Raw genomic sequence first — 95,697 nt, forward strand, 5'->3', positions numbered from 1 at the left:
CCAGCCGAGACCAACAAAGATCCCCGAAACTCCAGCATAGACAGTGATCATCACCCCTAACAGGTTAGTTATAAACAGTGCCTTAAATAGCTTATTAGCGGTTTGGCCTACTTCTATATCTCTTAGTAATAAGCAAATCACCGCTATACCGCCTAGAAATATACTCGTATGTTGAGACAAGAAATAAGCATACCGGTCATTTATTTCAACCCCGTACATCGGCCACATCAAAGCAGGAATAAAAAATAAAGCCAATGCAAAGATCACATAAATCGTGCCGTTCACGGTTAAAAATGTTCGGTTATTCATCATCTTCTCTCTATTAATTGCCTAAGCAACAGGCCCTTTATTTATGTTTGAAAGTAAGGGATTTACCGCTAAAACCAGCCCTCTAATATTTTCAATACCCATCTTATTTAAGCGAACTGAATGCATTTCTAGATAAGCACGGGCTGTGGTTTCATCTTCGAACAAATAGATCCCACCACCAAGTTTATCTTGTTGGTTTTCTGTCCAGATTTTCCAGATCATGCCGGCTTCATTGTTAATCGACTCAGCAAGATCTGTCAGCATTGCTGCCATTTCGTCACCAAAGGGTCCTGTATAATCAAAGTCAACTTGTAATAATGTGTTCATAATTTATCTCCAAAGATCGAGTTAATGGCAAAATTGGCGAGCGATGTAATAGCTCCAAGTTCAGATGAATGAAGTTTTACTCCTCTCCGCCTTAAGAGAGGTGTCATAATACCTATAAAAATTGGACATAAAAGTTCATAATACTGCCAGTTGATGTAGATAAATTAGACATATGAGATTAAAGACAACCTTAGATCAGTGGTTAACATTATTTGAAATTGATAAAGCGGGTAGCATTCAAGCGGCTGCGGCGACATTGAATAAAAGCCATACCACGTTAATTTATTCGGTGAGAAAACTAGAAGATCAATTGGGAGTGCCGTTACTCAAAGTAGAGGGACGCAGGTCTATACTCACTGATGATGGAAAATCATTGCTTCGAAGAGCACAATCTATGCTTGAACAAGCCAAAGCTCTTGAGGAGATAAGTACTCAACTCGCCCAAGGGACCGAGTCAGAATTAACAGTTGCTATCGATCATCTATGTGATCGCCGATGGCTATACGCACCGATGGCTGAATTCTTTAAGCAAAACCACACAACATCAATTCAAGTGGTAGAAACATCATTGTCAAAAACACAAGAGATGGTCACTAACGAAAGTGCCGATATTTCTATTATCACTTTGCCTATAACTAACCACCCGTCAGAAACATTTGGGATGGCTAGCATGTTACCCGTTGTGGCCAAAAGCCACCCGTTAGCCGAGAAGCTTAACCCCTGTTTAGCAGATCTCAGTGCCACTAGGCAGATTGTGATCCGAGACTTAGGCCATCACGCTAAGCAAGATGTCGGCTGGCTAAAGTCGAACCAGCGCATTACCGTCGATAATTTTGATCATGCGTGGCAAGCAACAAAGCAAGGCTTAGGCTATTGCCGTTTACCTCGACACATAATCGAAAAACATAATGATAATGATATAAAGATCCTTAGGGTTGAGCATTCAAATCAATACCAAGTTCCCTTGCACCTGACTTTACCTAAAGGTGCTAAAACAGGCCCCGCTGCTCAAGAGTTGTATCAACTCATGCTTGCTTCTGCAAGTCATAGATCTTAAACATTACTATTGCCGAACTTTATCCATTTCCCTATGAAATAACTCAACACAAAGCTAAAAGGTCAGCAGTAACTGACCTTTTTATTCATAAAAAAATAGCGGCGTTAGTCTTTCAGTTGGCCATTTTCTTCCCACTTAACAACCTTACTCACTTTTTTACCATATTCGTATTCAACTTCGCTCTTCTTTTTGCCATTGTCATAATATTTGACTACGGTGCCATGTTTCTCATCATGTAAGTAATTCTTTTCCTCTTTGAGGCTACCGTTGCTGTACCACTCTTGCTCTTTCCCTTGCTTTTCACCCAACTTATATTCGGTTTTGCTCTCTAATGAACCATTGTTAGCATACTCAACTTTTACGCCATCTTTTTTATCATTGAGGTAACCAATAGCTTCTTTTAACTCACCACTTTTATACCACTCACGTTTCAAGCCATTTTTGTGGCCGTCACTATAGTGAGTCTGGCTTACTTTTAAATCACTCGACTTTTTTGAATACTGAGTGAATTCACCATGCTTTATATCACCACGGTAATACCCTATTTCCTCAGCATAACCATTCTTAAAAAATGCACGGTATTCACCACTCTTATTACCATCCTTATAGCTATATTCGGTCTCAACTGTGCCACTACTGTAATACTTTGTGCTCAAGCCAGATTTTAGACCATTACGATAATTAACTTTTTTCTTAAGCTTTCCGTTGCTACGTTTTTGATTATAAGTGCCTGTAAGCAACATATCCGTGTTTTCTTGGTAAACCATTCCAGCGCGAATATCGATACTATCTACATTGAGCGCCGATGCACTAAAGCTCAAACATAAAAGGGGCACTAAAAGATACTTCATCATAATCCTCATTCCATTATTAAGGGGTAAACCTTTGAATTACATTGCTGTTTTATTAAGTAACATCTCCATAGCATTCAAGAGATTCTATTTAACAGATAATAATACCAATCTCTTTATCAAAAAAAAACACCTCAGTATCATCGAGTACAATGCAATACAGGCTAAGAATACGAGAGTTCACTGCTTACGACAGTAAAGCCGTTATTGTTATCTAAGCTCGAATGGGCAAGCAATGTCCAATATAGATATGGTTCCGCAATATGTTGTTAATGAGAGCCGAGCTGTGACAGCACCAAATGTTATTATCCTTTTGATTAATAATGAATAAGTATATTACATATTGCCATACCTGTCGTAAGTTCCCGTAGAATATCTGTACTGCATTAATGATATTGAAATGAGAATAACCATCATCTCAATCACAGCCTTGTTCAGCTATCCTACGGGAGTTCGAAAACGAATATGGTGAAATCGTTCAGGTATATGTAACGCGCCTTATCTCAACTCTAGCGCTATGACTTACTGTTTATAGACGCATTATTAGCGCTTGCTGCAGATAGCTCAACCTCGCCATCTGTCCTTGATCCACAAGTTCTAGCGACTTTATCTTAAAAGGTGCTTTTAACCCCGACGCCTTAATGACACTCGCATCAAGATTTAGGGTTATTTGAGATGACTTAGAGGTTAACCAATTGGCTGATTGCGTCGTCAGAATAAGCTTGTCATTGCCAAGTTCGTCCGTACCTGTCAGTGCAGCATTTATACCAAATCGGCCCTCGTGCTCTACTGCAACATCAAATATCAACAGCTTTGGCACTTGATCTTGCCACTGACTTTCTACAGAGCTATTGAGCTTCGCCGTCGGTACAAATTGCTTAAAAGCCGTTTTTACCGTTCTAAAAACGGCTTGGCCATTCACTTGGGTTTGAATGTTTACTTGGATTTCACTCAAGCCTAAATTACTCTCTGGCATCTTAGATGCTGTCGGTAACTTAGCCTGCCATTGACCATTGACCAGCTTCAAATCTAAAGTCTGAATTTTTCCATCTGCATGCTTCAAACTTGCTTGCGGCTGTAGCTCCGACTGGCTATTACTTAAACTAAGAGACAGCGGCATACTTGATACGTCACTTGCTACACGGTTAATACTCGATAACGTTAGCTGATAGGGAGATCCCTTCTCTTTCACATTCACTAAATATTGGCCACCTTGATCAAGCGATTGCACTACCCTTAGCTTATATATCCCAGCTGTGGCATTTTTTGATAATGTGAGTGCACTTGAATTATCATCTAGCCCTGCAGTAGCCAATGCATCTGCATCCGTTAATGACTTGATATACGATACAGACTTGTCAGTTTTAGCACCCACTTTTTGTAGCTGAATCTGCTCTGGTGATATCGACTGGCTTTTAATGATACTTCCAGAGCGATTATCCGCTCTTGGGGCAACTCTGATAATGCTTGACGGCTGGCTTATGGCTAGTTTAACCCCTTTATTGAGTTCTGCCCCCGACACCGTCATCCAAAACTCATCACTTTGACTACTGGAAGTCGACGAGGGTAATAGTAACGCTTGCTCACTAGGATTGACGTTAACGAAACTAATTGAATCCCGGCTACTATTGATTGCATCTAAAACTGGGCTCTGAACCTCGCCAATAATAAGATCTCCTACTTGTGGCGTAGCGAGCGTAAACAGCTTAGTACTTACTTCCATACTCTGCTTTGACTCTGTGGCTTGCGGTTCATCACTCTGACAGCCGGCAAAAAGAACCCCTGCGGTGATTGTCACCAAAGCACTTGTTAATATATTCATTGGTGGCTCCTATATATGATCGCGAATTAGACGATGAAGGTTAAAACAAGCACGTCGACTTTGTTGGTGGCTTAACGGCTCTTTTCCTGCTGTGCGTTGTTTGTCAGTAAACCAAACCGTTCCTGCGGCACTTTGAGAGCTACATTCTAAAAAGCCATCAGAGCAATCATCCAACCAGTTTTGAGTCGTTTCTAATGCAACTTGATACTGGTAGCCAGCACAATAACTGTCACCATCCCAAATAGCAGAATCTACATCAGAACCAACCACCACCTCAAAGGGGCGACTTAAACTAGGTCGTCCTGAGGTTCCATGCAACCAAGTGTTGTTGTAGTACTGCATCCAACTAACTTGTTGCTGCTTGACTGCATCACTGCCATAACCTAACAACCAACCTAGAGAGGTTTCAAAAACATTGCCTTGATTTACCGCATCCGCCAATGGCGTACCTCCACTTGAGGGAGCGAGTGCCACCACGCGCTCGGTAACATTAATAATCTTGGGATAACGACTGTCCCAAGTTGGATTTGAAAGAATCCAACGCACAACATTGCCACCATTAGAGTGGGTGATCATCGTCAGGGAATCGATCTGTTTAGTGTTGATAAAGCTCGACAACTGTTCTGCTAAGCAACCAGCCGCAGATTCTTGCCACATGTATTGGTCAAAATCACAATTTACAACAACATAATTGTCCGGTTCAGTTATCCCCTGCCTAACGGTATCGACAAATTCTCGACTCCAATAATCAGAAAGAGCATCAGTTTGATGTCCGGTTCCATGTATAAATGCGATCCCTGTTGCACTATGTGCAAAGGGGCTGATAGCGACCAACACCAGTAAGGTTAAGGTGAATTGATTAAAGATCTTCATTTTTTATCTCTATTGTTATTGTCTGAATAGTCTTTTACGAGGTCAGACATCTGACCTCTTTAGCCAACCTAACGACTAGAAATTAAGGTATCAAGAAAAACTTCAGGTACGGAAGTACTAGTTAACTTGATGATTTAGAAATGAATGTTTTAAACAAAATATGAAGTGCAGCCTCCTAGCTTTAGTAGGCGCTTAATTAGTGGATTCTCTGTTTGAATTGACGTTAGAATTGAATGTGAATTATTTTAAAGTAGATTACATATGTAGTGACTAATATCGTTTCTGGAACAAAAACAACACTTTCCCCTCTGTAATTTATATATATAGGCATTTAATAGAGATCAAATTCGCCCCATTATCACAATGGGGCGATGGTAGTTAAAGTGTCAACAAATAATCCAAACCACCGGTGATCGCCGCAACCTGAGCGATAATACAGTTCTCGTCATCCACCAGTGGACTATCTGGGTACACTTCTGTCGTTGATACATATGTTGCACCGCTTAAGCCAGCACACAGCCCCAATGCCTTGGTGGCATAATTAATTACACCAAACTGTGCCAGTTCAACACCAATCAGCTTGCCACTGTCATCAGCAGGAGCAATATGAGTCACTTGTTCGACTGCAGCAATCATCGCCTTTTGAAAAGCAGGTTGTGGGTTAATGGTGTCACCGACGAGATAAAACCCATCAGGGATACTCCAATTATCATGCACTACGGCATCTCGTGCGGCTAACGCCGGTCTAAACTCGCTATTATCAGTATCTGTCGTTTCATGCAAATCAATATGAGCAAAAATGTCTGCATTAATTGATGCCAAGTAGTTCAGTACAGCCGCAGACTCTTCTGCTGGGCTGTCTTGATAAAATGAGCGATTTGGATCTATAGCACCTGGGTTCCAGCGGTTAATAGTCTCGTAACCCCAAGGGCTAACACAGGGAATGAGTACGATATTAAAATGTTCAGCGTAAGCTTGCGCTTTTGTCTCCATAAAACGAATAGCCCCTTGCACACCGCTCGTCTCGTAACCATGTACGCCGCCGGTGACCAAAATAATCTGTTTTGTCGGCTGCCAGTTATGACTCTTTAGCGCATACAAAGGATATTTAGCCTCATCACACGACAGCGCACCATATTGCTCTAGGGTGAATTGTTCCCCTAGTGCCAGCACTTTACTCAGTACTTGCTCTTGATATGAGCGCTTTACTGACTGCATAGCAAGCCAAGCTAACTTATCAGCATCGCTCCATTTCTGTCCGGTTGAGCCTATAGGGTAGTGTTGTGAAGAGTTCATTAATTTTCCTTTTATTTGCGCGACAATACATTAATTTTTTAAGGTCTTTATATTGTATTGAGAGCTGCGAAGCATAAACATCACCCCTTTGAATTTCAATCATCATTTAATTTATTCAAGGCATTAATGTGATTGCAAAAGAATTATGCAGCTGAGCGCTAGTTTACAGACTATTGTGGAAGCAAAGGCATGAACGTTATGGTGAGAGCTAGGCATGGCGAACTGGCCGTTTTTGATATCGACGAACAGTCCTCTCCTTGCTCTGACGATGCGAAGCACCGCGACGTTAACCATGCACTGCTTAATTGGTATTACAAAGCTGAGCCTTTAGTTGAGTAACACGCATTTATAACTAAACGTATTAATGAAAAAGCGCCATTGCAAGGGCGCTTTTCTGTTAACTGATGTTGTAACTGAACCGCTGAATACGGGACCGACTATTGAATTCAATGAGGGTCAATAATAAGTAAAAAACAAATCATAAATTACCGCATCATCTTCCTCTGACTCAAATTTTGCGATGAGGTTAAAATGTTCCCGCAAGATATCAATTGCATCATTGTTATCGATAGCGTCTTCATATAAAGCTAACATTCCTTGTTTATCCTGAGGCAGTTGCAGCGATTTTACAGACAATGAAAATGAATCGCTTTTACTGTCTGTAAAAAACGGTTCACTAATATGAGCTTGGCTGAGCTCAATATCATCAAATTGTAAAAGAACATGATTACCGACTAGCCACCACTGCTTCTCATCACTCGCTATATTTATTTTATTGGTTTGCGGGATCTGCTTAAGCAAGTTTGGTAGCGTCATCAGCTCTACATTATTAGGTTGCAAGTGCTTATACAGCCATTGCTCTTGTTCCGATGTCAATTGAGGAAGTGCTTGCTTTTTCGCCTCATATTCATTATCCGTTAACGTGAAGTGAGTGAGTAAAGTCACTGGTTTGTCTTTTGTTGTAGGGTGAAAATCATCAAATTGTAATATAAGGCGTTGTTGCTTTTGAGTAATAACTATTTGATCTGAACTCTCTTTAATATCGTACTGCGAGAGCGAATCTCTTACTTGCTCAATTGGGCTATTGTGCGCAGCGATGATCCCCTCTAGTTGCCACTCAATATCATCAAAACCATCTCTATAGCCGATACTATTTTGGCCTGCACTATTTAATAACGAAAGCTCTGAGCTAACAGATTTCAACCTATCAGCTGAATAAGTAAACCAAAGGTTACGTCCGTAGCCCCATATTTGTTCGTGGTTTAAAAGTGTGAGAGTTATACTTGGAGGACCCAACTTTTCGGCTGTTTGGGCTGTGCTCGCTCCCAACTTTATGTCATACACACCCGTTGCAAAAGAGATATTAGCAGCTGGTAAAACCATATTATTGGCAACCACTATCGGTTCTGTTGGCTTTATAACATTGGGGGAGATTGTATATTGGTAGCTCATTGTTTGTAGTTCGTAACCATCAGCCGTATAAGCGGTTCGCTCATGACTAAAAGATTTATCGGCTTCACATACGGTGTATAACTGCGCTTCAATGTGTATTATTAAGCTAGATTTACTTGTTTTTCTTTTTGCTATTGTGATCTTTTTATTTTTGACATTAGTTAATAATACTATGTCAGCACCTTGTGCAGTGGCTTCTTCACGTAATTGATGAAGTATAAGTGCAAAAGCTGTACTTTCCTCAGGCGGTCCTAAATCCTGGTATTTTGGTGTATTCACTGTGAGTGATATAGGCGCTAATATATCAACAATACAGTTGGGTTTGTAATCGGAGATAATAGCTAATTCAGCAGCTTGGATATTCGTTACTGAGGCCAATAAAGTCATGAAAAATAGGCTTATTTTGAGGGGTTCCCTTATCATTGTGCACAGTCCATTGTTACAAAGAATAAGTACATATTCTATATAATAAAAGATAAAGTTCAATTTATTTAATTAGATAAATTAATATTATCGAGCTTCATAAACATGTCGATAGTTAAATTTGTCTTTCCTTTTTCGATCCATTGAGGCTCCGTGACACATGCAGCAATAGATGCATGTGTCTAAAAGCCTACGATTCAAGGGAATGGAAGACCCGCAAACGCCACCAGAATCAATACAGCGGTGAGGGAAGATTTTATTAACAACGTCATAAGCAATTCATGCCCTGCTACTTAAACATGTAACTTAATGCTGATATATAATAGCTACTATCTTTAAATTCTTGCATAGGTTTATATTATGTCCGTAAAAGTTTTTATATCTCACCGTCATCATCTGATATTAATAACCATTTAAATTCTTGTCCTGAATATAATGAAAAAAGTATTATACAAATTAACGTTACGCCAACAAGTTGGATTGCAAAGTATCGTCCCAAGCTTAAAGTTATTAAAAAATAAAATATGGAGCTATAAAGGTAAAGTATACAAACTCAGAGTTAGCTCTGTTAGCTTGTCATCAGGTATTTTATTTTTCTTTCAGAATGATGAAATAATCGAGTTACGCGGGTTTACAAAAACAACTGCCCCACTAAAAAAGATGATCTATTAGTGGTGAAACTTTATCTACAATGGCAGCAATCAAAAGGTCTTACCCAGGTACTTCAGTCAAGTCAATACTGTTAATTTACCTTTAAATTTAAGTAATAAGCGTATAGTTTAAATGAGCATAAAACGGTCAGCGGCACATATGCTTATCGTTTTTATTAGGTCAGAGATGCAATCCATCTATGCCTATGTTAAATACCGAATCACGAAATGAATAACGCAACCGCCACTAATCCAATGTGTACGGAGTAGAGTAAATACAACGCACTTATATTAGATAAATTAAGTACTTGCCCATAGTTATAATGGCCATACAGACTAAAGTAAGGCAAGCCTCTTCATCACTGCAAACCGAACGTATTCTTGATGGACAACTGGATCTTAAAGGAGCTCGTTGTCAATGAATAAGGATGCGACAGCACGCGTCTTATCCTTATTCATTAGCTAATGTGTTATTTACATATACCGATAGAACCTTTTACGCACACTCTTCCATCGCTCCATTTAGCATAATCAAGAATGGCTCCTTCTAAATCCACCTCACCTATATTACTCCCTGTAAAATCAACATCAGTAAGGTCACTTCCTGCTAAACTAACCATTAAAAAATCAGCGTTACGAAATGATGATGCAGTGAAACTACATGCTTCACATGAAAAATTATAAAATGATGATTGCTCAAAGTTTGAAGATATAAAAATCATATCTTCTAGTTCCATAATTTGAATATCGCTACTGGATAGATTTGAATAACTAAAATCAATATAGTACTGAGAGGCTTGCTGATCCTGTTCAAATGGACTGCCACGTAAAATATCGGGACTTGCCTCCGAAAGATAGCGCAGTACGTTAATCATTTCCTCTTTCCGTTCCAGCTCTTGCAACCTAAAAAATAGGGCTCGACTACGAGCAATAGCCGCATAGTGAGATAATTCAGCTCCTTCTGAAGATAATATGTCTGTAATGCCATCAAAATAACTGTCTACCATTTGTGTAACTGCAATATCTTCCTGCCAAGACGACATTTCAGCTTCTATCCACACACTTAGCCCAAGTAAAGTAAATGGAACTAATACAATCTCTAGCATTCTATCCCAGTCTTTTTCCATCCAGACTTTCAACATCATCTACAAATCACCGACCAACTTATTTATACTTATAAATCAAAAATAACCCGTTAAAGTACGACGTAAAAAGGTTAGGAACACCATCAAAAGTAACATCTAATCAGAGGCGTTATTTCTGTAAAAATGCCATTGTTTTTCCCCATAAACTCGACAATCCCAGCAAGTATTCAGGCTGCTGCTCAATTATAGCGCTGGGCTCTGCAATACTGACAATGAGTTTATTTAATGCCGTAATATTGGCATTATCTCGCTGCTGCATTAACTGGTACTGATCGCTAGCCTCGACTTGAACAGGTAGATAACTGCGCCATGACTCTGCAGGCATTGAAACCGGTGATGGGAACCAATAAACCGGCCCCGCGGTTTCACAAAGTAACAAATTACCATGAACAAAGGTCGCGCTGACACGATGATTAAGTAATGTAGCACTTCCATCATCATGCTCTGACGCAAAGTTTTGGCATAAGATTGATACCGATAACTCAGGGCCCTTCAGTAATATAGTTTCAAATAATTGTCTTACTTGGCCTGCTGTTTGTGGTGCTGATTGGAGTTCAATATTAGCCAATGAGCCAATAGCCCTTCCCAACAAATCCAATCCAGAATATAACGTGCGTAAATTAACATTCAAGTCGAAATGTAGACAAGTACCTTGCTGCATAGCTATTGCCATCGCACTGTAAAATGCTTGCGGTGCAGTAAGATCAGCAAAATGAGCATTAACATGAAAACGGCAGCCTTTTTGCGCCGCTAAACTAAGCGCGTAACGCACAAACTCTTCGCCCACAGGGTGTTCACACAAAACATGAATGCCTTTATTAAGGCACTGCACGGTCAAATTTTGCCCAGCCTCACCGGACACCGCGATACAAGCGATATCAATGCTGCCTGACGGGATCTGTTCTATTTGGGTAAAATGCGGTACCTGCATTTGCTGCGCATACTCAATTGAACGTTTGCTGCCCGTAGATAATATTCCCGCCAAAGTAAGGTTTTGCGGTTGTGTTGCCAACGCGCGAATATAGGTTGCGCCATAATTAGTACCACATACCAGTACATTCATTTGTTCATCCTTGATGTTATTTAGTTTTTAGGCTGCCGCTGACGTGTTACCTGCTGTTAGCATTAAGATGTCACTTAGCGGCAACTGCAAATAATCAATCACTACGCAATAGGGTGAGGGTACATATTGACAACCTTACCCTTGAGTAACAGCTGCAAGCGTGGGTTATCAATCCGTTTAAATTGCTCTCCAAAATGAATTGGCTGCATATTTTTTCCCACCGCTCTGGCAACCCTAAATGGACTCAGTGCAACATCTGGAGAGGTCACATCGACAATGGCAACGTCAACATTGGCATTACATAACCTCTGATTTAGATCGGCCGCATCCTTCACAACGGGATATGGCCATTGATCAATATCAATCGAGTGTTCATCAGCTTGGCGCATGAAATCAAAAGCAGACTTGTTATTCATTTTAAAATAGTAGGCCGCGTGATCTTCTAGACTTTGTACTTCACCAACATGCTGTGGCACTTTGGCGCCCGTTCCCATCAGGTAACACAAGTAAGGCATGACATGCCCTTGCTCAAGTAGTGCTTTTTTCATCGCGACCGCAATGTCTCCATGACAAGCCAGTGCAACCGAAACTGCAGGTGTTCGTATCCCGTCACCAAACGCGAGACAAACCACCGTTGGCACATGAATACCGACGTCGAGCAAGTAGAGCTCTAAGCTCATTCCCATTGCCGTTAACTCATCCAGCATCACCCGCATTTTTCCGTGATTAACAGCATCGAGTTTAAGTCGTTTACACGGATGCTGGGCATACCAAGTGAGCATCATGGCATCTCGTTCAATAAGCTCGTATGTTGCTCTAATTGCAGCATCGTCATTATCTTGTCCTGCCGCGAGCCCATTGGATGACACTTGGCTAAACTGCTCTTCATAAGGACAGCTAAAGTTAAAATAGCTAACTAATGACGGTACCCATACCGGTGTTTGAGTCCCTAAAAACACGCCTTTACTCCAGTGTATTTTTCGTTTTTTATTCCAACGAGAAAACGGAAACTGCGGTGTATGGTATTGTTTTTTTGAATATAGAACTAAGTCGTTTGGATCTAAATACTCTCCCGTCAGCTGACTAATTGAAGCGTAATGGCAATCTTCCAGACGGTATCTTGCAGCAGAGTATCGTTCAATAGCTTCGCCGATAGCGCTGATATGCGCAGACACACTGTCTAAACCTTTACCGGAACCAACATGTCCAGCGGCTCTGGGATCAAAGTGGCCAGACGTAAAGTTGGCCACATTGGCCGATGCCGTGATCGGAAAGTCAGGAAGCTGTGGAGAGTGTCCTGTGAGCTGACGGATAATGCCAGTCTTAGCATCTATCCAACCTTCAAAAAGATCGGTGACATCCTCAGCCGTACCGACACTATTTAGCGGATTGGCCTGTGAAATTTGATGTGCAGAAACAGCACTCATTGCCCCCACTTGCATGTTTGCAGCTTGCCGTTGACGCTCATTAATTGAATGGATATGAGCGGCCGCTGTATCGTGGTCATAGCCGCAGACCTTACACCAAGGTACAGGAATGATCTGATGCTGCTCTGCTTTATTGGTCACTAGATTCTGTACATTCACTTTTCCCACGAGATCGCTCTGAATGTAACCCACTAGCAGCTTCAACACTTCCATTGATAACTGGTGACCCGTCAACGCAGCCATCGAGGTTAACATGCTGCGAGCTCGGCTTGTTTGCTGATTTTTATAAGCTGTTTTTTCTAATTCGTGCGCCAAATCAGGTGCCACTTCAGTGCCTAATCGTCGTAAACGTAAACAGTTCCAGCATGCGTCAATTGCCGTTGTCTGCTGTGGTAAATTAACCGCCGGTCCCACCCAAGATTCCAATCCATCTAAACTGCCGTAGAGTGCAGGTAAACCCAAATGATGTAGTGTTTTAGAAATTTGATAAAGCCAATGCTTGGCTTCTTTGCTGAGAGTCACCACCACCAGATCCCAAATGGGCTCACTCGCGATATGGATGCCGCAGTCGCCTTTTTCTAACGGTTGTAGCGTCACATTACACCAAGGCGCTTGTTGCTGTAGCAAGCCTTTTAATACCTCTCCCCGCAATAAGCCAAGGTTAGACTCACCGAACGGACGATGGCAAAGAATATCATCTGCCGAAATCAATTCATTATCAATAATATGAATATGCCCAACGCCAGAACAAGCCAGTTCATCAACCATTTTGACAGACCAAGGCTCGAGTCCAATAACCAGTAATCTTTTGTCCTTTAGCGCCACTTCCGAATGCTGACTGCTTGACCATGCATTGATAAATCTCTCGTGCATCGCCCAAGGCGGTTTAAAGTCGGTATTAGCTTCCACCTCCTCCACTAATCCATGTTGCTTTAGTAAAGCAATAATTGACAGCACACTGCTTTGGCTATAACTCGGAAGCTGGTCACAAACAGCCTGCTCGGTATTATCACCTCGCAGTAAAGGGACAATAACGGTTACAAACTCACTTACATCTTTGCCATGCAGTTGAAAGTCGCCAAGATCCGATTGTAATAACACACCATGAGCATTCGGTGTAATGGTGGCTGCTGGTGATAACAAAAGAGTGTTCATTTTATATTCCTTTAGTCCCAATAACCCTAGTGATTAACTAGCGTTATTAGGTCATTTGTTATTAATCCAAATTAACTAGTGGCACTCAATAAGCAGAATGTCACTGGCGAGCTGGCACACTGGTACCCTGGATCACATGGTCTACACGTGACGCATTGAGCCAGTGGATGACTGTAACAAGGTAAGCAAGTGACACATTGTGAGTTTGTGGCGGGTTGACACTGCACGCAATAAGAAACCGGGCTAGGCGAACAGGTCACACATTGCAGCGTGGGCTGACAAGTCAGGCATTGCAAACCAGTAGCACAAGGCGTTGGTTGACACTGTACGCAATAAGCAATCGGGCTCTGCGAACAGGGCACACACTGCAGCGTGGGCTGACAAGTCAGGCATTGCAAACCGGTAGCACAAGGTGTTGGTTGACACTGCACACAATAAGCAATAGGACTTGGCGAGCAGGTCACACATTGTACTGTGGGCTGACAAGGCACACAGTAATACACAGGTTCTGGTACACAGGGCGCACAATAAGCGACTGGACTCGGCGAGCAAGTCACACAATGCACAGTAGGAATACCTGGCAAACACTGTAATCCAGTCGCACATGGCGTTGGTTGGCACTGAACACAGTATGAAACTGGGCTTGGATAACACGTCACACATTGCACTGTCGGCTGACAAGGAGCGCAGTAGTAAATAGGTCCAGGAGCGCACGTTTCACACTTAATTGCTGGCTGAGCACACTGTACACAAAAACTGACTATGCCCGGATTACATAAGTTGATAGTGCAAGGCAAACAATTGTCACACTTACGAACCGCCTGACCACCATCGCATACCACGCATTCTGTCGTAGCACAGACTTGGCATTTATCCGCCGCTGTGATGTTGTGATAGTGAACTTCTAATTCTTTCACTTTGGACGTTAGCTCCGTCACCTGAAGCTGCAGATCCTTTATCGTTTTATCACTCATTTTTCATTCCTTGAAACTAAATTAATAGCTTAGATATTGCTAACAGATTGCCCCGAAATAAGCATTTTGAGACAGGTGAACGCCTCGAGTCGTGTTTCTATAGCTGTCACGACTCGAGAACGCTTTTTGACGCCAGAGCCAACAACGCCCAAGGAATCAAATGTGTTCTCGATCTTTAACAACAGAAAGTGGATTAAAAATCGGTCAAATAGGTTACTGAACTTTGGTCAAGGTGTTTGCCGTGATATGCGGAAACTTATAGGTCTTGTCACCGACGGGCAGATCTAATGTGATGTTTTGCGTATATTGCAGTTGTAGATGACCGGTTGATAAGTGCTCTATCCAATAGGTGGTGGTAAATCGCGATACATCTGAGTGACTCTTCATAAATGGCGTATTGGCGATAGCGCCATGATTATCACTGTCAACTGTTAGCGCCGTCGTACTCGCAACGCTCACCCCTTTATCCGCTAATTTCAGTAGTGCACTATCAAGCACCGCATTGGGATTGATGCTTGGGTTGGTCGCAATATTTGGACCATAGGCGGCGCTAAATGCGTCTGGAGCAGCGATAGGCAAGCAGTTTGCAACGGGAATAGTTGGAGCACAGTAAGATCTAGTCACTCCGCCTAAGGCTAAAATTGAGTTTCCATGAGGAACCGAGACCTGCTTTACGATTTCAGTTAACGGATTTTGCGTTGGAATGGGATTTGGCGCTGGAGGTGTAGGAATGAAGGGCGCGGTATTGACTTCGTTTTGACCTTGCTGCGCCGACACTTGGTGCAACCAAGAACCATTTTCAGCATGCACTAAGTCATCCATCTGAGGCCCATCAGCAAAAAACACTCTTTGCTCATAGAACAAGGTGTATGAGTCTTGTTCGTACTGACCTCCTCGGTTTGCAACTTTGCCAGAGATTGCGCTGAAAGTAATAACTTCATAATAATTAAAGTTCTTTAAAATAAAGCCATTCGGTGCTGTGACTTGAGGGATAGGCATCACGTTAAAGCCACTAAATCGCTGGCTAACCCAGGTGCCAACGAGATCGGCTAACGGGCCTAACTTTTCAAGAACATCCGGCTTTTGATCGCCACCACCCGGCGCCAACAACGGAATATTATAATCAGGTACAAAAGGCGATGCTATCGGATGATTAACCGCGCACTGACGAGTTGAAGGTATAGCTTGGCTACATTTAGCGACTGGGCAACCTTGCGCTGAGCTAACTGATAATCCTTTATCAGCTACAGGACACTGCTTCTCTAAATCTGCCACAACTGACGATAGCTGTTGCACGCTCATGTCTAATTGTTCTAAATCTGGTTTTGCGTTCATTGTCATTGCTCCATGCTTTTACAATTAACCAAATCAAGGCTTCCATGCCCTGCCATAAAGGCATCAAACGACCTTTGAAATGGGAGTACTAAAAAACTAGCACAGCAATTCCAACGAAAAAATAGCACTTTATAAGGATAATTAGACTGCAACAACAATGATGAAAAAGGTTGAGTAAACGCGAGTCAAGTACATCTACAGCGGAATAAATGAGGACGCAAAAACACACTGCAACGCCCATCAAGTATGGGAAGTTAGCTAACCCTAAATGTAGGGTAAGATTAACGTAAGGTTTAGGTAAGGTTTACCGAAGAGAGGCAGTGACCGCACTCGCGATCACTCTAATACCAAAGCACTATAAAGCGCCTGAATGAGTCGTTAAAAACAGTCCCTCTAGCGGCCTGCTAATGCACTTGCTGGCGGTGTTTGGCTGGCTTTCCACGCGGGATAAAGCGTTGCGATGAGGCTCATCACAAAAGCGAGAGACACGACCGTAATCACATCGTTAACCACTAATTGTGACGGTAGAAAATCAATAAAGTACACATCTGCCGACAACAGTTGAATACCTAATACCGATTCTATCCCTTTGGCAATATCGCTGAGGTTGAGCGCAATTGTCACCCCTACAATAGATCCTATGATGCAGCCCAAAATGCCATTGAGTGCGCCCTGCACGATAAATATCAGCATCACCGAGGTCTTTTTCATGCCCATGGTTAACAAGATAGCGATTTCAGACTGCTTATCTCGCACCGCCATCACAAGTGTCGACACGATATTAAAACATGCCACAGCAATAACTAAAGCCAACACAAGATACATCACCATTCTAACCAATTGTATATCTTGATATAAATGTCCTTGAGTTCGAGTCCAGTCCGAAATATAAACATATTGCTTTTGGCTATAACCGAGGTCACGGATCAACATCGGCGCATCGAAAACATTTTTGACCTTAATACGCACACCGGAAACACCTTGTTCTAACTTTAACAACTTAGCCGCATAATCCATAGGCACATATGCGGTGGTTGTATCTAGCTCGCCCCCAAGTTCAAAAATACCAGAGACCACAAAGCGGTGACTTTTAGCGGCGGCTATTTTATTTTGAGACGAGTTATTATTGTTAGGCATATATAAGCTAATAGATTGACCAATCTCAATCCCGAGGTTATTCGCCAGCCCTTTACCAAGCACGATATTATTGTGCTTAGCTTCTTGTAAACTTTGCCAGCTCTGCTCAGACATGAAGTGACGAATATTTGATACTTTCGCTTCTTGCTCTATATCTATCCCCTGAACCGTTACCCCTTGAAAACCACCCGGCTTTTGCACCAGACCTTGCATCCGTACAAAAGGAGCCGCTGCAACAATTCCAGGGACTTTATCAGCATCCGCCACAACGGCCTGCCAATCATGTATTGGCTCATTCACACCGACTAACTCACCATGAGAAACGACCCCTAAAAGTCGCTCCTCTAACTCCTTCTCAAAGCCATTCATCGCCGATAATACGATAATCAGTACCGCGACTCCGAGTGCAATACCCGCAGTAGAGGCAAAAGAGATAAAGTTGATAAAACGGTTTGACTGACGGGCTAAATAAAAGCGCCACCCTATCCGCATCGCTAACAGGCTTTTCATCCAGTGAGCTCCTCAGCATTCACCAAGTAGCCATCTTTCATGTGTAACTGTCTATCCATTCTCGCAGCAAGTTGTTGATCATGAGTGACCACCACAAATGCTGTGCCTAATTGGGCGGCGAGTTCAGTGATCAATTCGTAGACGGCCTCACCACTATTAGCGTCAAGGTTACCGGTAGGTTCATCAGCAAGCACCAATTTGGGATCGTTAATCAAGGCTCTAGCGATAGCGACGCGCTGGCGTTCCCCGCCAGACAACTCCGCAGGAGTGTGTGCGAGACGATGGCCTAACCCCACTCGCTCAAGTAAAGCGGTCGCTTTACCTTCCACCTCTTTGCGTGTTTTACCCTGTATTAATGCTGGCATTGATACATTTTCCAATGCACTAAATTCAGGTAACAGATGATGGAACTGATAGATAAAACCAATATTATTATTGCGCACTTGAGCTTGGCGCTTGTTAGACAGTTGGTAGAGATCTTCATCGAGCATCGTCACATTGCCACTTGTCGGCCGATCTAAGGTACCCATAATATGCAGCAGTGTGCTTTTACCTGATCCAGAGCTGCCAACTATCGCAAGTTGTTCACCCTTGTAGACCTCTAAATCAACGCTATGCAACACTTGGGTTTCGACTGAACCATCGTTGTAACGCTTACTCACATTGCTCACTTTTAGCAATAATTCTGAATTCATTGTTAACTCACTATTCATGTCTAAGGGCACTCGCTGGCTGAACATTCGCGGCTCTTAGCGCCGGGTAAATGGTGGCTAATAGGGTAATGACAAGTGTGCCTATGACTATCGAGCTCAATTGATTAAAGTCGAGCTGTACTGGCAAATTCTGACCTGCGCCAAGAATAGAGATCCCTAACGCATTAGTGATCTCATTTAAATTAAGGGTTAATAACGCCCCCGTTGCCACCCCAGTAATCAAGCCTATGATGGCATTAAGCGAGCCTTGGATCATAAAGATCCCCATCACATTAGCCGTCGATAAGCCCTGGGTTTTTAACACGGCAACATCAGTAGTTTTATCCACAACCATCATCACTAACGCAGAGACGATATTAAACGCGGCGACCGCAATAATAAGGCTAAGCATTAATGACATCATGTTCTTTTCCATTTTAACGGCGCCAAACAGGTGACCATAAGTGTCATGCCAATCTGTGGTGGTCACTGTGTGGGAAAAATAATCCACCACGCTCGGGGCAATTTTTGCGGCATTGAAGGGATCATCAAGATAAACACGTAACTGTTTTACTTCACCGGCTTTTTGGCGCATTAAGCGCTGTGCATCGTCATGATGGATATAAGCGACGCTAGCATCAACTTGAGACCCCATTTCAAATACACCCGCCACGGTGAACTTTCGCTGGCTTGGCACCGGACCTAACGGCGTATAGACCACGCCATCTCCGCTCAGGACTCGTATTTTATTACCGACAACCACATCAAGTTTACGTGCCAGCTCAGCGCCCAATATAATTTGATACTTGCCAGAGAGCAGCGCGTCGAAGTTACCTGCATAGGTATTGCGCGTAAGGCTAAGCAGATTTTTTTCCTGTTCTGGGTATACACCGTAGATTTGCGCTGCGCCAATATTAGAGGCCGATTGCAGCATCGCTTGAGTCGACACACTCGGCGCGGCGCCCTGCACCCCTTTTAAGGCTGACAACTGAGTCACATCTTGCTGCCAATGTTCTAACGGTACGGGAGAATGAATCGTTAGTTGCGGCACGGCACCTAAAATGCGCTTTTTAAGCTGCCCTTCAAGACCATTCATCACGGAGCTAACAACAATAAGTGCAGCCACTCCAAGCAAAATGCCTGAAACAGAGAATATGGTAATAAACGATGCAAAAGCATTGGCTTTTCTTGCTCGCCAATAACGGTAGCCAATATAAAATGATAATGAAAAATTCATTAAAAAAACCCAAATAAAGTCAACTCAATTCTGGTGCCAATACGATTGATAATAAAAAGATAATAACCTCTCTCATTTCAAACAATACTGCTCAGAGATACTCTAGAAATACAAAAGGAGAAGCAATTACGCCTCTAACCTTGCTAAATCATAAAGATGCGCATGATAATAGGGGTATTAGCCCCCTAAAGACAAGAGGCAAAACCATTGTTAAATGACTCTACCGCCTATTTTAGTATTAATCATGCTTTTGATGTCTATTTACAAGCTTGGGACAGCGGCCAACCTCTCCCGTCAGTGGAACAGCTGAGTTTTATGCTACCGCCGAGCCTACAACTTATCAGTGATATTAAAGTACTCGAGTCTGACTGCCTGTTGCAGTTGCGACACCTTGATGATGATGCCAAAACCGTTGTTGAATTCTTGAAATTACAATCTCGAAAAATTGATATGGTTTTACAACACGTTATCGGTAAAGAGGAGTATGAAGGCGACTACTATATCGGCAGTCATTTTGGGGGCAGCTCAATTAGATTAACCACCAATGAAGCGATAACAGTTGGTAGCCAGTTTAAAGTTAGCTTGAATATCAAAGAGGAGCTAGTCGCCCTGATCTGTTTCGCGACAGTGCAAAGCTGTTCATTGATAACCAATGAAGCAGAAGAAGCGCCGCAGGCCTTTAGCATTGAATTAGCTTTTAGTGTCATTCAAGACGCTGATGTGGAACAGCTGGTAAAAGCCAGCTTAAGCCTACAACAGAAACAACTAAAATTACGAAAGATAGCCCTGTAATCTAAAACCAGTTTTAACTGGCCAGAGCGACGGCAAGCCACTACAATACCAAGCAACTTTGCTGTTATTGGACTCGTTTCCTCGCCCTTAATGAATGCTTTTTCCGTATTGACTCCACCAGCAGTCAAGAGTGCTAAATTAGCACAAACGCTGTGTACTCTTGGTGGCGCTGCTCAAGCGCTTACGATCGCTAATATTGCTAAGCAACATCAGAACGTGACACTTGTTGTTACCGCAGATACGCCTAGTGCCATTGCGCTAGAATCTGAGCTAAATTATTTGCTCAGTGAAGCAGCAATTTCAATATGGCTATTTCCAGACAGGGAAACCCTCCCCTATGACAGCTTCTCTCCCCATCAAGATTTAGTCTCACAACGTCTTGAAGCGCTTTCGAGGATCCCTCAAGCGCAGCAAAGCGTAGTCATAGTGCCAATCACCACGTTAATGGTCAAGCTGCCCCCTAAATCCTTTTTGAGCGGTAATGTGCTTATTTTGGAGAAAGGCGATAACTACCAGCTGCATGATGTTAGAGAGCAATTAATCAATACTGGTTACCACAGTGTTGAGCAAGTATACGAGCACGGTGAGTTTGCGGTTCGTGGTTCGATTATCGATATTTTCCCTATGGGATCAAATCAACCATTTCGTATTGAGCTATTTGATGACGAAGTCGAATCTATTCGACATTTCGATCCAGAAACCCAACGTTCTAGCCACGAGCTACCATCGATTCGACTGCTGCCCGCGAAAGAGTTTCCCACTGACAATGCTGCCATTGAAGGCTTTAGACAGCGTTATCGTCGCCGATTTGAGGTTCTCGTCAAAGAACCTGGCTCTATTTATCAAATGGTCAGTAAAAAGACCATGCCCGCAGGAATAGAAAATTACCTGCCGTTGTTTTTTGATGACACTGCGAGTCTGTTCGATTATTTGCCAGAAAAAACGCAATTAATCACTGTCGGTGATATTGAGACTGCCACCCAAGCTCATCTGCATGAAGTTGAAACTCGCTATGAAGATAGACGCGTGGATCCACTGCGGCCTTTATTAAGCCCGCAAGAGCTTTACCTTTTGACAGAACAGATCTTTAGCGCCTTTAAAGGATTGCCAAGATTTCAGTTAAAGACAGCGCCTTTTACCGGTACCGCAATTGAGGCAAAAGCATTAAAACTGCCTGACCTAGCTGCAAATCATAAACTGAAACAACCTCTTTTGCTCCTTGAAGAGTATGCCGCCTTAGGCGAGAGGATGTTATTCAGTGCCGAATCAGAAGGTCGCCGTGAAGCCCTTTTAGAGCTGCTCGGTAAGATAAAACTAAAGCCAACGCTATTTAGCCACTTTAACGAATTTGCTGCCAGTAAAACCAAATTAGGGCTGATTGTTTCACCCCTGTCTCAAGGTTGTGTGATTGAGAAAAAGACCGGTGGAAAATTCAGCTTAATTTGCGAAACGGAGCTGTTTGGTCAACGCATATCGCAGCGCCGCCGTCGAGACAAACAACGCCAGATCAGTAGTGATGCACTGGTTAAAAACCTTGCTGAGCTAAAAGTGGGCCAACCAATAGTCCATCTAGATCATGGTGTAGCGCGCTATCAAGGCCTAGAAACACTTGATACCGGTGGGCTTGTTGCCGAATATCTCGTGCTTGAGTATTCTGGCGGTGACAAACTTTATGTTCCCGTGTCCTCTTTACACCTCATCAGTCGCTACAGTGTTGGCCCCGATGAAGAGGCAAACCTCAATAAGTTAGGCAACGAAAGCTGGACTAAAGCGAAACGCAAAGCCATTGAAAAAATTCGTGACGTCGCGGCTGAATTATTAGATGTTTATGCCCGCAGGCAATCAAGGCCGGGTGAGGCTTGTCATATTGACCAAGAAGAGTACGCACAATTTGCCGGTAGCTTCCCGTTTGAAGAAACCGTCGATCAAGAAACTGCGATATCAGCAGTTATAGAAGATATGCGCACTCCCATGGCAATGGACAGATTAGTCTGTGGCGATGTGGGTTTCGGTAAAACAGAAGTGGCGATGCGCGCCGCATTTGTGGCCGTTAATGACGGTAAACAAGTGGCTATTCTGGTCCCAACGACTCTACTTGCACAACAACATTTCGAAAATTTCCAAGACCGTTTTGCTGATTGGCCTTTTAAGATAGAGGTTATGTCACGTTTCAAAACAGCCAAAGAACAAACCCAGGTCATGAAAGACTTAACCAATGGCAAAGTGGATATTGTGATAGGTACTCACAAGCTGTTGCAATCAGAGGCTAAGTTCGAGAACTTAGGCTTACTGGTTATTGACGAAGAGCACCGTTTTGGCGTGCGACAAAAAGAGAAGATTAAGGCACTGCGTGCCAATGTCGATATCCTTACCCTTACCGCCACGCCGATCCCACGCACATTAAACATGGCGATGTCAGGCATGCGTGACTTGTCGATTATCGCCACCCCCCCCGCCAAGCGTTTAGCCGTAAAAACCTTTATCCGTGAATATGATGAAGCTACGATTAGAGAAGCGCTCCTTCGTGAGATTTTACGTGGTGGCCAAGTCTATTTCTTACATAATAGCGTGGAAACGATTGAAAAAAGGGCTGCAGAAATAAGTGAGCTGCTACCCGAAGCACGTGTTGTAACTGCACACGGACAGATGCGTGAACGCGAACTCGAGCGAGTGATGTCTGATTTTTATCATCAACGCTTTAATGTATTAGTCTGTACCACGATTATTGAAACCGGTATTGATGTTCCATCAGCAAACACCATTGTAATTGAACGAGCAGACAAGTTTGGTTTAGCGCAGCTGCATCAATTGCGAGGCCGTGTTGGTCGCTCGCATCACCAAGCATATGCCTATTTGATGACACCACATCCTAAAAGCATGACTAAAGATGCGCGTAAGCGATTAGAAGCCATTGGCGCACTCGAAGATCTTGGTGCTGGATTTATGTTGGCAACCCAGGATTTAGAGATCCGCGGCGCAGGCGAATTGCTCGGTGACGAGCAAAGTGGTCATATCTCTAAGATAGGTTTCACCCTTTATATGGAGATGCTTGAAGAGGCCGTTAAGATGCTCAAAGACGGTAAAGAACCGTCTCTCGATCAGATGCTGCGTCAACAAAGTGAAATCGAGTTGCGGATCCCAGCCCTATTACCTGAAGATTATGTCAGTGATGTTAATATGCGTCTTTCGCTATACAAACGCATCGCTAACTGTAAAACAGAGAAAGCCGTCGATGAATTAAAAGTTGAGTTTATTGACCGTTTCGGTATGTTGCCCGAGCCCACTAAGAACCTAATGGCGCTAACACTCTATAAGCACCTTGCTACGCAACTGGGTCTTCGAAAGATCGAAATGCATGCAAAAGGTGGTAGCATAGAATTTGGCGACAATAATAAAGTGGATCCCACCTTTATTATTGGTTTATTACAGAACCAGCCGCAAATATATCGAATGGATGGCCCCAATAAGCTAAAATTCAGCATGCCATCAGAATCAGCCAAAGATAGGCTAGCACTCATAAAACTGTTACTTGAGCAGTTGTCTCAACATCGCATTGGAGAATAATCGTGTTTAGACTATCAACAAATAAGTTAATAATCGCCCTCGCTGCTAGCGTTATTTCTAGTCTGTCGACAACAGCCTTTGCCCAAGAAGAGCGCTGGTTTGAAGTCGAGATCTACCTATATGAGCACAACGCGCCTACAACTGAGCAATGGCCAGATGAAGTCATTAACTCACGTCAACGTAAAACTGTCGATTTTATTACCCCGATGGTGAGTACTGATTTAACCGCAGTTAATATGGGGCTTAATGGCTGTACCTCTGCGGATTGGGCAACTGACAGCCTAAATTGTAATGAGCAGCTTAACTCAAATAACCAAGTTAAATCGGTAGCAGACATCCCGATGCTGATTGCAGCACCTAAACCCGCGACCGCTTATTTAGGCGATGGCGCTGTTTTATTGGCAGAAAGCCAAAGCCAATTTAAAGACATTATCGCGACATTAAAACGAGAGAAAGGCAATAAAAGCCTACTGCATATGACATGGCAGCAATCCATGCTTCCAAGAAACAAAGCCATTCCCGTTAAATTATATTCAGGAAATGATTACTCCAAGGATTATGAGCAAAATGGACAACCACTGCAGCTCAGTAATTTGAACGACGAATTGCCACAGTTTGATTTTATGAGCAGTGGTTTATTAGCTGATACCAAAAAACCAGTATGGAAGCTAGATGGGACCCTTAACATCTATCTTGAACATTATCTGTTCATAGAAACTGCATTTAATTTACGTCAGGAGGGTGAGAAAACGGTTACCTTGGCTTATCACGACCCAGAAAGTTTTAGCAGTGATAACCTCACAGCGGAAACTGGATCTGTAACAACTCCCTTTTTGTATTCGATTCCTATGAATCAAAATAGGCGCGTTAGAAGCGACGAAGTGCATTACTTTGACCACCCGAAGATGGGAATGATCATTCAGATCCGAAAAATGGAACAACCTACCGCGCAAACTGAGATTGATATGACGAATCGTATCAGTAGCACCAGTGAAGCAAACCGCTTTTAAAGCGAATATATTCCCCAACGTGTTGGGTATCGCTCACTACAACTGCACAATAGAAAAGTCGAGGTAGATATCATCTGCCTCGTCATCTTCAACATAAACCCTATCGACTTTGGCTAGCGGTGCGCCGCTTTGACACCAATTAATCAACTTATCAACTGCAGGGTAGCTACCTTGTGCAAGCACTTGAACTGAGCCATCAGCAATATTACTCACATAACCGGTTAGACCCAGTGTCGTCGCTTGAAGCAATGTTTTTTGACGAAAAGAGACACCTTGAACCTTTCCAGTGATCTTAATAATGACGCGCTTCATAATTAACACCCACTCCGTAATATCAGTCTATGTAGAGAGAATAATGTTTGCTGCTAACCACTCATTCACCCAGCGCAAGGCTTAGGCTGCTTTTAACAACTTAGCCTATAGTTCACCATTGAGCAAAGTTGTGCAGACACATAAATCCACTAAATTCAAATGGCTTTAGTGGATTACAATCACCTATCGATAAAATAGCTTAACCAGCTTTAAAAGCCTTGATCCTATTTAACCGCGCAGCAAGCGAAGTAAACTTGTGGCTCTGTTCTTCATCCCATACGATATCGTAATAATCTTGTAATTGATTAGCAGTAGCATCGTTATCATTAACTTCATCATTTCGCGATAAAATACAAAGTGCTTTTTGACGGTTTAGCTCGCGGAAATCAGTGACACATTTATTGGCAATATCGGTGTACTCTTCGGGCCTGTCTATTCTGTTAACCATATTATGTTGTGGGGCGAGGTTAGGATTAATCAATACCGACTTAATCTTGTTTAAAAATCCTATCCTTTCCGCCCAAAAAGCCCCTAAACCAACACCAATAATGAGTGGTGATGGATCATCTGAAGCAATAATATGTTTGCTAACTTCATTCAATAAATACTGCATATCATTTCTAGGATGCTGCGTACTGTAACTAACCAAACGCACATCTTCGTCAATAAATTGCAGTTGACGCATTTTATCGTGATTACCGGGGCTGGTTGCATCAAACCCATGTAAATACAGGATCATATAACGCTCCTCTGTCTATGCGAGTATATTAATAAGAGCTAACCTAACAAGCTAAGCGATAGAGTTCGTTGCGCTGCATCAATTTTTTAAAACTTTAGCAGCAATTGCCTTCGCTTTTTCCCAACGTTCATTATCTTGCAGTGCATTCGCCACAACCAACAAATTAGGTTTTAACTGGTTAGCAGTGATCTCTTGCTCTTGCTTAGGCCATTTAACACCATGGAGTACTTCGGTAGCGCCTAAACTGTCGTTACAGACCAATATCATGTTGCAACCTGCATCAATGGCAGCCTGCGCCCGCGCACAATAGCCTCCAGCAACAGCGGCTCCTTTCATCCCTAGGTCATCAGAGAAGATCACGCCGTTAAACCCAAGTTCTTTACGCAGCACATCTTGCAGCCAAAAAGTAGAGAAGCCAGCGGGGTTTGCATCAACATTAGGATAAATAACATGTGCAGGCATGATCCCTTGCAGTCGTTCCTTCGCTATCAGCTGTTTAAACGGCTGCATGTCATTAGCAAAAATAGCCTCTTTTGATCTTAAGTCAACTGGTTTAGCGATGTGCGAATCAGCCTCGACACTGCCATGCCCTGGAAAATGCTTACCCACACTTGCCATTCCAGCTTGCTCCATTCCAGTAATAAATGCATTTGCGAGTAATTCGACCTCAGCTTTATTATCACTAAAACTACGCTTGCCAATCACTTGGCTAACACCATTGAGATCAAGCACAGGGGCAAAGCTCAAATCGATATCGATTGCGAGTAGCTCTATTGCCATTAAAAATCCAAGCTCTGTCGCCCAAGCGCTTGCCAGTCTGAGATCGCCTTTAGCCGCAGGTAATATATCGCCCATTGCGGGTAATATGGTGAAATCGTCTCTAAAACGTTGTACCCGCCCCCCCTCTTGGTCGACCGCAATTAAAATATCAGCACGAACAGCCCTTATAGACTGAATGAGCAGTATCAATTGGTTGCGATCGGCATAGTTACGGCTAAACAAGATAAGGCCACCAATCATTGGGTGGGATAGTTGTTTTGCTTCATCATCACTTAAAAATGTTGACTCAACATCTAACATCAAATAACTCATATGACCTCTAAAAATTCATTAAGGGTAGTACCCATGCAAAAAAAGGAGCAAAAAAACGCAAAAAAGGTTCAAGAATAACAACCCATATCATTGTTAAATAATGCTTTATTCGCGTAAAGCTAAACGTGACATTACAAATTACACATGCCACACCAAAATTAGTTTTTCTAATGCTTTATAACTAAATTAAAAAAAACTAATGCTATATAAAAAGAAAAAGTATGGGATACTTTTTACACCAATTAATTCAAGCAACTAAGATTAACATTAAGCATAAGTTTTTTACGCTGATTAATCGACATATACAACCATATGTTCAATTAACCACACGGTAATGATCTTAGTGATATTGGGTATAACTAGAACAATAAAGGTTTAGCATGATTAGTGTATTCGACATGTTCAAGATAGGCATTGGCCCATCAAGTTCACATACTGTAGGCCCGATGAAAGCGGGTAACATATTTATTAAAGATCTCACCAAACAAGGTCTTTTTGAAACGATTGATGAGTTACGTTCAGAGCTGTTCGGTTCATTAGGTCAAACAGGTAAAGGCCATGGCACCGGTAAAGCCGTTATACTCGGCTTGATGGGAGAAGCACCTGATACCGTTGATACCGATAAGATTGACGCTATTTTAGAAAATGTTAGCAATAATGAAAAGCTATTGTTGAGTGATGGCCGTGAAGTGAAATTTTCTCGTGCAAACGGTGTCACCTACCATCGACGTAAAAGCCTACCCGCTCATGCTAATGCCATGACCCTTTATGCTTATACTGACGGGAAATGCATCTATGAGCGTACCTACTACTCTGTTGGTGGTGGCTTTATTTTGGATGAAGATGAAATCAAAGCCCAAGATGCCTCTCCAGCTACCCCCATCAAATCTGCTCCTTATGATTTTGAGTCAGCTCAACAACTTCTTGAACTCTGTACCGAAAACGGCTTTAGTATTTCATCATTAATGATGGCTAATGAGCTCAGTATCAATGACTCTGACGCCATACAGAAACAGCTGTGGGAAATTTGGCAAACCATGAAGTCCTGTGTTGAACGTGGTTACCAAAAAGAGGGTATCTTGCCCGGTGGATTAAAGCTAAGACGCCGTGCGCCATCGCTTTATCGTCGCTTAAAAGCGGAAGGTAAAAGCGTGGTAGATCCTTTTACTGCCATGGACTGGGTAGACTTATTTGCGCTTTCAGTCAATGAGCAAAATGCGGCTGGCGATCGCGTTGTCACCGCTCCCACAAACGGCGCAGCAGGCATCATTCCAGCCGTCCTTAGCTATTACGATATGTTCGTGCAAGAAGTGGATATGGACGTTTGTTGTCGTTACCTGCTTACTGCAGCTGCTATTGGTATTCTTTACAAAAAGAACGCATCAATCTCAGGTGCTGAAGTCGGCTGCCAAGGCGAAGTCGGTGTGGCTTGTTCAATGGCCGCAGCTGCGTTAACTGAGATCATGGGCGGTACTATAGAGCATGTTGAAAATGCCGCTGAAATCGGCATGGAGCATAACTTGGGCTTAACGTGCGATCCTGTCGGTGGTTTAGTACAAGTTCCCTGCATTGAACGTAACGCAATGGGCGCAGTTAAAGCCATTAACGCTTCGCGCATGGCAATGCGCGGAGATGGTAACCACAAAGTGTCTCTAGACAAAGTCATCAAGACGATGATGGATACCGGTAAAGATATGCGTAGCAAGTATAAAGAAACCGCTAAAGGTGGCTTGGCTGTTAATATCGTAGAGTGTTAATTCACACTCTTTCCATAAAAAAACCTCGCTATTGCGAGGTTTTTTTATGGGCTATTGAACGCTGTTGACTCAATGACGGTTCGTCATTGAGCTTAACTACCTGACTGGCAGTTGCATATCTTCAAACATCGCTTCAATCTGCTGTGCATCCCGCAAACCGACGGCTTTTTCGACAACCGTACGAGTTAAATGAGGTGCAAAATGCTCAATAAAGTCGTACATGTAAGTTCTTAAGAAATTACCCTTTCTGAAGCCAATCTTGGTGGTACTGTGAGCAAACAGGTGGCTTGCATCAATAGCGACTAAATCTTTATCCATATGCTCGTCTATTGCCATTGAAGCAATCACACCAACACCTAAACCTAATCTAACATACGTTTTAAGCACATCGGCACTGGTTGCACTAAAGACAACACGTGGCTCAAGACCTGCGCGGTTAAATGACTTTTCAATCTCTGAGGCGCGATCAAAACCAAATACATAAGTGACTAATGGGAAACGACCGAGATCTTCAATGCTGATATGGCTTCTAGAGGCTAACGGGTGATCACGGGTTACCACTATTGAGCGGTTCCAGTGATAACACGGCAACATAATAAGATCGCTATAAAGGTGCATCGCTTCAGTGGCAATGGCAAAATCTGCATCACCACGGGCAGCCAATTCACTGATCTGTGATGGTGTGCCTTGATGCATATGCAGGTTAACCTTAGGGTAGCGATCAATAAATCCTTGAATAATATGCGGTAAAGCATAACGGGCTTGAGTATCTGTGGTGGCAATATTCAATTCACCTTGATCAGGCTTAGTGTATTCCTCTGCCACTTTCTTAATGCTTTCTACTTTACCCAGAATGTCATTAGCGATGCTAATCACCTGCAGACCAGCAGGCGTAACATGGGTTAAATGCTTACCACTACGGCCAAAAATTTGAATACCCAGTTCATCTTCAAGCATACGCACTTGCTTACTAATACCAGGTTGAGAAGTATAGAGGTTTTCCGCGGTCGCAGAAACATTGAGGTTATGGTTAACCACCTCTGCAATATATCTAAGTTGCTGCAACTTCATCTTTAGTCCTTCTCTTTGGTAGGCTTACAGATCCATGAATAGATAAGCAATGACGCATTTAGTATAATTATTCGTTATAGTATAACCGAATAATTATACTTAAATGGAATATAGCACAATAGTCAACTCCTGCGAACTGATAATAGCCAAACCATGATGAAGTGACTATCCTAGAATGTTGATTTATAGTAGCATTAAAAGCACTGTAAAATATTTGGACCCTCTATGATTATCGTTTCAGTCTTTGTCTTGATCGGTGTTTTACTGCTTCTTATTATCGGCATTAGCATCATTCAACAACAAAAAGCACGTGTGGAAGCTGAAAGACGCACAGAGCTTGCTCGACAGAGGGCGATCATTGATGAAACAGAAGATGTGCTTTCTAACACTGGGCTTATTCCTTGTTCCAGTAATATAATACTCGTGCTATATAAAAGAATAGAAGAAGCACTCAATATTGCCGCCTCATTATCCTCTGCGCAAAAAAATGATTATGAACGCCGACTATACGATTTGCGCAGCCAGATAGAAGTACTCAACAATGCTCCTAAGTCTACCCCTGCCATTGAGCTGTTTAGGCTACCTGATAATGATAGACAGGTGCTCACGTTAGTTCAGACGCTTAAGAAAATGAAAGCAATACTCAGATCTGAGCATAATAAGGGACGAGTAGAGCCCGCTATCTTTAGCCAAGAAGAGCAGACCATAGACAACCTTCAACTTAGAATTAACGTTGACTCAATGCTTGCAAGAGGAAGAGCAGCTTGCTTTATGAAGCAGTACGGATCCGCCAAGCAGATGGTCACCAAAGCTTTGTCGACCTTGCATACCATTAAAGCACAAACGCCCAATGATCCTTTCATTGCAAAAAAAGTCGATGAAGCTAAAACAATGTTAGACGAGATTATGGGGGCACAGAAATTAGCCCAGCCACAAGTTGCCAAACCTAAAGCAGATGAAGATGACATTGACGTGCTGTTCCAGCCAAAACGGAAGTGGTAGTCATTGATACAATAAGCGAAAAATGGTCATTGGTCTAATCAGAAGCTAGACAATTGACCAAATATACTCAAACAACTTGAGTATAAAAAAGACATTAAAAAGCCCCGATATATTCGGGGCTTTTTATTAAGCTTGCAAACCTAGTACATTACTCTGCTTCAGGTTCTGCTTTAGGTTTTGCTTTAGCCTTTGGCTTAGCTTTGGCCTTTGGCTTAGCTTTGGCTTTAGGTTTTGCCTTTGCCTTAGCTTCAGCAACCCACTTACCGTCAATAAACTTGGCATTCCACCCCGTCGCTTTACCATCAACATCAGTCGCAACGTATTGCTCTTTTGTCTTTCGGCTAAAGCGCACAGACGCTAAATTACCATCATCATCAGCAACCGGTGCATCAGCAAGGAAAGCGTACTTAGGCCATAACAGCTCTCGGTACTTCACCAGCTCTTCCACTAATGGGCCACGCGTTTCACGCGACTTAGGGAAAGTGCTGGCAGCAAGGAAGATCCCTGCGGCGCCATCTCGTAATACAAAATATGCATCAGACTTAATACATTTAAGGTCTGGCAGGTGAATTGGGTCTTCTTTTGGTGGCGCTGCTTCACCGCTTTTTAGCAATTTACGCGTATTCTTACATTCAGAATTAGTGCAACCAAAATACTTACCAAAACGACCATTTTTAAGTTCCATATCGCTTTGACAACGATCGCACTCAATAAGTGGCCCTTCATAGCCTTTAATCTTAAACTGTCCCTCTTCGATTTCAAAACCTTCACACGTTGGGTTATTACCACAAATGTGCAATTTACGTTTTTCATCAATGAGGTAGCTATCCATTGCAGTGCCGCATATACCACAGCGATGTTTCGCTCGTAATGCTTCAGTTTCCGCATCTTCACCGCTTTCACTTACCGCTTCTTCGCCAGGCGTTAAGTTTAAGGTCGTCTTACAACGCTCTTTAGGTGGCAACGCATAACCTGAACACCCTAGGAATACACCCGTTGTACCGGTGCGAATACCCATTGGACGCTCACAGGTAGGACACTTAATATCTGTCAGTACCATTTCATTAGGACGCATACCGCCCTCTTCAGGTGGTAATTCAGCGTGCTCTAACTGCTTGGTAAAGTCTTTATAAAAACCATCGAGTACTTTCTTCCAATCCAGCTTGCCTTGAGCAACATCATCTAACGTCTGCTCCATGCTTGCGGTGAAATCATAACTCATTAAATCTTGGAAGCTGCCGACAAGTCTGTCACTGACAATTTCACCCATTTTCTCAGCATAGAAACGACGGTTATCAACCTTAACGTAGCCTCTATCTTGAATGGTCGAAATAATCGTTGCGTAAGTAGACGGACGACCAATACCCCTTTTTTCCAGCTCTTTAACTAATGAAGCTTCACTATAACGTGCCGCTGGCTTAGTAAAGTGCTGCTTAGGCAAGAGCTCTTTGAGCTCAACTTTATCGCCTTTAGCGACGACAGGCAGTGTATTGTCTTCTTCGTTCTTTTTCTTAACGGCAATTTGAACTCGCGTCCAACCGTCAAAACGTAATGTACGTCCAGTGGCTTTTAGCTCGTAGTCACCCGCTTTTACCGTAAGACGACTAGCGTCATACTTTGCAGGCGTCATCTGACATGACACGAATTGACGCCAGATCAGCTCATACAAACGCTGAGCATCACGCTCCATATCACTCAAAGATGCAGCTGTTACTTTCACATTCGACGGACGAATCGCTTCGTGAGCCTCTTGTGCACCCTCTTTGCTACCATAGCGAATTGGAGCTTCAGGCAAATACTTGTCACCAAAATCTTTACCAATCATTTCGCGCACATTATCTAGTGCTTCTTGGCTCAAGTTGGTTGAATCGGTACGCATATAAGTAATATGGCCCGCTTCGTATAAGCGCTGCGCCATCATCATGGTCTTTTTAACACCATAACCTAAACGCGTACTTGCAGCTTGCTGCAGCGTTGAGGTGATATAAGGTGCTGACGGCTTGCTTTGCGTTGCACGGTCTTCACGTGCTGCGACAACAAAACTAGACTGCGACAATGCACTTACTGCAGTGTCAGCTTCAGCTTGAGTCACCGGGTTAAAAGCTTTGTCCTGGTACTTAACTACCTGCATTTTTAGCATGTCATCGGCTAAGGTATTTAACTCAGCATGAACATCCCAAAACTCTTCAGGCACAAACGCTTTAATTTCGCTCTCACGCTCAACAACCAACCGAACGGCGACTGACTGAACTCGACCCGCAGATAAACCACGCGCCACTTTTTTCCAAAGCAACGGTGAAGCCATAAAACCAACGACACGGTCCAAGAATCGACGCGCTTGCTGCGCATTGACCATATTGGTGTCCAGCACCGACGGCTGACTAAATGCGTCTTGAATCGCTGATTTAGTGATTTCATTGAACACAACGCGTTGATAGCGTGACTCGTCTCCACCAATCACTTGTTGGAGATGCCATGCAATAGCCTCCCCCTCTCTATCCAAATCGGTTGCGAGATAGATGTGGTCAGCAGATTCAGCGAGTGCTTGTAACTCTTTTACGACTTTCTCTTTGCCTGGAAGCGTTTGATATATCGCTTTCCAACCGTTGTCGGGGTCTACTCCCATGCGTGCGACTAAAGCTTGTTTAGCTTTTAAACTCTTATATTCAGCCTTCTCCTCTGGAGACATCTTCTTGACTTCAGCTGGTGTTTTACTGATCACCTTAGCGTCTTGACTCGACGATGTAGGAAGATCACGGATGTGACCTACACTCGACTTAACGATGAAATCTTTGCCTAGATATTTATTAATAGTCTTGGCTTTGGCCGGTGATTCGACGATTACTAACGATTTACCCATAGATTACTTTGCGCCAACAAGTTTCAAAACTCTGAAAATTTTCCCCATATATAGAGGGTTGTGTAAAAACTTTCAAGCTAATCCCTCTTTTATTTGAACTGGAGTACCATTTTCAAGCGTTTTTGAAATAAATGTGAAAAAAATTAGTGCTTATTTAAAAACTAATATTTCATTATTAGTCATCAAGTAAGTATTAGTTGTGAATTTTGATGCAAATTCACCATTTTTATAAATTATACCCAGCTTGTTTAGGCTTTGAGCTTAAGTATACTGAGCTCAATAATTACAACTCAGGAATAGAAATAGCACCTGAGCTACCCTAAAGGATAAAGAATGAAGCATTTTGAAGCCAATTTCGACGGACTTGTTGGCCCAACACATAATTACGCGGGTTTATCATTCGGCAACGTTGCCTCTTTAAACAACGCCGCCGCGACATCTAGCCCTAAAGATGCTGCCAAACAAGGGATCAAAAAAGCCAAAGCACTTGCAGACTTAGGTTTAGTACAAGGTATGCTTGCCCCTCAAGAGCGCCCAGACCTTCACACACTGCGTAGAATCGGTTTTACCGGCTCAGATGCTGCAGTATTAAATAAAGCTGCCAAAGAAGCTCCTGCGTTGTTACGCGCATGCTGCAGTGCCTCAAGCATGTGGACTGCAAACGCCGCAACGGTATCACCGAGCGCCGATACTCACGACGGTAAATTGCATTTCACTCCAGCAAACTTAGTCGATAAACTTCATCGCAGCATTGAACCTGTGACTACAGGTAATATTCTTCAAGCTACATTTAACGATAGCCGTTATTTCAAGCACCACCAACATTTACCTGAACACGCAAGTTTTGGTGATGAAGGTGCAGCCAACCATACTCGTCTTTGCAGTGAATATGGTCATGCCGGTATTGAACTATTCGTTTACGGTCAAGAAGCGACGAATCCTTCTGCGCCGAAACCACAAAAGTTTCCAGCACGTCAAACATTAGAAGCGTCCCAAGCCATTGCTCGTCTGCATCAATTAGATGATGACGGCACGGTATACATGCAACAAAATCCAGATGTCATTGATCAAGGTGTGTTTCATAACGACGTCATTGCAGTCGGTAATCAAAACGTTCTTTTTTATCATGAGCAAGCATTTTTAAATACACAAGCTAAATTTGAAGAGATAAAACAAAAGTTTGGTGAATCACCATTACATTTTGTCGAAGTACCAACGGCAAAAGTCGCGATCCAAGATGCGGTAAGAACCTACCTGTTCAATACTCAAGTGGTCACATTACCGTCTGGTGAAATGGCAATCATTGCGCCGACTAACTGCCAGAAAAACCCCGCTGTACATGCCTACTTAAGCGAGTTAGTCACGTTAGGAACACCGATAAAACAGGTCCATTACTTTGATGTGAAGCAGAGCATGCAAAATGGCGGCGGGCCAGCATGTCTGCGACTACGCGTGGCGATGAATCAAAATGAAGTGGCCGCTGTTAACCAAAATACCCTGATGAACGATGCGTTGTTTACGCGACTAAACTTATGGGTTGATAATAATTACCGTGACCGCTTATCAGTGGCCGATTTAGCTGACCCGCAGTTACTGATGGAATCTCGTACAGCACTTGATGAACTCACACAGATCATGAAGCTAGGTAGCGTGTATCAGTTCCAGAAGTAATTGCTTTCAACCAAAAAACTACCAACTGCATTTAGGTAGATTTTTACTACCTAAATGCACATAATAAAAAACGATTCCGCAAGGAACCGTTTTTTTCATGTCTAAAAGCTACATGTTCTTATTGGACTCAATATCTAGAGCTTTAACCCGCATCACTCACACCAATAGAAACAGATGAAGCATCACCTTTCGGTGTTTTCACTGTGATCACTAAGATACCATCTGTTTTTTGATTTGGTGAAGATTCTCGGCTTAATGTAAATGAGTAAACAAATGGCTTCATCGCTATGTTACTACCTATTTCATACTCAGTTGTCCCAATAAGTTCACCATTATCAGTTGTCGCACTTATCGTTGTACCGTATGGCAATGTATTATTATTTACATCTGATACAAACAGATACACTGTGCCTGTGCTATTAGTAACAAGATCGATATCGATTGCTGTTGATATGACGTCCGTTACGCTGTCAATATTGACTAACCTCATATAAGGAACGCTACCAGACATTACAATCGTATTGTTTCTAAAGACGTTAAGTTGAGATTGGAAGTTCCCAGTACCAGTATTGGTGCAATCAGCCTCAGAGCCTTTAGCACACAACAGGCCTGTATACTTATCATCTCCCTCATTGAATACTTGATCAGTATTGTAATCAATAAACTCTTCGTTAATTGAACCTGCTGGCTCGTTAACTAATTCAGCATCACCAACGAAGCGTGCTTTATTTCGATAGCGCCCATCTTCGTTGTGATCTGTAAATCCTTCAGATAAATCTAAGAAAAACTCACCACTATCGAAAAGACCATTGCCATTTAAGTCAACAAAACTTTCCTCGCCAATAGCATAAGCTGTCACAGTTGCTCTACCAGGACGAGGCTCTGGAATAACTGAATTACTACCGTTTAAAAATTGAGTAAGATTATTACCCATACATGGCGGTATTGTTGAGCTATTAACCCCATCACTAAAGCCACCATTGGGACAAATAACCGCAGTACCTTTAAATGGTCGCTGATCTTGGCTACGCCACTCAACTGAACAGCCGCCATTAGGATTGCCATCATCCTTTTTTCCTGTCGAGCAAGAACCATCAATACCACCACCTTCAGTTCTGAAAGTAATAGTGGTTCCGGCTGGCACAAGATTATTAAAATGATCTGCGGCTAAAATATTGACTGATACTTTCTCATTATCGTAATTCCAAGCTTCAGGATTACCAACACTCATCGACAAAGAAAAACTATCGTTGTCTGCGATACCTGTAGTGACAGCTAATTCATCAGAAGTATTAGAAATTACCGCATTATGGCCACTACTCTTACTTTCAGACCATAAGGCAAAGACTTTAACTGAAGTAGGAACATCACCAGAGTGAACTATGGTACTGACTTCACCAGCCGCATTGGTATAACCCACTGCATATTTGTTTGGCAAAGTAATGTCTGCTGGATACTCGGCATCACCAACTTGAGGCATATTGCTACAATTTGCGTAATCTTGAGCCAACGGCGCTGGAGTAAGGGTCATTCCACCCATATCCGTGCTTAATTCAAAACAAACCAGTTCGTTTGGCGCGGGTTGATTAGACTCATCCAACAACTTAAAACTAACGACTGAGGTTTCGCTTCTAGCCCCCCCACTTGCAATCCCACCAGTCCCTCTAAGTGCTAACAACTTAGGTGTTGACGAAACATACTGAATTGCACCTACGGTAACAGAATTGACTGTTACCGTAGTCGTCGCAGAAACGGAACTTCCGCCTGTAACAGCTGTTACAGTGATGGCGTCAACACCTTCACAACCAGCCGCACGATATGTCGCGAATCCTTTTCCAGCGTTTGTAATCACAGGAGAGTCAACAAATGCGGTATTGGCTGCAACACATTCCGAAGTAAACACAAGCTGAAAAGGCTGTCCAGTCGATAAACTGCCATCGGGGTTGAAAACGGTAACGTCCAAAATGGTGGACCCACCAGCAGGAATAATATTATTCCCAACGGTAGCACTGATGGTTAAACTAATATCAACACGTCCAATTTCAAACGCTTTAGTGCTAGTAACCTCTTGCACTTTAAGAGAAACCTCACCAGCACCCACATCTCCGTTTGCATAAAGGTCTAGGACCGCTTTCCCCTCTGAATTTGTAATCGCGGTGCCAGAAGCAGGACTAATTGCTCCTAGTGTTGTACCCGCAGATACCAGTATTTGCTGTAACGGCTGCGTACTCCCTGAGCGAGTAACAACAGCACCGATAATACCTGGACTATCGTTAGTGATATTATCAGTTACGGTACAGACTTCGAAATTTTTCAGCGTTTTGTCCCAGTCAACAGCACTAGTACAATTGTAAATATTAAATACTATTTCAGGGCTAGCTTCAACAGGGTTTATTTCATCTCCTGCCGTTTGAAAGCCTACTTTTGCACTTGTTTCACCATAAACGGCTGTTACTTCACCTGCACCTTCAATGCTACCAGCTGATAACAGAATCGATGCACCGCCAATACTGTCGGTTAACGCAGTGCCATTACTCGGTAAGAAAGAACCTAATGTGCTAGTAAAGCTAATTACTTTGCCAGCAATAGCTAACCCCTCTTTATCAACAAGAGTGATATTTACTCTTCCTGGCTCTGCCGAACTAACCACATTGGTTTGCACGCCAGTTGCACTATTAGTCAAGGCAATGCTTAATTCATTTGCCTCACCATCACCGCCAGGAGCATCACCTGTAACGCTATAACTATAATCGTCATCAATTGATTCACGATCAAGTGTATATGTTGAAGTTATCGTTCCCGCACCTGCAACAGCTCCAGTAATTAGGTTTACACTAGCTTGACCATTCGTATTTGTTAGTGCTGAACCTGATGAAGGGTTTATATTTCCCTCTCCACTAACATTAAAGCTAATAGTTTCAAACGGTGCAGCAACACCATCTTTCAACAAGGTCGCGATTACTTGGCCAGGGCTTACATTGGATATTTCACGCAGCGCAGCATTTGCAGAATCAACAACGGTAAGGCTCAGAACATAAGCATCAATCGGTTTGACAGTTACTTCATCACCTTTCGTTTCGAAGCCAATAGGCTGGGTTAACTCGCCCGCTGTCGCAGTAATTACTCCTGCACCTTCAACTGTACCAGCAGCAATCTTAATAGTCGCAAGGCCATTTGCATCGGTTAACGCTGTACCTGATTCAGGTATAAAGTGTCCTAAAGTCGTCGTGAAAGTAATGACTTCATTTGCCAATACTTCATTAGAGGAGTTTGTATAAGTAACTCTGACAACGCCAGGCGCAGCTTGGCTAATGCTTGTTAGTGTATTCCCGCTTGCGTCAGTTAAGGTCAATACTAGCTGATTGCCACTTTCAGAGTCGCCGCCATCACCTGCCATTTTAAAACCAATTGGAGTTTGTGCTTCAGTCATACCCACAACACTGGCAGATACGGTTCCGGCTCCCTTAATATTCAACGTAGCGAGTTCAATAGTCGCTAAACCTTCGCTGTTTGTGAGTGCGGTCCCCGCTGCCGGATCAAATGCCCCAATAGCGGCATCACTTAACGCAAAGGTAACTAAAGTATTAACCAAAGGACCATTTATACTACTAGTAGCTGTTGCTGTAATAATTGCTGGTGTTTCAGCATTGATTTCGGTATTTGATATTGCCAACGCGACGGTAATGACGTCTGTGGGCTCTGGATTTGGTTTGTCAGGATCAGAAGATATACTTCCTCCCCCCCCACAACCAACGAGAAAAAACGACCATATTAACGCAATAAAAATACTATAAGCTGACTTCATTGTCAGGCTCCCTGTTACTCAGATTATGATATCCGGTAATTATCTGATTACCTAGGAGCTTACATTACACAATTACCAAGCAACTTATCTACAACGAAAGCCAGTAAATTAATAAATAACATTAAAAACTTTAACTTTTACCCCATTTCAACTGTGGCACTTTCTTGCTAGGCTTTAATCTGCAAATTGAAAGCATAAAAATTATACAGGAAGCACTATGTCTGCTACGAAAACAAAAAAATTTGGCCTGACGAGTAAAATTTTACTCGGTATGACGTCAGGTATTATTCTCGGGTTAATTCTTCGTAACCTTTTCCCTGAAAGTGAATTCATCAAAGATTACATCACCGAAGGTTTTTTAAATGTCATCGGTACCATATTCATCTCAAGTTTGAAAATGTTAGTGGTGCCTTTGGTCTTTGTATCATTGGTCTGTGGAACGTGTTCTTTAAGTGAACCTTCCAAATTAGGTCGTCTGGGTGGAAAGACCCTCGCGTTTTATCTATTCACTACTGCTATCGCACTCTCAATGGCAATCCTTATCGCCATTGCCATTCATCCTGGTCACGCAACAATGGTGACGGAGAACATGCATTTTGATGTCAAACAAGCGCCAAGCTTAGCTGACGTCATTATTAATATTGTGCCGACTAACCCACTGCAAGCGATGAGCGAAGGTAATATGCTGCAGATCATCATATTTGCGGTTATTTTTGGTTTTGCAATCTCACATATTGGTGAGCGCGGTAAACGCGTTGCAGCATTGTTTACTGACCTTAATGAAGTCATCATGCGTGTTGTTACCTTAATCATGCAGCTTGCGCCGTATGGTGTATTTGCATTGATGGCTAAACTGGCATTGACTCTGGATATGAAGACCTTTGGCAGTGTGGTGCAGTACTTCTTTGTTGTCCTTGGCGTATTGCTCATCCATGCATTTATCGTCTACCCAACATTGTTAAAGTTATTCTCAGGACTCAACCCCTTTACCTTTATTCGAAAGATTCGCGATGTACAGTTGTTTGCCTTCAGTACCGCAAGTTCTAACGCAACCCTTCCAGTGACGATTGAAACCGCTGAACACCGCATGGGCGTCGATAATAAAATAGCTTCATTCACGCTACCGCTAGGGGCTACCATCAACATGGATGGCACCGCGATTATGCAGGGGGTGGCAACGGTATTCATTGCGCAAGTTTACGGTATTGATTTAACCATTACTGATTACGCCATGGTGGTGATAACAGCAACATTAGCCTCTATTGGTACGGCTGGCGTGCCAGGGGTCGGACTTATCATGTTAGCGATGGTACTGAATCAAGTCGGTCTACCGGTAGAAGGTATCGCACTGATTATCGGTGTCGATAGATTACTTGATATGGTGCGTACAGCCGTTAACGTCACTGGTGATACTGTGGCAACTGTTGTGATCGCTAAATCTGAAAATGAGTTTGATGAAGATATTTTCAACAATACTCAAGCAGGTAAAGTGGCACCGGGTTTTAACGCTCAAGTTCACGCTGAAGAGAAGTAAGCAAAGCTTAAAATCTGTGTAACAAAGGCGCCTATATCGGCGCCTTTGTTGTTTATGCTCTAGGTGGTGACGGTGTTTCCTCGTCATGATATCACTTCATCAACGGCAAAATTCTTAAGCTATGCTCAGCATATTTTGCTAACTTAATGCATCGCCGACCATAAAAAAGCCATCGTTCAGAAGGACTAAACGATGGCTTTTTTATGGTTTTATTTTAAGTTTTGTCTGGATGTTTATCCCAGAACTTAAACTAAGTTATCTTTCCCAGTATGACTCTTCTAAGCTGTCTTCACGTTCAGGTAAGCCACGAGATAGTCTAGGGCTATGTTGCGCTAACACTTCATAAGCGACACGGTTAGCATATTTACAAATCTGTGAGAATGACGAATAACACAAACCATCACGCTTATGCTTGCTTGAACCCGGTACGTTCATCTTATGGAATCGATTTGAAGCTAAATCATGCAGTAATGCCGCTAATGCACCATCTCCTGCACCGTTAGTATTACGAATTTTTTCTGGGCCGCCCATATACGGAGATATGTGCGCATACACTTTAAGCGGTGACTCACAATCAGCTTTAAGTTTAGGACGAGAAAACTCATAGCGATTAAATTCAGGGATTGCACCTGGCAGTAACGTATGGGTGGTTTCACGTTTTTCAGAGTCTTCAGTATATCCCGCAGTATAAAGCCCTAAAGGCCCAGCTGTAGTCAACACCATGTCACACCAATCTAAAGCTGTTTGACTGGCTTGTAAGGGGTCTTTAAATCCAGTCAATGCTTCGCCTTCATCCTCATTCATGGCCAGAATACTCACGTGCTCTTGAATGAAACGCTGCCACCACTGTGGATCTTCCTCGATTAAGAAACGAGTGCCTAAGGTCAATACCACGGGCACCTCCGCTGCTTTAGCATATTCAATCGCTTTCATTGCGGCATCGGTTATCTTATCTTCGCCGCTTGCCCGCATGAGGTAGGCGGTCAAAATCAGTGCAGAACCACCCTGTACAATATCTCTATCGATATATTCTGGTGTCAATTTGTCCATTGAACCTTTGCTAATCGCAAACGTTCGTTCGCCGCACTCTGAAATAAGCGTGAAGCAACGACCAATAGGACCCGCGACGGGCTGCAACTGGTTTAAATCAACCTTTGATGAAGTATTGCAGAGGTAGCGATAAGCGTAACTGCCAATTTCTATGTTCTGACTCATCACGCCAAATAACACTGAGCGGTCATCAGCAAGAATTGAGTAATTGTGTACCGTGTTACCTATGGTGCCACCGGCAAACTCATCACTGACCAGCTCACGCTCTTTTAACTCGGTATACAAAGCATGTGCCTTGTCATCATCTATCAAAGTCGAATTCCCCTTGGGTAATTCATAGCGACTTAGTAACTCATCTTCCACTTTAGCTTCAATATCTACCAGTGTTTGGTCAATACCAGACACGTAAGTCGAGATAGGTTGAGGCTGTTGGATAAACTGTGCTAATAGCGGATCACGTTTTTTGACAGGAAAATAATGTTTAGACTTACGCTGACCTGGAAACTTCATATTGAGTTCTCTTTCATTCGGCATCCATGCAAAAGATAATTAAAACGGCTAAGGAATCACAATTCATTGTTCTTGGCAAAAACTAACGACTTGTGGCTTTCAATTCTAGCAACCTGTAGTGCTAACGCAGCTCACCACCTTAAAACGATTAAGCAAAAGGCTTAAAAAAAGTGGGGAATTCTACCATACCCAGCCTCATTCGCTAGCTGAAATCACTACTAAGCATTTAAATTTAGCACCAACCTAAGGTTTGCTGCTCAACAATTTGCGTTAACAAGTTGATATGCTGCTTTGAGTCATTTAAACAAGCAATAAATTCATAGCGCTCGCCACCAGCAGATCGAAATGAGGCTTTACCCTCTCCTGAGATCTCTTCCAGTGTTTCAAGACAATCAGAAGAAAAAGCTGGACACATAATATCGACCGATTTTATCCCTTCGGCTGGAAGTGCTTCCAACAGTTTATCGGTAGCAGGTGTTAACCACTGCTCTTTACCAAACTGAGACTGGAAACAGATCCGCCATTGTTCAGGCGATAACGCCAACGACTCCGCCACCAGTTCAGCTGTTTTTTGGCACTGCATTTGATAAGGATCGCCTTCCGTTACATAACGCACTGGCACGCCGTGAAAAGACATGAGTAATACTTCACCACGCCCTTTACTCTGCCAGTGTTGTTTGACTGAATCAGCAAGCGCTGCAATATAGGCGGGGTGATCAAAATAATCTTTATTGATCCTAAGCTCCGGGAAATCACGCTTGGTTTTATGCAGATCAGCGATAGCATCAAACACTGGGGCAACGGTAGAGCAGGAATATTGCGCGTAGAGAGGTAATACAAAAATCTTGTTAACACCCTGCGATTTTAATTTATTAAGCCCGGAGTCTAATGATGGATTACCGTAACTCATGCCTAACTCAACAGGCACTTCAAAACCAAAAGTAGTATGCAAAGATTGTGCTAATTTATCGCGCTGACGTTGGCTAATAACCATTAAAGGCGACCCTTGATCCCACCAGATAGACTCATAGAGTTTGGCGACTTTTGCAGGACGGGTATTTAAGATGATGCCATTAAGAATAGGTTTCCAGATCCAAGGGGAGATATCAACAACACGAGGATCACTCAGGAACTGTTTTAAGAATTTTTTAACATCTGCCGCCGTTGGAGAGTCTGGCGTGCCAAGATTAACTAATAAAACACCAAATTGGGAGGTTGTGTCGCTCACATTTGTTCTCTTTTAACCAAGATATTCTGCGTCAGGCTATCATTGGAAAAACCATAAAAAAAGCCCACTTACGTGGGCTTTTTCAAATATGAGAACTAGCTCATAAACACATTACAATTTTGTGTCTATTTAGCCAAGTACTGCAACAATTTCTTGGCTAACTTTTGTCACTGTCTGGGTGCCATCGAACTTGTTATAAGTCGCGTCACCTTTAGCCGCAACCGCACCGTAGTATTCAACCAATGGCTTAGTCTGCTCATGGTAGATATCAAGACGCTTACGCACGGTTGTTTCTTCATCATCTGGACGAATAGCAAGGTCTTCACCAGTAACGTCATCTTTACCTTCAACCTTTGGTTGATTAAAGACGATGTGATAAACACGGCCAGAACCTGGGTGAACTCGACGGCCGCTCATACGTTTAACGATCTCTTCGTCTGGCACGTCGATCTCAACAACATGATCGATAGTAATGCCGCCAGTTGCCATTGCATCGGCTTGAGGAATTGTGCGCGGAAAACCATCTAATAGAAATCCATCAGCGCAATCATCTTGTGCAACACGCTCTTTCACAAGACCAATAATTAACTCGTCAGATACCAATTGACCGGCATCCATCACTTTCTTAGCTTCTAAGCCAAGTGGAGTGCCCGCTTTTACTGCAGCGCGCAGCATGTCACCCGTTGAAATTTGAGGAATACCGTACTTTTCCATGATGAATTGGGCTTGGGTACCTTTACCGGCACCTGGGGCACCTAATAGCATAATGCGCATCTCAATCTTCCTCTTATTTCGCATTGTTATACCAACCTCTAACACAGACAAAAGTCTAAAGTTTGGTCACGCGATTGGTATTATTATGTTTAGGGCGGCGATCTTCGCATAAATAGCCGCCATTTTGAAGCGATTTCCCTTCGACTTTAGCCTCACTTGAGGCAAATTAGTCGAGATATTGACCTTTATCAGTAAAGTAAGGTGTAAAGTTTACGGCGATACTGACTAGCAACACTATTACCTTGACCTAACGCGGTTAAAATCTCTAGGAATACCCCTTTCACTTTACCGTCTAGCGCAGCCATATCCTTCTGCAAAGGCGCAAATAACAAGGCAAGTGCTTCATCATTACGTTGAGCTTGGTGCAGTGCTTTGGCAAGCTCAATCATAACCTCAAGATCGTTTGGCGATTGCTCTAAATCAATTTGTAATTGTCTGATCTCTGGTGTGTCTGCGGCATCAAGCGCAAGTGCAAACTTGGCTTTTAAACTCTGATAATAGCTATCTTGATCAGCAAGTCCCACGCTAGCGAGTAGTCCTTGTGCATCTTCCAAAGCACCCAGCGACAGATACACATCCGCTAAAGGCAGTGCGATCTCAGCGATAGGCTGCTCGGCGTAAGCCTCTTTCAATAACGGCAGTGCACCAATGGCATTTTGTTCAGATAAAAATATTCTGGCTTGGTTAAGCTTTAGTTGCCATTCTGCCGGCAGATGCTTATCAAGCATTTCGGTAATTTGCGTCGCATTTTGTACACCAGCAAAACCATCAATAGGTTTACCTTCGTGTAAAACTAAGGTCGTTGGCAAATTTTGGATCTGGAAATAATTAGCTATCTCCATTTCAGCTTCACAGTTTACTTTTGCTAACACAAAGCGGCCGTTCTGCTGCTGCGAAAGGCTCTCAAGTGTTTGCATCAGGGTTAAACTCTCTGGGCTTTTATCGGCCCAAAATGCTAATACAATCACCTGCTCCATTGAAGCATCGACGATTTGCTGAATGTTTTCTTTAGTCAGTTCTAGAATATTTTCCATCACTTTCCTTTAAAACCTTTTAAATACCCAAAAAAAAGAGGCAGATTAACTGCCCCTTTATTATAGTTCTTTATTACTTAACGTTTGCCAACAACATCTGGTTCATCAATTTAATAAACGCTGATGGGTCAGCCAAGCTGCCTTTTTCAGACAATAACGCCTGCTGTAGTAAAAGATCTGACCACTGTGAAAATGCCTCTTCGTCTTGCTCGTCGTTAAGACGGGCTACAAGAGGGTGCTCAGGGTTTAACTCAAATGTTGGCTTAGACTCAGGAACCGCTTGACCAGCAGCTTGCATTAGCTTGATCATTTGTGTCGACATTTCGCCTTCACCAGCAACAACACAAGCCGGTGTATCCGTTAAACGAGTTGTTACTTTAACGGCTGACACTTTATCACCTAAGCTGTCTTTAACGCGTTTCACTAAGCCTTCTGATGCTGTTTCAAGCTTCTCTTGTGCTTCTTTTTCGCCTGCATCTTCTAACTCGCCGAGCTCAAGATCGCCACGCGTAACAGAGTGCATCTGCTTACCATCAAACTCAGTAAGATGGTTAATCAACCATTCATCGATACGCTCAGACATTAACAGTACTTCAATGCCTTTTTTGCGCAGTAGTTCCAGATGTGGGCTATTAGCAGCCGCTTCATGACTATCAGCAACGATGTAGTAGATCTTAGTTTGACCTTCCTGCATGCGCTCAATGTAATCAGCAAGTGATACATTTGACGTCGCTTCGCCAGTGTGAGTTGATGCAAAGCGCAACAAACCTGCAATACGTTCTTTATTAGCAAAATCTTCAGCAGGACCTTCTTTAAGTACCTGACCAAACTCAGCCCAGAAAGACAGGTATTGTTCTGCATCATTTTTAGCAAGCTTTTCAAGCATGCTAAGCACGCGCTTAGTTACCGCTGTGCGCAGTGATGTGGTCACTTTATTATCTTGTAAGATTTCACGCGATACGTTGAGTGGCAGATCATTTGAATCAATTAGACCTTGAGCAAAACGCAGATAACTCGGCATAAACTGTTCAGCATCATCCATAACGAATACACGCTGTACAAATAGTTTTAGGCCATGCTTACGATCGCGGTTCCACATGTCGAAGGGGGCTTTAGCCGGAATATAAAGCAAGCTGGTATATTCCTGCTTACCTTCAACGCGATTATGGCTCCAAATCAGTGGGTCAGCGTAATCGTGTGAAATATGCTTATAGAATTCTTTATACTCTTCTTCAGAGACGTCACTTTTATTACGTGTCCACAATGCGGTCGCCTTGTTCATTGGCTTCCAGCTACCATCAGTAGCAGGAACAGCTTCACCGCCCTCTTCTGTAGCTTCAATTGCAGGTGTACCGTCTTCAAACATCTCAACGGCAACAGAGATATGGTCTGAGTACTTAGTCACAATTGAGCGCAGACGATAGTCATCAGCAAACTCTTTTTCATCATCACGTAAATGAAGCGTGATTTCAGTACCGCGGCTCTGCTTAGTAATAGTGTCAACGGTAAAGTCACCTTCACCCGCTGATTCCCAAAGCACACCTTCATCGATGCTATGGCCCGCTGCACGAGTACGCACTGTCACTTTGTCAGCCACAATAAAGGCAGAGTAGAAACCAACACCAAATTGACCAATTAATTGAGAATCTTTTGAATCATCACCTGACATGTTCTTAAAAAAGTCAGCGGTGCCTGATTTAGCGATCGTCCCTAAGTGCTCAATCACACCATCACGGGTCATACCAATACCATTGTCTGCAATGGTTATCGTGCCTTTCTCTTTATCGGCACTAATGCGAACGCGTAGATCGCCTTCACCTTCGTAAAGGTCATTATCCGTTAACGCTTGATAGCGCAACTTATCTGCCGCATCAGCAGCATTAGAGACTAACTCGCGCAAGAAAATTTCTTTGTTTGAGTACAAAGAGTGGATCATCAAATGTAGTAGTTGTTTGACTTCAGTTTGAAAGCCATGAGTCTCTTGTTGTGACATGAAATGTTCCCTTTAAAATTCGATTTAAGTACTGCTTGTTACTAGAAATGGGGTTATAAAATCACTTTTCAAGGGGCAAGGGTCGCATTGATTCTAATTGCACAAAAAAAGCCCAGCAAATGAGTCACCATTAACTGAGCTTTGTTATGACACTGACGTTAAACCTAGCGTTACTAAATAGGCAAACGTCCACTGAAAGACAATGCTAGCGTTGTGCTGTCAACGTATTCAAGTTCACCACCAACAGGCACACCGTGAGCAATACGGCTCACAGCCAACGCATGGCTTTTAGCCATATCGGCAATATAGTGTGCGGTGGCGTCGCCTTCAACCGTCGGGTTGGTGGCTAAAATAAGTTCACTGACCTCACCCGAAGCCAAATGGGTTTCTAACAGTGATAACCCCAACTCATCGGGACCTACGCCATCGAGCGGAGATAAATGTCCCAGCAATACAAAATAACGTCCAGTAAAATGCCCACCCGCTTCTATCGCTAGTGCATCAGCAGGAGTTTCTACAACACAAATAATACTCGAATGGCCACGTTTAGTACTGACACAAATAGGGCAATAGGTTTCTTCTGTAAACGTACGACATGATTGGCAATGGCCAACGTCAGACATGGCTCTACCCAACGAATCGGCAAGCTTAGCCCCCGCCTTACGATCGCGTTCTAATAGCTGGAAGGCCATGCGCTGTGCAGATTTAGGCCCCACTCCCGGTAGGCATTTAAGTGACTGGATCAACTCATCGACAAGTGGACTAAATTTCATTTAACGTTCCGCATAGCGAGGCAAACTCTTGCCTAAAAATAATAAGTATTGATTTTTCAAGAGCAGATATAAGCCAGAAACTTACATCATTCTTAATCAAATGAACCGTGAATGTTAACATAGATTAATCAATGATAACGCTAAATCACAGCGGTACAGATACGATAAAGTGACCAAAGCAGGCGCTTTGCGCACAAAAAAGCCCAAGTTACCTTGGGCTCTTAAAAACAATAAACGGCGACATCATACTGTAAATGCTAAACACAAATGCAGCACATATGTACGGTCTTAGAACGGCATCTTCATGCCTGGTGGCAACTGCATGCCGCCAGTGACTTCAGCCATGCGATCTTTTTGATTCTCTTCAACACGGCGAGCCGCATCGTTGCATGCTGCTGCGATAAGATCTTCAAGCATCTCTTTATCGTCTTCAAGCAAGCTTGCGTCAATATCGACTTTACGCACACTGTGAGAGCCCGTCATGGTGACTTTAACAAGGCCAGCGCCAGCTTCGCCAGTCACTTCCATACGCGCGATCTCTTCCTGCACTTTGGCCATCTTGTCTTGCATCTGTTGGGCTTGCTTCATCAAGTTGCCCATACCGCCTTTTCCAAACATACTCTAATTCTCTTCTATTATTTATCACAACAAATAAAGTGGGCTAATCTTACTAAATATAGACTGATTAGCAATGAAAGCTGAAATTTCAATTGTAAAATTATGACTCAGGTAACCGCTTAAAGTTCGACATGTCGACCAATTCTATCGACTTTCCTTTTTTAACCAGTAATTCTGGTGCATAAGATAACGTGTCTGGTGTTAACTGTGCGCCCATATTCAGGGCTAACCAATGTACATTCGCGTCAGTCATTAAGCCATGATGAGCTTGCGCGAGGATCTCTTTATGAAAACGACGCCGCACTTCAAGAGGGGTCTCTCGAGTACTGTCGATCCCCACTGACACACGCACTTCACTTGGCTCACCAAGCGCTAGGCTCATGGCTTCTTCAAACTGCTTAATCGCAACATCGGCTGCAAGATGCTTTTGATCGGGTTTCAATAACAACGACAACGGTTGTTCAAACTGATGGCAAACGGAGTTAACGGCGAGCTGTCTAACACGTCCGCCTACTTCAAGCTCAGCCATAAATCGGTACCACTTCAAATCAATGTCATTGCCGCTTAACTCGCCACTTGGCAGTGCGGGTAAGTTTAACGCAACATCCTGAACTGAAGTTGAATCAAGCTGCATAGCAGTGGGTTTATGACTAACCTGAGCGGTTTCGTTCTGCTGTTGACTTGGTACAACAACAGCTGCAACTGCGACATTGGCTGGCGACTCTGTTACATGAACGGCGCTTTCATCTTGAAATCGCGGTGTGGGATCCTGCTCATGAGGCTCTTCCCATGGTGGCCGGTCGATAATATTGCTGCTGTTATCAACTGGCGCTAAAGCTTTGCTTTGCTCCAATGGCTCGATATCGTCATCAATAGATGACCCCTCAGCGTCTTTATCTTCTCGCTTAGGCTTGCGAACTGGCGGCGCAAAAGGCTTGCGCTCATTAACGGACTTTTTTGTGGAACTCTCCTTAGGCTCATCATCACCTAATCCATCCAACAGAGAATCTCTTGCTGCTAATACAGCATCCAAAATATCGTCGCTTAAATCAGTCGTTGATACTGTGCTATCTGGCTTTTCTGTTTCACTTTGAGCCACAAGCGTATTTTGTTCAGCAGCAAGTCGCGATTGGGGCGCAACTGAAGATAACGTGTCTTGTGACAAAGGAGCTGAGTTGGGAGTATCAAAGTCAAAATCGTTGCCGTCAAAGTCAATATCCTGCGCGCCAGCATATTGTGCATAAGCAGATAGATCGTCTTCACCTTCATCGCCAGCTTCAACTGGCTGTGTGACCTCTGTTGCGGCTATCTCGGCGTTAGTCGTTTCAACTACACTTTTATTGGCGCTATGACTTGCAGTAATAGTCGAATCGATAACTAAATCATTCGTTTTATTGGGTACCGGAACAGATGCAATACTCGGGACTATAACGGCAGTATTGGCGACTTCGATTGTTTCATTTGAAGTTGCAGTACCCTCTTCAACTAAAGGGCTTTGCTGCGGTTTAGTGAGAGGCGCTTTGACATCTGACTCACTAGACTTTGAATACCCTTGACTCTGAGCTTGGCTGAGTATGACAGCCATTTCACTGTTCATGCTCTCAAGGCTATTCAATACTGGTGTCGCGACTTGAGGCACCACAGCTTGAGGCTTAGGTTCTAGAAGCTCTGGAGTCTTGACACTAACAGGAGTGGTGACTTCATCACTCGCGTCTATAAGTGTTTTTTTTTCGGCAGCCATATTTAGCGACGTGGCTTTAGTTTCTGCTTCTTGCTGTTTTGAGCCAGCAGTTGACTCTGAAGTTAACGCAGGGATTGAAAGATTTGCAGGCGTGTCAGTCACCCATTTGGTCACAGGTTGCTCTGGTACAAAGGTCACTGCGCGCAATAATGCCATTTCAAGCCCTGACTTGGGATCAGGTGCATGAGGCAAGTCTTTACGACCTGTCAGCAATAATTGGTAATATAACTGCACTTGCTCAGGCGATAACTGCTCCGCAAAGGCTTTGATTTGTTCGCTATATAACGACATTTGCGCTGCAGCAGGCGCAAATTGAGTTAAGGTAATTTGATGCAGTAGCTCTAATAAACTTCGCAGTACTTCGTCTGGCTCAGCACCAAATGACAATACCCTAGCAGTGACTTGCATCAATCCCATGATATCCGCTTTGGCTAATGCTTCCAGTAAGGCTAAGACCTGTTTGTCATCAATACTACCGAGCATGGTTTGTACAAGTTCAAGTTTGACTTGTCCAGCACCAAAAGCAATCGCTTGATCGGTAAGGCTTAACGCATCACGCATACTACCGTTGGCCGCTTTTGCCAGCAGAGTTAACGCAGAGGTTTCGAAATTAAGGGTTTCTTGTGTCAAGACATTGGCTAACTGATTGGCAATTTCATCTTGAGTCAAGCTCTTGAGATTAAATTGTAAACAGCGTGATAATACGGTTACAGGTAAACGCTGCGGATCCGTCGTTGCAAGCAGGAACTTAACATGTTCAGGTGGCTCTTCAAGCGTTTTTAGCAGAGCATTAAAGCTACTGCGAGACAGCATATGCACTTCATCGATAAGGTACACTTTATAGCGGCCACGACTCGGACGATACTGCACGTTATCGAGCAGTTCGCGGGTGTCATCAACTTTTGTGCGTGAGGCAGCATCGACCTCAATGAGATCAACAAAACGCCCTTCTGCGATTTCTACGCAAGCAGAACATTCGCCACATGGCGTAGCAGTAACACCTTGTTCACAATTTAAGCCTTTAGCGAAAAGACGTGCAAGACTGGTTTTACCCACTCCTCGAGTGCCGGAAAACAAATAGGCATGATGCAATCTTTGCTGAGTGAGCGCATTGGTTAATGCATGTAAAACATGAGACTGGCCAACCATTTGCTCAAATTTGGCAGGGCGCCATTTTCTGGCTAACACCTGATATGACATGGAACTCCCCAACGTGTCATGAATATGATTACGGGAGCACGCTCCTCGACTAATTTGAACAATAGCATGCAAAGGTTTGACATGCTATATCAAGCGTTCAAGGAGCGGTTTGGCGGTGATTAATTCACCTTAAACAGACATTTCAGCCTGATTATTCGCCTTCGAATTCACATAAGCTGAGTAATTCGAGATCCATTGTTGCGAGACGCTTTTCACCACCAAGATCCGGTAATGAGATAACAAATGCAGCATGATTAACCTGGCCGCCTAGATTACGGATTAACTTAACGGTTGCTTCAATGGTGCCGCCCGTCGCCAGTAAATCATCAACAACCAAGACTTTATCTTCACTAGTAATAGCATCGACATGAATTTCAAGAACGTCATGACCATACTCAAGCTCATAGCTTTCAGAAATAGTCTTTCTTGGTAATTTACCCGGCTTACGTACTGGAACGAAGCCAATACCTAACTCTAATGCCAAAGGTGCACCAAATAGGAAACCACGAGCTTCAGTGCCAACGACTTTAGTAAAGCCTTGTTCCTTGTAGTGTTCCACTAAAAGACCAATGGTTAATTTATACGCTTGTGGATCTTCTAATAAGCTAGTCACATCTCTAAACAAAATCCCCTCTTTAGGGTAGTTTGGGATGGTTTTAATGCTGTTCTTTATAAGTGCTAAGCTGTCAGTATTCATTACCATAATTCTTTACTTTATTGAGTTGAATTTGCTGACATGTTGCTAGCGACTATCGCCATAGCAAATGTCATCGAAGTGTGAAAATCGGCGTAAAGCTTAAGCCGCTTTATGCATAGTTGCAACAATGGATCGCCAGAACTGCTGACTCACCCCATGCAAAATACCACTACTATTGTTCACGGTTCCAAAGAGCTGTTATCAATTGGTTAAATTCGCTTTTATATTCAGTACTATGCACTAATACAGTCAAAGGCTTATTCATCGATCTCAGGAATGCTTCTCAAGTAAACAATGAGTCCAGTGCCAATGCAGGCTAGCATCACTTTGACCCAAATAAGCGGGACTATCGTGATACTGACAATAAAACTTAGGCTACTTACAATATAGGCCTTCTTCTTTAGTCCTTTACGCATAGCACCTTCTGCTTGCCAATTTTGCAGCGCATCAGCAAACCACGGGTGTGCCATCAACCATTGATATAGTCTGTCGCTTGAGCGAGCAAAACAATAAGCAGCCAATAAGATAAAAGGCACAGTTGGCAGTATCGGCAATAAAATGCCCAATAAGCCTAACGCTAGGCTACAAAGACCAGCCAGAAGAAAGAAACCACGTTTTAACGCCATCAGTACCGCCCAAAAAACAAAAAGCCACTCAAAAGAGTGGCTAGTATACCTGAGCTAGGATGAAACAGAGCTTAAATTAGCCCCATTACCTTCAACCAAGATAGGCTTGCGGGTAATGTCGGCAACAACATTACCAGGATAAAACCAACAAAATAAACAATGTTAAATGGGTCTTTAAACGGCTGACTCATGACTTCCCCTACAACTGTTGTTAACGACAATTATTGATCTAGATCAATTTTTGGCGCCATTATAGGGTTTAGCCGTGCTGATAGAAAGACTAATCCTCAATAAATTCTCTAATGATGCCTTTAGCACTCAATTGCATTAACAGGTCTACACAGCCTTGTTGTAATACCGTAGGCTCTATATCGGTAAAAGTCACTGATAACCATTCAATTAAATCTGCACATTGCACTGAGTCAAATTGCGACATATAAGCTAAAACCTGGGCTGTTAGCGGATTGAGCTGCAAAAAGCTCACTTCATCTTCAAAATCAGAATATATACAAAAAAACTGCGGCTCCTCTGTCGGCTCTTTTGGGCGGTAATCTTCGCTAATGTGTTGTACATCGTATGTATACTGGGCTATTTGCGATGTCGACGACACACTTAGCGTCATCGCTGAAATAACGTCAGCATCCATTACCGCCATGTCGATTATCTTTTGCTGCGGAACCTCTTGTGCGACGGCCACAACCAGCTCTAGCCATTCATAATGTGCCAGTTCCAGCATAAAAGGAGGATCGATTTCTGTTGCTGTGTATTCGGTTTGCAAAAACAGCAGAAATTCCTGGGAGATCTCAATAAAGATAGGTGTATGACAATCATGATACACGAAGAACTGTTGCACTCGTTCTTGCCAGTATTGTTCGCTATATAAACTCTTTAATACCGGGAAGGCGTTAGACACAAAGCCATCAATATTATTAAAAAATAGTTCGCGGTAAATCTTCATCCGCCGCGCTTCAATCCCCTCAGGTAAAGGATTTGATGGATCTTTAATGTAATCCATGAATTTTTGTTGTGTTTCAATAAAACTCATCAAGCGCTCCTTTTTAAACTGGCGATATGACGGTTTTGATAATCATGGATCTGATTAATTTCTAACAACAACTCATTGGTTGCTGGAATATTAAAATCTCGTTCAAGCAATGTAGGAAAAACACCATGGTACTGATGGCATGCCTCAAGTAGCTTCCATACCGGATCAACAATATCAGCGCCGTGTGTATCAACCACTAAGTCTTCAGCCTCTTCATAGTGACCCGCAATATGTAAATATTCGATTCTATCGGTCGGCATCGCTTTTAAGTATTCAAGCGCATCGTATTGATGGTTAATCGAGTTCACATAGATATTGTTAACGTCGAGCAGCATCTTACAGTCAGCTTCTTCCATTACGGCTGTAACAAACTCCAGTTCAGACATTTCAGCGCCAGGGGCAGCGTAAAATGATACGTTCTCCAATATTAAAGGACGTTCAATAATATCCTCTACTTGCTTAACACGCGCAGCCACATGACGAACGGCTTCGCCTGTAAAAGGGATTGGCATCAAATCGTACATATGTCCAGTACCAGAACAATAACTTAAATGCTCTGAATAGCTTTTTATCTGATGCAAGTCTAGAAAGTCTTTGACGTTTTTGACAAATTGAACATCGAGCGGCGCAGGGCTACCAATAGATAGCGATAAACCATGACAATAAAACTCATGTTTTTCTGTTAGTGCCCTAAATTGACGACCAAACTTTCCGCCGAGTGTCATCCAGTTTTCCGGTGCCACCTCAAAAAAATCAATGGCCTTAGGAACACCTTGGCAAAATTCATCCAACATTTCTCGCCTAAGACCGAGACCCACCTGTCCTTTATTTGTCATACTGCACGTCCACTAATTTATGATTTATATACCCAATCGGCTTGAGTATATACAAATAGGGCCAGCAAACGCTGACCCCGTTTAACTCAAGTGGAAAGCTTACTTAGAACCACCACACTTACCTTCTTTCTCAGCTTTCTTATCGCCGCCACATTTGCCTTCTTTAGCTTTCATTTTGTCGCCGCCACACTTACCTTCACCACACTTACCTTCTTTAGCTTTCATTTTGTCGCCGCCGCACTTACCTTCTTTGGCTTTCATTTTGTCGCCGCCGCACTTACCTTCGCCACACTTACCTTCTTTGGCCTTCATTTTGTCTTCGCCGCACTTACCTTCTTTGGCCTTTTTCTTGTCTGCGCCGCATTTGCCTTCGCCACACTTACCTTCGCCTTCAACTAGCTGGTAACCGGCTTGCATCTCACTATAACCAAATGGGCTTGCTTGGACAGATGCAGCCAAAGAACTTCCAAGAACAACAGCACCAACAGCAACAGTAATAGCAGTCTTATTAACGAGTTTCATAATATCTTCCTTCTTGATTTAATCTACAGTATTTCGGTTACCAACAATGTATTTTGCTGGCTTGCTTAAAGAGACCTGTGTACCTACAAATAAATTTCATTTATTCTACAACTATCACATTTATGACGCATAAAAGCTGATAGTGCAAATATTGTTTGCATCTATTAGTGCCTGCTATAGCGATGTTTATCTTAGTAATTTGTAATAAATAGCGCTTATCAAGCAACAAATAGAGACTGACCAATAAAACAACAATCAAATAACAATACTGATTATTAATGATATAAGATCACTCTATACTCGCTTTAATTTGGTGCCGTACGGTGCATGATGTAGAATGCAGCGCCTTTTAAAACTGATGAGTGGACTGTTCTGTGCGAATAATTTTGGCGCCTATGGAAGGCGTGGTTGATGATTTAATGCGTGAAATCCTTTCAGCAATCAATCCCTACGATTTAATGGTGACGGAATTTGTACGTGTCGTTGATCAGTTATTACCAGAAAAAGTATTTTACCGTCTCTGTCCTGAGCTAAAAACTGACGGTAAAACAACTTCAGGCACGCCGGTAAGGGTCCAACTACTGGGACAAGAGCCTGGTTGGATGGCGGAAAATGCCGTTAGAGCAATAGAGCTAGGATCTAAAGGGGTTGACGTTAATTTTGGTTGCCCTGCAAAAATGGTTAATCGCAGTAACGGTGGTGCAATCATGCTGCAATATCCTGAGCAGCTGTATAATGTCGTCAAGGCCATGCGAGATGCAGTGCCTGATGAGCATCCTGTGACCGCAAAAATCCGTCTCGGTTTTAACGATAAGTCTCTCTATATGGAGAATGCACAGGCTATTTACGAAGCGGGTGCCAGTGAGATTGCGGTGCACGCCAGAAGTAAAGTTGATGGTTATAAGCCACCTGCTTATTGGGAATACATTACCGACATCAATGCAAAACTGCCTATTCCGGTTATTGCTAACGGCGAAATTTGGAATGCACAAGATGCACAGCGCTGCATGCAAGTGACCGGGTGTGACACTATCATGGTAGGACGCGGGGCCATTTCGTTGCCTAACCTAGCGGCAAGCATTAAAGGTGAAACACCTTATACGTGGCAACAATCACTGGCGCTGATGCTGGAGTACACCAACCGAGAACTCGCCGGACGTAAAAGTACCTATTACCCAGCCAGAATTAAGCAATGGTTTAATTATCTCAATCGTCAATATCCCGAAGCTGATACCTTGTTTCGCGAGCTACGGATCTACAAAACGGCTGAAGAAATTATCAATGTTCTGCAAACAGCAAATGCCAATCTGTACCATCAGCAGTCTGATTAACAGAATAATTGGTTATTATTAGTAATAATGCTCTCTGATTTGATCTTCGTCATTACCTGCGATCGTGACATGTTTAGACTGATAAACCGTGAAGTCAATAATTGTAGGCAAAGCCGTGAGTACCAACCAAATCAAACAAATGTTATCCGATATAGAATCGGAGTTAAGGCAGAAGATTGGTGCGCACCCAGATATCCAAGCCAAGCTAATGGACAAGCATAATTATTCCCTTTGTGAGCTCATTGAAATAATGACTCAAGCTCACTTATGCGATAACCCATTATTTTTTAAGTTGATGCAACTCGATGCAGCTTGTTGCCAACTGGACATTGGTTTGTATGGCGTGTGCTCTGATTGTGAATCTGAAATCGAAGCAGAACTGTTAGTCGCTAATCCACTTGAACAGCGATGTTTAAGCTGTACTAGCCAATATAAACGCGAACATCGTCAAGAGTTAAGACTAAACCATTAACTCTAGTCTATTTACTTCTTAGAGCATTCGTTGGCTCTTACAAAAAAACCTCCAATTAAGGAGGTTTTTTAATGTCTAAATCTTACTTAAATAACTATTTTTAGAACTTAACACTTGCTCTTACGAAGAAGTAACGACCTAGTACATCATAAGTGTACGGATCGGTATTTGAATCGTTGTTACCAGTGTAGTACGGTGGCTCTTCATCTAGAATGTTGTTAACGCCGCCCGATAGACGAACTGTATTTGTTACATCATACGTTGCTGATAGATCATGATAAACAATTGAGTCAACTGAAGGAGCATAACAACCTGCTGTATCATCTTTACAAGCAAATGAATCCATGCCGTCGATATAACGCGCTTCGTATGTTGCAGACCAATCATCGCCTGACGCTTTTAAGTTAAAGTTTGTTTTGAACTCAGCGTAAGCACCTACACCACCAGTGATGTAACCTTTATAGTCAACAGCGTTACCGTCTTGGTCAAATTCTTCATATTTATCAAGAATCGACGTATCAAGACCTGCTTTCCAATCTAGTCCTAAGCCTTCGAAAGCGTAAGCAACATTGATATCGTAACCAGCAGTGTTAGTTTCACCAATGTTTTGTAAACCATTATCAAACTTAATACGGCCTGTAGCATCGATTGAGATATTAGATGCTTGACATAAAGCGGTACCTGTATTGATCGTGCTACCGTTTGCATCTAAACACTGATTAGCAATGTAGTTTGAATCAACTGAAGTAATTGTGTTTGAGATTGCAATATCATAGTAATCAAGAGTGAACGATAAACCGTCAACAAAATTTGGCGAGTAAACTAAACCAACTGTTGTAATATCCGCTTCTTCTGGTGTTAGTAGTGGGTTACCACCAACGGTCACTTCTGCTTGAGTTTGCTCTGTTGCAGGGTGAACAATTTGATCAAATGATGGAGACTTACCACCAAACAACTCATCTACTGTTGGTGCACGGAATGCAGTAGATTGACCACCACGGATCATTAAGTCATCAAATACACGCCAAGTTAAACCCACTTTCCAAGTATTATCAGAACCAAATGTGCTGTAGTCGAAATAACGCATTGCTGCACTTAAATCTACTTGCTGTGCTAATGGTAAATCGCTTAGTAATGGAATCGCAATTTCTGCATAAACTTCATTAACATCAAAAGAACCAGCTGTAGCTTCAACACGTGGATCATTCGCTAAACCTTGAGCAGTTAGTGAATCTGGCGTGTAATGTGCAGATTCTTTACGGTATTCGTAACCCGCTGCAAAGCCCATAGTACCCGCTGGCAAATCAACAATATCACCAGAAATTGTTGCTGAAGCAATATCTAACTCACTGCCACCGCTATTTACTTCAGTGTAAATAAATGGAGCAATGCTTTCGCCTTCCCAAGAAGACTGAAGGAATGGGTCAAAATCACCTTCTAAAACAGCGTCATTGATTGAACCGATGTTATGCAAGTTAGCTAGGGTGTCTACAGAATCGTTCTTACCTTTGTTGTAAGAGGCGTCCCATGTCCAACCATTAGCAAACTCACCTTCTAGACCAACTACAACACGAACTGTATCAACAACTTGTGAGAAATCACGAGAACCTGATTCAACCATACGACGACCATAGCTTAATTCTTCACCTGCTTTTACCCAAGGAAGAAGGTCATCGGTCATGAAACCGCCAGCTGCCTTAGGCTTATATTCCCAAGCAGAATTATTCCAAATTGGCTGTGGAGCCATTTGTTGTTCAGACCAACGCTTAGAGTACATAGCCTCAGAGAAGAATGTGATGGTATCAGATAGCTCGTAAGTACCAGAGAAAGACAGGTTCAAACGCTCCATAGGAGTATATAAGTAGCTATCTTTAGCGTAGTTATATTTATCATCATTTTTAAAATCATGGTATTCACCACCACGACCACTTAAATCAGCTTCGGATTTTCCATCAAAGTATTTAAATTTTGCTTTGCCTTCGCCATTATCAACGTATTCACCATACTCACCAGAATCACCAATAGCATACTCTTTATCAGGACCTGTCGGAGTAATACCAAAGTTCATGTCTCCCCAGACATGTCCACCTTGTGCGTATGAACTACCACCACAATAAAGACTTTTATCTCCAGCAGCCCCTGTTTCAGCGATTGGACAATTAGAAAAATCACGATCTGCTTGGCTAGCTTCACCACGTTTAGTGTACTGAGCATTGATGACAACGTTACCTTTATCGAACGTATTGCCTATTGTAAAATCAATGCTTGATTCATCTGCATCCCCATGACCTGACATACCAGTTTGCACGTTCATTTCAAAGCCATCAAAATCACGCTTCAAAATCACGTTAACAACGCCAGCGATGGCATCCGTTCCATAAATAGCTGAAGCACCATCTTTTAGCACTTCAACGCGTTGGATCATCGATACTGGAATGGTATTCAAATCAACAGTTGATGCTGCGCCTGTTCCTGATGCAATCATACGACGGCCATTGACCAACACCAAAGTACGGTTTGAACCTAGACCACGTAGGTTGATACTTGCATCACCACCTGAACCGTTGTTAACGGCTGCGTTCACCATCGCACCGCCTGTTGACGTCATTTGCTGCAGTATGTCATCAATAGAGGTTGCGCCAGATGCAAGAATTGCAGAGGCATCAATAACCGTGACTGGGCTAGATGTTTCCAAATCTGCACGTTTAATACGTGAACCGGTAACTTGAATTCGTTCTACTTTCTCTTCTGCTGTATTTCCTTCAGCAGCATCTTCTGCTAAAGCAAATCCAGATAAGGCAACACTACTAGCAGCAATAGCAATAAAGCTTTTACGTATTGCACTTGCAGTTAAGGTCATTGAGTTCATATATTTCCCTTCAAATTTCAACACTAAGTGTGAAAATAGTTATATTTTTTATTTTATTATTAATAAGAAGTTATTTCTTATCCCTTATACTGTTAAATATAACCAATAGTGTCAACAGTTATTACATACACACAACGTAGATGATATAAATTGATACAAATCACAAAAAACAAACGGAACAATAATGATATAAAAATAAATAAAATCATCGACTTAAAATAAAACAGTCAAAAGCAGGTTAATATACAACCAGATGTTACAAAATAGTGTTTAAAATTACCATTTCGCAACCTAATATTAACAATTCAAATTGTTAATGTAAAAGATCAAAACGAAATAACACAAATATGACAGCTACATACAGAACATTTGAACAAGTAAAAACTTAAAACCACAAACATTACAACAAACAAATAAATATACAAATAATAAACATAATTAATACAAATTAAATACATAGCTGATACATTTTACACATTACGGATACTAGCTACATGATAATGTATCAGCGATATCAGTAGTGTTGACACTCTCAGTTTTATATTAACAACCAATAAATCAAACATTACTAATATTAAGTGTCAAGCTGCTTTTGTTTTACATTCTTAATATATGAAATAGCACGGACACTCTTACTTCAACAAAGCTGACTGCTCAGTTACCAATAAAGCCTCCTTATCCGTTGTTACCTTAAGATTTCCTATTCTAATATTGGACACATAAGCCCCTCAACCACATGCATAGGTCAAAGGAGGAAAGGACAGGCTTTTTGATACTATACGTGCTTAACCGGTGAACGTTATAGATACGGTTTAGCCAGCAGAAGCCAAAACAGAGTAATATATGAACCGCTAGGTAGTTGAATGATTGAATGGTTGAATGGTTGAATGGTTGAATGGTTGAATGGTTGAATGGTTGATTTTGCCGCCACGACCTCTGGGGATGAGCAGTCACCTTGAATAAGGTGCTATACCCGCCATTGACAGGTAGTATCCCAGCTGAAACTATTGAGCGACAAATAAAAAAGGAGCCATAAGGCTCCTTTTCTTAAATCTTAGCTACGTCTCAAATTAACGAGTACGTGGGCAAAGCTCTTCAGTGCTGAAGAAGTATGCTACTTCACGCTCAGCAGATGCAACTGAATCAGAACCGTGTGCCGCGTTCTCATCAATGCTTTCAGCGAAATCTGCACGGATAGTACCTTCCGCAGCATCAGCTGGGTTAGTAGCACCTAAGATTTCACGGTGTGCAAGAACAGCATTTTCGCCTTCAAGAGTCTGAACCATGATAGGACCAGAAGTCATGAATGCAACTAGTGCACCGAAGAAAGGACGTTCGCTGTGCTCAGCGTAAAAGCCTTCAGCTTGTTCTTGGCTTAGGTGAACCATTTTAGAAGCGATGATTTTCAGGCCAGCAGTTTCAAAACGGTTGTAGATAGCGCCAATGTGGTTTTTTGCAACAGCATCAGGCTTAATAATAGAAAAAGTACGTTCGATAGCCATGAAAAGCTTCCTTCTTAAATAAACGGGTTTTTAATTTCGCGCGGATTATACGAAATTAATGCCTAATTGCCTACCCTTATAGTGCTATCAAATAGAGATAAGTCGTATTTAGAAATGCATAAAAGCCAATCAGATCACAGTTCATAAGTGAATGCCTTAAAAATTGGCTTCTGATTTAATCATTTAAGTGATGAGTTAAGCCGCTATTAGTAGTATTTACTTGTGCTTTTTCACCCATATAAAGCCTGCGGCAATCACAACTAACAATGCCAGTGCGGGTGCAATATCCATAAAGTGATGGAACAACCCAACGCCGCCATGACCTTCATGTGCAAATGCTAAGGTTGGAGTGAGTAATGATAAGGTGAGTATTAGAAACTTGCTCATATTGACGTTCCTTTGATGAATGGCTGAAACATATCACTTTTACCACTTTGCGTAGTAAAGTCATAACAGTGATGTAAGCCTAAAATCAAACACGGAAGGTGAACTTGATGTTGATCAATCCTACGTTTATTTCACTTATTAGATGTCAACTTACATGATTTAGATCACAACAGCTTGAACAAGTAATGACAATTAGTCTCACTTTTCATCAATCCAGTGAGCTTGAATTGCTTCTAAAATACGTTCATTACAATGGTCCGGATCGTCTTCAAATGTTTCAAGCTTTATCACCCAATCACATAGTTCGGTAAATCGAATAGATTCAGGGTTAACATCTGGATAATTTTCCAGTAGCGCTAATGCGATCTCTTGCGAATCAATCCATTTAAGTACCATATCCGACTCCAACGATTCAACATGATCTAAGTATAAACCAAACTCTTTATGGTGAAGGAAATTGTGGCATTAATACTAGGGGCTCTTGATCTTTCGAGCTTAGTTTTTGTTTGAATTCAATGATTTTAGTACAAGGCTTGAGCGATGATGCTTAGCTGGCTAAGCGAAAAGCTCGTAACGCAGTAATAAAAGTATTGAAACGGACCCGAAGGGCCGCGCTTCTTGGCTATTTTTACTGTGTTGTAGGCTATTTGTGGAGAATGACTAAACGACATAGCCTCCGCCTTGTCAAAATAGCCAATAAACTGCGGCAAAAACAACCGTGAAAGATCAAAAGCCCCTTAACTTTTTGCAAAAAAAACCAGTAGACGAGCTACTGGTTTATATTTTGTAGTGACAGCCTACTGACTTTCACTCACCATATTAATAGTGTACTTCGGGATATCAACAACCAAATCAGATGCCGGCACTTTAGACTGGCACGAAAGACGGCTTTCAGGCTCTAAGCCCCATGCTTTATCAAGCATGTCATCTTCCAGTTCGTCACTTGGTTCAAGTTCATCAAACCCTTCACGGATAACAACGTGACAGGTTGTACAAGCACAAGACTTCTCACAAGCGTGTTCTATGTAAATACCGTTACGCAAAGCAACGTCTAATACCGTTTCACCTTCATTGGCTTCTACAACTGCACCATCTGGGCATAATTCTTCATGCGGTAAAAATACTATTTGTGGCATATTGGGACCTATATATTGTCAACGGACTGGCCTTTGAGTGCCAGTTTGATTGAATTATCCATACGCTTAGCAGCAAAATCCTGCGTTACGGTATCTAATGCTTCGATTGCTTTTTCGATAGCATCGGTGTCTTGTTCACTCGCTAGCTGCGCTAACGAAGCCATAAAGTGCTTAATTGAAACGAGTTCATCAGCCGTGAGCAGTTGACTATCTTTGCTCAGAGCGGCATTAAGTGATTCTAATACTCTCGCAGCTTCGACCTGTTTTTCAGCTAACATACGGCGGGTAATATCTTCCTCCGCATTTGCCATTGAATCTCGTAGCATCGCGCCGATTTCAGTATCCGATAAACCAAATGACGGCTTAACCTGAATGCTCGTTTTAACGCCTGTGGACTTCTCCATTGCCGTAACACTAAGCAATCCATCCGCATCGACTTGGAATGTCACACGAATATGAGCAGCCCCTGCGGCTAATGGCGGGATCCCGTTAAGCGTAAATTTAGCCAATGAGCGACAATCAGCAACGAGTTCTCGTTCGCCTTGCACTACATGAAATGCCATGGCAGTTTGACCATCTTTAAAAGTGGTAAAATCTTGAGCACGAGCCACTGGGATAGTGGTATTACGAGACACCACCTTTTCAACCAATCCGCCCATGGTTTCAACGCCTAATGATAGCGGAATAACATCTAATAGTAGCAAGTCTGACTCAGGCTTATTACCCACTAAAATATCAGCTTGAATACCTGCACCAATAGCGACAACACGGTCAGGGTCAATTGATGTCAAAGGACTTTTCCCGAAGAAATTAGCCACTTCTTCTCGAACCAATGGTACTCGAGTTGAACCACCTACCATGACCGCTTCCAACACGTCTTCCTTGCTCACATCAGCATCGCGCAGTGCACGACGACAACTTGAAACAGTTTTCTTCACTAGCTTGCTGATCATGCTGTCAAAAGTCGCACGAGAAACCGTTAACGACAGCTCAAATCCATTATCATCGACAACGCTTGCCGTCGTGGTATCGCTATCCGTTAATGCTTCTTTAACGCGACGAGCTTCTATTAGCAATTTACGACTTAAGCTCGCACTAATTTCTGCTAGTGACCACTCCTGCTGGAAGTAACTTTGTAGCATATGGTCAAAATCATCGCCACCGAGCGCAGAGTCGCCACCCGTTGCTAATACTTCAAATACCCCTTTGTTCAAACGAAGAATAGAGATATCGAATGTGCCGCCGCCGAGATCATAAACAGCAATGATTCCCTCTTTACCTGAGTCCAATCCATAAGCGATTGCCGCTGCCGTCGGTTCATTTAATAAGCGCAGCACTTTAACACCAATTAATGAAGCTGCATCTTTAGTACCTTGACGCTGTGCATCATCAAAATAGGCCGGCACGGTAATCACCACGCCTTCTAAGGTACCGCCAAGTGTCGCTTCAGCACGCTGGACCAGCGGTCTTAAGATTTCTGCAGAAACTTGTACAGGGTTAACTTTACCCTGAGGTGTTACAAAGATAGGCAGCCCGTGCTCACTCGCTTCAAAAGCATAAGGGAACGTTTGGCTACCAGATTTAATATCTTCTAGGCTACGGCCCATGAAACGCTTAACCGACACAATGGTGTTTTGTGGGTCTTGAGCTGAAAACGCTTCAGCTTCACGTCCAACAAAGATTGCATCTTGGGTATATCGAACAACTGACGGCAATGAATGAAGATTGCTCTCATCTGCTAAGGTGCCAGCCACGCCGCTTCGAACGGCAGCAACAAGCGAGTTGGTTGTGCCTAAATCAATGCCCACTGCGAGACGGTGTTGGTGGGGAGCTGCGGTCAGTCCAGGCTCTGCTATCTGCAAAAGTGCCATATATATCCAACTTAAAAAAATGTTGGCTCAAGGTTATTGAGCCAACAGAATTATAAAATAAAAACCAGCGGGCTAATCTAAGAGCGCGTCTTCCACTCTTGCCAACTCGTCTTGTAATTTTGCCATAAACTTAAGTTTACGAATTTGGTCCGCTGCCTGCAAATGATCAGATTCCAAATCACTCAGCAGTAACACTTTTAGCGCTGCTGTGATCGGCTTTGCAAACGCATCAAAAGAAGCATAAAGCCCTTCTATTTCCGCTTCAGGATCATCACTATCGCCAATCTCTTCAAGAGATTCTCGCCATTCGATCTGCTGCATTAAAAATTGAGTATCTTTAAGCGTAGTAGACTCGTGACTCAACTCTAACCCTTTAAGGGCCAATAAGTGCTCAGCGCGTTGGATTGGGTTTTTCAATGTTTGAAAGGCATCATTGATTTGTGCAGTACGTTGTACTGACAAGCGTTTATCTTGTTCACTTGCGTTAGCAAATTTGTCGGGATGAACCGCCCTTTGCAGATCGCGATAGCGCTCTGCAAGGATGGCGGTGTCGACATCATAGGAAGGAGATAAACTAAACAGCTCAAAATAATTCATAGTTTAACTTTCAAAGCTTATACGGTAAAACTTTCACCGCAACCACATTCACCTTTCGCATTAGGGTTGTTAAATTGGAAACCTTCGTTAAGGCCTTCTTTAATGAAGTCCAACTCAATCCCTTGAAGATAGATAAAACTCTTAGCATCAATGATGATCTTTACACCATCGATATCATATAGTTCATCGTCATCATTCAAGTCATCAACAAACTCCAGTATGTAAGCCATACCAGAACAGCCTGATGTTTTTAGCCCTAAACGTAAGCCTAGACCTTTGCCGCGGCTAACCAGAAAGCTCTTAACTCGGTCTGCCGCTGCGGGAGTGATACTAATTGCCATCTTAACTCCAGGTATTACTTCGATTGCTTTGTTTTATACTCATCCAGAGCAGCTTTAATGGCATCTTCAGCCAAAATCGAACAATGAATTTTCACAGGTGGTAACGCAAGCTCTTCAGCAATGTCGGTGTTTTTAATTGCACCGGCTTCTTCAACTGTTTTGCCTTTTACCCATTCAGTGACTAATGAACTAGACGCAATTGCGCTGCCGCAACCGTATGTCTTAAACTTAGCATCTTCGATAATCCCATTATCATTAATGCGCAGTTGTAGCTTCATTACATCGCCACAGGCAGGTGCACCGACCATTCCAGTGACAACTGAGGTGTCGTTTTTATCAAACGAACCAACGTTGCGTGGATTCTCATAATGATCTATTACTTTTTCGCTATAAGCCATGATACTACTCCAGTTTATCTATTCGTTAAGGTTAGTGGTGTGCCCACTGAACTGAGTCCAGGTCAATACCGTCTTGGAACATTTCCCAAAGCGGAGACATTTCCCTTAAGTTACCAATAGATTCTTTAATTGTTTCTATTGCATGATCGATCTCTTCATCAGTCGTAAAGCGACCCAATGAGAATCGAATCGAGCTATGAGCCATTTCGTCATTTAAACCAAGAGCACGAAGCACGTAGCTAGGTTCTAAGCTAGCAGAAGTACATGCAGAGCCTGAAGAAACAGCAAGATCTTTAAGCGCCATCATCAAAGACTCACCTTCGACAAAGTTAAAGCTGACATTTAAACTACCGCAATATCTTTGGTTCATATCGCCATTGATATAAGTCTCTTCAATGTGATTGATACCATTCCACAACTTATCGCGTAGACGACGAATGCGCTCGTTATCTGATTCCATATCAGTTTTTGCGATAGCAGCCGCTTCACCGAAACCAACAATCTGGTGCGTAGCTAATGTGCCACTGCGCATACCACGTTCATGACCACCACCGTGCATAGCCGCTTCTAAACGAATGCGAGGCTTACGGCTTACATATAATGCACCGATACCTTTAGGGCCATACATCTTGTGAGCAGAAATAGACATCAGATCAACTTTTGTCTTTCGCACATCTACTGGAATTTTGCCCACACTTTGAGCTGCATCAACATGGAATACAATTTTACGTGAACGACAAAGTTCACCAATTGCATCGATGTCTTGGATCACACCAATTTCGTTGTTAACATGCATAATGCTGACAAGTAACGTGTCTTCACGCATTGCCGCTTCGATCATAGCAATTGGAATAAGGCCGCTAGGCTCTGGCTGAAGGTAAGTAACCTCATAACCTTCACGCTCAAGTTGACGGCACGTATCTAAAACGGCTTTATGTTCTGTTTTACTGGTGATGATGTGCTTACCCTTCTTCTGGTAGAAGTGAGCAACACCTTTAATCGCTAGGTTGTCAGACTCTGTTGCGCCGGACGTAAATACGATTTCACGCGGGTCGGCATTGATCAGGTCTGCAATCTGGTTACGAGCAATATCAACAGCTTCTTCAGCTTGCCAACCGTAACGGTGAGAACGAGACGCTGGATTACCAAAAATGCCGTCCATAGTCATGCACTGCATCATTTTTTCTGCCACGCGAGGATCAACCGGCGTCGTCGCAGCATAATCTAAGTAGATAGGTAGCTTCATCACACACTCCGTACTTTGTGGTAGCCATTGTGCTACCACTTACAACGTACAAAAAATTATTTTATGTTAATAACAGAGACCGCTAAACGCTGATTCTCTGTTCCTGCTGCAATTTGTCTTGTTTAACTGAGATAAATTGCACATCTCTTTTTCGCATCAATCCGGCCAATGAAATGCCGTTTAAAAAATCTGAAATTTGTGAACTTAAATCGCCCCATAAAGAGTGAGTCAAGCATCGCGTTCCGCTTTGGCAATTACCCTTTCCTTGGCAACGAGTGGCATCGACAGATTCATCAACAGCTCGTACAACCATGCCTACAGAAATTTCGCCTGCGTCTGTACCTAAGCGATATCCGCCACCAGGGCCTCGGACGCTAGATACAAGCCCATTTTTTCTAAGTTTTGCGAAAAGTTGTTCTAGGTAAGATAGAGAGATCCCTTGGCGCTCTGAAATGTCGGCTAATGGTACTGGACCATTAGTAGAATGCATTGCAACATCTAGCATTGCAGTGACAGCATACCGACCTTTTGATGTAAGTTTCATTGCTAGTACGTCTCCCAAAAAAGCATAGGGTAATTTCATCATACCTGAGTAAATTAGTCAAGTATAAAAACCTAGTGAATTGGTCAAGTATTATAAAGAACATGACAGTGGTTAAATACCCCGTCATTTTACTGGGGTATTTAACCTTTTTATTAGGCAAGATTCAATGGTGTTTAGTAAAAATGGCGTACATAAGTCTAGATAATGGGATCAAACTCATCTAATGACTTCTGGCGTTTTTGTGCTGCCGCTAATTCAGCTTCACTAAACTCATCAACTTCAAGTTCAGGAAGCTTCTCCGTACAAACACTACCGCCCAAACTTTGTACTGCTTGACAGACTTCTTGTACTTTTGAATCCATCAAAGTCATATGGTCCAGCATTTGGCCAATTGCGTTGGCGACTGGATCAGGATTGTCAGGTGCAACAGCGTAAGCATCAAAGCCATACTTCTTCGCCATTTCAGTGCGCCGATTGGTTTGCTCTGTAGATTGCTCTGACGGGCTAGCAACTGCACGTCCAGGGATGCCAACCACAGTGGTGTCTATCGGTACATCTTTAACAACCACCGAATTAGAACCCACACGCGCGCCATCATTCATCGTAATCGGTCCAAGGATTTTTGCGCCTGCGCCAATAACGACATTATTGCCAAGCGTTGGGTGCCGCTTGCCAGACTGCCATGTCGTACCACCGAGTGTCACGCCGTGATACAAAGTACAATCATTACCAATTTCGGCCGTTTCACCAATGACAACCCCCATCCCATGGTCGATAAAGAACCGGTCGCCAATGGTGGCACCGGGGTGGATTTCAACACCGGTTAACCAACGTGAGAATGTAGATAGACATCGCGCTAACAAACGCCATTTTCGCACCCAAAGCTTATGACTGATCCTGTGGATCCATATTGCTTGCATGCCTGGATAATTAAACAGTATTTCAATTGTTCCGTTCGCGGCGGGGTCTCTATGGTAGATAGACGCTATATCATCTTTAAGTCTCGCGATAACACCCATGCTAACTACTTCCTTTTACTTATCGTTGGTTTCATTCTTAGCGACGACTTTGTCTACCGACGTTAAAATTCCACGCAAGATATTCATCTCTTGACGTTCGATTCTAGCGCGACTGAATAGCCTGCGTAGCTTTGTCATTACCTGACCTGGATGTTGTTTCACGATAAAATGGGTCGATAAAAGCGTGTTCTCCATATGTTCATAAAAGTTTTCACGCTCTTTTGAAAATGGATATTCGTTTTCAGGCTCAACAAATCCGTCAGGCTTATTACTTTCAAACTCTTTTTGAACCTGCGCTAAATGCGCTACACGAGCTTCATAACAGATGATTTGAACAGCCTGCGCTAAGTTAAGCGAGGTGTATTCTGGATTGGCTGGTATCGCAACATGATAATCGCAGCCCTGCAACTCTTCATTAGAAAGGCCGTTGTTTTCACGTCCAAATACGATAGCGACGGGACCAGTGAGTGCTGATGCAACAAGTTTTTCACCCGCCTCTCTTGGCTCTAGCATTGGCCAATCGAGTGTACGGCTTCGCGCACTGGTAGCGATAACTAGGCTACAATCTGCAATAGCCTCTTCAACAGAGCCTACTGTAATAGCATGTTTTAAAATATCTGAAGCACCTGCGGCTAATGCCACTGAATGGCCATCAGGTGTAACCCTAGGTTCTGCTAGATATAAAGTGGATAACCCCATGGTTTTCATAGCACGGGCTGTTGAACCTATATTCCCTGGGTGGGATGTACCGACAAGAACGACGCGAATATTGCTGAGCATGAAATTACTTAATTTAAATGAGAGGACACTTGAAAATATTTTAACACAAGCCTGCTATTTTTACTTATACAAAAATCAGCATTTGATATCATCGAAAAAACACGTATAATTCGGCTCCGATAATTTATATCTGTTCTTTTACATCCAGGGGATTTGCAATGCTTCCAATGCATACCATTGCCGTGCGCGCCGCTCGCGCTGCCGGCCAAATAATTACACGTGCTTATGGCGAACTAGACCGTATTGAGGTTACTTCAAAAGGAGCTAATGACTACGTCACTAACGTGGATAAAGAAGCTGAAGCTGCAATTACCTACCAGATCCGTAAGGCTTACCCTGATCACACTATCATTGGTGAAGAAACAGGTGAGAACAAAGGCGCTAATAAAGATTACGTTTGGATCATAGACCCACTGGATGGCACTAATAACTTTGTCAGAGGTATCCCTCACTTTGCTGTATCTGTCGCGATGCAGTTTAAAGGTAAAACAGAAGTTGCTGTTGTGTATGACCCTATTCGTGATGAGCTTTTCTCTGCTGTACGCGGAAAATTTGCCAAGTTAAACGACTTCCGAATTCGCGTTAAGTCAAGAAACGATCTGAGTGACAATATCATTGCTACTGGATTCCCTTTCAAGGCAAAACAGCACACTGAAACGTACATGAAGCTTTTCGCTTTAACATTTACACAATGTGCTGATTTACGTCGTGCAGGTTCTGCCGCGTTAGATCTAGCTTACCTTGCAGCTGGCCGTGTTGATGGTTTCTTTGAAATCGGTCTTAAGCCTTGGGACATTGCAGCAGGTGATTTGATTGTTCGTGAAGCTGGCGGCACAGTAACTGACTTTACTGGCAACCATAACTACCTCACATCAGGAAATATCGTTGCAGGTAACCCAAAAACAACAACTGCACTTGTTAAGTCATTCCGCCCATTATTGAGCGAAGCGCTTAAGCGTTAATGATCAGCAGATTATAAATTATTTGGATATTTTAAAAACCGCCTCATTAGGCGGTTTTTTTATACCTCTGTATCTGGCTTAAAATGTTTATCCATTGATGCCAGTGCTGATATCAATTGCATTAAGTATGTAGTCAATTCAGAAGTGCTCAAACTTCTCAACTCAAGGCGCATTGACGACAGAATGGTCTATTTTGTTCCATACAAAATATGACATTTACTCCCTACATGAAGGTCAGATGCAGAAGGTACGAGACCATGAATGGCGAAGGTAGAATAATGCAGGAGCAATTATCGAGAGTAACGCATAGAGCTGTTACCGAAGATGCCAGAGCCGAGAATAACGATTAGCTTCAACCCCCAATCTCGCCTACAGGGCGTTGAATTCCAGCTGAATGGTCAGACTTTTAATGCAACTGGTATTACATAGATTGTCTAAAAACATACACGACACAGTCATTTTTTTACCTTTCATTCATAAACGTTCCGTTTCAAAATGCTGACTTTTCTATATAAAACTCGCAACTGTGAAAAGCATCACATCGTCGATGTCGCGTTTATACGATTTACTGGTACTCTTTATGAAACGACTGCATTAGGGGACAACATGGATAAAATGTATCGAAAATACGGTATTACAAGTATCAAAGCCGTTGAACATTTAGTATTAATGATTATTGCCATCGCCACTATTGTGGCGATTGGACAAGAGATAGTGCATATATTTAACGCGGGTGAAGTTGCTTTAGCTGACTTATTATTGCTGTTTATTTACCTGGAAGTGTTAGCAATGGTTTCGCATTATGCCGAGTCGGGCAAGTTGCCGATTAGAATGCCGCTTTACATTGCTATTGTTGCGTTAGCGCGTTATCTAATTTTAGATATGAAAGCTATGGACGACTGGCGTATTGCTTCGATCTCATTCTCGACGTTAATTTTAGCAGCCACTGTTATTGTTATCCGCTGGGGGCAATTGAAATTACCGTATCCCCGCCCTAAGGAAGATGATTAGTCATCACTTAAGTGCGATGAATACAAAAAATGCTCAAAGCTAACACTTTGAGCATTTTTTATTTAGATCGTGCTAATTAAACCGTACGTCTAATGCTTAATTATTTTAATGATTGCAAATACGATCGGCTGCTGTCGCAATGCCAGTCTCAGAGTGAATAAACTTACCTTTCTTCTCTAAAAAGTCAATCAAGGCTTCTGCATCCATCTCTTCGGCAGAACAAGTATGGTAACGAGCGTCCGCACCAAATGTCCCCTGCATTAACGCTTTTAAAGCTTCTCGTGATAAAGGCTCTTCATGCTCAAGCATGAGTTCCATAACCTTGTGACCGTGTATTGAATCTGACATATACCCTCAAAATTTAAGCTGCATTTAATAGACACTTTATACTGTAATTCCAACCGTTAAACTTTGATCTAAGCAACAATGTTTAACTTTGAGACGCTTAATCTTGGGATAAAGCAAAACAACATTGTATAAAGTCGATGTCGGATACACCGTTTATCATTTACATTTTTATGTTATAAAAAAAGAAGCCAATCATATGACTGGCTTCTTAAAGTAAGTGTAGCGTCACTAAACAGGCAGGTTATTCACCCTTTAGTATTTCAGGCTCGACCAACACACTGTCATTTGCATCTGAAATCCAAATCTGACCTTCACAGATGTTAATTTGCAATGCCATATTTTTACCCACCATTTGTCCCATCGCTTTAACCGCGTCTTCTGGGATATTGGTCACCGTTAGGTTATTGTAACGTGCTAGCGCGGCTTCGTTCTGTTTCCACCAAATGGGAACACTACGCCCAGCGTAGGTAATAAGCTGCACAGCTTTAGCGCGGCCACAGGCTTTACGGATCCATTTCTCATCACTTTGACCAAACTCAATCCAGAGATCAATTTCACCTGATAAGGTTTTATCCCAAAGCTCTGGTTCATCGTCAACGTTCATGCCCTTGCTGAAAGCTAAAGATTCGCTGGCATTCATTGCGAAGGCGAGCAGCCTTACCATCATACGGTCGTCGGTTTCAGAGGGATGTTGAGCGAGCATTAATTGGTGATCGTTGTAGTAAGCACGATCCATATCGGCGATTTGGAGAGATACTTTGAATACTGTTGCTTTTAAGGCCATGAGTTTTTTCGACTGGGTATTTGCGCTAAGTGTACCTTAAATCCCCCTCTAAAAGGGCTAAACATTAAGGTACTATAAACCTTGATAACAAAATACAGTACCCACTTACTCTAAACTCAAGTTAACTTAGATTGCCCCTACTTTTAAACGCTTGGCTTGCGGAAACAGTGTGACTAATCGATCAATCTCGGCAACGTCTGCATACACTAAGCAGTGCTCACCCTCGTAGAGTGCTTGTTGCAAGCTGTAATCACTCCAGTTACTGTCGCGTGCAGCATCTCGCCTAAGTAACTCATTGAGTGTATGAGGCATCGATTGTTCGCTAAAGACAATATCTAATTTTTGCAGGTAAGGCATCGCGGCGATAGGCAGAAGCTCAGCCTCGATTTGTGCATCAAGCAGTAACAGCTCCCCTTGTCCATCTTGCTGAGTAAAACAGGCTTGATAATGAGCCGTTGTTTGTTTATCAAATCGAGATTGATTGAGCTTAAAAAAACGCTCCCAAAACAATCTTCTTTGTTTAAATATTGGTAACTTTGCTTGCACGTCTTGTCGACGTTCTGCAATAAAATCAAATAGTGGCGTAATCGACTGCGGTAACCATGATTCTAGTCTGGCTCTAAGCTCCCGTGCATAAACAGGCGCGGCGCCGGCGGTGCTTATCGCTATTTGTAATCGACCTCGGTCTACAATAGAAGGCGTTATAAAACTGCAAAAGCTTGGATTATCAACCACATTAACCCATATATCACCCTGCTTAGCGATAGTCGCTAACTTCTCATTGAGTGCTTTATCTGCCGTTGCCAAATAAACTAAATCCCACGATCTGATATCGTGCTCGTTTACGGCACGCTGCTCTAGCGTAATACGCCCTTTTTGTTGATAAGCAATGACTTCAGCACTCGCCTCGTTCGCAATGACATGCACCTCAGCTTCAGTACGACAGAGCAAATCGAGTTTACGACTGGCAACATCGCCACCACCTACGATTAATACCCTCAAGGATTGGGTATCAACAAACAACGGAAAATATTGCATTAAGCGAATTGACCTCTACAGCTAACGAATAGCACTAACCTTCAATAAGCGGCAATTGTCTCTCAAGCCATGCTTTATAACCACCTGATAGTGAGACAACTTTGGTATAACCCATAACTTGTAAATTAAAAGCAGCCATTGCCGAGCGGTAACCACCACCACAATATAGCGTTAGGGGAGTACTCTTATCAGGAAAGCGCGTCTCGATATCTCTTTCAATAATGCCTTTGCACAAGTGATGCGCAGCGGGAAGATGATTAATATTCCACTCATGATCTTCTCTCACATCAAGTAAGGTCCAGCCTTTATGCGTCAAGTATTGTTCAATAGTGATTTCAGTAATATGTGGGAGAATACTTTCAACAAGGGCCAGAAATGCAGGGTTATGTTTCATTAATTGTACTGCTCACTTCTTTCAGCGCTGCAATTCCAACACAGCTCAAAGCTTGACTCGTTAACTTCATGGCAATTAACGCATTTCCACTGCGGACGATCCGCATTCAACGATTCCATCTGTTTTTTGGCACTCTGGTAATGGCTCTGTGATACCCAAAGCTCAACATTCTGTATCCCTGTAGGCAATTCACCCACGCCACCTAATAGCGCTTCACCTTTAAGCTCTACCGGAATACCAATAGATTCAAGCATACCTTTCCAAGTATGCGCTTCTAACAAGTTTCCAGCTGCAAGTAACCGCATTTTATCATCCATGTTATTTCCTACTGCTATTGCGCTATTGGCTATGTTTGATAAGCCAATACATCAACTAATAAACGGGTATACAACGTTATTCACCCGCCGTTCCTATTTTTCACGCGCTAAAATAGACTTACATGCTACTGCTAAAACATCAGTACTGTCGAGCGCTGTTTTATCGCTCAATACAAAATACCATACTGATAAAACAATCTTAGTCAAATCCCCTACTATTAGACAATATCCTAGTAAATTAAACAAAAAAGCCACCTAAAAGGTGGCTTTTAAAAATCAACCTAATGACTAAGACATTAGTTTATCTTGATCTGCACCCTCTTTTTCAATCTCAACTGGCATCATGTGTTCACGATTGATCCCAAGTTTAATCGCTAAGAAACTCGCGACGTAGATTGAAGAAAATGTACCGACAAAAATCCCCATTAGCAAAGCCGTAGCAAAGCCGTGGATCATGGTGCCACCTTTTAAGAACAAGGCAATAACTACGACTAATGTCGTCGCTGTTGTAATAATAGTACGACTCATTGTCTGAGTAATCGACGTATTCACCACTTCTTCAGGACTGCTTTTACGCATCTTGAGGAAGTTTTCACGTATACGGTCAAATACAACAATCGTATCGTTGAGCGAGTAACCAACAACGGTTAACACACCTGCCAATACGGTGAGGTCGAATTCAAGTTGAAATAAAGAGAACACGCCAAGGGTAATGATAACGTCATGGGCTAATGCCGTTACAGAACCTAATGCTAAACGCCATTCAAAGCGGAAAGATACGTATATTAGAATACATATCAATGCGACTAAAACCGCTAATCCACCTTGCTCAGCTAACTCTTTACCGACTTGTGGTCCTACAAACTCAACTCGTTTTTGGATTACAGCAGGGTCAAGTAGAGTAACAGCGTCCATGACCTGAGCAACCTGCACATCACTCTTTATGCCTTCTTTAACAGGAAGGCGAATAAGAATGTCGCGGCTCGAACCAAAGTTTTGTACTATTGCACCATCGGTTTCATCTGTTGTGAGTCCATCACGTATCACTGTCAAATTGACTGAATTCGAAAACTCGAGTTCAACAACGGTACCGCCCGTAAAATCCAAGCCCCAATTAATACCCTTTGTCGCTAAAGACCCTAACGAGCCCAGCACTAGTATCACTGAAAGGATACTAATAGGTATAGCATGACGCAGAAAGTTGACAGAGCCTTTGATATTTAAAATCTGAAACATTTCAACTTCCTCTTAGATAGACAGTTTCTTCACGCGCTTACCACCCCAGATCGCGTTCACAATTGAACGAGTTCCGACAATAGCGGTAAACATAGAAGTAGCGATACCAATCATTAAGGTAACCGCGAAGCCTTTTACAGCACCCGTGCCGACAGCAAATAAGATAAGTGCCGTCATAAAGGTAGTAATGTTAGCATCGGCAATTGTTGAAAATGCATTGCCATAACCTTCATGAATCGCTTGCTGAACGCTTCGACCGTTACGCAGTTCTTCACGAATACGCTCGTAAATAAGTACGTTACCGTCAACCGCCATACCCACTGTTAATACCATACCGGCAATACCAGGAAGCGTTAGTACAGCGCCAGGGATCATCGACATAACACCAACAACCATCACTAGGTTAGCTGTTAACGCAAGGTTTGCGATAAGACCAAAGCCACGGTAATAAACCATCATGAAGACAAGAACAACCGCCATACCCCAGATCATTGCTTGAACACCGTTTTGGATATTTTCAGCACCTAAGCTTGGGCCAATGGTACGTTCTTCAACGATATAAACCGGCGCAATCAACGCACCAGCACGAAGTAACAGCGCTAAGTTTTGTGATTCAGCATGTTCAAGGCCGGTGATCACAAAGTTACGACCAAGACGAGCTTGAATCGTGGCGACTGAAATAACTTCTTCAATCTTCTTCATTTTCACGCTGCCGTCAGCGTTCTTATCACCAGTATCTTTATACTCAATGAATAAAGTTGCCATAGGCTTACCTATGTTGTCTTTAGTCACATTTGAGAATATAGAACCACCTTTAGAATCTAGGTTAATAGACACTTGTGGGCGGCTGTACTCATCGTAGCTTGGTTGTGCACCTTGGATATGATCACCCGTTAGCATAACCGCTTTTTTAAGTACAACAGGGCCACCTGAGCGGCGCTGATAAACTTCAGAACCCGCTGGTACACGACCACTAGCTACCGCTTGAGCGTCCGCACTCTGATCAACCATGTGGAATTCGATTGACGCAGTCGCACTCAAAATCTCTTTTGCGCGAGCCGTGTCTTGAACACCAGGCAGTTCAACAATAATACGTTCAGCACCTTGGCGCTGTACAACAGGCTCAGCCACACCAAGCTCGTTGACACGATTACGCAAGGTTGTAATATTTTGTTGTAACGCATCTTCCTTGATCTGTTTTAAATAAACGTCACTTGGATTAGCAATAAGGAAATAGTTATCTCCAGTAGAGCGGTCAGTAAAGACCATGTCGTTACTGCGAGACTTAAGGAAGCGTTCTGCATTCGCTAGGGTCTCAGCATCACGAAACTTAATCTCGATACCTTTGGCGCCATTACGAATACCCGCATAGCGAATTTTCTCAGCTCGTAAATCAGTTCTGTAGTCAGCAACTTTGGCTTCGGTCATCTTGCGAACGGCTTCACCCATGTCAACTTCCATTAAGAAGTGAACACCACCACGTAGATCGAGACCTAGTTTCATAGGCGAACCGCCCATAGACTCTAACCATTCTGGTGTTGCTGGCGCTAAGTTAAGCGCTACTGTGAACTTGTCGCCAAGTGCATCAGAAATCGCCTCTTTCGCTAATAATTGATCTTCACCATTATTAACACGAACCAATAATTGACCGTTTTCTAGCTCAGAACGCTTAACAGCGATGCCTTTACTTACTAATACATCATTTACTGCCGACTGAGTCGACGCTGTCACCTCTGCCCCTCGGGTTGCAACCACCTGTACAGCATGGTCCTCACCGAAAAGGTTTGGTATCGCATAGAATGCACCTACGGCGATGATAATCATCACCATTAGGTTTTTCCACATTGGGTATTTATTTAACACGCCATAGCCCTCTTGGCTTAAAGTGACTTAATAGAGCCTTTTGGCAATACCGCCGCAATGTAATCCTTTTTAATAGTGATTTCGCTAGTCTCGTTGATAGCCAACAATACGTAGTCATTCTCATCACTGATTTTGGCTATCTTGCCCAAAATGCCACCGCTAGTCAGCACTTCATCGCCTTTGCTCAAAGAGCCCATAAGGTTCTTGTGCTCTTTTACGCGCTTAGACTGTGGACGGAAAATCATAAAGTAGAAAATCAGGCCAAAAATGACCAACATGAAAATAAGTTCCATAGTGCCGCCAGCGCCGCCTATAGGTGAATCTGCTGCATACGCATTTGAAATAAACATAGTTGTCTCTTCTTATTGTCTGAGTAAAAATTAATCGGTTAATTCAGGAACTTCAGGTACTTCCCGGCCAAGGCTGGTATAGAACTCTGTAACAAAGTCGTCTAATGTACCTGTCTCAATCGCACCACGCAAACCTTCCATCAATCTTTGATAATAACGAAGGTTATGCATGGTGTTTAATCGAGCACCTAGAATCTCATTACAACGATCTAAGTGGTAAAGGTATGCCCGTGAATAGTTCTTACAGGTATAACAATCACACTTAGCATCGAGTGGTGCAGTGTCATCACGATGACGTGCATTACGGATCTTGATAACACCTTCACTGGTAAACAAATGACCGTTTCGAGCATTACGTGTTGGCATAACACAATCAAACATGTCTACGCCACGACGTACGCCTTCAACTAAATCCTCTGGTTTACCGACCCCCATCAAGTAGCGTGGTTTATCAGCTGGTATCTTAGGACAAACGTGCTCAAGAATGCGGTGCATGTCTTCTTTAGGTTCACCAACGGCTAAACCACCGACTGCGTATCCATCAAAACCAATGTCGACTAGGCCATTTAGGCTTTCATCGCGCAGGTCTTCATAAACACCACCTTGAATAATGCCGAACAACGAGTTCGGGTTTTCAAGTTTGTCGAATTCATCACGTGAACGCTGAGCCCAACGTAGAGACATCTGCATCGATTTACGTGCTTCATCTTCTGTTGCTGGGTATGGCGTGCACTCATCAAAAATCATCACGACATCGCTGCCTAATGAATCTTGGATCTGCATTGATTTTTCTGGATCTAAGAAAATCTTTTCACCATTAATCGGTGAACGGAAATGTACGCCCGCTTCGGTGATCTTACGGATATCGCCCAAGCTAAATACTTGGAATCCACCTGAGTCAGTCAAAATTGGACGCTGCCAGTTCATAAAGTCATGCAGGTCACCATGTTTACGCATGATCTCTTCACCTGGGCGAAGCCATAAGTGAAAAGTATTACCGAGCAGGATATCAGCGCCAGTTTCACGCACTTCTTCAGGCGTCATCCCTTTTACAGTACCGTAAGTACCTACAGGCATAAACGCTGGTGTTTCAACGGTACCGCGTTCAAACACTAAACGACCGCGACGTGCGCGACCTTGGGTTGTATCTAATTCAAATTTCATTATTCACCTCGCCAGATAAACAGTCTGACCTGAGTTAACTCGACTATCGAGTTGTAGATTAAGACTAGAGATAAGGGCAAACAAATCAGTATCAACCCTTACCCTCAAAATAAGCACCAAAATGAGGACAAAAAAATACCCACCTCATTTGTATGGGTGGGTATTTTAAAGCATATTTTAGTATTAGTTCGCTTTTTTAGTCACAAACATGGCGTCACCATAGCTAAAGAAGCGGTATTTTTGAGCAATCGCGTGCTGATAGGCGTTTTTTACTTCATCAAAGCCAGCGAAAGCACTCAGTAACATAATCAATGTCGATTCGGGTAGATGAAAATTAGTCAGCATTGCATCGACTATTTGGAACTGATATCCAGGGTAAATAAAGATATCAGTGTCACCTTTAAAGGGTTCAAGCTCAGCTAAAGATGCTTTAGCGGCACTTTCTAAAGAGCGTACTGATGTGGTACCCACGGCAATGACTCGCTTGCCTTTCGCTTTAGTGGCAGCAATTAAGTCAACCACCTCTTGAGATACTTCGGCCCACTCTGAATGCATTTTATGGTCAAGGATCTCGTCAACGCGCACCGGCTGGAATGTACCCGCACCTACATGCAAGGTTACAAAAGCGGTGTTAACGCCCTTCTCTTTTAGCGCAGCCAGCATTGCATCGTCAAAATGCAAACCTGCTGTTGGCGCAGCGACAGCGCCTGGAGTTTGGTTATAAACGGTTTGATAACGTTCTTTATCGGCATCTTCGTCCGGTCTGTCGATATAAGGTGGCAATGGCATATGGCCGACCTCTTCTAACACCTCAAGGATCGTTTTATCAGACTGCAGTTGTAATTCAAATAGCGTGTCATGACGAGCACACATTTTCATTTCATAACCGCCATCTAAGCAGATAATAGCATCTACCTTAGGGGACTTAGAGCTACGAACATGCGCTAGAATTCGCTTATCATCAAGCATGCGCTCGACTAAGATCTCTAACTTACCACCGGACTGTTTTTTACCAAATAAGCGCGCTGGTATGACACGGGTATTATTAAATACCATCAAATCACCCGGCTGAACTTGTTCAAGAATCGCAGTAAATTGCAGATCCGCTAATGCACCACTATTACCGTCTAACGATAATAATCTAGAAGCAGTACGCTCAGGAGTGGGATAACGAGCTATAAGCTCATCAGGAAGTTCAAAAGAAAAGTCTGCAACGCGCATGGAAAGTCTCTACTGTCTTTAAATCGGCCGCTAGTCTATGACTAGAGCAAAATAAGATCAACAATAATGGCACAATAAAGTCCCACTATTGCTTTAAATAACCAGTAAAGGCCACTCTAGAGCGGTTAGCGTTAGTTTATGTCACACTTTGCTGTGGTCGTTGTCTTCCGGAGACACTTGCGTTTCATTAGCGAGATCTTCAATACGGTAGCGATGTTGCTCGTAGGGAATATCGACTTCCACTTTTCTGCGCAGGGGTTTCTCTGTACCAACAAGCTTTTTTGATAACCAGTTCCACATCATCCTTGATCCTCAAACCGTTAATATATGGGAAAATTGCTTTAAAACGATGCACATCCATGAAGCTAACGCTTCACTACAATAATTGTAATAAAGAATTTCCTTCGCATCGCGCTGCATGTTACCGTGAAAGTACTCATATCACCAAGTATAAAATATGAACTTTCTTGCACACTTGCACCTAGCGGATGTTAGCCAAACCTCTTTAGCAGCGAATCTTGCTGGTGATTTTGCTAAAGGCAATATCGAACGTTTTCCGAAACATCTACAACAGGGTCTTTGGCTACACCGACAAATAGATAAACTGACAGATACCCATGAACTCACCAAAGAGCTACACGAAAAATTTCCAAAATCATTAACTCGTGCGGCCCCCATTATCGTTGATATTTGCTTTGACCACATGCTGGCAAAGTATTGGGAAGAATACCATCACCTAAGTTTGAGTGAGTTTGCAACTCATGCGTACAATCAAATTGATGCTTGTGAGCAATTACCTGAGCAGTTACAAAGTATGGCTCCAAAAATGCGCCAAGAAAATTGGCTCGTCGCTTATCAAAGCCGAAAAGGGCTTAACCAAACCCTCGCATCGGTTGCACAACGCGTTTCAAAACCTGAGATCTTTAAGGGTGCTCAAGATTGCGTTAAGAAACTCGATATAGAAATAGAGATCGCTTTTCGTACCTTTTATCCACAGCTTATGGCGTACAGTCGGCTTTGGACACGTAATACACCGCCAGAATATCTATAAGCAGAAACGCCATTGAATATGATGAGTTACTGAACATCATCATTTTCTACGCCTAAAATACTTTCTCATTTGAATACTTATTGTATGACTCCAACGCTTCCTCCTTTGCGTATCTGGCTTAGCCAAATTAGAGAATCCATCATAGAGTCGCTGGATAGATCAGCCCTATGCAAGCTTTGCATAACATGGAGGTGGTGAGCTTTTAGTGTTAATAATGGCAAATGATTAATGCTGTGGATTCTAGCGCTATTACTGTCTATTTTATGTTCAAACACAATAACCCAATCCCCGATTATCGATATTCTTCCGCTTAGAAAAGACCTAGAAGACAATTGTCACTTGTCGCAGGGCATTATTTTGCTAGAATTACCTCGCAACAGGAGAATTCATGCAAATATTTACCTATCAGCCACCTAATATCCCTTGGTTAGATATCCGTTATGTCGATCGAGACATCATTATCATTAATAAACCGTCAGGATTACTTTCTAATCCTGGGATAGCAAAGAATACCTATGACTGTGCTCTTACTCGAATTCAACAACGATTCAACGATGCAATATTGGTGCACCGTTTAGATTGTGCAACGTCTGGCATCATGGTGTTTGCTCGAAATAAAAAGGCAGAATCAAACCTAAAAACCCAGTTTCAAGACCGGAAAACCAAGAAAACCTATATTGCCGAAGTAAGCGGACATCTCAACCATGCCGAAGGAATAATAGAACTGTCGTTAGCGGCTGATAAAACCAATCCGCCCAAGCAGCAAGTGAGTGACAATGGCAAGGTCGCAATTACCCATTATCAAACTCTTGAAGTGAGAGCCAATAGTACTTTGTTAATGCTAAAACCCGTCACAGGCCGAACACATCAACTTCGCGTTCATATGCTTGCGATAGGTAACACCATTTTAGGTGATGATTTTTATGGCAACAAGCAGGTAATTGAGGCTGCACCCAGGTTAAAACTGCATGCGCAAGAGCTCAGTTTTACCCACCCCTACACAGGTAAAAAGACATTATTTCGCAGTTATTGTTCTTTTTAGGCTTCAAATGCTATCCAATAATAAGGGGCTCTTGCCCCCTATTTTATCTAACATTCAATTCACCGGCACTTATACAACACTCTTAACTAAAGTATTTATAATCAGTGCTTATGCTGCTTCAGCCTTAGTCGCCGTGTAATAACACAAGCTGGAATTACAGAACATTAGCTCATTACTTGCCGTCAGCATAAAATACTCACCGAAAATGTTACCGCCCTTATCCTCTAGCTTCACACCATCAGCCGACTCTTTTGAGATCATCTCATCTAAGCTGTGGCAACCATCGTTGTACCAAGTCTCTAGATAATAAGTATCCGCTAGCTTGTAAACAGTGATGTTATCACCCAGCAGTGGTCTCTCATCAACCCAACGTCCAATAACCTCTCTGGTCTCAAGATCCGTATCTTGCCAAAATAAACGCCTACGCTTTTCGACTACCGACATTTCTATCTCCTTGAGTTTTGTTCTATTCTCAATTTGAATAACTTTTTTTGTTCCATTACTCACAACAGCCATCGACTTCACTACCCCAAACGGTTAACTTGTAAAATAATTGTTATTAAAATCAGTCGTTGAAATAATGTTTGCAACAAAAATACCCATTACCTCTACAATGAAATTGTATCGCACATTAAAAATAAAAACGCGATATAAGTCACTTTATATGCATAACTTTAGTAAACCTGAATAAAAAGGCAAGTGCAACAAACCGTAACGACTTTTTTTAGCCATCAACGCAATAAGTTTGATATAACTTTGTTGGAATACCAAAGCTAAAATAGGACTTCGAGTCAGCTAACGCTATTGTGCCCCATCTATAGGACCGATAATGAAACTTAATCGCAGACACTTTTTAAAAACAGCGAGCCTTGCTGCAGCAAGCTTTGCGACATCATCTTTTTCAGCAACAGAAAATTTAGTTCCTCGGCCTCCCTCGCTAGGGAGCAGTGTTATGGGGTTAGTTGTCGCAAAAATGGAAACGGTAAGAGTTGGTTTTATTGGTGTTGGGCAACGCGGTTCAGGGCATGTACAACACTTTTGCCGCTTAGAAGGCGTTGAAATAGTAGCAATATGCGATACCAACCCTTTGGCATTAGACAAGTCCATCGAGTTTGTAAAGCAGCAAGGCTTCAAGGCACCAGCGCGCCACACCGGCAGTGAGCGAGCTTACTTAGAACTACTAAGCCGCAAAGATATCGACATGGTCATCATTTCTACGCCATGGGAATGGCATGCCCCTATGGCTATCGATACCATGGAAAGCGGGAAACATGCCTTTGTAGAAGTACCACTCGCTCTTACCGTCGAAGAGTGCTGGCAAATCGTCAACACCGCAGAAAAGACCCAGAAGAACTGCATGATGATGGAAAATGTAAACTACGGTCGAGATGAGTTAATGGTGCTCAATATGGTTCGTCAGGGAGTATTTGGCGAGCTCCTGCATGGTGAGGCAGCTTATATCCATGAACTGCGCTGGCAAATGAAAGAGATAAACCAAAAAACAGGCTCATGGCGTACCTACTGGCACACCAAAAGAAATGGCAACCTATATCCGACCCACGGCTTAGGCCCTGTATCTCAGTATATGAACATTAACCGCGGTGACCGTTTCGACTACTTGACCTCGATGAGTTCTCCAGCGTTAGGCCGAGCATTGTACGCTCAACGAGAGTTTCCTGAAGATCATGAACGCAATCAACTTAATTATATCAACGGCGATATTAACACCAGTCTCATTAAAACTGCCAAAGGCCGTACCATTATGGTACAGCATGATACGACAACCCCGAGGCCTTACAGTCGTCATAATTTAATTCAAGGCACTAACGGTGTGTTCGCTGGATTCCCAAATCGTATTGCGATTGAAAAAAATGGCAATGGTAACTTCCATCAATGGGATAGGGACATGGCTCCGTGGTATGACAAATACGACCACCCCCTTTGGCAGCGAATGGGCCAAGAGGCTGAAAAAAATGGCGGCCATGGTGGTATGGACTTTTTAATGCTTTGGAGAATGGTTTATTGCCTCAGAAACGGAGAAGCACTCGATCAGGATGTATACGATGGTGCAGCATGGTCTGTGGTCAATGTTCTCAGTGAAGCATCCGTCAACAACCGCAGTAACTCGGTTAACTTCCCAGATTTCACTCGTGGTGGCTGGAAAACGGGTAAGCCATTGGGGATCATTGGCGCATAGTTTCTCCGCTAATCTGTCTATTAAGCTATTCAGTAACTTATTCGATTAATAAAAAAGCCCCGTCAACTAAGTTGCGGGGCTTTCTTTACACTGTGATTTAACCCAGCGACATAATACTCACCATTAGCCCTGCTGTCTTTCCGCGGCTTCACATGCGGCAGCAGTAAAGAGAACGTCAGTAGAGCTGTTCAAACCAGTTTCAGCAGAATCTTGAATCACACCAATGATAAAGCCGACGGCAACGACCTGCATAGCAACGTCATTGGAGATCCCAAATAAGCTACAGGCCAGTGGAATAAGTAGCAATGAACCACCCGCGACTCCAGATGCCCCACAAGCAGAGACCGCGGCAACAACGCTGAGTAATATGGCGGTTAAGATATCAACTTGAACACCCATGGTATGCACAGCGGCAAGCGTTAAGATGGTAATCGTTATCGCCGCACCGCCCATGTTAATCGTCGCACCTAAAGGAATTGATACTGAGTAGGTATCCTCATGTAGCTTAAGCTTGTCACACAACGCCATGTTAACGGGAATATTCGCAGCGCTTGAGCGAGTAAAGAACGCTGTCACACCACTTTCACGCAAGCAAGTGAATACCAACGGATATGGATTACGGCGGATCTTGTAGTACACAATCGCAGGGTTAACCACTAACGCCATGATTGCCATCGCGCCGAGTAATACTGCAAGTAATTGTGCATAACCTGCGATCGCTTCAAAGCCGGTCGCTGCAAATGTTGCTGACACCAAACCGAATATACCAATAGGCGCTAAGCGGATAATAAAGCGTACCATTTGTGAAACGCCATGGCTTACATCGGCAAAGACCTGTTTGGTGGAATCACTCGCGTGATGCAAGGCTAAACCGAGTCCGACGCCCCAAGCAAGAATACCAATATAGTTACCAGTCATTAGAGCGTTAACTGGGTTATCGACCAATTTGAAGAGCAAGGTATTGATCACTTCACCGATCCCTTCTGGTGGAGTAGCACCTTCAGCACCGGTAACCAATACCAATGTGGTAGGGAATGCAAAGCTCATCAGTACCGCTGTTAACGCCGCACAAAAGGTACCAAACAGATAAAGCGTCACAATAGGACGCATATTTGTTTTGGCGTTCTTTTTTTGATTCGCGATAGAAGCTGCAACGAGAATGAACACTAGGATAGGCGCGATTGCCTTCAGCGCTCCTACGAAAAGTTCACCAAGAAAAGCGACACTTTCTGCACCACTTTTTGATACTGTCGCGAGCACGACACCGGCAATAATACCGGCTAGAATTTGTAGCACAAGATTGCTGTTTGCCAACTTGGCAAACAGTGATGTTTTTTGATTCATTACTTAACCTATCATTATAATTTTTAGTATGTATCAATTTGATTTAAGGGTTATCAGCAAAATGGTAAGCCTTAAATAAAATTAATCTTCCTTCCACACTGTTTGTATCGGATGTGACCATAGTTGTCTACCTTTGGTAGACATTTAGCCTTGGATATTACTCAGAGATAGCATCTTACTAACAAGCTACTAAACATTGGCGATGACTTGTACTTTATTAGCGCCGCGTAACATCGCGTCAATAAGCTCATGTGCATCGAATTTGGTGAGCGCTTCATCAGCACCCACTTGATGAGCCTGACTCACACTGATCTCACTCGATAACGACGTATGTAAGATAATATAGGCATCGGCAATCGCCGGATTATTCTTAACCTCAAATGCCAATTCATAACCATCTAGGCCAGGCATTTCAATATCGCTAACCAGAATATCAATCGCCTGACCACTTTTTTCAGCTTGCTTCATAATTGAAAGAGCATGTTGGCCATCGGCGGTAACCTGATAAGGGATATTGATGCTATCAAGTGCGTCAGACAACTGTTTACGTGCCACCATCGAGTCATCAACAAGCAAAATGTGTAAGGGCTTGAGACGCTCTCGCTGTACATCCGTCAATATCGCTCTTGTTGTTTCAGGGCTTGCTGGAAAGACTTTTGACAGTAATAGCTCTACGTCTAGTAATTGCACTAACTTATCGTCGATACGTGTCACCCCCGTCAAAAAAGCATTTTTGCCTAAATTATTCGGAGGCGCTTCTATATCTCGCCAGTTACATTCGATGATTTTATCGATAGCTCGCACTAGGAAGCCGATCACCATACGTTGGCAGTCCGTAATGATAATATAGCAATCTTTACGCTCCTGTTCCGATATAGGCCGATAACCCACTGCAGCGGCCATATCAACAACAGGAATAGTGGTGCCACGTATTGTTGCGGCACCTAAAATAGTGGGATGAGAGTGAGGTATGACACTCAATGGACTATAAGGCACCAACTCACGCACCTTTAGTGTTCCCAGCGCAAACAACTGAGTATATGACAGCTGAAACAATAATAACCCTTGAGCTTGCTTTGCCTTACTTTTCATTATACTGCCGTCTCTTTTAATAAACCCATCTTGCTGGCGGATCCCAGATTACCTCGGGTAAACTTTACCCCAATCATATTAAACTCTCAATTAAAGCTGTGACTCAATGGGTAGCAATGCGATGCAATCGACTAAAAACTTACGCCAAAGGCCAGCATCGGGTTCGGTATATATTTCTCGCTGCTTCGAATCATCATGCCAGACGATCTCTTCATCTCTAATTGACAGTCGATAAGTATTTGCCGCTAAGCTTTCCCCTATGCCATTAACCACCTCACTTGCCAGCTCACGATTGCGAATAATGAGGCCCATTTCAGTATTCAACCATGCAGAGCGAGGGTCAAAATTAAAAGAGCCAACAAATAGAGAGTGTTTATCGATAATAAACGTTTTAGCATGCAGACTACTCTTTGAGCTTCCAGTCCAACTACTGCTTCGTTTCAGCTCTAGGTTGGCCTTAACTTCAAATATTCTCACCCCAGATTCTAATAACCGCTGCCGGTAAGTCCGATACCCAGCGTGTACTGCCAACACATCCGTTGCCGCTAGGCTGTTGGTTAGTATGGTAACCTTAATGCCCTTTTCGACCGCTGCAATTAAGTTATTAGCGCCCGCTCTAGTGGGCACGAAGTACGGTGATACAATAAGAACTTCTTGGTTAGCTTGCGATAGAAAAGCACCTAAATTGGCCAGAATACTGTCAGAGTCTAATTGATGGTTTTGTTTATCAGGTTGATCATAAATAAGTTTAGCCTGTCCCCAATACCAAGGTAATGAATGATTAGCCATCTTCTGTATTAACTGGCTACTTAACAAACGCTTCATGTATGGATTATCTTGATACTCCACTTTAGCGCTATCAACCACGACCATTGCTTGCGCTAACTCCAGCTCAGTCGCCTTACCCTCAACAAGCGCATTGATTTCAACCGTTAAAGGTGCATTCCAATACAAATCAAATTGGTCCGACACGTCATCGACGACCTCACCAATGGCCATTAAGTCAAAATCCCCAAAGTCGACATCGGTGTTGTTAGAAAAATATTCATTGCCAATATTGCGGCCACCCACTACGGTAATACTGTTATCAACAGTTAGCGACTTATTATGCATTCGATGGTTTAAACGAGAAAAGCTACTGATAAAAGCGAGGTTTCTGAAATGACGTTCAAATGAGGGATTGTATAACCGAACATCAATATTGTTGTGCATTGCTAATAACAGTAGCGTGTTGTCAGCATCCTTAGTCGCCATATCATCGAGCAGTATTCTCACTCTAACTCCGCGTTCAGCGGCATCCATTAGGTGCCATAACAGCAACCTACCGGACTCATCAGCGCGATAAATATAGTATTGCAGATCAATACTTGTCGTCGCAGCATTAACCAATGCCAGCCTTGCGATGAAAGCATCTACACCGTCGATTAATGGCACTACTCCCGTTAAATCGGGATTAGCTTGAAGATCGGCTGCCACATATTGGGAAAGTACCGATTGAGTTTGTGTCGCAAGCTTGAATGTAGATGTTTTATCGGGGTATTGAGGAGAAGTCTGGCAGCCAACCTGTAATATTATGGCTGCCCAGATAAACATTGATTTGATTGATAAGCTTTTAAGCAATCCGATTGCTTTCATTAAATAACTTCAGTCGTTAACTAGTATCTATTCTTGTAACGCATAAAGCACATCAAATGCAAATTGATCCCAGCCATCAGCGCTAAAAGCAATGTCGCGTATGGCTCTTATCTGACTCACTGCATGCAATGGCGCTGCACCGTTATCCATTAAATAGTAAGCCATAATGAGGCCTGTTCTATCTTTACCCGAGCGGCAATGGATAAGCACTGTTTTATGTTGTGCTTCGCATTCTCTGATATAAGCCAGTGCTTTTGGCACTTGTTCGACACAGAACTCAAGATCCCCTGCTTCTGGCGGCGCATTGCGCGAAAAGGGAATGCACTTGTATTCAATGCCTACAGACGAAAAATCTGCATCTTCACACGACTCGCCATTATTGACGGAAAGAATGGCATCTATGCCCTCTTCTTTCAATTCAGACAAATTCCATGCGTCTTTATTGGGGCCACTGCGTCCTGCAATTTGTCCTTCTACTAACCAAAATAGGTGCTGCATACTTTTTCCTAGATAAATTATTAGTGTTAAACGAAGTAAAATTTACAATGGAGACTTATTCTTTTGACCAAAGGTCTGTGTTTGCCTGCGGCAGCTTATTACGATGTTTCTTACCGCTACCCGCTGGTTTTGCCATCGGTTTTTCTATCCGTGATGGACAATCTTCAGGTGCCTCTTTATCGGCTTCAAAACCTGGATGTTGTTCACGTTCAAGCTTTAACTTGTTCTTTTTCTCAATCACTGCGAAATGCTGGTATTCATCGTGAGAGATCAGCGATAGTGCTATACCCGCTTCGCCAGCACGGCCACTTCGACCAATACGGTGCATGTAATCAGCAGGGCTACGTGGTAGCTCATAGTTAATGACAATAGGCAGTTTTTCAATATCAATACCGCGCGCCGCAATATCAGTAGCAATAAGCACCCGGATCTCGCCTCGTTTAAAACCATCGAGAACCCGAGTTCTTGTGCCTTGGGCTTTATCACTATGGAAGATTTCGGCCTTGATCCCTGCATTATCAAGCTTATGTGCTAAACGATCGCAGGTATATTTGGCACTGGCAAAGATTAAAATTTGTTGCCAATCATTCTCTTTAATAAGCTGCACTAACAAAGGTGTTTTACGGTTACGGTTAACCGTGATAACACGCTGCACCAAGGTGTTTTCTTCTTGGCTTTGCAGTTGAACTTCAACCGGTTTATTAAGCAATGACTGGGTCAGCAAAGTCACTTCTTCAGGAAAAGTCGCTGAAAACAGTAATGTTTGCTTTTTAGCAGGCATTAGCGCAAGTAACGCGGTTAACTCTTCAGTGAAGCCTAAGCTCAACATGCGATCCGCTTCATCGAGGACGAGCGTGCTCACTTTGTCTAGCTTAACCGCATTGCTTGATATCAAGTCGAGTAGTCGACCTGGCGTTGCCACCAGAATATCTGCACCACCGCGTAAGCTCTGCATTTGGGTATTGGTTGAAACACCACCGTAAACCGCTAACACCTTTAGATTAGGCTTAATGCTCTGTGCATAACGCATAAAACTGTCAGCAACTTGCTGTGCTAATTCTCGTGTAGGCACCAGCACTAAACTAGAAACAACATTACTCTGCTTACTTTGCTTTGATGATGTAGCAAGTAGCTGAATAATAGGCAATGCAAAAGCCGCTGTTTTCCCAGAGCCTGTGATCGCGCCGCCTAACACATCTTGACCCGCGATAACGGCTGGAATAGTGCTTTGCTGAATCGCGGTTGGAGACTGGTAATCCAATGCTTTAAGCGTTTCTAACAGTTCAGGGATCAACCCTAACTCCGCAAAAGAACGGTGATTCGCGGCATTATCCACAGAGGTTGAAATGGCTTTAGTTGTCAGGTCTGGCTGAGTCATATTTACGGGCGTTGCCTAATCAAAAATAAGGGCGTTATTCTACGCTAATATCGCTTCAAAAGCTTTTATTTGATGCTAAATAGCCTTAACAAGCACTGAGTTTTAGTCAACATGAGCGCTAAACATTACTTAAATAGACTGATCCCTTCTATTTGTAACAGCTTTTGCTTAAGCGCAATACCATAGGCATACCCCGTTAACGTGCCATTTTTCCCGATCACTCTATGGCAAGGCACAATGATGGCGATGGGATTCGCGCCATTGGCTGTACCGACGGCTCTCACCGCTTTGGGTCGACCAATTTCGCTCGCTATATCGGCATAACTGCATGTTTCACCGAAACCTAGTTGACCAAGAGCTTGCCAAACTTGCTGTTGAAACTCAGTCCCTTTCGGCGCCAAGGCCACACTAAATTGTTGCCGTTGACCCGCGAAATACTCGAGCAGTTCACTCTTTGCTTGGTTTAAGTGCATTGTGGCGAGCGCTAATGATTCAACGTCTGTTGTGACATCCAAGCTCAACTCTCTTGTCTTCCAATCATCAGCTGCTTGCGGAACAAAATTTAGATGAGAGATCCCTGATGTGTTGGCACAGAGCGAGATAATACCCGCGCTAGTATCAAAATTAATTTTTGCTAATGGTATTAACTGCTTCATGATAAATTCCACAACTGAAAGGTTAAATAACTTCCCCACGGGCTCACGGTATTGGCGATATCTTTTGTCAGTACGCCGTAATCGATTGCAGTCGGCACAGATGTTTCGCTATGTTGTTGATACAGAGTTAACACTCGCTTCTTAACAACCAAATCACCACACAATAAGACGTCTGGGTTACTCGCTCCGCGCATTTGTGCATAAGCAACGGTCCAAGGACCAATCCCTTTAATAGATAACCAATCGTTAATATCAGCATTGGGGTTTTGATTTACAAACCCGCTTAATGCGTTAAGTGCTAATTTCCTTGCACCTGGCATCTTTAACTCATCCAAGCTCGCGTTCGCTACCACCTCCGCTGTGGGAAATAAAATAACCTCTTTATCACTAATCATGCGCTTTTCGCCGTAGGCAAGTACTAACTGATTCAACAACTTTGAGGCTTGAATAATGCTAACCTGCTGTCCAAGAACGGCCCGACATCCGGCTTCGAAGGTTGACCAAGTGCCGGGTAATCTCAATCCTGGGATAATCTTTTGCTGCAATGGCGCGAGCAAGTGCAACACTTGCTCTATAGCTTGCATATTGGCATCAAGATCTAACACCCTTTTAATATTTGCGATGATAGCGCTAAGCTCTGAAAGACCTTGTTCATTATCTAATACAATATCGACGTTAAAACTATTACGGGCATTATTATGATTAGCGTCGAAGTAACCACTCACCCCATTCGTCGTAAAACTGCGACCGTAATTATTGTCCCCCTCTAGCCACTCCATATTACTGATAGCCCTAACCTCATAAAAATCATGCTGTTGCTGCCATGCAAATGGTGGACGATAATACAGTTCGACACTCAATTTTATTGGTTCTACAGAAGGGACATCAACCTCATTAATTTTTGAGTGACTGTTTTTGGTTAGTTTGATATTTGCAGATATGACCTGTTTTCTAAAGGTTGAAGGCGTTAATTTCAATGTTTGTTTAAAAACCTCGTTAAAGCGGCGAATACTATTAAAACCAGCGGCAAGCCCCACTTGAGTGATACTTAGCTCTGTTTGATGCAATAACTGTTTGGCAAACATCAGCTGTCTGTACTGCGCATATTGTTTGACGGAAGTACCGACCCCTTCGGTAAAAAGCTTGCGTAAATAGCGACTACTTACCCCTAAACGTTCTGACAGCTGCTCAATACTGATTGCATCCGCTCCGGTAAGCGCTCCCATATTAATCAAAGAAACTGCTCTTTCTAATGTCGTCGCGACACCTTTCCACGCAAATGAGCCCGGTGCACTGTCGGGACGGCAGCGTAAACAAGGCCTGAGACCTGCATTTGCCGCCTTTAAAGGGGAATCAAAATAACGCACATTCTCCTCTTTTGGACTCACTGCAGGGCAAATACTACGGCAGTATATGCCGGTGGTCAGCACACCAGTAAAAAACTGACCATCAAATCGAGCATCTCGTGCAAGCCTCGCTTTTCGGCAAACATCACTGGCGATAGTACAATCGTGATTGACCATTGTTGTTCCGTATTTGTCTTAGCGATAAATGAATATTACCCAAACAAATCCTTTACCACTAGCGGAAAACGGAACTGAATATAAATTCTGTTTTCTTGCCCTTACATCTTCAATTCCGAGTATGCTAACCCGACTAAGCAACATTTTTACAAACCATCAATAACAACTGAGACATTACATGTTTAAGAGATTTGAATCCTGGGTCAATGCTCTGCCCCCAGAAGAACCAGAACAGCCTCCTAAAGGGATATACGCCTTTTGTCGTCATTACACCAAGGGGTTTGAAGTTCCGTTAATCATTATGTCTATTTTAACGGCACTGCTGGCCATATTAGAGGTGTCTTTATTTGGGTTTATGGGTGATTTGGTCGATATTTTAATCAATAGTGATCCTGAAACACTGTTTGAAAAAGAGGGCATGAAGTTACTCGGCATGACCATTCTGGTATTAATCGTTATTCCCTCACTTGTCTTATTACACGCATTAATTGTTTACCAAGGGCTACTGGGTAATTACCCCATGTCCATTCGCTGGCTGGCTCACCGCTACTTGCTCAAACAAAGTGTGTCTTTTTATCAAAATGACTTTGCCGGTCGAATTGCCACTAAAGTGATGCAGACTTCACTTGCTGTAAGAGAAACTGTCACTAAGTTGCTCGATGTGCTGGTGTATATTTTAGTGTATTTCACCTCTATGGTCGTGATGATGGCAAAAGCCGACTTGAGATTAATGTTGCCAATGCTTGTTTGGTTGTTGGTCTACATTGTTTTACAACTAAAGTTCTTACCTAAACTTAAAAAAGTATCGACGGAACAAGCTGATGCTCGCTCAACCATGACTGGTCGCATTGTCGATAGTTATACCAACATTGCCACGGTCAAATTATTCTCTCACACCCAACAAGAAGCTGAATACGCAAAAGGCAGCATGAAAACCTTCCTGCATGCTGTTTATCGTCAAATGCGTCTAGTGACTTGGATAAATGTTAGCGTGCAGATAATTAACTACATGCTGGCGTTTAGTATTGCCGCGGTCTCTATTTGGCTATGGAGTGATAGCGCTATTACTGTCGGGGCTATCGCTGTTGCCATAAGCTTGTCTTTACGCCTTAACGGTATGTCTCAATGGATAATGTGGGAAATAAGCTCTCTATTTGAAAACATCGGCACTGTTGCAGATGGCATTAATACGTTATCAAAACCAACTGAAATAACCGATATTGATAATGCGCCAGACCTAACTGTTGATAAAGGCAGCATCAACTTTAATGACGTAAGTTTTCACTACGGTGAAAGCACTGCTGTTATAGACAAGTTAGAACTCAATATCAAAGCGGGGGAAAAAGTGGGCTTAGTTGGCCGATCTGGTGCCGGTAAATCAACGTTAGTTAACTTGTTAATGCGCTTTCATGATGTTGAAGCAGGAAAGATTCTTATTGATAAACAAGATATAACCCAAGTCACTCAAGATTCACTACGAGCGCATATTGGTATGGTTACCCAAGATACCTCCCTACTCCACCGCTCAATTAGGGATAATATTCTTTACGGCAACCCTGATGCATCTGAAGACGAATTAACCAGTGCAATCAAGAACTCACAAGCCTATGAGTTCATTCAAGGCCTAAGCGATCCTGAAGGCAACGTAGGGCTTGATGCACAAGTTGGTGAACGCGGCGTAAAATTATCGGGGGGTCAACGCCAGCGAGTCGCGATTGCACGCGTACTGCTAAAAAATGCGCCCATTTTATTACTTGATGAAGCGACATCAGCGTTAGATTCAGAAGTAGAAGCTGCAATTCAAGAGAGTTTATACCAGTTAATGGAAGGGAAAACGGTGATTGCGATTGCACACCGCTTATCGACGATTGCTGCAATGGATAGATTGATAGTGCTCGATAAGGGCAAAATTGTTGAACAAGGTACCCATCAAGAACTTATTCATTCTGATGGGATCTACGCCCAGCTATGGGCTCACCAAACAGGTGGTTTCTTAGGGGTTAAATAACTCTCTAGTTATCGTGTCAGCAGTTTGCATCCTATAAGTAAAGCCACCGTTTGAGGTGGCTTTACTTTATGAGCAATAAACCATCAGAATTTGAAGTTACACGCCAAATTTATTTTTCTTGAAAGAGAATATCCCCACTCTAATGCGCACTAAACATATCTGAGATAACAAGACATTGATCTTAAAATGAATAATAAAGGATAGTGATGTGACGCAAGAGTATATTGAGAGACTGCTATCGTTGTCATAAATTCAGGTTCATTCTCAATTTATAGGCACAAAAAAACCACCTTTAGGTGGTTTCTAGTATTTATCAACTTAATGATAGAAATGGTGGAGCCTAGCGGGATCGAACCGCTGACCTCAACACTGCCAGTGTTGCGCTCTCCCAGCTGAGCTAAGGCCCCATTTCATACAAACAGTATAAAATCGTAAATATTGGTATCCCCTAGGGGATTCGAACCCCTGTTACCGCCGTGAAAGGGCGGTGTCCTAGGCCTC

82 protein-coding genes and 1 tRNA gene (1 of these 83 cut by a window edge) are annotated in these 95,697 nt (G+C 42.8%); 17 read left to right on the top strand and 66 right to left on the bottom strand.

Annotation, left to right across the window (positions count from 1 at the left end):
* Window positions 1–312: the 5' portion of a hypothetical protein gene (locus tag CXF86_RS18025; RefSeq protein WP_232775089.1), read on the bottom strand. The gene continues 72 nt to the left of window position 1, outside the view; only the first 312 of its 384 coding nucleotides appear in the window; its start codon is at window positions 310–312; its stop codon lies beyond the left edge, outside the window.
* Window positions 313–330: 18 nt separating this feature from the next.
* Window positions 331–636, bottom strand: coding sequence for a monooxygenase (locus tag CXF86_RS18030; RefSeq protein ID WP_102039680.1), 306 nt, complete (start codon window positions 634–636; stop codon window positions 331–333).
* A 172-nt stretch (window positions 637–808) separates the two neighbouring features.
* Here CXF86_RS18030 and CXF86_RS18035 point away from each other — a divergent pair, with 172 nt between their 5' ends.
* Window positions 809–1,693: a LysR family transcriptional regulator gene (locus CXF86_RS18035; RefSeq protein WP_101089647.1), complete on the top strand. Its 885-nt coding sequence runs from the start codon at window positions 809–811 to the stop codon at window positions 1,691–1,693.
* Between the two features lie 104 nt (window positions 1,694–1,797).
* Here the strand turns inward: CXF86_RS18035 and CXF86_RS18040 are convergent, their stop codons facing one another.
* The 4 genes from CXF86_RS18040 to CXF86_RS18055 form a co-directional block, all read right to left on the bottom strand.
* Window positions 1,798–2,547 carry a toxin-antitoxin system YwqK family antitoxin gene (locus CXF86_RS18040; protein WP_102039681.1) on the bottom strand — a complete coding sequence of 250 codons (750 nt, stop codon included), beginning with the start codon at window positions 2,545–2,547 and terminating at the stop codon, window positions 1,798–1,800.
* A gap of 526 nt (window positions 2,548–3,073) precedes the next feature.
* Window positions 3,074–4,366 carry a DUF4785 domain-containing protein gene (locus CXF86_RS18045; RefSeq protein WP_101089645.1) on the bottom strand — a complete coding sequence of 431 codons (1,293 nt, stop codon included), beginning with the start codon at window positions 4,364–4,366 and terminating at the stop codon, window positions 3,074–3,076.
* 9 nt (window positions 4,367–4,375) lie between these two features.
* Window positions 4,376–5,239 (bottom strand): hypothetical protein, encoded by an 864-nt coding sequence (locus CXF86_RS18050; protein WP_101089644.1) that lies wholly within the window; start codon window positions 5,237–5,239, stop codon window positions 4,376–4,378.
* Between the two features lie 378 nt (window positions 5,240–5,617).
* Window positions 5,618–6,535, bottom strand: a complete 918-nt coding sequence (locus CXF86_RS18055; protein WP_102039682.1) for a M14 family metallopeptidase — start codon at window positions 6,533–6,535, stop codon at window positions 5,618–5,620.
* A 189-nt stretch (window positions 6,536–6,724) separates the two neighbouring features.
* Between CXF86_RS18055 and CXF86_RS22815 the strand changes: the two genes are divergently transcribed.
* A complete protein-coding gene (locus tag CXF86_RS22815; protein WP_180961103.1) occupies window positions 6,725–6,874 on the top strand; it encodes a hypothetical protein in 150 nt (49 codons plus the stop codon).
* A gap of 117 nt (window positions 6,875–6,991) precedes the next feature.
* On the opposite strand, the gene CXF86_RS18060 is transcribed toward CXF86_RS22815, so the two are convergent.
* The 8 genes from CXF86_RS18060 to CXF86_RS18100 all read right to left on the bottom strand — a co-directional run bounded on the left by CXF86_RS18060 (window position 6,992) and on the right by CXF86_RS18100 (window position 19,735).
* Window positions 6,992–8,410 (bottom strand): hypothetical protein, encoded by a 1,419-nt coding sequence (locus CXF86_RS18060; RefSeq protein ID WP_145992394.1) that lies wholly within the window; start codon window positions 8,408–8,410, stop codon window positions 6,992–6,994.
* 1,120 nt (window positions 8,411–9,530) lie between these two features.
* The gene (locus CXF86_RS18070; protein ID WP_180961104.1) at window positions 9,531–10,187 is read right to left on the bottom strand and encodes a pentapeptide repeat-containing protein; all 657 of its coding nucleotides are present in this window, start codon (window positions 10,185–10,187) and stop codon (window positions 9,531–9,533) included.
* Between the two features lie 127 nt (window positions 10,188–10,314).
* Window positions 10,315–11,268: a Gfo/Idh/MocA family oxidoreductase gene (locus tag CXF86_RS18075; protein ID WP_102039686.1), complete on the bottom strand. Its 954-nt coding sequence runs from the start codon at window positions 11,266–11,268 to the stop codon at window positions 10,315–10,317.
* Window positions 11,269–11,369: 101 nt separating this feature from the next.
* Entirely contained in the window at window positions 11,370–13,850 is a 2,481-nt protein-coding gene (locus CXF86_RS18080; RefSeq protein ID WP_102039687.1) for a TOMM precursor leader peptide-binding protein, read from the bottom strand.
* A gap of 1,187 nt (window positions 13,851–15,037) precedes the next feature.
* Window positions 15,038–16,159: a heme-binding protein gene (locus CXF86_RS18085; protein ID WP_102039688.1), complete on the bottom strand. Its 1,122-nt coding sequence runs from the start codon at window positions 16,157–16,159 to the stop codon at window positions 15,038–15,040.
* A gap of 393 nt (window positions 16,160–16,552) precedes the next feature.
* Window positions 16,553–17,806: a lipoprotein-releasing ABC transporter permease subunit LolE gene (gene lolE, locus CXF86_RS18090; protein WP_101089636.1), complete on the bottom strand. Its 1,254-nt coding sequence runs from the start codon at window positions 17,804–17,806 to the stop codon at window positions 16,553–16,555.
* Window positions 17,803–18,501 carry a lipoprotein-releasing ABC transporter ATP-binding protein LolD gene (gene lolD / locus CXF86_RS18095; protein WP_232775088.1) on the bottom strand — a complete coding sequence of 233 codons (699 nt, stop codon included), beginning with the start codon at window positions 18,499–18,501 and terminating at the stop codon, window positions 17,803–17,805. The genes lolE and lolD overlap by 4 nt, the downstream gene beginning before the upstream one ends.
* Window positions 18,502–18,511: 10 nt before the next feature.
* Window positions 18,512–19,735 carry a lipoprotein-releasing ABC transporter permease subunit gene (locus tag CXF86_RS18100; protein ID WP_101089634.1) on the bottom strand — a complete coding sequence of 408 codons (1,224 nt, stop codon included), beginning with the start codon at window positions 19,733–19,735 and terminating at the stop codon, window positions 18,512–18,514.
* Window positions 19,736–19,942: 207 nt separating this feature from the next.
* Here CXF86_RS18100 and CXF86_RS18105 point away from each other — a divergent pair, with 207 nt between their 5' ends.
* The 3 genes from CXF86_RS18105 (at window position 19,943) to CXF86_RS18115 (ending at window position 25,101) form a co-directional block, all read left to right on the top strand.
* Window positions 19,943–20,527 carry a hypothetical protein gene (locus CXF86_RS18105; protein ID WP_101089633.1) on the top strand — a complete coding sequence of 195 codons (585 nt, stop codon included), beginning with the start codon at window positions 19,943–19,945 and terminating at the stop codon, window positions 20,525–20,527.
* Between the two features lie 90 nt (window positions 20,528–20,617).
* Entirely contained in the window at window positions 20,618–24,091 is a 3,474-nt protein-coding gene (mfd, locus tag CXF86_RS18110; protein WP_101089632.1) for a transcription-repair coupling factor, read from the top strand.
* Window positions 24,092–24,093: 2 nt separating this feature from the next.
* Window positions 24,094–25,101, top strand: a complete 1,008-nt coding sequence (locus CXF86_RS18115) for a peptidoglycan binding protein CsiV (RefSeq protein WP_101089631.1) — start codon at window positions 24,094–24,096, stop codon at window positions 25,099–25,101.
* 36 nt (window positions 25,102–25,137) lie between these two features.
* On the opposite strand, the gene CXF86_RS18120 is transcribed toward CXF86_RS18115, so the two are convergent.
* From CXF86_RS18120 to nagZ, 3 genes are all read right to left on the bottom strand, one after another.
* The gene (locus CXF86_RS18120) at window positions 25,138–25,413 is read right to left on the bottom strand and encodes an acylphosphatase (RefSeq protein WP_101089630.1); all 276 of its coding nucleotides are present in this window, start codon (window positions 25,411–25,413) and stop codon (window positions 25,138–25,140) included.
* Window positions 25,414–25,612: 199 nt separating this feature from the next.
* Window positions 25,613–26,152 carry an alpha/beta hydrolase YcfP gene (ycfP, locus tag CXF86_RS18125; RefSeq protein ID WP_102039689.1) on the bottom strand — a complete coding sequence of 180 codons (540 nt, stop codon included), beginning with the start codon at window positions 26,150–26,152 and terminating at the stop codon, window positions 25,613–25,615.
* Between the two features lie 78 nt (window positions 26,153–26,230).
* On the bottom strand, window positions 26,231–27,244 hold the full coding sequence (gene nagZ / locus CXF86_RS18130) for a beta-N-acetylhexosaminidase (RefSeq protein ID WP_102039690.1): 1,014 nt from the start codon (window positions 27,242–27,244) through the stop codon (window positions 26,231–26,233).
* Between the two features lie 380 nt (window positions 27,245–27,624).
* On the opposite strand from nagZ, the gene CXF86_RS18135 reads away from it, so the two are divergent.
* The gene (locus CXF86_RS18135) at window positions 27,625–29,001 is read left to right on the top strand and encodes an L-serine ammonia-lyase (RefSeq protein ID WP_101089627.1); all 1,377 of its coding nucleotides are present in this window, start codon (window positions 27,625–27,627) and stop codon (window positions 28,999–29,001) included.
* Window positions 29,002–29,097: 96 nt separating this feature from the next.
* On the opposite strand, the gene cysB is transcribed toward CXF86_RS18135, so the two are convergent.
* Entirely contained in the window at window positions 29,098–30,072 is a 975-nt protein-coding gene (gene cysB, locus CXF86_RS18140; protein WP_101089626.1) for an HTH-type transcriptional regulator CysB, read from the bottom strand.
* A gap of 225 nt (window positions 30,073–30,297) precedes the next feature.
* Between cysB and CXF86_RS18145 the strand changes: the two genes are divergently transcribed.
* Window positions 30,298–31,074: a hypothetical protein gene (locus CXF86_RS18145; RefSeq protein ID WP_102039691.1), complete on the top strand. Its 777-nt coding sequence runs from the start codon at window positions 30,298–30,300 to the stop codon at window positions 31,072–31,074.
* Between the two features lie 148 nt (window positions 31,075–31,222).
* Here CXF86_RS18145 and topA read toward each other — a convergent pair whose 3' ends face one another.
* Complete coding sequence (topA, locus tag CXF86_RS18150) at window positions 31,223–33,934, bottom strand: type I DNA topoisomerase (RefSeq protein ID WP_101089624.1); 2,712 nt, start codon at window positions 33,932–33,934, stop codon at window positions 31,223–31,225.
* Between the two features lie 333 nt (window positions 33,935–34,267).
* Here topA and astB point away from each other — a divergent pair, with 333 nt between their 5' ends.
* Window positions 34,268–35,605, top strand: a complete 1,338-nt coding sequence (gene astB / locus CXF86_RS18155; protein ID WP_102039692.1) for an N-succinylarginine dihydrolase — start codon at window positions 34,268–34,270, stop codon at window positions 35,603–35,605.
* Window positions 35,606–35,747: 142 nt separating this feature from the next.
* On the opposite strand, the gene CXF86_RS18160 is transcribed toward astB, so the two are convergent.
* Window positions 35,748–39,410, bottom strand: coding sequence for an Ig-like domain-containing protein (locus CXF86_RS18160; protein ID WP_102039693.1), 3,663 nt, complete (start codon window positions 39,408–39,410; stop codon window positions 35,748–35,750).
* Window positions 39,411–39,627: 217 nt separating this feature from the next.
* Between CXF86_RS18160 and CXF86_RS18165 the strand changes: the two genes are divergently transcribed.
* The gene (locus tag CXF86_RS18165; protein ID WP_101089621.1) at window positions 39,628–40,944 is read left to right on the top strand and encodes a dicarboxylate/amino acid:cation symporter; all 1,317 of its coding nucleotides are present in this window, start codon (window positions 39,628–39,630) and stop codon (window positions 40,942–40,944) included.
* Window positions 40,945–41,199: 255 nt separating this feature from the next.
* On the opposite strand, the gene CXF86_RS18170 is transcribed toward CXF86_RS18165, so the two are convergent.
* From CXF86_RS18170 to CXF86_RS18235, 13 genes are all read right to left on the bottom strand, one after another.
* Window positions 41,200–42,504 (bottom strand): inosine/guanosine kinase, encoded by a 1,305-nt coding sequence (locus CXF86_RS18170; protein ID WP_101089620.1) that lies wholly within the window; start codon window positions 42,502–42,504, stop codon window positions 41,200–41,202.
* Between the two features lie 232 nt (window positions 42,505–42,736).
* Entirely contained in the window at window positions 42,737–43,732 is a 996-nt protein-coding gene (hemH, locus tag CXF86_RS18175; RefSeq protein WP_102039694.1) for a ferrochelatase, read from the bottom strand.
* A gap of 129 nt (window positions 43,733–43,861) precedes the next feature.
* Window positions 43,862–44,506 carry an adenylate kinase gene (adk, locus tag CXF86_RS18180; protein ID WP_101089618.1) on the bottom strand — a complete coding sequence of 215 codons (645 nt, stop codon included), beginning with the start codon at window positions 44,504–44,506 and terminating at the stop codon, window positions 43,862–43,864.
* A 188-nt stretch (window positions 44,507–44,694) separates the two neighbouring features.
* Window positions 44,695–45,540, bottom strand: a complete 846-nt coding sequence (locus CXF86_RS18185) for a co-chaperone YbbN (RefSeq protein WP_101089617.1) — start codon at window positions 45,538–45,540, stop codon at window positions 44,695–44,697.
* A gap of 73 nt (window positions 45,541–45,613) precedes the next feature.
* Window positions 45,614–47,533: a molecular chaperone HtpG gene (gene htpG, locus CXF86_RS18190; RefSeq protein ID WP_102039695.1), complete on the bottom strand. Its 1,920-nt coding sequence runs from the start codon at window positions 47,531–47,533 to the stop codon at window positions 45,614–45,616.
* A 173-nt stretch (window positions 47,534–47,706) separates the two neighbouring features.
* Window positions 47,707–48,306, bottom strand: a complete 600-nt coding sequence (gene recR / locus CXF86_RS18195; protein ID WP_101089615.1) for a recombination mediator RecR — start codon at window positions 48,304–48,306, stop codon at window positions 47,707–47,709.
* Window positions 48,307–48,594: 288 nt separating this feature from the next.
* Complete coding sequence (locus CXF86_RS18200) at window positions 48,595–48,924, bottom strand: YbaB/EbfC family nucleoid-associated protein (RefSeq protein ID WP_102039696.1); 330 nt, start codon at window positions 48,922–48,924, stop codon at window positions 48,595–48,597.
* 100 nt (window positions 48,925–49,024) lie between these two features.
* Window positions 49,025–51,865, bottom strand: coding sequence for a DNA polymerase III subunit gamma/tau (gene dnaX, locus CXF86_RS18205; protein ID WP_102039697.1), 2,841 nt, complete (start codon window positions 51,863–51,865; stop codon window positions 49,025–49,027).
* A 151-nt stretch (window positions 51,866–52,016) separates the two neighbouring features.
* Entirely contained in the window at window positions 52,017–52,568 is a 552-nt protein-coding gene (gene apt / locus CXF86_RS18210; protein ID WP_101089123.1) for an adenine phosphoribosyltransferase, read from the bottom strand.
* Between the two features lie 251 nt (window positions 52,569–52,819).
* Entirely contained in the window at window positions 52,820–53,188 is a 369-nt protein-coding gene (locus CXF86_RS18215) for a YbaN family protein (RefSeq protein WP_101089124.1), read from the bottom strand.
* Between the two features lie 280 nt (window positions 53,189–53,468).
* Window positions 53,469–54,233 (bottom strand): HvfC family RiPP maturation protein, encoded by a 765-nt coding sequence (locus tag CXF86_RS18225; RefSeq protein WP_102039698.1) that lies wholly within the window; start codon window positions 54,231–54,233, stop codon window positions 53,469–53,471.
* Window positions 54,233–55,069 (bottom strand): HvfB family MNIO-type RiPP peptide maturase, encoded by an 837-nt coding sequence (locus CXF86_RS18230; RefSeq protein WP_101089127.1) that lies wholly within the window; start codon window positions 55,067–55,069, stop codon window positions 54,233–54,235. The genes CXF86_RS18225 and CXF86_RS18230 overlap by 1 nt, the downstream gene beginning before the upstream one ends.
* Window positions 55,070–55,168: 99 nt before the next feature.
* A complete protein-coding gene (locus tag CXF86_RS18235) occupies window positions 55,169–55,591 on the bottom strand; it encodes an HvfA family oxazolone/thioamide-modified RiPP metallophore (RefSeq protein ID WP_101089128.1) in 423 nt (140 codons plus the stop codon).
* 374 nt (window positions 55,592–55,965) lie between these two features.
* Here CXF86_RS18235 and dusC point away from each other — a divergent pair, with 374 nt between their 5' ends.
* Both dusC and CXF86_RS18245 read left to right on the top strand, forming a co-directional pair.
* On the top strand, window positions 55,966–56,922 hold the full coding sequence (dusC, locus tag CXF86_RS18240) for a tRNA dihydrouridine(16) synthase DusC (protein WP_101089129.1): 957 nt from the start codon (window positions 55,966–55,968) through the stop codon (window positions 56,920–56,922).
* Window positions 56,923–57,037: 115 nt separating this feature from the next.
* A complete protein-coding gene (locus tag CXF86_RS18245) occupies window positions 57,038–57,394 on the top strand; it encodes a TraR/DksA C4-type zinc finger protein (RefSeq protein ID WP_101089130.1) in 357 nt (118 codons plus the stop codon).
* 100 nt (window positions 57,395–57,494) lie between these two features.
* On the opposite strand, the gene CXF86_RS18250 is transcribed toward CXF86_RS18245, so the two are convergent.
* The 13 genes from CXF86_RS18250 to trmJ all read right to left on the bottom strand — a co-directional run bounded on the left by CXF86_RS18250 (window position 57,495) and on the right by trmJ (window position 70,084).
* Complete coding sequence (locus tag CXF86_RS18250) at window positions 57,495–60,263, bottom strand: TonB-dependent receptor (RefSeq protein WP_180961105.1); 2,769 nt, start codon at window positions 60,261–60,263, stop codon at window positions 57,495–57,497.
* A gap of 1,070 nt (window positions 60,264–61,333) precedes the next feature.
* Window positions 61,334–61,765, bottom strand: coding sequence for a nucleoside-diphosphate kinase (gene ndk / locus CXF86_RS18255; RefSeq protein WP_101089040.1), 432 nt, complete (start codon window positions 61,763–61,765; stop codon window positions 61,334–61,336).
* Between the two features lie 216 nt (window positions 61,766–61,981).
* Window positions 61,982–62,152, bottom strand: a complete 171-nt coding sequence (locus CXF86_RS22820) for a hypothetical protein (RefSeq protein WP_180961106.1) — start codon at window positions 62,150–62,152, stop codon at window positions 61,982–61,984.
* A 198-nt stretch (window positions 62,153–62,350) separates the two neighbouring features.
* Window positions 62,351–62,548, bottom strand: coding sequence for a Fe-S cluster assembly protein IscX (gene iscX, locus CXF86_RS18260; protein WP_101089041.1), 198 nt, complete (start codon window positions 62,546–62,548; stop codon window positions 62,351–62,353).
* 401 nt (window positions 62,549–62,949) lie between these two features.
* Entirely contained in the window at window positions 62,950–63,288 is a 339-nt protein-coding gene (gene fdx / locus CXF86_RS18265; protein ID WP_101089042.1) for an ISC system 2Fe-2S type ferredoxin, read from the bottom strand.
* Between the two features lie 8 nt (window positions 63,289–63,296).
* A complete protein-coding gene (hscA, locus tag CXF86_RS18270; RefSeq protein WP_102039699.1) occupies window positions 63,297–65,159 on the bottom strand; it encodes a Fe-S protein assembly chaperone HscA in 1,863 nt (620 codons plus the stop codon).
* Window positions 65,160–65,231: 72 nt separating this feature from the next.
* Window positions 65,232–65,756 (bottom strand): co-chaperone HscB, encoded by a 525-nt coding sequence (gene hscB / locus CXF86_RS18275; RefSeq protein ID WP_101089044.1) that lies wholly within the window; start codon window positions 65,754–65,756, stop codon window positions 65,232–65,234.
* Between the two features lie 17 nt (window positions 65,757–65,773).
* Window positions 65,774–66,097 (bottom strand): iron-sulfur cluster assembly protein IscA, encoded by a 324-nt coding sequence (gene iscA, locus CXF86_RS18280; RefSeq protein WP_101089045.1) that lies wholly within the window; start codon window positions 66,095–66,097, stop codon window positions 65,774–65,776.
* 14 nt (window positions 66,098–66,111) lie between these two features.
* Window positions 66,112–66,495 carry a Fe-S cluster assembly scaffold IscU gene (iscU, locus tag CXF86_RS18285; RefSeq protein WP_101089046.1) on the bottom strand — a complete coding sequence of 128 codons (384 nt, stop codon included), beginning with the start codon at window positions 66,493–66,495 and terminating at the stop codon, window positions 66,112–66,114.
* 31 nt (window positions 66,496–66,526) lie between these two features.
* On the bottom strand, window positions 66,527–67,741 hold the full coding sequence (locus CXF86_RS18290) for an IscS subfamily cysteine desulfurase (RefSeq protein ID WP_101089047.1): 1,215 nt from the start codon (window positions 67,739–67,741) through the stop codon (window positions 66,527–66,529).
* Window positions 67,742–67,823: 82 nt separating this feature from the next.
* A complete protein-coding gene (gene iscR / locus CXF86_RS18295; protein ID WP_101089048.1) occupies window positions 67,824–68,285 on the bottom strand; it encodes a Fe-S cluster assembly transcriptional regulator IscR in 462 nt (153 codons plus the stop codon).
* A gap of 197 nt (window positions 68,286–68,482) precedes the next feature.
* The gene (gene cysE, locus CXF86_RS18300; protein WP_101089049.1) at window positions 68,483–69,304 is read right to left on the bottom strand and encodes a serine O-acetyltransferase; all 822 of its coding nucleotides are present in this window, start codon (window positions 69,302–69,304) and stop codon (window positions 68,483–68,485) included.
* Between the two features lie 15 nt (window positions 69,305–69,319).
* Complete coding sequence (trmJ, locus tag CXF86_RS18305) at window positions 69,320–70,084, bottom strand: tRNA (cytosine(32)/uridine(32)-2'-O)-methyltransferase TrmJ (RefSeq protein ID WP_102039700.1); 765 nt, start codon at window positions 70,082–70,084, stop codon at window positions 69,320–69,322.
* A 158-nt stretch (window positions 70,085–70,242) separates the two neighbouring features.
* Here trmJ and suhB point away from each other — a divergent pair, with 158 nt between their 5' ends.
* Together suhB and CXF86_RS18315 are read left to right on the top strand one after the other, a co-directional pair.
* Window positions 70,243–71,046: an inositol-1-monophosphatase gene (suhB, locus tag CXF86_RS18310; protein WP_102039701.1), complete on the top strand. Its 804-nt coding sequence runs from the start codon at window positions 70,243–70,245 to the stop codon at window positions 71,044–71,046.
* A 606-nt stretch (window positions 71,047–71,652) separates the two neighbouring features.
* Window positions 71,653–72,057, top strand: coding sequence for a phosphate-starvation-inducible protein PsiE (locus CXF86_RS18315; protein WP_101089052.1), 405 nt, complete (start codon window positions 71,653–71,655; stop codon window positions 72,055–72,057).
* 105 nt (window positions 72,058–72,162) lie between these two features.
* On the opposite strand, the gene CXF86_RS18320 is transcribed toward CXF86_RS18315, so the two are convergent.
* From CXF86_RS18320 to CXF86_RS22825, 11 genes are all read right to left on the bottom strand, one after another.
* A complete protein-coding gene (locus CXF86_RS18320) occupies window positions 72,163–72,405 on the bottom strand; it encodes a YecH family metal-binding protein (protein WP_101089053.1) in 243 nt (80 codons plus the stop codon).
* Between the two features lie 241 nt (window positions 72,406–72,646).
* Window positions 72,647–73,189 (bottom strand): YaeQ family protein, encoded by a 543-nt coding sequence (locus CXF86_RS18325; RefSeq protein WP_101089054.1) that lies wholly within the window; start codon window positions 73,187–73,189, stop codon window positions 72,647–72,649.
* 126 nt (window positions 73,190–73,315) lie between these two features.
* The gene (locus CXF86_RS18330) at window positions 73,316–74,227 is read right to left on the bottom strand and encodes a precorrin-2 dehydrogenase/sirohydrochlorin ferrochelatase family protein (RefSeq protein ID WP_102039702.1); all 912 of its coding nucleotides are present in this window, start codon (window positions 74,225–74,227) and stop codon (window positions 73,316–73,318) included.
* 34 nt (window positions 74,228–74,261) lie between these two features.
* On the bottom strand, window positions 74,262–74,621 hold the full coding sequence (locus CXF86_RS18335) for a rhodanese-like domain-containing protein (RefSeq protein ID WP_101089056.1): 360 nt from the start codon (window positions 74,619–74,621) through the stop codon (window positions 74,262–74,264).
* Window positions 74,621–74,938: a putative signal transducing protein gene (locus CXF86_RS18340; protein ID WP_101089057.1), complete on the bottom strand. Its 318-nt coding sequence runs from the start codon at window positions 74,936–74,938 to the stop codon at window positions 74,621–74,623. The genes CXF86_RS18335 and CXF86_RS18340 overlap by 1 nt, the downstream gene beginning before the upstream one ends.
* Window positions 74,939–75,226: 288 nt before the next feature.
* Window positions 75,227–76,174 (bottom strand): protein translocase subunit SecF, encoded by a 948-nt coding sequence (gene secF, locus CXF86_RS18345; protein WP_101089058.1) that lies wholly within the window; start codon window positions 76,172–76,174, stop codon window positions 75,227–75,229.
* A gap of 12 nt (window positions 76,175–76,186) precedes the next feature.
* Window positions 76,187–78,037, bottom strand: a complete 1,851-nt coding sequence (secD, locus tag CXF86_RS18350) for a protein translocase subunit SecD (protein ID WP_101089059.1) — start codon at window positions 78,035–78,037, stop codon at window positions 76,187–76,189.
* A gap of 17 nt (window positions 78,038–78,054) precedes the next feature.
* Window positions 78,055–78,387, bottom strand: a complete 333-nt coding sequence (yajC, locus tag CXF86_RS18355; protein WP_101089060.1) for a preprotein translocase subunit YajC — start codon at window positions 78,385–78,387, stop codon at window positions 78,055–78,057.
* A gap of 30 nt (window positions 78,388–78,417) precedes the next feature.
* Window positions 78,418–79,551: a tRNA guanosine(34) transglycosylase Tgt gene (tgt, locus tag CXF86_RS18360; protein WP_101089061.1), complete on the bottom strand. Its 1,134-nt coding sequence runs from the start codon at window positions 79,549–79,551 to the stop codon at window positions 78,418–78,420.
* A gap of 183 nt (window positions 79,552–79,734) precedes the next feature.
* Window positions 79,735–80,772 carry a tRNA preQ1(34) S-adenosylmethionine ribosyltransferase-isomerase QueA gene (gene queA, locus CXF86_RS18365; RefSeq protein WP_102039703.1) on the bottom strand — a complete coding sequence of 346 codons (1,038 nt, stop codon included), beginning with the start codon at window positions 80,770–80,772 and terminating at the stop codon, window positions 79,735–79,737.
* Between the two features lie 141 nt (window positions 80,773–80,913).
* Complete coding sequence (locus CXF86_RS22825; RefSeq protein WP_157822858.1) at window positions 80,914–81,075, bottom strand: hypothetical protein; 162 nt, start codon at window positions 81,073–81,075, stop codon at window positions 80,914–80,916.
* A 154-nt stretch (window positions 81,076–81,229) separates the two neighbouring features.
* Between CXF86_RS22825 and CXF86_RS18370 the strand changes: the two genes are divergently transcribed.
* Window positions 81,230–81,823: an acyl carrier protein phosphodiesterase gene (locus CXF86_RS18370; RefSeq protein ID WP_102039704.1), complete on the top strand. Its 594-nt coding sequence runs from the start codon at window positions 81,230–81,232 to the stop codon at window positions 81,821–81,823.
* 388 nt (window positions 81,824–82,211) lie between these two features.
* Entirely contained in the window at window positions 82,212–82,865 is a 654-nt protein-coding gene (locus tag CXF86_RS18375; protein WP_102039705.1) for a pseudouridine synthase, read from the top strand.
* 108 nt (window positions 82,866–82,973) lie between these two features.
* Here CXF86_RS18375 and CXF86_RS18380 read toward each other — a convergent pair whose 3' ends face one another.
* Complete coding sequence (locus CXF86_RS18380; RefSeq protein WP_308303198.1) at window positions 82,974–83,309, bottom strand: hypothetical protein; 336 nt, start codon at window positions 83,307–83,309, stop codon at window positions 82,974–82,976.
* Window positions 83,310–83,691: 382 nt separating this feature from the next.
* Here CXF86_RS18380 and CXF86_RS18385 point away from each other — a divergent pair, with 382 nt between their 5' ends.
* Window positions 83,692–85,062 (top strand): Gfo/Idh/MocA family protein, encoded by a 1,371-nt coding sequence (locus tag CXF86_RS18385; protein ID WP_180961107.1) that lies wholly within the window; start codon window positions 83,692–83,694, stop codon window positions 85,060–85,062.
* A gap of 123 nt (window positions 85,063–85,185) precedes the next feature.
* Here CXF86_RS18385 and sstT read toward each other — a convergent pair whose 3' ends face one another.
* The 7 genes from sstT to CXF86_RS18420 form a co-directional block, all read right to left on the bottom strand.
* Window positions 85,186–86,406: a serine/threonine transporter SstT gene (gene sstT, locus CXF86_RS18390; protein ID WP_101089067.1), complete on the bottom strand. Its 1,221-nt coding sequence runs from the start codon at window positions 86,404–86,406 to the stop codon at window positions 85,186–85,188.
* A gap of 189 nt (window positions 86,407–86,595) precedes the next feature.
* Window positions 86,596–87,498, bottom strand: coding sequence for a chemotaxis protein (locus CXF86_RS18395; protein WP_101089068.1), 903 nt, complete (start codon window positions 87,496–87,498; stop codon window positions 86,596–86,598).
* A gap of 90 nt (window positions 87,499–87,588) precedes the next feature.
* Window positions 87,589–89,133: a phospholipase D-like domain-containing protein gene (locus CXF86_RS18400; RefSeq protein ID WP_101089069.1), complete on the bottom strand. Its 1,545-nt coding sequence runs from the start codon at window positions 89,131–89,133 to the stop codon at window positions 87,589–87,591.
* 27 nt (window positions 89,134–89,160) lie between these two features.
* Window positions 89,161–89,631 (bottom strand): phosphatase domain-containing protein, encoded by a 471-nt coding sequence (locus CXF86_RS18405; RefSeq protein ID WP_101089070.1) that lies wholly within the window; start codon window positions 89,629–89,631, stop codon window positions 89,161–89,163.
* Between the two features lie 55 nt (window positions 89,632–89,686).
* Complete coding sequence (locus CXF86_RS18410; protein WP_102039707.1) at window positions 89,687–91,009, bottom strand: DEAD/DEAH box helicase; 1,323 nt, start codon at window positions 91,007–91,009, stop codon at window positions 89,687–89,689.
* A 125-nt stretch (window positions 91,010–91,134) separates the two neighbouring features.
* Window positions 91,135–91,665: a methylated-DNA--[protein]-cysteine S-methyltransferase gene (locus CXF86_RS18415; protein ID WP_102039708.1), complete on the bottom strand. Its 531-nt coding sequence runs from the start codon at window positions 91,663–91,665 to the stop codon at window positions 91,135–91,137.
* On the bottom strand, window positions 91,662–93,188 hold the full coding sequence (locus CXF86_RS18420; protein ID WP_102039709.1) for an AlkA N-terminal domain-containing protein: 1,527 nt from the start codon (window positions 93,186–93,188) through the stop codon (window positions 91,662–91,664). The genes CXF86_RS18415 and CXF86_RS18420 overlap by 4 nt, the downstream gene beginning before the upstream one ends.
* Window positions 93,189–93,366: 178 nt before the next feature.
* Here CXF86_RS18420 and CXF86_RS18425 point away from each other — a divergent pair, with 178 nt between their 5' ends.
* On the top strand, window positions 93,367–95,196 hold the full coding sequence (locus CXF86_RS18425) for an ABC transporter ATP-binding protein (protein WP_102039710.1): 1,830 nt from the start codon (window positions 93,367–93,369) through the stop codon (window positions 95,194–95,196).
* A 331-nt stretch (window positions 95,197–95,527) separates the two neighbouring features.
* On the opposite strand, the gene CXF86_RS18430 is transcribed toward CXF86_RS18425, so the two are convergent.
* Window positions 95,528–95,603: transfer RNA gene (locus CXF86_RS18430), tRNA-Ala, on the bottom strand.
* Window positions 95,604–95,697: the final 94 nt, after the last annotated feature.

Origin of the sequence: Shewanella sp. GutCb (assembly GCF_002836135.1) — a bacterium.
Classification (GTDB): Bacteria; Pseudomonadota; Gammaproteobacteria; order Enterobacterales; family Shewanellaceae; genus Shewanella.

What these genes read in the sequence shown, in the direction of transcription:
- CXF86_RS18370 (WP_102039704.1), top strand. Translation starts at nt 81,230, where the DNA reads ATGAACTTTCTTGCACACTTGCACCTAGCGGATGTTAGCCAAACCTCT.
- CXF86_RS18375 (WP_102039705.1), top strand. Translation starts at nt 82,212, where the DNA reads ATGCAAATATTTACCTATCAGCCACCTAATATCCCTTGGTTAGATATC.
- htpG (WP_102039695.1), bottom strand. Translation starts at nt 47,533, where the DNA reads ATGTCACAACAAGAGACTCATGGCTTTCAAACTGAAGTCAAACAACTA.
- CXF86_RS18425 (WP_102039710.1), top strand. Translation starts at nt 93,367, where the DNA reads ATGTTTAAGAGATTTGAATCCTGGGTCAATGCTCTGCCCCCAGAAGAA.
- CXF86_RS18325 (WP_101089054.1), bottom strand. Translation starts at nt 73,189, where the DNA reads ATGGCCTTAAAAGCAACAGTATTCAAAGTATCTCTCCAAATCGCCGAT.
- CXF86_RS18185 (WP_101089617.1), bottom strand. Translation starts at nt 45,540, where the DNA reads ATGGAAAATATTCTAGAACTGACTAAAGAAAACATTCAGCAAATCGTC.
- CXF86_RS18380 (WP_308303198.1), bottom strand. Translation starts at nt 83,309, where the DNA reads ATGTCGGTAGTCGAAAAGCGTAGGCGTTTATTTTGGCAAGATACGGAT.
- cysB (WP_101089626.1), bottom strand. Translation starts at nt 30,072, where the DNA reads ATGAAGTTGCAGCAACTTAGATATATTGCAGAGGTGGTTAACCATAAC.
- CXF86_RS18235 (WP_101089128.1), bottom strand. Translation starts at nt 55,591, where the DNA reads ATGAAACTCGTTAATAAGACTGCTATTACTGTTGCTGTTGGTGCTGTT.
- CXF86_RS18070 (WP_180961104.1), bottom strand. Translation starts at nt 10,187, where the DNA reads ATGGAAAAAGACTGGGATAGAATGCTAGAGATTGTATTAGTTCCATTT.
- CXF86_RS18225 (WP_102039698.1), bottom strand. Translation starts at nt 54,233, where the DNA reads ATGAGTTTTATTGAAACACAACAAAAATTCATGGATTACATTAAAGAT.
- iscR (WP_101089048.1), bottom strand. Translation starts at nt 68,285, where the DNA reads ATGAAACTTACATCAAAAGGTCGGTATGCTGTCACTGCAATGCTAGAT.
- CXF86_RS18040 (WP_102039681.1), bottom strand. Translation starts at nt 2,547, where the DNA reads ATGATGAAGTATCTTTTAGTGCCCCTTTTATGTTTGAGCTTTAGTGCA.
- apt (WP_101089123.1), bottom strand. Translation starts at nt 52,568, where the DNA reads ATGGTAATGAATACTGACAGCTTAGCACTTATAAAGAACAGCATTAAA.
- recR (WP_101089615.1), bottom strand. Translation starts at nt 48,306, where the DNA reads ATGAAATTTAGTCCACTTGTCGATGAGTTGATCCAGTCACTTAAATGC.
- CXF86_RS18120 (WP_101089630.1), bottom strand. Translation starts at nt 25,413, where the DNA reads ATGAAGCGCGTCATTATTAAGATCACTGGAAAGGTTCAAGGTGTCTCT.
- CXF86_RS18315 (WP_101089052.1), top strand. Translation starts at nt 71,653, where the DNA reads ATGGATAAAATGTATCGAAAATACGGTATTACAAGTATCAAAGCCGTT.
- CXF86_RS22820 (WP_180961106.1), bottom strand. Translation starts at nt 62,152, where the DNA reads ATGAGCAAGTTTCTAATACTCACCTTATCATTACTCACTCCAACCTTA.
- nagZ (WP_102039690.1), bottom strand. Translation starts at nt 27,244, where the DNA reads ATGAGTTATTTGATGTTAGATGTTGAGTCAACATTTTTAAGTGATGAT.
- CXF86_RS18290 (WP_101089047.1), bottom strand. Translation starts at nt 67,741, where the DNA reads ATGAAGCTACCTATCTACTTAGATTATGCTGCGACGACGCCGGTTGAT.
- CXF86_RS18145 (WP_102039691.1), top strand. Translation starts at nt 30,298, where the DNA reads ATGATTATCGTTTCAGTCTTTGTCTTGATCGGTGTTTTACTGCTTCTT.
- lolD (WP_232775088.1), bottom strand. Translation starts at nt 18,501, where the DNA reads ATGAATTCAGAATTATTGCTAAAAGTGAGCAATGTGAGTAAGCGTTAC.
- CXF86_RS18160 (WP_102039693.1), bottom strand. Translation starts at nt 39,410, where the DNA reads ATGAAGTCAGCTTATAGTATTTTTATTGCGTTAATATGGTCGTTTTTT.
- CXF86_RS18330 (WP_102039702.1), bottom strand. Translation starts at nt 74,227, where the DNA reads ATGCAATATTTTCCGTTGTTTGTTGATACCCAATCCTTGAGGGTATTA.
- dnaX (WP_102039697.1), bottom strand. Translation starts at nt 51,865, where the DNA reads ATGTCATATCAGGTGTTAGCCAGAAAATGGCGCCCTGCCAAATTTGAG.
- iscA (WP_101089045.1), bottom strand. Translation starts at nt 66,097, where the DNA reads ATGGCAATTAGTATCACTCCCGCAGCGGCAGACCGAGTTAAGAGCTTT.
- CXF86_RS18045 (WP_101089645.1), bottom strand. Translation starts at nt 4,366, where the DNA reads ATGAATATATTAACAAGTGCTTTGGTGACAATCACCGCAGGGGTTCTT.
- CXF86_RS18335 (WP_101089056.1), bottom strand. Translation starts at nt 74,621, where the DNA reads ATGAAACATAACCCTGCATTTCTGGCCCTTGTTGAAAGTATTCTCCCA.
- CXF86_RS18215 (WP_101089124.1), bottom strand. Translation starts at nt 53,188, where the DNA reads ATGGCGTTAAAACGTGGTTTCTTTCTTCTGGCTGGTCTTTGTAGCCTA.
- fdx (WP_101089042.1), bottom strand. Translation starts at nt 63,288, where the DNA reads ATGCCACAAATAGTATTTTTACCGCATGAAGAATTATGCCCAGATGGT.
- CXF86_RS18405 (WP_101089070.1), bottom strand. Translation starts at nt 89,631, where the DNA reads ATGCAGCACCTATTTTGGTTAGTAGAAGGACAAATTGCAGGACGCAGT.
- CXF86_RS18080 (WP_102039687.1), bottom strand. Translation starts at nt 13,850, where the DNA reads ATGAACACTCTTTTGTTATCACCAGCAGCCACCATTACACCGAATGCT.
- CXF86_RS18035 (WP_101089647.1), top strand. Translation starts at nt 809, where the DNA reads ATGAGATTAAAGACAACCTTAGATCAGTGGTTAACATTATTTGAAATT.
- trmJ (WP_102039700.1), bottom strand. Translation starts at nt 70,084, where the DNA reads ATGCTCAGCAATATTCGCGTCGTTCTTGTCGGTACATCCCACCCAGGG.
- iscX (WP_101089041.1), bottom strand. Translation starts at nt 62,548, where the DNA reads ATGGTACTTAAATGGATTGATTCGCAAGAGATCGCATTAGCGCTACTG.
- cysE (WP_101089049.1), bottom strand. Translation starts at nt 69,304, where the DNA reads ATGGGTGTTATCGCGAGACTTAAAGATGATATAGCGTCTATCTACCAT.
- CXF86_RS18085 (WP_102039688.1), bottom strand. Translation starts at nt 16,159, where the DNA reads ATGAACGCAAAACCAGATTTAGAACAATTAGACATGAGCGTGCAACAG.
- suhB (WP_102039701.1), top strand. Translation starts at nt 70,243, where the DNA reads ATGCTTCCAATGCATACCATTGCCGTGCGCGCCGCTCGCGCTGCCGGC.
- CXF86_RS18050 (WP_101089644.1), bottom strand. Translation starts at nt 5,239, where the DNA reads ATGAAGATCTTTAATCAATTCACCTTAACCTTACTGGTGTTGGTCGCT.
- iscU (WP_101089046.1), bottom strand. Translation starts at nt 66,495, where the DNA reads ATGGCTTATAGCGAAAAAGTAATAGATCATTATGAGAATCCACGCAAC.
- CXF86_RS18030 (WP_102039680.1), bottom strand. Translation starts at nt 636, where the DNA reads ATGAACACATTATTACAAGTTGACTTTGATTATACAGGACCCTTTGGT.
- CXF86_RS18340 (WP_101089057.1), bottom strand. Translation starts at nt 74,938, where the DNA reads ATGGATGATAAAATGCGGTTACTTGCAGCTGGAAACTTGTTAGAAGCG.
- CXF86_RS18420 (WP_102039709.1), bottom strand. Translation starts at nt 93,188, where the DNA reads ATGGTCAATCACGATTGTACTATCGCCAGTGATGTTTGCCGAAAAGCG.
- astB (WP_102039692.1), top strand. Translation starts at nt 34,268, where the DNA reads ATGAAGCATTTTGAAGCCAATTTCGACGGACTTGTTGGCCCAACACAT.
- ndk (WP_101089040.1), bottom strand. Translation starts at nt 61,765, where the DNA reads ATGGCTATCGAACGTACTTTTTCTATTATTAAGCCTGATGCTGTTGCA.
- topA (WP_101089624.1), bottom strand. Translation starts at nt 33,934, where the DNA reads ATGGGTAAATCGTTAGTAATCGTCGAATCACCGGCCAAAGCCAAGACT.
- CXF86_RS18170 (WP_101089620.1), bottom strand. Translation starts at nt 42,504, where the DNA reads ATGAAGTTTCCAGGTCAGCGTAAGTCTAAACATTATTTTCCTGTCAAA.
- CXF86_RS18165 (WP_101089621.1), top strand. Translation starts at nt 39,628, where the DNA reads ATGTCTGCTACGAAAACAAAAAAATTTGGCCTGACGAGTAAAATTTTA.
- CXF86_RS18415 (WP_102039708.1), bottom strand. Translation starts at nt 91,665, where the DNA reads ATGAAGCAGTTAATACCATTAGCAAAAATTAATTTTGATACTAGCGCG.
- CXF86_RS22825 (WP_157822858.1), bottom strand. Translation starts at nt 81,075, where the DNA reads ATGATGTGGAACTGGTTATCAAAAAAGCTTGTTGGTACAGAGAAACCC.
- CXF86_RS18230 (WP_101089127.1), bottom strand. Translation starts at nt 55,069, where the DNA reads ATGACAAATAAAGGACAGGTGGGTCTCGGTCTTAGGCGAGAAATGTTG.
- CXF86_RS18100 (WP_101089634.1), bottom strand. Translation starts at nt 19,735, where the DNA reads ATGAATTTTTCATTATCATTTTATATTGGCTACCGTTATTGGCGAGCA.
- CXF86_RS18060 (WP_145992394.1), bottom strand. Translation starts at nt 8,410, where the DNA reads ATGATAAGGGAACCCCTCAAAATAAGCCTATTTTTCATGACTTTATTG.
- CXF86_RS22815 (WP_180961103.1), top strand. Translation starts at nt 6,725, where the DNA reads ATGAACGTTATGGTGAGAGCTAGGCATGGCGAACTGGCCGTTTTTGAT.
- yajC (WP_101089060.1), bottom strand. Translation starts at nt 78,387, where the DNA reads ATGTTTATTTCAAATGCGTATGCAGCAGATTCACCTATAGGCGGCGCT.
- mfd (WP_101089632.1), top strand. Translation starts at nt 20,618, where the DNA reads ATGAATGCTTTTTCCGTATTGACTCCACCAGCAGTCAAGAGTGCTAAA.
- tgt (WP_101089061.1), bottom strand. Translation starts at nt 79,551, where the DNA reads ATGAAATTTGAATTAGATACAACCCAAGGTCGCGCACGTCGCGGTCGT.
- CXF86_RS18135 (WP_101089627.1), top strand. Translation starts at nt 27,625, where the DNA reads ATGATTAGTGTATTCGACATGTTCAAGATAGGCATTGGCCCATCAAGT.
- hscA (WP_102039699.1), bottom strand. Translation starts at nt 65,159, where the DNA reads ATGGCACTTTTGCAGATAGCAGAGCCTGGACTGACCGCAGCTCCCCAC.
- secF (WP_101089058.1), bottom strand. Translation starts at nt 76,174, where the DNA reads ATGTTTCAGATTTTAAATATCAAAGGCTCTGTCAACTTTCTGCGTCAT.
- CXF86_RS18400 (WP_101089069.1), bottom strand. Translation starts at nt 89,133, where the DNA reads ATGAAAGCAATCGGATTGCTTAAAAGCTTATCAATCAAATCAATGTTT.
- CXF86_RS18250 (WP_180961105.1), bottom strand. Translation starts at nt 60,263, where the DNA reads ATGAACTCAATGACCTTAACTGCAAGTGCAATACGTAAAAGCTTTATT.
- CXF86_RS18320 (WP_101089053.1), bottom strand. Translation starts at nt 72,405, where the DNA reads ATGTCAGATTCAATACACGGTCACAAGGTTATGGAACTCATGCTTGAG.
- hscB (WP_101089044.1), bottom strand. Translation starts at nt 65,756, where the DNA reads ATGAATTATTTTGAGCTGTTTAGTTTATCTCCTTCCTATGATGTCGAC.
- adk (WP_101089618.1), bottom strand. Translation starts at nt 44,506, where the DNA reads ATGCGCATTATGCTATTAGGTGCCCCAGGTGCCGGTAAAGGTACCCAA.
- sstT (WP_101089067.1), bottom strand. Translation starts at nt 86,406, where the DNA reads ATGAATCAAAAAACATCACTGTTTGCCAAGTTGGCAAACAGCAATCTT.
- CXF86_RS18200 (WP_102039696.1), bottom strand. Translation starts at nt 48,924, where the DNA reads ATGTTTGGAAAAGGCGGTATGGGCAACTTGATGAAGCAAGCCCAACAG.
- lolE (WP_101089636.1), bottom strand. Translation starts at nt 17,806, where the DNA reads ATGAAAAGCCTGTTAGCGATGCGGATAGGGTGGCGCTTTTATTTAGCC.
- CXF86_RS18055 (WP_102039682.1), bottom strand. Translation starts at nt 6,535, where the DNA reads ATGAACTCTTCACAACACTACCCTATAGGCTCAACCGGACAGAAATGG.
- CXF86_RS18395 (WP_101089068.1), bottom strand. Translation starts at nt 87,498, where the DNA reads ATGAAAAGTAAGGCAAAGCAAGCTCAAGGGTTATTATTGTTTCAGCTG.
- ycfP (WP_102039689.1), bottom strand. Translation starts at nt 26,152, where the DNA reads ATGATCCTGTATTTACATGGGTTTGATGCAACCAGCCCCGGTAATCAC.
- queA (WP_102039703.1), bottom strand. Translation starts at nt 80,772, where the DNA reads ATGCGCGTTGCAGACTTTTCTTTTGAACTTCCTGATGAGCTTATAGCT.
- CXF86_RS18075 (WP_102039686.1), bottom strand. Translation starts at nt 11,268, where the DNA reads ATGAATGTACTGGTATGTGGTACTAATTATGGCGCAACCTATATTCGC.
- CXF86_RS18410 (WP_102039707.1), bottom strand. Translation starts at nt 91,009, where the DNA reads ATGACTCAGCCAGACCTGACAACTAAAGCCATTTCAACCTCTGTGGAT.